The 111,617-nt window shown below is 69.0% G+C and carries 103 protein-coding genes, 1 tRNA gene and 2 pseudogenes (1 of these 106 cut by a window edge); 54 read left to right on the top strand and 52 right to left on the bottom strand.

Features of this window, described 5'->3' with window-relative positions:
• The first annotated feature begins 327 nt into the window (after positions 1–327).
• The 8 genes from ACQYVW_RS01630 (at position 328) to ACQYVW_RS01595 (ending at position 7,128) form a co-directional block, all read left to right on the top strand.
• On the top strand, positions 328–816 hold the full coding sequence (locus ACQYVW_RS01630) for a GFA family protein (protein ID WP_434945840.1): 489 nt from the start codon (positions 328–330) through the stop codon (positions 814–816).
• Entirely contained in the window at positions 755–1,216 is a 462-nt protein-coding gene (locus ACQYVW_RS01625; RefSeq protein ID WP_434945839.1) for a GFA family protein, read from the top strand. The genes ACQYVW_RS01630 and ACQYVW_RS01625 overlap by 62 nt, the downstream gene beginning before the upstream one ends.
• A gap of 510 nt (positions 1,217–1,726) precedes the next feature.
• Positions 1,727–2,152 carry a hypothetical protein gene (locus ACQYVW_RS01620; RefSeq protein ID WP_434945838.1) on the top strand — a complete coding sequence of 142 codons (426 nt, stop codon included), beginning with the start codon at positions 1,727–1,729 and terminating at the stop codon, positions 2,150–2,152.
• A 14-nt stretch (positions 2,153–2,166) separates the two neighbouring features.
• Positions 2,167–3,432 carry a hypothetical protein gene (locus tag ACQYVW_RS01615; RefSeq protein ID WP_434945837.1) on the top strand — a complete coding sequence of 422 codons (1,266 nt, stop codon included), beginning with the start codon at positions 2,167–2,169 and terminating at the stop codon, positions 3,430–3,432.
• A 425-nt stretch (positions 3,433–3,857) separates the two neighbouring features.
• Complete coding sequence (locus ACQYVW_RS01610) at positions 3,858–4,694, top strand: XAC0095 family protein (RefSeq protein WP_434945836.1); 837 nt, start codon at positions 3,858–3,860, stop codon at positions 4,692–4,694.
• 233 nt (positions 4,695–4,927) lie between these two features.
• A complete protein-coding gene (locus tag ACQYVW_RS01605) occupies positions 4,928–5,419 on the top strand; it encodes a hypothetical protein (protein ID WP_434945835.1) in 492 nt (163 codons plus the stop codon).
• 217 nt (positions 5,420–5,636) lie between these two features.
• The gene (locus ACQYVW_RS01600) at positions 5,637–6,227 is read left to right on the top strand and encodes an NADPH-dependent FMN reductase (RefSeq protein ID WP_434945834.1); all 591 of its coding nucleotides are present in this window, start codon (positions 5,637–5,639) and stop codon (positions 6,225–6,227) included.
• A gap of 256 nt (positions 6,228–6,483) precedes the next feature.
• Complete coding sequence (locus tag ACQYVW_RS01595) at positions 6,484–7,128, top strand: hypothetical protein (RefSeq protein WP_434945833.1); 645 nt, start codon at positions 6,484–6,486, stop codon at positions 7,126–7,128.
• A 123-nt stretch (positions 7,129–7,251) separates the two neighbouring features.
• Here the strand turns inward: ACQYVW_RS01595 and ACQYVW_RS01590 are convergent, their stop codons facing one another.
• Both ACQYVW_RS01590 and ACQYVW_RS01585 read right to left on the bottom strand, forming a co-directional pair.
• Positions 7,252–9,141, bottom strand: coding sequence for a M56 family metallopeptidase (locus ACQYVW_RS01590; protein WP_434945832.1), 1,890 nt, complete (start codon positions 9,139–9,141; stop codon positions 7,252–7,254).
• Positions 9,134–9,520, bottom strand: coding sequence for a BlaI/MecI/CopY family transcriptional regulator (locus ACQYVW_RS01585; protein ID WP_434932433.1), 387 nt, complete (start codon positions 9,518–9,520; stop codon positions 9,134–9,136). The genes ACQYVW_RS01590 and ACQYVW_RS01585 overlap by 8 nt, the downstream gene beginning before the upstream one ends.
• Positions 9,521–9,982: 462 nt before the next feature.
• Here ACQYVW_RS01585 and ACQYVW_RS01580 point away from each other — a divergent pair, with 462 nt between their 5' ends.
• The 5 genes from ACQYVW_RS01580 (at position 9,983) to ACQYVW_RS01560 (ending at position 14,412) form a co-directional block, all read left to right on the top strand.
• A complete protein-coding gene (locus tag ACQYVW_RS01580) occupies positions 9,983–10,819 on the top strand; it encodes a glycoside hydrolase family 11 protein (protein ID WP_434945831.1) in 837 nt (278 codons plus the stop codon).
• Between the two features lie 189 nt (positions 10,820–11,008).
• Positions 11,009–11,323 carry a hypothetical protein gene (locus ACQYVW_RS01575; protein WP_434945830.1) on the top strand — a complete coding sequence of 105 codons (315 nt, stop codon included), beginning with the start codon at positions 11,009–11,011 and terminating at the stop codon, positions 11,321–11,323.
• Positions 11,324–11,477: 154 nt separating this feature from the next.
• Positions 11,478–13,238 carry a LysM peptidoglycan-binding domain-containing protein gene (locus ACQYVW_RS01570; protein ID WP_434945829.1) on the top strand — a complete coding sequence of 587 codons (1,761 nt, stop codon included), beginning with the start codon at positions 11,478–11,480 and terminating at the stop codon, positions 13,236–13,238.
• 177 nt (positions 13,239–13,415) lie between these two features.
• Complete coding sequence (locus ACQYVW_RS01565) at positions 13,416–13,805, top strand: cupin domain-containing protein (protein WP_434945828.1); 390 nt, start codon at positions 13,416–13,418, stop codon at positions 13,803–13,805.
• 352 nt (positions 13,806–14,157) lie between these two features.
• Positions 14,158–14,412, top strand: coding sequence for a hypothetical protein (locus ACQYVW_RS01560; RefSeq protein ID WP_434945827.1), 255 nt, complete (start codon positions 14,158–14,160; stop codon positions 14,410–14,412).
• Between the two features lie 166 nt (positions 14,413–14,578).
• On the opposite strand, the gene ACQYVW_RS01555 is transcribed toward ACQYVW_RS01560, so the two are convergent.
• The 4 genes from ACQYVW_RS01555 to ACQYVW_RS01540 form a co-directional block, all read right to left on the bottom strand.
• On the bottom strand, positions 14,579–15,382 hold the full coding sequence (locus ACQYVW_RS01555; RefSeq protein WP_434945826.1) for a DUF4377 domain-containing protein: 804 nt from the start codon (positions 15,380–15,382) through the stop codon (positions 14,579–14,581).
• Between the two features lie 176 nt (positions 15,383–15,558).
• On the bottom strand, positions 15,559–16,767 hold the full coding sequence (locus ACQYVW_RS01550) for a S1 family peptidase (protein ID WP_434945825.1): 1,209 nt from the start codon (positions 16,765–16,767) through the stop codon (positions 15,559–15,561).
• 504 nt (positions 16,768–17,271) lie between these two features.
• A complete protein-coding gene (locus tag ACQYVW_RS01545) occupies positions 17,272–17,718 on the bottom strand; it encodes a VOC family protein (RefSeq protein WP_434945824.1) in 447 nt (148 codons plus the stop codon).
• A gap of 476 nt (positions 17,719–18,194) precedes the next feature.
• A complete protein-coding gene (locus ACQYVW_RS01540; protein WP_434946247.1) occupies positions 18,195–18,623 on the bottom strand; it encodes an FKBP-type peptidyl-prolyl cis-trans isomerase in 429 nt (142 codons plus the stop codon).
• Positions 18,624–18,843: 220 nt separating this feature from the next.
• On the opposite strand from ACQYVW_RS01540, the gene ACQYVW_RS01535 reads away from it, so the two are divergent.
• The 4 genes and pseudogenes from ACQYVW_RS01535 (at position 18,844) to ACQYVW_RS01520 (ending at position 24,341) form a co-directional block, all read left to right on the top strand.
• Positions 18,844–19,884, top strand: a complete 1,041-nt coding sequence (locus ACQYVW_RS01535; protein ID WP_434945823.1) for an HDOD domain-containing protein — start codon at positions 18,844–18,846, stop codon at positions 19,882–19,884.
• Between the two features lie 205 nt (positions 19,885–20,089).
• Positions 20,090–21,007 (top strand): annotated as a pseudogene (locus tag ACQYVW_RS01530) (TIR domain-containing protein).
• 40 nt (positions 21,008–21,047) lie between these two features.
• Entirely contained in the window at positions 21,048–21,509 is a 462-nt protein-coding gene (locus tag ACQYVW_RS01525) for a carboxymuconolactone decarboxylase family protein (protein ID WP_434945822.1), read from the top strand.
• A gap of 225 nt (positions 21,510–21,734) precedes the next feature.
• The gene (locus ACQYVW_RS01520) at positions 21,735–24,341 is read left to right on the top strand and encodes a TonB-dependent receptor plug domain-containing protein (RefSeq protein WP_434945821.1); all 2,607 of its coding nucleotides are present in this window, start codon (positions 21,735–21,737) and stop codon (positions 24,339–24,341) included.
• Between the two features lie 154 nt (positions 24,342–24,495).
• Here the strand turns inward: ACQYVW_RS01520 and ACQYVW_RS01515 are convergent, their stop codons facing one another.
• On the bottom strand, positions 24,496–25,173 hold the full coding sequence (locus ACQYVW_RS01515; protein WP_434945820.1) for an NAD-dependent epimerase/dehydratase family protein: 678 nt from the start codon (positions 25,171–25,173) through the stop codon (positions 24,496–24,498).
• Between the two features lie 148 nt (positions 25,174–25,321).
• On the opposite strand from ACQYVW_RS01515, the gene ACQYVW_RS01510 reads away from it, so the two are divergent.
• Together ACQYVW_RS01510 and ACQYVW_RS01505 are read left to right on the top strand one after the other, a co-directional pair.
• On the top strand, positions 25,322–26,278 hold the full coding sequence (locus ACQYVW_RS01510) for a DUF4344 domain-containing metallopeptidase (RefSeq protein WP_434945819.1): 957 nt from the start codon (positions 25,322–25,324) through the stop codon (positions 26,276–26,278).
• A gap of 158 nt (positions 26,279–26,436) precedes the next feature.
• Positions 26,437–27,387: a glutaminase gene (locus ACQYVW_RS01505; protein WP_434945818.1), complete on the top strand. Its 951-nt coding sequence runs from the start codon at positions 26,437–26,439 to the stop codon at positions 27,385–27,387.
• Between the two features lie 143 nt (positions 27,388–27,530).
• On the opposite strand, the gene ACQYVW_RS01500 is transcribed toward ACQYVW_RS01505, so the two are convergent.
• Both ACQYVW_RS01500 and ACQYVW_RS01495 read right to left on the bottom strand, forming a co-directional pair.
• On the bottom strand, positions 27,531–28,613 hold the full coding sequence (locus ACQYVW_RS01500; protein WP_434945817.1) for a flavodoxin family protein: 1,083 nt from the start codon (positions 28,611–28,613) through the stop codon (positions 27,531–27,533).
• Between the two features lie 15 nt (positions 28,614–28,628).
• Positions 28,629–29,690: an ROK family protein gene (locus ACQYVW_RS01495; RefSeq protein WP_434945816.1), complete on the bottom strand. Its 1,062-nt coding sequence runs from the start codon at positions 29,688–29,690 to the stop codon at positions 28,629–28,631.
• A gap of 759 nt (positions 29,691–30,449) precedes the next feature.
• Here ACQYVW_RS01495 and ACQYVW_RS01490 point away from each other — a divergent pair.
• The 3 genes from ACQYVW_RS01490 to ACQYVW_RS01480 all read left to right on the top strand — a co-directional run bounded on the left by ACQYVW_RS01490 (position 30,450) and on the right by ACQYVW_RS01480 (position 33,509).
• Complete coding sequence (locus ACQYVW_RS01490; RefSeq protein ID WP_434945815.1) at positions 30,450–31,958, top strand: beta-N-acetylhexosaminidase; 1,509 nt, start codon at positions 30,450–30,452, stop codon at positions 31,956–31,958.
• 184 nt (positions 31,959–32,142) lie between these two features.
• Positions 32,143–33,030 carry a 1-acylglycerol-3-phosphate O-acyltransferase, YihG family gene (gene yihG, locus ACQYVW_RS01485; protein ID WP_434945814.1) on the top strand — a complete coding sequence of 296 codons (888 nt, stop codon included), beginning with the start codon at positions 32,143–32,145 and terminating at the stop codon, positions 33,028–33,030.
• Positions 33,031–33,173: 143 nt separating this feature from the next.
• Positions 33,174–33,509, top strand: coding sequence for a YciI family protein (locus ACQYVW_RS01480; RefSeq protein WP_434945813.1), 336 nt, complete (start codon positions 33,174–33,176; stop codon positions 33,507–33,509).
• A gap of 106 nt (positions 33,510–33,615) precedes the next feature.
• Here the strand turns inward: ACQYVW_RS01480 and ACQYVW_RS01475 are convergent, their stop codons facing one another.
• Positions 33,616–34,002 carry a YciI family protein gene (locus tag ACQYVW_RS01475; protein WP_434945812.1) on the bottom strand — a complete coding sequence of 129 codons (387 nt, stop codon included), beginning with the start codon at positions 34,000–34,002 and terminating at the stop codon, positions 33,616–33,618.
• A complete protein-coding gene (locus tag ACQYVW_RS01470) occupies positions 33,993–34,925 on the bottom strand; it encodes a CPBP family intramembrane glutamic endopeptidase (protein ID WP_434945811.1) in 933 nt (310 codons plus the stop codon). Before ACQYVW_RS01470 ends, ACQYVW_RS01475 begins: the two co-directional genes overlap by 10 nt.
• A gap of 232 nt (positions 34,926–35,157) precedes the next feature.
• Between ACQYVW_RS01470 and ACQYVW_RS01465 the strand changes: the two genes are divergently transcribed.
• On the top strand, positions 35,158–35,841 hold the full coding sequence (locus ACQYVW_RS01465) for a hypothetical protein (RefSeq protein WP_434945810.1): 684 nt from the start codon (positions 35,158–35,160) through the stop codon (positions 35,839–35,841).
• 201 nt (positions 35,842–36,042) lie between these two features.
• Here the strand turns inward: ACQYVW_RS01465 and ACQYVW_RS01460 are convergent, their stop codons facing one another.
• Together ACQYVW_RS01460 and ACQYVW_RS01455 are read right to left on the bottom strand one after the other, a co-directional pair.
• Entirely contained in the window at positions 36,043–36,438 is a 396-nt protein-coding gene (locus ACQYVW_RS01460; RefSeq protein ID WP_434945809.1) for a DUF1801 domain-containing protein, read from the bottom strand.
• Positions 36,439–36,670: 232 nt separating this feature from the next.
• Positions 36,671–37,990, bottom strand: a complete 1,320-nt coding sequence (locus tag ACQYVW_RS01455; RefSeq protein ID WP_434945808.1) for a hypothetical protein — start codon at positions 37,988–37,990, stop codon at positions 36,671–36,673.
• Between the two features lie 156 nt (positions 37,991–38,146).
• Between ACQYVW_RS01455 and ACQYVW_RS01450 the strand changes: the two genes are divergently transcribed.
• A complete protein-coding gene (locus ACQYVW_RS01450; protein ID WP_434932456.1) occupies positions 38,147–38,398 on the top strand; it encodes a hypothetical protein in 252 nt (83 codons plus the stop codon).
• A gap of 29 nt (positions 38,399–38,427) precedes the next feature.
• On the opposite strand, the gene ACQYVW_RS01445 is transcribed toward ACQYVW_RS01450, so the two are convergent.
• Positions 38,428–39,204 (bottom strand): alpha/beta fold hydrolase, encoded by a 777-nt coding sequence (locus tag ACQYVW_RS01445; RefSeq protein WP_434945807.1) that lies wholly within the window; start codon positions 39,202–39,204, stop codon positions 38,428–38,430.
• 528 nt (positions 39,205–39,732) lie between these two features.
• Between ACQYVW_RS01445 and ACQYVW_RS01440 the strand changes: the two genes are divergently transcribed.
• The 3 genes from ACQYVW_RS01440 to ACQYVW_RS01430 all read left to right on the top strand — a co-directional run bounded on the left by ACQYVW_RS01440 (position 39,733) and on the right by ACQYVW_RS01430 (position 42,415).
• Positions 39,733–40,638, top strand: a complete 906-nt coding sequence (locus ACQYVW_RS01440; RefSeq protein WP_434932458.1) for a pseudouridine synthase — start codon at positions 39,733–39,735, stop codon at positions 40,636–40,638.
• A gap of 80 nt (positions 40,639–40,718) precedes the next feature.
• A complete protein-coding gene (locus ACQYVW_RS01435) occupies positions 40,719–41,657 on the top strand; it encodes an ABC transporter ATP-binding protein (protein WP_434932459.1) in 939 nt (312 codons plus the stop codon).
• Complete coding sequence (locus ACQYVW_RS01430; RefSeq protein WP_434932460.1) at positions 41,654–42,415, top strand: ABC transporter permease; 762 nt, start codon at positions 41,654–41,656, stop codon at positions 42,413–42,415. Before ACQYVW_RS01435 ends, ACQYVW_RS01430 begins: the two co-directional genes overlap by 4 nt.
• Before the next feature lie 67 nt (positions 42,416–42,482).
• Here ACQYVW_RS01430 and ACQYVW_RS01425 read toward each other — a convergent pair whose 3' ends face one another.
• Positions 42,483–43,532, bottom strand: coding sequence for a GGDEF domain-containing protein (locus tag ACQYVW_RS01425; RefSeq protein ID WP_434932461.1), 1,050 nt, complete (start codon positions 43,530–43,532; stop codon positions 42,483–42,485).
• A 184-nt stretch (positions 43,533–43,716) separates the two neighbouring features.
• Here ACQYVW_RS01425 and ACQYVW_RS01420 point away from each other — a divergent pair, with 184 nt between their 5' ends.
• Positions 43,717–44,415: a class I SAM-dependent methyltransferase gene (locus tag ACQYVW_RS01420; protein WP_434945806.1), complete on the top strand. Its 699-nt coding sequence runs from the start codon at positions 43,717–43,719 to the stop codon at positions 44,413–44,415.
• A 112-nt stretch (positions 44,416–44,527) separates the two neighbouring features.
• On the opposite strand, the gene ACQYVW_RS01415 is transcribed toward ACQYVW_RS01420, so the two are convergent.
• Together ACQYVW_RS01415 and ACQYVW_RS01410 are read right to left on the bottom strand one after the other, a co-directional pair.
• Positions 44,528–45,076 carry a YaeQ family protein gene (locus ACQYVW_RS01415; RefSeq protein WP_434932463.1) on the bottom strand — a complete coding sequence of 183 codons (549 nt, stop codon included), beginning with the start codon at positions 45,074–45,076 and terminating at the stop codon, positions 44,528–44,530.
• 65 nt (positions 45,077–45,141) lie between these two features.
• Positions 45,142–45,834, bottom strand: coding sequence for a hypothetical protein (locus ACQYVW_RS01410; protein WP_434945805.1), 693 nt, complete (start codon positions 45,832–45,834; stop codon positions 45,142–45,144).
• A 211-nt stretch (positions 45,835–46,045) separates the two neighbouring features.
• Between ACQYVW_RS01410 and ACQYVW_RS01405 the strand changes: the two genes are divergently transcribed.
• Positions 46,046–48,724, top strand: coding sequence for a glycoside hydrolase family 3 C-terminal domain-containing protein (locus tag ACQYVW_RS01405; protein WP_434945804.1), 2,679 nt, complete (start codon positions 46,046–46,048; stop codon positions 48,722–48,724).
• A gap of 101 nt (positions 48,725–48,825) precedes the next feature.
• Here the strand turns inward: ACQYVW_RS01405 and ACQYVW_RS01400 are convergent, their stop codons facing one another.
• Complete coding sequence (locus ACQYVW_RS01400; RefSeq protein ID WP_434945803.1) at positions 48,826–49,551, bottom strand: RNA pseudouridine synthase; 726 nt, start codon at positions 49,549–49,551, stop codon at positions 48,826–48,828.
• A 113-nt stretch (positions 49,552–49,664) separates the two neighbouring features.
• Between ACQYVW_RS01400 and ACQYVW_RS01395 the strand changes: the two genes are divergently transcribed.
• Positions 49,665–50,525: a PA4780 family RIO1-like protein kinase gene (locus ACQYVW_RS01395; RefSeq protein WP_434932467.1), complete on the top strand. Its 861-nt coding sequence runs from the start codon at positions 49,665–49,667 to the stop codon at positions 50,523–50,525.
• A 127-nt stretch (positions 50,526–50,652) separates the two neighbouring features.
• Here the strand turns inward: ACQYVW_RS01395 and ACQYVW_RS01390 are convergent, their stop codons facing one another.
• The 9 genes from ACQYVW_RS01390 to ACQYVW_RS01350 all read right to left on the bottom strand — a co-directional run bounded on the left by ACQYVW_RS01390 (position 50,653) and on the right by ACQYVW_RS01350 (position 61,777).
• Positions 50,653–51,615: an alpha/beta hydrolase gene (locus tag ACQYVW_RS01390; protein WP_434945802.1), complete on the bottom strand. Its 963-nt coding sequence runs from the start codon at positions 51,613–51,615 to the stop codon at positions 50,653–50,655.
• Between the two features lie 153 nt (positions 51,616–51,768).
• A complete protein-coding gene (locus ACQYVW_RS01385; protein WP_434945801.1) occupies positions 51,769–53,925 on the bottom strand; it encodes a family 1 glycosylhydrolase in 2,157 nt (718 codons plus the stop codon).
• Between the two features lie 5 nt (positions 53,926–53,930).
• Positions 53,931–55,082 carry a UDP-galactopyranose mutase gene (glf, locus tag ACQYVW_RS01380; protein WP_434945800.1) on the bottom strand — a complete coding sequence of 384 codons (1,152 nt, stop codon included), beginning with the start codon at positions 55,080–55,082 and terminating at the stop codon, positions 53,931–53,933.
• Complete coding sequence (locus ACQYVW_RS01375; RefSeq protein WP_434945799.1) at positions 55,079–56,338, bottom strand: glycosyltransferase; 1,260 nt, start codon at positions 56,336–56,338, stop codon at positions 55,079–55,081. Before ACQYVW_RS01375 ends, glf begins: the two co-directional genes overlap by 4 nt.
• Before the next feature lie 226 nt (positions 56,339–56,564).
• Positions 56,565–57,626 (bottom strand): ATP-grasp domain-containing protein, encoded by a 1,062-nt coding sequence (locus ACQYVW_RS01370; RefSeq protein ID WP_434932757.1) that lies wholly within the window; start codon positions 57,624–57,626, stop codon positions 56,565–56,567.
• The gene (locus tag ACQYVW_RS01365) at positions 57,623–58,840 is read right to left on the bottom strand and encodes a tyrosine/phenylalanine carboxypeptidase domain-containing protein (RefSeq protein WP_434932756.1); all 1,218 of its coding nucleotides are present in this window, start codon (positions 58,838–58,840) and stop codon (positions 57,623–57,625) included. The genes ACQYVW_RS01370 and ACQYVW_RS01365 overlap by 4 nt, the downstream gene beginning before the upstream one ends.
• The gene (locus tag ACQYVW_RS01360; protein WP_434932755.1) at positions 58,840–59,697 is read right to left on the bottom strand and encodes an N-formylglutamate amidohydrolase; all 858 of its coding nucleotides are present in this window, start codon (positions 59,695–59,697) and stop codon (positions 58,840–58,842) included. The genes ACQYVW_RS01365 and ACQYVW_RS01360 overlap by 1 nt, the downstream gene beginning before the upstream one ends.
• Before the next feature lie 88 nt (positions 59,698–59,785).
• Positions 59,786–61,492 (bottom strand): SulP family inorganic anion transporter, encoded by a 1,707-nt coding sequence (locus tag ACQYVW_RS01355; protein ID WP_434932754.1) that lies wholly within the window; start codon positions 61,490–61,492, stop codon positions 59,786–59,788.
• Between the two features lie 3 nt (positions 61,493–61,495).
• A complete protein-coding gene (locus ACQYVW_RS01350; RefSeq protein ID WP_434945798.1) occupies positions 61,496–61,777 on the bottom strand; it encodes a helix-turn-helix domain-containing protein in 282 nt (93 codons plus the stop codon).
• Between the two features lie 268 nt (positions 61,778–62,045).
• Between ACQYVW_RS01350 and ACQYVW_RS01345 the strand changes: the two genes are divergently transcribed.
• The gene (locus ACQYVW_RS01345; RefSeq protein WP_434945797.1) at positions 62,046–62,576 is read left to right on the top strand and encodes a hemerythrin domain-containing protein; all 531 of its coding nucleotides are present in this window, start codon (positions 62,046–62,048) and stop codon (positions 62,574–62,576) included.
• A gap of 102 nt (positions 62,577–62,678) precedes the next feature.
• Here the strand turns inward: ACQYVW_RS01345 and ACQYVW_RS01340 are convergent, their stop codons facing one another.
• Positions 62,679–64,037 carry a M14 family zinc carboxypeptidase gene (locus ACQYVW_RS01340; protein ID WP_434945796.1) on the bottom strand — a complete coding sequence of 453 codons (1,359 nt, stop codon included), beginning with the start codon at positions 64,035–64,037 and terminating at the stop codon, positions 62,679–62,681.
• A 198-nt stretch (positions 64,038–64,235) separates the two neighbouring features.
• Between ACQYVW_RS01340 and ACQYVW_RS01335 the strand changes: the two genes are divergently transcribed.
• On the top strand, positions 64,236–64,598 hold the full coding sequence (locus ACQYVW_RS01335; protein WP_434932750.1) for a hypothetical protein: 363 nt from the start codon (positions 64,236–64,238) through the stop codon (positions 64,596–64,598).
• 95 nt (positions 64,599–64,693) lie between these two features.
• Entirely contained in the window at positions 64,694–65,932 is a 1,239-nt protein-coding gene (locus ACQYVW_RS01330) for a CynX/NimT family MFS transporter (RefSeq protein WP_434932749.1), read from the top strand.
• A 28-nt stretch (positions 65,933–65,960) separates the two neighbouring features.
• Here ACQYVW_RS01330 and ACQYVW_RS01325 read toward each other — a convergent pair whose 3' ends face one another.
• Together ACQYVW_RS01325 and ACQYVW_RS01320 are read right to left on the bottom strand one after the other, a co-directional pair.
• Complete coding sequence (locus ACQYVW_RS01325; RefSeq protein WP_434932748.1) at positions 65,961–66,440, bottom strand: VOC family protein; 480 nt, start codon at positions 66,438–66,440, stop codon at positions 65,961–65,963.
• A gap of 194 nt (positions 66,441–66,634) precedes the next feature.
• The gene (locus ACQYVW_RS01320) at positions 66,635–66,772 is read right to left on the bottom strand and encodes a hypothetical protein (protein WP_434932747.1); all 138 of its coding nucleotides are present in this window, start codon (positions 66,770–66,772) and stop codon (positions 66,635–66,637) included.
• A 147-nt stretch (positions 66,773–66,919) separates the two neighbouring features.
• Here ACQYVW_RS01320 and gntA point away from each other — a divergent pair, with 147 nt between their 5' ends.
• From gntA to ACQYVW_RS01295, 5 genes are all read left to right on the top strand, one after another.
• Entirely contained in the window at positions 66,920–67,657 is a 738-nt protein-coding gene (gntA, locus tag ACQYVW_RS01315) for a guanitoxin biosynthesis heme-dependent pre-guanitoxin N-hydroxylase GntA (protein ID WP_434945795.1), read from the top strand.
• Positions 67,654–68,307: a DUF1989 domain-containing protein gene (locus ACQYVW_RS01310; RefSeq protein WP_434945794.1), complete on the top strand. Its 654-nt coding sequence runs from the start codon at positions 67,654–67,656 to the stop codon at positions 68,305–68,307. Before gntA ends, ACQYVW_RS01310 begins: the two co-directional genes overlap by 4 nt.
• A gap of 72 nt (positions 68,308–68,379) precedes the next feature.
• Positions 68,380–69,348, top strand: a complete 969-nt coding sequence (locus ACQYVW_RS01305; RefSeq protein ID WP_434945793.1) for a glutathione S-transferase family protein — start codon at positions 68,380–68,382, stop codon at positions 69,346–69,348.
• Between the two features lie 182 nt (positions 69,349–69,530).
• Complete coding sequence (locus tag ACQYVW_RS01300) at positions 69,531–70,571, top strand: S66 peptidase family protein (protein WP_434945792.1); 1,041 nt, start codon at positions 69,531–69,533, stop codon at positions 70,569–70,571.
• A 116-nt stretch (positions 70,572–70,687) separates the two neighbouring features.
• Positions 70,688–71,056: a SpoIIAA family protein gene (locus tag ACQYVW_RS01295; protein ID WP_434945791.1), complete on the top strand. Its 369-nt coding sequence runs from the start codon at positions 70,688–70,690 to the stop codon at positions 71,054–71,056.
• A gap of 114 nt (positions 71,057–71,170) precedes the next feature.
• On the opposite strand, the gene ACQYVW_RS01290 is transcribed toward ACQYVW_RS01295, so the two are convergent.
• Positions 71,171–72,604 (bottom strand): PQQ-dependent sugar dehydrogenase, encoded by a 1,434-nt coding sequence (locus ACQYVW_RS01290; RefSeq protein ID WP_434945790.1) that lies wholly within the window; start codon positions 72,602–72,604, stop codon positions 71,171–71,173.
• Positions 72,601–73,029 (bottom strand): DUF2231 domain-containing protein, encoded by a 429-nt coding sequence (locus ACQYVW_RS01285; protein WP_434945789.1) that lies wholly within the window; start codon positions 73,027–73,029, stop codon positions 72,601–72,603. Before ACQYVW_RS01285 ends, ACQYVW_RS01290 begins: the two co-directional genes overlap by 4 nt.
• Before the next feature lie 385 nt (positions 73,030–73,414).
• Between ACQYVW_RS01285 and ACQYVW_RS01280 the strand changes: the two genes are divergently transcribed.
• The 12 genes from ACQYVW_RS01280 (at position 73,415) to ACQYVW_RS01225 (ending at position 89,461) form a co-directional block, all read left to right on the top strand.
• Positions 73,415–73,633 carry a hypothetical protein gene (locus ACQYVW_RS01280; protein ID WP_434932740.1) on the top strand — a complete coding sequence of 73 codons (219 nt, stop codon included), beginning with the start codon at positions 73,415–73,417 and terminating at the stop codon, positions 73,631–73,633.
• Positions 73,634–73,653: 20 nt separating this feature from the next.
• On the top strand, positions 73,654–76,176 hold the full coding sequence (locus ACQYVW_RS01275) for a diguanylate cyclase (protein WP_434945788.1): 2,523 nt from the start codon (positions 73,654–73,656) through the stop codon (positions 76,174–76,176).
• Positions 76,177–76,275: 99 nt separating this feature from the next.
• Positions 76,276–76,785, top strand: a complete 510-nt coding sequence (locus tag ACQYVW_RS01270) for a ferritin-like domain-containing protein (RefSeq protein ID WP_434945787.1) — start codon at positions 76,276–76,278, stop codon at positions 76,783–76,785.
• 82 nt (positions 76,786–76,867) lie between these two features.
• Complete coding sequence (gene xth / locus ACQYVW_RS01265; RefSeq protein WP_434932737.1) at positions 76,868–77,695, top strand: exodeoxyribonuclease III; 828 nt, start codon at positions 76,868–76,870, stop codon at positions 77,693–77,695.
• 218 nt (positions 77,696–77,913) lie between these two features.
• On the top strand, positions 77,914–80,628 hold the full coding sequence (gene ligD, locus ACQYVW_RS01260) for a non-homologous end-joining DNA ligase (protein ID WP_434945786.1): 2,715 nt from the start codon (positions 77,914–77,916) through the stop codon (positions 80,626–80,628).
• A 20-nt stretch (positions 80,629–80,648) separates the two neighbouring features.
• Positions 80,649–81,533, top strand: coding sequence for an OBAP family protein (locus tag ACQYVW_RS01255; protein ID WP_434945785.1), 885 nt, complete (start codon positions 80,649–80,651; stop codon positions 81,531–81,533).
• Between the two features lie 241 nt (positions 81,534–81,774).
• The gene (locus tag ACQYVW_RS01250; RefSeq protein ID WP_434945784.1) at positions 81,775–83,643 is read left to right on the top strand and encodes a right-handed parallel beta-helix repeat-containing protein; all 1,869 of its coding nucleotides are present in this window, start codon (positions 81,775–81,777) and stop codon (positions 83,641–83,643) included.
• 110 nt (positions 83,644–83,753) lie between these two features.
• On the top strand, positions 83,754–84,284 hold the full coding sequence (locus tag ACQYVW_RS01245; protein ID WP_434932733.1) for a hypothetical protein: 531 nt from the start codon (positions 83,754–83,756) through the stop codon (positions 84,282–84,284).
• Between the two features lie 60 nt (positions 84,285–84,344).
• Positions 84,345–85,652 (top strand): acyltransferase family protein, encoded by a 1,308-nt coding sequence (locus ACQYVW_RS01240; RefSeq protein WP_434945783.1) that lies wholly within the window; start codon positions 84,345–84,347, stop codon positions 85,650–85,652.
• Entirely contained in the window at positions 85,642–86,529 is an 888-nt protein-coding gene (locus ACQYVW_RS01235) for an endonuclease/exonuclease/phosphatase family protein (RefSeq protein WP_434945782.1), read from the top strand. Before ACQYVW_RS01240 ends, ACQYVW_RS01235 begins: the two co-directional genes overlap by 11 nt.
• A 191-nt stretch (positions 86,530–86,720) precedes the next feature.
• Positions 86,721–87,188: an FKBP-type peptidyl-prolyl cis-trans isomerase gene (locus tag ACQYVW_RS01230; protein ID WP_434945781.1), complete on the top strand. Its 468-nt coding sequence runs from the start codon at positions 86,721–86,723 to the stop codon at positions 87,186–87,188.
• Between the two features lie 158 nt (positions 87,189–87,346).
• Complete coding sequence (locus ACQYVW_RS01225) at positions 87,347–89,461, top strand: M13 family metallopeptidase (RefSeq protein ID WP_434945780.1); 2,115 nt, start codon at positions 87,347–87,349, stop codon at positions 89,459–89,461.
• Positions 89,462–89,584: 123 nt separating this feature from the next.
• Here ACQYVW_RS01225 and ACQYVW_RS01220 read toward each other — a convergent pair whose 3' ends face one another.
• Entirely contained in the window at positions 89,585–90,478 is an 894-nt protein-coding gene (locus ACQYVW_RS01220; RefSeq protein ID WP_434945779.1) for a BON domain-containing protein, read from the bottom strand.
• A gap of 188 nt (positions 90,479–90,666) precedes the next feature.
• Between ACQYVW_RS01220 and ACQYVW_RS01215 the strand changes: the two genes are divergently transcribed.
• Both ACQYVW_RS01215 and ACQYVW_RS01210 read left to right on the top strand, forming a co-directional pair.
• Complete coding sequence (locus ACQYVW_RS01215; protein WP_434932727.1) at positions 90,667–91,014, top strand: RidA family protein; 348 nt, start codon at positions 90,667–90,669, stop codon at positions 91,012–91,014.
• Between the two features lie 140 nt (positions 91,015–91,154).
• Positions 91,155–92,297 (top strand): NAD-dependent epimerase/dehydratase family protein, encoded by a 1,143-nt coding sequence (locus tag ACQYVW_RS01210; RefSeq protein ID WP_434945778.1) that lies wholly within the window; start codon positions 91,155–91,157, stop codon positions 92,295–92,297.
• A gap of 198 nt (positions 92,298–92,495) precedes the next feature.
• On the opposite strand, the gene ACQYVW_RS01205 is transcribed toward ACQYVW_RS01210, so the two are convergent.
• Positions 92,496–92,858, bottom strand: coding sequence for a glycine zipper 2TM domain-containing protein (locus tag ACQYVW_RS01205; protein ID WP_434945777.1), 363 nt, complete (start codon positions 92,856–92,858; stop codon positions 92,496–92,498).
• A gap of 155 nt (positions 92,859–93,013) precedes the next feature.
• Between ACQYVW_RS01205 and ACQYVW_RS01200 the strand changes: the two genes are divergently transcribed.
• Positions 93,014–93,739: an extensin-like domain-containing protein gene (locus tag ACQYVW_RS01200; RefSeq protein WP_434945776.1), complete on the top strand. Its 726-nt coding sequence runs from the start codon at positions 93,014–93,016 to the stop codon at positions 93,737–93,739.
• On the opposite strand, the gene ACQYVW_RS01195 is transcribed toward ACQYVW_RS01200, so the two are convergent.
• From ACQYVW_RS01195 to ACQYVW_RS01185, 3 genes are all read right to left on the bottom strand, one after another.
• Positions 93,736–94,425 (bottom strand): glutathione S-transferase family protein, encoded by a 690-nt coding sequence (locus ACQYVW_RS01195; RefSeq protein WP_434945775.1) that lies wholly within the window; start codon positions 94,423–94,425, stop codon positions 93,736–93,738. The genes ACQYVW_RS01200 and ACQYVW_RS01195 overlap by 4 nt on opposite strands.
• 110 nt (positions 94,426–94,535) lie before the next feature.
• The gene (locus tag ACQYVW_RS01190) at positions 94,536–95,711 is read right to left on the bottom strand and encodes a PQQ-dependent sugar dehydrogenase (protein ID WP_434946245.1); all 1,176 of its coding nucleotides are present in this window, start codon (positions 95,709–95,711) and stop codon (positions 94,536–94,538) included.
• A gap of 420 nt (positions 95,712–96,131) precedes the next feature.
• Positions 96,132–97,541 carry an ATP-dependent DNA helicase gene (locus ACQYVW_RS01185; RefSeq protein ID WP_434945774.1) on the bottom strand — a complete coding sequence of 470 codons (1,410 nt, stop codon included), beginning with the start codon at positions 97,539–97,541 and terminating at the stop codon, positions 96,132–96,134.
• A 177-nt stretch (positions 97,542–97,718) separates the two neighbouring features.
• On the opposite strand from ACQYVW_RS01185, the gene ACQYVW_RS01180 reads away from it, so the two are divergent.
• Entirely contained in the window at positions 97,719–97,988 is a 270-nt protein-coding gene (locus ACQYVW_RS01180; protein WP_434945773.1) for a hypothetical protein, read from the top strand.
• Positions 97,989–99,135: 1,147 nt separating this feature from the next.
• Here the strand turns inward: ACQYVW_RS01180 and ACQYVW_RS01175 are convergent.
• From ACQYVW_RS01175 to ccmA, 15 genes and pseudogenes are all read right to left on the bottom strand, one after another.
• A complete protein-coding gene (locus tag ACQYVW_RS01175) occupies positions 99,136–100,905 on the bottom strand; it encodes a P-loop NTPase family protein (RefSeq protein ID WP_434945772.1) in 1,770 nt (589 codons plus the stop codon).
• Positions 100,902–102,095: a dsDNA nuclease domain-containing protein gene (locus tag ACQYVW_RS01170; RefSeq protein ID WP_434945771.1), complete on the bottom strand. Its 1,194-nt coding sequence runs from the start codon at positions 102,093–102,095 to the stop codon at positions 100,902–100,904. The genes ACQYVW_RS01175 and ACQYVW_RS01170 overlap by 4 nt, the downstream gene beginning before the upstream one ends.
• A 370-nt stretch (positions 102,096–102,465) precedes the next feature.
• A tRNA-Leu gene (locus ACQYVW_RS01165) sits at positions 102,466–102,552 on the bottom strand.
• A gap of 40 nt (positions 102,553–102,592) precedes the next feature.
• Positions 102,593–103,051: a DUF2214 family protein gene (locus ACQYVW_RS01160; RefSeq protein WP_434945770.1), complete on the bottom strand. Its 459-nt coding sequence runs from the start codon at positions 103,049–103,051 to the stop codon at positions 102,593–102,595.
• Between the two features lie 48 nt (positions 103,052–103,099).
• Entirely contained in the window at positions 103,100–103,693 is a 594-nt protein-coding gene (locus ACQYVW_RS01155) for a cysteine dioxygenase family protein (RefSeq protein WP_434945769.1), read from the bottom strand.
• A gap of 67 nt (positions 103,694–103,760) precedes the next feature.
• Entirely contained in the window at positions 103,761–104,873 is a 1,113-nt protein-coding gene (gene metX / locus ACQYVW_RS01150; RefSeq protein WP_434945768.1) for a homoserine O-acetyltransferase MetX, read from the bottom strand.
• 58 nt (positions 104,874–104,931) lie between these two features.
• On the bottom strand, positions 104,932–106,002 hold the full coding sequence (locus ACQYVW_RS01145) for a tetratricopeptide repeat protein (protein ID WP_434945767.1): 1,071 nt from the start codon (positions 106,000–106,002) through the stop codon (positions 104,932–104,934).
• On the bottom strand, positions 105,999–106,451 hold the full coding sequence (locus ACQYVW_RS01140) for a cytochrome c-type biogenesis protein (protein WP_434945766.1): 453 nt from the start codon (positions 106,449–106,451) through the stop codon (positions 105,999–106,001). Before ACQYVW_RS01140 ends, ACQYVW_RS01145 begins: the two co-directional genes overlap by 4 nt.
• Positions 106,448–107,005 (bottom strand): DsbE family thiol:disulfide interchange protein, encoded by a 558-nt coding sequence (locus ACQYVW_RS01135; protein WP_434936414.1) that lies wholly within the window; start codon positions 107,003–107,005, stop codon positions 106,448–106,450. The genes ACQYVW_RS01140 and ACQYVW_RS01135 overlap by 4 nt, the downstream gene beginning before the upstream one ends.
• 110 nt (positions 107,006–107,115) lie before the next feature.
• Positions 107,116–109,017: pseudogene (locus ACQYVW_RS01130) on the bottom strand (heme lyase CcmF/NrfE family subunit); the annotation flags it as partial.
• 176 nt (positions 109,018–109,193) lie between these two features.
• Positions 109,194–109,676, bottom strand: coding sequence for a cytochrome c maturation protein CcmE (ccmE, locus tag ACQYVW_RS01125; RefSeq protein ID WP_434945765.1), 483 nt, complete (start codon positions 109,674–109,676; stop codon positions 109,194–109,196).
• Positions 109,673–109,843, bottom strand: a complete 171-nt coding sequence (ccmD, locus tag ACQYVW_RS01120) for a heme exporter protein CcmD (RefSeq protein ID WP_434936410.1) — start codon at positions 109,841–109,843, stop codon at positions 109,673–109,675. Before ccmD ends, ccmE begins: the two co-directional genes overlap by 4 nt.
• The gene (gene ccmC / locus ACQYVW_RS01115; RefSeq protein WP_434936418.1) at positions 109,840–110,589 is read right to left on the bottom strand and encodes a heme ABC transporter permease CcmC; all 750 of its coding nucleotides are present in this window, start codon (positions 110,587–110,589) and stop codon (positions 109,840–109,842) included. Before ccmC ends, ccmD begins: the two co-directional genes overlap by 4 nt.
• 174 nt (positions 110,590–110,763) lie before the next feature.
• On the bottom strand, positions 110,764–111,459 hold the full coding sequence (ccmB, locus tag ACQYVW_RS01110) for a heme exporter protein CcmB (protein WP_434945764.1): 696 nt from the start codon (positions 111,457–111,459) through the stop codon (positions 110,764–110,766).
• Positions 111,456–111,617 carry the 3' end of a heme ABC exporter ATP-binding protein CcmA gene (gene ccmA / locus ACQYVW_RS01105; RefSeq protein WP_434945763.1) on the bottom strand. It continues 489 nt past the right edge of the window, so 162 of the gene's 651 nt are visible here — the last part of the coding sequence; the start codon falls outside the window, past its right edge; the stop codon is at positions 111,456–111,458. Before ccmA ends, ccmB begins: the two co-directional genes overlap by 4 nt.

Below are 111,617 nucleotides of genomic sequence, written 5' to 3'. Positions count from 1 at the left end.
GTTAAGCCGCTCTTCGTCCTGAGCGGGCGATTGATAATCCAGCGACGAGTGCGTGCGGGCTCGATTGTAGAAGGCTTCGATATAGTCGAACACCGCCAGGCGAGCTGCTTCGCGTGGGATGAAGGCCCGGCCGGGGCTGCGTTCCAGATCGGGTCGGGTGCACGCGGGCTGGTCGGTTGGCGTGCTGGCGCGATAGGGGGCTTTTCGCGCCTAGCGAGGCAGAAGCCATGTGAGCCGCCACTCCGGCCGTCGGATATCGAGTCATCGACATCCGCTTCGCGCCCGTCCCGTTAGGGTCTGGCGTCCATCGCAAGTCCGAGGCCTGCCATGCGACTCGAAGGATCCTGCCACTGCGGCAAGGTGCGATTCCGCTGCGAGGCCTATGCGCCGGTGCCATTCCTGCACTGCTACTGCTCGATCTGCCGCAAGACCGCTGGCGGTGGCGGCAGCGCGGTGAACCTGGGGGCGCGCGCCGATACGCTGGAGGTGGATGGACGCGAACACTTGGACGTCTACCAGGCCAGGATCTGCGAGGATGACGGGACCTGTCGCACCAGTTCCGGCCGGCGGCACTTCTGCACCGGCTGCGGCAGCGCACTGTGGCTGTTCGATCCCGAGTGGCCAGACTTGATCCATCCGCATGCCTCAGCGATCGATACGCCGCTGCCGGTGCCGCCGGAGCGCGTGCATATGCTGCTGGGCTCCAGGGCTGGCTGGGTGAAAGTGCCGGACGGCGACACCGACGTACACCTGGATGGCCTGCCTGGAGAGTCGCTGGAGGGCTGGCACCGGCGCCACGGCCTGCTGGACGACTGACCGCAGCCCGGCGGGGCGATATGCTGGCGGGAGCGCCAGGGGAGAGGAGTGCACCGCCGCCATGATCGCCGGCCGTTGTCTGTGCGGTGCCGTGCAGTACCGGTCTCCGGGGCCAGCGCTGTTCTCGATCGTCTGCCATTGCCGCGATTGCCAGCGCGCCACGGGGAGCGGTGGCGTGCCCGTCCTGGGGGTGCCGCGGTCTTCGTTCACGTGTTCCGGGCCGGTCAGGCAGTGGCACATGTCCGGAGGCAGCGGCCAGGCGGCCGTGCGCAACTTCTGCGAACAGTGCGGCAGCATGCTGTTCGGAACGCCAGAGTCCGCTCCGGAGATGGTCACGATCTATGCGGGCAGCCCCCGACGAGTCCGGAGGCGTTCGCGCCGACCGACGCGCTGTTCGTGACGCATCGGCCAGCGTGGGCGCGACTGCATGCACCGCTGGCCGAGCACGAGGGGCTGCCCCCGGGCTGAAGGACCTAAAGAGGAACTAGCGACCTAAACGGGACGGAGGACCTAAACGGGACGAAGGGAATTAATTTCCAGTTTCCCAGCGTTGTAGAGGGGAGGGCCAGTTCCGATTAACTGCCTCCGTCCCCTTTTCCTGGAACTGGTCCAAAAGTCATTCTAGTGAGGCCAGGACTGACTGATGGCCTCAGGCGTCCGCGGATCTCGTTCACGGAGTTGAACATGGCTCCAGAGCGACAGGGACATGATGACTACCGTCTACGGTTACCCGACCAATGGAGCCAAATGGCGGCGGGTCGGGGATGAGCGACTTCGATTACCTCCCTACAGCCGTATATGCCTGATACGAGCCAACGTGTCAGGTGAGCCACCAAGCGTTGGAACGGGTTGGCTCTCGACGGCGGGCCTCATCCAAACCGCCGCCCATGTCGTACACCGGGCCCAAAGCGTGAAAGTCCGCTTTGCCGGCAGTTCCAACTGGATCGAAGGATCAGACATCAAGGTGGCGGCTGGGTATATCGACGGCGACGGAAACCGTCGTGACTGCTCCGCGGACGATTTGGCCATGTTTCGCATCCCGACGGATCCCGACCTCGTGCTTGATGACGACTTCTCTGCCTTGGGGAGCGAGGACGCCTATCACGCTATCGGCTTCCACAAGAGTCAATTGGTGGAACACGCAGGCGACGGAAGGCATGTCCCCCCTTTCGTGGCCCACAACGCCCATACCACACATGGGCACAGCGGTTGTCCTGTTTTCTTCAACCGCAGGCTTGTCGGAATCCACGTCGGACTGTTCTCAAAGTCAATGAGGTACCTGCCGACGCGAGAGGAAGGCGAACTCGCGTTCCTCAACAGTGCTGTGCTTGTCTAGCCAAGGAGCCTTTAATGAGACTCTCGATGCTGATCACCGTTGCATTGATCTCACTGTGTACTGGTTGCGCAACGACTGCCGGCAGCAAAGCTCCACCCGACCTCCTGGCCGGAAATGTTTACTACGATACCCAGGCCTCACTGGGGCCTTGCCCATCGAACGACGAGGCAGAGACCGGGCTTGGCGCTGTCTTTGCCGCCTCAGTCATCGCGCAAGGCGTATCCAAGATTGGTGAAGCACTGAAGTCGGCGGGAAATGCTGAGACACAAGCCGCGCTGGCGCAGAGAAACATCGAGATCAGGACCTCAGATGGCATCGGACCATGCATCGTGATTGCGCGCGGCTGGTTCTACAAGAATATTCCCCCACTCGAAGGCGCAGCCACGCAGGATCTGCACTTCGAAGCGAACAGTTCGTCGGCGTTTCCTGCCTCGAATGACCTGACCTATCGTCAAGCTTTCTGGAGGATGGGTCTCAGCATCGCGTCCACGCCCGATTTCTACTTCAAGGGCGTGGTGAAGCCTTCAACAGGTGGAACGGCGTATGTCATCTATCCGTTGGAGGCCACTCTGGATCGGCCCATCAGCTCGAACATCCTTCGACCTTCGGGCAAGCGCCACGTGATGCTCGCCTTTGCACTGAGCGAAGCAGGCACGAGCGTAGATCTCGCGAAGGGAGGGACCGTCATCACGCTCGGAGCCATGAAACCTGGTGAGTTGCTCAAGTATCCAGACGGCCAGACATGCTTCGTGTCGGATCATGCTGAGACGCTTACGCCAGGCGCATGCCCTCCAAGGGACGAGTTCTCGTTGCTCGTACGCAACCCGATAGAGAGTAACTGGTTCAAGATTGAGACATCGGACAAGATCAAGCCGATGACGCTCCAGGCACTGGTGACCGAGACGCGCAGTGCATCCAAGTTCTTGCAGTTCGTAGGCGCGGTGTTTGGTGATACTAGCGAACCGATCACGGAGGAACTACAGAGGAAATTCATTCCTTCGATTGGCGAGGAAGCTGGATTGGCCGAAATGACAGCGGACGAGGCAACGATTAAGACCTATGACAATGCCCTGTCCAAGGCGTACTCCGAGCTGACCGCATGCATTGGCGCCCCCAACGACGTCGGCAAGCGAATAGCTGCCCGTGTGGCTGTCCGGGATCTCCTGGCCGCGGCCAGGAATGCTGACATGCCACATCTTGAGTTGAGCGCTGACGACATCTCCACCAGTGGCGAGGATGACGGTGCTCAGTGCAAGGCGCAGAGGGACAAGATCAAGTAATTCGGTGATTCCTCCTGTTTTGAGCCGTGCCTGGGGAACTTAAGAAAAGACTAAGTGAGGTAACAATTCTCGTCCTCAGTGTCCGCGAGAAGCTCGGCTTGATGCCGGGCTCTCTTGCGTATCGACCCAGCAGAAGGGGCCCTTGATCCACACCCATTCCGCTTGACAAACCCAGATTCCAGTCGCAATCTCGCTTCAAGGAGCGTCGAAACTCCTCGTACAGCGGTACCCACCTCCGACAAACCGGTGGGTTTTTTGTGCCTGCTTGCTTTGCAGGTGCAACCGACGCGATGCCTGCGTCGGGAGGGCGGCTAATACAACACCCGCGAGGGGAATACGCCCGCCGTCTGTACGCGGTTTCGAACCTCCCGACTTCCCGTCCGCCGTCCCGGTGGGCGGGCACTTCATGGAACGAGGAGGCGACGATGTCGAAGTACACGTTGGACGAAACGGATACCACCGGCTACTTCCTGCCGGAGGACAGTCACTTCCGGCTGGCGAAGCTGCAGGATTATTTGGATTTCCTGAGACAGCTGGCGCAGCCACGCACGCACGATGAAGAGGAGCGGAATCGGGGCCCTCAGATCAGCGGAATGGAGCTGGCCGTCTGCATGGAGATTCTGGCCGAGCAGGTGGAGCAGGTGCTGGACGAGGTCACGTGGCCGGCCGAGCGGCAGGTGAAGGGCAGCCAGCCCGACGCACGGGATGAGGGCGAGGCGGTGGAGCCGGCCCAGACGTGCAAGGCGGTGGCAGGCGGCGGCGTAGAGGACGTGGGGCTGGCAGTCGCGGCCCAGGACGGGGTCGACGACGAGGATGAGGACGACACCCTGGGCGACGCAGCCATGGCGGGCCAGGCCCGCGAGGCGGCCGAAGCGGAGGGCGCGGATCCCGCCGAGCCCGCCGGGGCGCACTTCGTCGTAGCCATGACTATGGATCAGCTGGACGCGCTCAACCGCCTGCACGACCGCCTCCATGCCCACGGCGACCTGGTCTTCGGTTCCGAGCGTGCCGACCTTGCCGACGGCACGCTGGCGGTGCTGGGCGGCGTGATCTCCGAAGACGCCCGCGCCGCGAGCGAGCTGATGGACAAGGTGGCGGAGCAGCAACTGCCCGCGGGCCGCCAGAAGGCGCGGCACGTGCGCGAGGCGCACGCCTCCTATGGCTCACCCGTTGGGCGGCGCTCCGCGCTCGACGCGGCTGTGTCGGTCCTGCCGAAGCCGGCGGATGTGGGCGGGCACCCGCAGGCAGGTACGCTGCACTGACGGGAGGGTGCGGTGCCGGGCAGGGCGGCGAGCCCGGCACCGCGACGTGGGAGCAAAAAGGGGACGGAGGTGATTAATCCCTCTTGATTCCCTCCGTTCCCGTCCTTGCCGGCAGTCGCTACCGTCTCTCCGCCAGCAACTCAGAGCAATCGGCACCCTGGAGGCGAAGACGGCGGAGGCGAGCGCTGCTGCCCGGCGCCGGGTTAGTCTGGCGCGATACCAAGGGGGACTGCATGAAGCTCTATCTGCCGTTGCTGGAGATCCTGTTCGCGTTCGTGTTGATCTATCTGGCGCCTGAGGGAATTCTCCAGTTGCTCAAGCGGCGGATGCAGGCTGAACCCTCGCGCCTTCGCAAGTTCATGCTGGACAACCTGCGCGGCTTCCTCTTCGGGTCGGCGGTCGCGCTGTCGTTCCTGTTCGCGTTCGGCGTGTCGTACGAAGATTTCGCTGCCCGCACCGTGCGCGGCGCCGCCGACGGCGCACGCCGGCTGGTGGGGATGGATGCGATGACCATCTGCAAACGGCGGGCCAGGGAAGAGTTCCGCTATACGCCGGAGTCCTTCATGGAGGCGGCATCCGGTGTCCGCCCGGGTTCTGCCACGCTGGACAGGCGCGACGTTCTGCTGGCGCGTGGCTACATTCTGCTGAGCTCTCCAATGCCCATTTCATCCCCGGACGAGCTGTATGACATGGCCCTTGGTGAGTTCTGCCGCCAACGACCATAACAACTAAAGGGGACGGAGGAAATTAAGTTCCCTCCGAGCGGAGAAGGCAGGAGGTGCATTTTGCAGTCGGGAGGGAAGGGGCAGGGTGCGCTTTCCGATGTTTGGAGCTGATGTGAAGCGCCGAGGGCCCGAGGCGTCACTGGTAGAGTCCGGCGAGGCATCGTCCTACATTGATGCCCCAGCAGCCCGAACGCTCTCACCTCTACCAGGGTCCCACATGTCCGAACGCATCCTCGTCTTCTACGGCTCCTACCGCTCCAGCCGCATGGGCATCCGCCTGGCTGACTACTGCGTGCGGATGCTGCAGGGTCGCGGCTTCGTTGCCGAGCTGATCGACGCCAAGGCGGTGGGCCTGCCGATGCTGGACCGCATGTACAAGGAGTACCCGCCGGGCGAGGCCCCGGAGGCGATGGAGGCCCTCGCCGGCAAGATCCGCGGCGCCGATGGCTTCGTGTTCGTCACCGGCGAGTACAACTGGGGCATGCAGCCGGGCCTGAAGAACCTCACCGACCATTTCCTGGAGGAGTGGTTCTGGCGGCCCGCCGGTATCGTCAGCTATTCGGCCGGGCGCCTGGCAGGTGCGCGCGGCAGCGTCCCCTGGCACGGCACGCTGTCGGAGATGGGCATGGTGGTGATCTCCAGCACCGTCAACGTTGGGCCCATCGGCAAGACGCTGGATGCGCAGGGGCAGCCCATCGACGAGGCCGGCAAGTCGCTCGAGAGGAGCTTCGTGCGCTTTGCCGAAGACCTGGCCTGGTGGGTGGAGGCCGCACGGCTGCAGAAGGCCCGGAAGGCGCCGCCGTTCTGAAGAAAACGGCCCGGGTACATGTACCGAACCCGGTGCGGGCCTGCCGCGCCCGAACATCCACGCTGCGACCGATGAGAGCCTCGATCCAGCTGCGGAGGGTAGGGGAAATGAATCCGATCCCAGGGGTGAGGGTTCTTTCCGCGTACTCAACCTCAATCAGGGTGGCAACCGAGTAAGACTGGCCTGAACCCGCCCTGCGTCTCGTAGGAAAGTGTCTACCTCCCCTGGTTTGCTCGCTTCCCAGCGAGGGGCGACGATGGCGAAACGATCCAGAAGTCCCGGCATCCGTCCAGCCCGCAACGCCGCGGTATCGGGCGTGCTCGGCCTGGCCGGCATCGCGATGGTCGCCGCGGGCGTGATCGACCTGCGCGTCCACGGTGGGAATGGCGCACCCTGGCTGGCGCTGGGCATCTTTCCGGCCTTGCTCGGGCCGATCGCGTTCCTGTTCTACCTGCACTACGCGGGGCGCGTGCGGGCGATGCGCCGGGGCGAAGGCCTGGTGGGGCGCTGGACCGTGTCGGCCGATGCGTTCCGCCGGTTCCGCGAGGCGGAGGCGCGCATTCCGGCGCGCAGCGTGATCGTCAATTACTACCGGCCACCCGGGTCGATCCCGGAGGCCGGCGTCGAAGTGCTGGTTTCGGACAGCGGCGTGCTGATCGGCGAGGGCTACTTCCCGTTGCCGACCAGCGGCACCCGGCGGGTGGAAAACGTGCGCCATGCCGAGGCGGTGCCGGATGCGCTGGAGTTTTCCCTTGGCCTGGCCGGGATGGCACGAACGTCCAGCGCCACCGTCCAGTCCACGCGCACGTTATACGTGTTGCGGGTGCCGGTGGCGGAAGGCGCCGATGCCGCCGCGAACGCCGTGTTGCGGCACTATCGATCCCGGTTGCACGCCGGCTGAGGAACCGACGCGGGTCGGAAAGGTGGCAGGGACGGCTTCCTGAGCGAGAGTGCGTGGCGTAGCGAAGAGAGCCGCCCTCGGGCGGCGCCCTTACGGCGGCGATGTGGGCCTGGCGACGGGCGCTTATTGCCACTCAGGCGCCGGCCGTGCCTGTCCGCCGGCATAGGCTTCGTCGATCAGCTTGCGCACCTGCCTGCCGGCGATCTCGGCCTCGCGCTCGATCTTTGCGCCCAGCGTCTCCATGTCCTTGCCGATGGCTTCCATCGGCTTGCCGGCTGCCTCCATCTCCTTGCCCAGCGCTTCCATCGGCGCGTACTGCGCCTCCATGCGCTTGCCGGCCGCTTCCATCACGGCGGCATGGCGCTCCATCTCCACCGAAAGCGACTCCTGCTGCTGCGACAACGTTTCCTGCTCGCGGTGCAGGCGGTCGCGTTCCGCGTCCGATGCATTCATCGACTGCAGCGCCAGCCGGGCCTGCTGTTCGCCCAGTTCGCGCATCCTGGCGCCCAGGGCTTCCATCTCTTCGCTGGCCGCGCGCACTTCCGGGGTTTCGAAGGCGTTGTCGGCCGACACGGCTTCCATGCGCTTGCTCAGTGCCTGCATGCGTTCGCTGTGCGGTTCCATGCGCCGGCTCAGGCCCTCCATTTCTTCGCCCAGCGCATCGGTTGCCGCCCAGGCCTGGTGCGCGCGCGACACGGTGTTGGGGTCGCTGACAATCCAGGCCTTGCCGTCGCGGCGGAACCAGATGAAGTCGCCGTCGATGTGCTTGCGCGCGATCTCGATCCCGTCGATGTCGTGGTTGCTGCCGGACAGGCTGAAGCCGTCCTGGCCCTTGCGCACCAGCGCGTAGGCCGCGTCGTCCGAGGCCGTCATCCTGTGTGCGGACTGGGCAGGCGCCGGCGAGGCGGGGATTGCCGCGCGAGACGCAGCATCTGCAACCGGCTGCAGGGTTGGCGAGGGCGCCGGTGCCGCGACGTGCGTGGGCGTCGCGGTCACTGGCGGAGCCGCGAGACGGGCCTGGGCGTAGAACGCGGCGCCGGCCACGGCCAGGCCGATCAGGGGCAGGGCCGCCGCCTTGCCGACGGCGCGGCGTTCGGGGCGGACGAGCTGGCGAATGCGTGACATCAGGTGACCTCCGTGCGCGGCCGGCGCAAAGCGCGTTTGCGGGGTGGGCGACCGCACGCCGGCGTGGCGGTCGAGTTCGGACAGGGCGATGGCCAGGCGGCGCGGTTCGCCCAGCGCCGCCGCGGCGATGCCGTCGGCCACGAGTTCGCGCTCGATGCGGATGCGGCGCGACAGCCACCACACCACCGGGTGGTAGAACAGCAGGGTTTCCACGGCGCCCTGCAGCAGGTTGACCAGGTAGTCGTGGCGCCGGATGTGGGCCAGCTCATGCGCGATCAGTGCCTCGACCAGTTCCGCCGGCATGCGCGCGAGCAGCGCGACCGGCAACAGCACGACGGGCCGGCGCCAGCCGGCGGTCACCGGGCTGTCGCCTTCCGCGCTGATGCGCAGCGCGACCGTGAGGCGGATGCCCATGCGTGCGGCCAGGCGCTGCGTGCAGGCCTGCCATTCCGCGCCGGTCGCGAGCTGCGCGCGATCGCACAGGTGCCGCACCCACAGCAGGCCGCCGGCCATGCGCAGTGAACACACGAGCACGCCCGCGGCCCACAGCGCGACGATCCAGGGCAGCGGCGGGAGCCGCGGGGTGTGCAGCGCCTCGCCCAGGACGGAGACATCCGCGATACCGGAAGCATCGGCGGCCACGTAGGCCAGCGCGGCGACAGGCGCGGCGGCGTCCGCCTGTACGACCGCCTGCAACAGGGTGAGGCCCGGCCACAGCACGCAGGCCAGCAGTGCGCCGCAGGCGACCGCGTAGCGGGCTTGCGGCCGCGCATTGCCCAGCAGCGCCAGGGCCGCCGCCGCGACCAGGCCGATCAGCAGGCCCTGCCAGAGGAAGTGGAGCAGGGCGGCGGCCAGCGCCGGCACCAGCTGTGCGAGCAGTTCATTCATCGCGGGTCTCCTCCAGGAAGCGGCGGATCTCTTCGCGTTCTGCATCGCTCACACCGCGGGTCCGCAACGCGGCCAGCACCAGGTCCTTGCCCGAACCGCCGAAAGCCTTGTGGATCAGTTCGTCCAGCAGCCGTGTCTGCAGCGAGTCCTGCTTCTGCGCGGGCGCGTACACGTGCGAGCGCTGGCTTTCGTCGCGCTTCAACAGCCCCTTGCCGTGCATCACCTGCATCAGTCGCAGCACGTTGGCGTAGGCCAGGTCGGGGCGCTCGCGGCGCTGCGCCTCGTGCACCTGGCGCACGGACGAGGGGCCGAGCTGCCACAGCGTCCGCAGCAGTTCGAGTTCGGCGGGGGTGGGCTTGGGGAGGCGCGGCTTGGCCATGCGCAGTGCGTCTCTGGGTTGTCGATGTCGGCACGCTAGCGCGTCTAGACAAGTTTGTCTAGACAAGAATATCTAGTCCTGAAGTCGGGCTGACGAATGGCAGGGGTCGTGTTGGCCCTGCGGCCGGAGTCCGTACAGCCGATGCCCCCGGCTCGGTCGACTCGTGGGTTCGGCAAGCTGGGCAGCTTGCTGTCTGCCGATGGCAGAAGCCGGCGAAAGAGACAGGTCCGTTGCTTCCCGACTGCCAGTCCGAATGCTGGCGTTGATCTGGGAACGGCAGCGCGAGGGCGCCTGCCGTCGCGGGTGATGCAAGCCATTGTCCCCGACACCTGTGTTGTTCTCTGGCCGGTACGTTCGTGCCCCGTAGTGCCTCGTGATTCCACTTCAGAACCAGCGCCCTTGGCTTGATGCCGCGGTCGGGCCATGCTGCACACCCCTCTCCAACGAACATCACAGCAGCCCGTGACCTATCGCCCCGCCAAAACCGTCCTCTCCGCCGCCCTGATCCTCGCGACCGCCGCTTGCGGGTCGCCTCCCGCCGCGGACGCCGCGGCTGGTGTCGCACAGCCCGAACCCGACGCCCCGGCGCAGGGCAAGCCGCCGATCAGCAAGTTCAAGGCCTATACCGGGCGCGTGAGTGGCGAGACGTTGCTTACCCAGAGCCACGCCACCGGGCACGTAGACGATGTGTTCTTCACCCACTGGAAGGATGGCGGCGAGGCATTGTTCAAGCTGGACGGGCAGGGCAACTTCAGCATCGACTGGGTGGGTGGCGACTACAACTACGTCGGCGGCCCGGGCTGGGAGCGCGGCGACCGGGATCGCGTGATCGGCTATCGCCTCGACGAGGATTCGGGTGCCAGCTACGTGACCCTCTACGGTTGGGGCTACGACATGGACATGGATCCCGCCGATCCCGCCCATCTGGTGGAGTACTACGTCATCCAGCGCGGCGTGCGCACGCCCGGGCAGGGCGGCGAGCAGGGCGTCTCGTTCGTCAGCAACGGCGTGGAGTACACCACCTGGCGCACGGTCCGCACGCAGAAGCCCTCGATCAACAACACCGCCACGTTCCATCAGTACTGGAGCGTGCCCAAGGAGCAGCTGCCGCTCGGCGTCGACCACAAGATCGTCTTCGCCGACCACGCCGATGCCTGGGAGCGAAACGGCTGGAAGTTGCCCGACATGGACAACTTCGACGCCAGCGACGATCCCACCTACCAGGTGTTCGCGGTCGAGGTGTTCATGGTGGAAAAGGGAGGGACGGTGTCGGGCCGCGTCTGGGAGGCGGGGGAGTAACTGCTCCGCCTGATCCGCAAGGTGTGTTTGAGACCGCACTGCAGTGGAGCCATCAACTTCGGTGCAAGGGGTGTTGAGCATGGATGAGGACAAGATCGACTTCAGCAACGTACGGTTCCGCGATGAAGAGGTCCGACACTTCTCCCGTCGTGAGGAAGCCGGCACTCCGTCTGGCGGATCGTCGGCGCGGTGCTGACGGCGCTCGTGCTCTATGGCGTCTTGCAGTCGCTGGTCACGGTCATGCTTGTCCGACATGCCGTAGGGGAACTTGAACAAAAAATTGTTTCCCTGATGGCCATCCCCTCGATCCAGGCGAATGAGCCGCGCCCGCAGCAGCCTCGCGCCGGCCTGCCGGCCCCGGTGCGCCCGCATCCCGCCTACCTCGGGCCTGTCGAGGCGCGGAAGGCCGGGCAGGGACAGGCCTGTATCGGTGGCTACGTGTCCCACCGCGTCGAAGGTGGCTGGAGCCAGTCACGCCAGCGCTGCAGGCCAGTGAGCGAATAGCCGGAGCGCGGCAAGGGCTGCAGGGCGCCAACGCCACGCTCGGCTGCGCGAGCGTGTCAAGGCGCCTCGCGCTCCCTGGGGTTATCCCGAGGTGTCCGCACCGACGTCCCTCCGCAATCATATGTGCAGTGCCCCGGATCCGAGGAGTTGGGCGATGGCAGTGATGGCGATGGATGGCGGCGGCGGTCACTTCCCGCAGCCAAGCGCGCAGGCGCAGACACACGTGGTCTCGGCGACCGATACGGTGCAGAACCTGGCCGAGCGCTATGGGATCACCCAGCAGGCCTTGCGCGAGGCGAATCCGGAGGTGTTCCAGGATCCGTCGGCGCGTCGCCGCGATGCGGCGCAGAGCGGCGGCGAGCTGCTGCTGACCGGGGAGACGATCAATATCCCGGCCGCATCGCAGAGCGTCGTCGAGGATCCGGCTGGCAGCGACTTCGTTCCCAATCCCACCTATCCCTCGCCCAAGAGCGAGTACACCGTCACCGGCGAGGGCCAGCACGCCGCCGGCAGCGTGACCTGGAACCCTGGCGACGGCAGCATCAAACTCACCGGCACACAGATCGTCACCCCGCCAGGGCAGACGGACCAGTCGCCGCTGCAGTACTCGGCCCGTACCGAAAGCGCGGTGACCGCAGGCCAGGTCAACAAGAACATCGACGGCAAGGACTACACCGAGTTCACCGTCGAGGTGCAGTTCACCCACTCGACGAACGTCGAGGGCCAGAACCGCACCAGCCGTGGCCTGGTCGAGGGCGAGGCCAGCGTCGGTGCGGGCACCCGCGCGCGCTACAAGGTGCTGCTGCCGGGCAAGGACCAGAGCGCGGAGGCCGCCGCGCGCGTGAATCCCTTCGATCCGACCACGATCCCGGACGGCGCGACGGTGATGATGGACGGGCAGAACTTCACCCAGGGCAGCCTGGCAGGATCGTTCCGTCATATCGGCGTGCAGACCAATGTCACCGACGCCGCTGGCGTGACCTATGCGGTGACCCGCGACGGCAACGACGTGCGCGTGACCATGGGCCCGAACCAGGCGGTGGAGGCGTTCAACGGCATCGGTCTGCGTTCGGAGATCGCCTCCGCGATGCTCGGCCGGCAGGACAACCTCGGCGGTTCGACGCTGGCCACGGCCACCTTCGACCTGTCCAATCCCGATGGGCAGGCGGCGTACGCGCACTTCGTGGCCACCGGCCAGGTGGCGCACGAGACGGCGGGCGTGGACGACGTGGCCACCATCGAGCGCATCGACTATTCCTCGCAGACGCGCGCCCTGCTGGAGCTTGGGCCGGTGCAGGCCAACCTGGCGGGCGCGCAGAATACCGGCACCTTCGTCAGGACCACCTATCCGGACGGGTCCTACACCTTCACCACCGAGCTGCAGTATTCGGGCAACGTGCCGCTGCAGGTGACGCAGCGTTTCGACGCGGCCGGCCATGAGGTGACGTCGGAGCGCAGCTACGAGTTCAAGGTCAGCACCGACCACACGGTCGATCTGAGCTGGTGGGACAACATGTGGGGGCGCAGCGATGCGGAGGCCGAAGCATCGCGCGAGAACTCGCATACGCAGTTGCTCAACTGGGCGCTCACCGGCGGCAGCGAAAGCGGCCCTGCACAGGCGGGCAAGACCATGACCATCAGTTTCACCGAAGCGCAGATGCAGGCGCTGCACGGGCAGACCACCGCGGCCGCCGCCGCGAACGAGAGCGGGCTGGACACGCTGCGGCTGCTGACCGGCGGCGAGGACGACATGCCGGTCAACAGCACCTTCGATTTCGCGGTGGCGATGGCCCGCAACCTCGGCGGCGACAGCTACGGGTTCGCCGAACGTCTGTTCGAGATTTCCAGCGGCGCAGACGGCGATATCACCAATGGCGCGTATGCGCGGATCGATGCCAGCGTGACGGTGAAGTAAGCGCGCGCGAGCGGCAGGCGGGGCGCAGGCGCGTCGCTGGTACGGCCTGTGACCACGGTGCGCGGGTGAGCGCTGCGGCGGCCGACAGGTCCGCTTGCAGGTCGGTGCCGCGCCAACCGTTTCAAACGCGGCGCCGCCACAGTAACGTTGCGGGTCCGTTCCGTCCGAGGATTCCGCATGGCCCGCAAGGATTTCGACCCTTCGACAGTCGCCCCGCACGGGCGTGCCCCGACGAAGGCACGGCTGTTCGATCCGGGCGTCGGGGGCCCGTGGCGCGGATCCATCGAAGGCATTGCCATGGGCGGCGCGGTGACCGTGCTTGCCTACGGAACGGACACGCCGGGCGCCGGGCCGGGCCTTCATGTGCATCCATACGACGAGACCTTCATCGTCGTCCAGGGGCGTGCCCGGTTTTTCGTCGGGGGGACGGTCATCGAGGCCGCCGCTGGCGAGATCGTGCTGGGCCCTGCCGGTATTCCGCACAGATTCGAGAATCTCGGGCCGGGCCGCCTGCAGACGGTTGACATCCATCATTCGCCCCGCTGGATCCAGACCGATCTGGCCTGACGGCTGCGCATCGACGCAGTGCGGGGGCGAGCGCAGACAACGCCCGCAGCGTGGTGGCCTACCACAACGCGGACTACCAGGAAGTGCTGGGCCAAGCGGCGCGCTAATTCTCTGACGCCGATCCGATCAGGATCGCTCCCGGGAGTCGGAGCGGTCCTGTCGAAACGCCGGGGCTGGATCGACATCGATCCAGCGCCGTCTCCGTTATGGACGATCGCCACGAGGCAGCGACGGGCACGCGGGGCACTGGCGAGGGTGCGCGCTCCCCGTTGGGCCGGTGTGCGGGGCCGGCTCCCGCGTTACGATCCGCACCGGGCAGCGGAGCACATGCGGCATCGATGTGCCGGCTGGCGTGGAGTACGCCACCGAGGTCGAAGCCACCGCATGGGCTTATGCCGCGCTCGTCCATCTGCAGCTGGATCCCGCCGTGCTGTTCCACGGCGGTGGCTACCAGGGCGCATCGGACCGGCTCATCCTCATGTTCTCCCTGGGCGTGTACCCGGGTGCGTTCGGCTTGGCACAGGCAGGGATGACGACCATCGGCGACACGGCCCCTGCAGACGGTGCAACGCGCTATCCGAGGATGTCGCGATGGCTGCGTGCGTAGCCAGAGCCAGGACGGCAAGCGATGGAGCCCGATCGCCGGGGATTTACGATCCGCTCGGCACAGGCTTTCGGCTCCAGCCCCGCGGACTCGAATGGTGTCCGCCGCGGCCTGGCCGGCGGGCGGACACCACATCTTCAAGCGGCACGGCTCTGCGCCAGGTCATGGATCAACGGTCCACCACCTCCGACTCGACCACCATGTCCAGCACGTAGGCAATCGACGAGGCATCCGCAGGCGGATTGGCGATGTCGAAGCGGTCCAGCCGCAGCACGTTGCGCACCCCGGGTTCGTGGGTGTAGCCCTCGATGTCCTGGTACAGGAACTGCCAGTCGCCGGCGGACTGGCGCAGGCCGTTCTCGTCGTAGGAAATCTCGCGCACCTGCAGGCATTCGTAGTCGGGGATCATCGCGTGCGGGCAGGGCACGCGTTGCGGGGCAACCTCGAGAAACACGCGTTGGCCCGCGCCGCCGTAACGCGTGGCGGCGGTGGGTACAGCGTCGAAACGCAGGGTGTCGCCGTCGGCCGTGGCCAGCACCAGCGCGCCGCCATCGTCGAAGCGCAGGCGGCCGCCGGCGCGGAGGCGGTCGCCAATGGCAGCGTCCGACTGCATCAGCGCGTCGTCGGTGCAGCCCATCAGGGTCTGCACCAGGTCGCCGGTGGTGAACAGATCGCCCTCGATTACATAGCTGCCGCCGATGCGGTTACAGGCATTGGAGACGCCGACCCGCCCATCGGCGAAGTCGAGCTGCAGTGGGCGGTCGGCGCGCGGGAACAATGCGTCGATGCGCGTGCCGTCCGCGCGGGTCGCCTCGACCAGGCGCCAGTGGTATCCCGACAGTCGCGCGGCATCGAACTGCGTCGCGGATGCGGGCGATCGGGGCGTGGCGGGGCCGTCCGGCGCGCGGGGCGCGGGAGCGCAGGCCGTGGCCAGCAGCAGGGCGGGAACGAGGATCAGGGCGGAAGTGCGCATGGCGGCTCCAGTGGCAGGGTCCCTGGAATAACGGACGAGCACGTCGATCGGGGTTGTCCGCGAAGGGTACCCCCGAGGGTTCCGTCTTCCGCACGTTTCCGGCGTCGCGAGGGACGCCGTATGGCAGCCATGCCGCTGATGCGGAGGCGCGCGTTCCGGCGCGCCTCCGCCTTGCCTCAGCCGCGAACCAGGCTCAGGCCGTACTGGCTCAGGATCGGGTTGATCCGGTCGAAGTAGGTGCGCCGCTGCGAGGCGGGCAGGCTGCAGTTGCTGTTGCTGCCCGCGGCACGGTTGCCACCGGAGGTCACGCCCTGCGCCTGTCCCGCGCCGGTGATCCAGGAGCCGCCGGAATCGCCGCCGCCGGCACAGGCGTTGGACTGGGTGAGCCCGAACACGCTGCCTTCGGCGTAGTTCACGGTGACGTTCTTGGCGGTGATGGTGCCGCACCGGTAACCGGTGGTGCGACCGGAGCGGCACAGCGAGGCGCCAGTCGCCGCCTCGGTGCTGCCGCGCACCACGACATTGCCGCCGCTCCAGTTGCTGACCCAGGGCTGCAGCGTGTGGGCGCTGCCCACCTGCACCCAGGCGCGGTCGTTGCCGGGGAAGTTGGACTGCGCGAACGAGCCCACGTTCTGGTTGGCCACGCTGACGCTGTTGCCGGCGTTGCCGCAGTGCCCAGCGGTGGCGAAGCCCTTGGTGCTGCCGCGCGTCACCGGGAACCCCACCGAGCACAGATACTGGTTGTTGATCACGTACTCGATGCCGCCCCGGATGGTGGCGAACAGTTCCGGCTGGCCGACCATGGTCTCGAAGCGGATGGTGCCTGCGTCGGCCCTGCTGCGCGCGACCAGGTCGATGCCCTTGGCCATCGCGTCGGAAGCGACCGAAACCACCACGCTGTTGCTCTGCGGATCCACGTGCCAGGCGTGCACGCCCTGCAGCGCCGCAAGTCCCTTGGGCGATTGCAGCACCATGTCGTCCAGCGCGGCCTTCGTCGCTTCCAGCGTCTTCAGGCTGTGGCGCACGTTGCGCACCTCGATGTCGGCGGGCAGCAAGGTTTTCGCCGCCGACAGTCCGCTCGCGCCCACCACGTAGACGAAGCGGCCGTCGTCGCGGCGCTCGATCCAGCTGCCGGCGTAGGCATCGCCCAGCTGCCGCTTTGCAAGCGCCTCGTTCTGCTCGGCCTGGCGCTCGGTCCGCAGGTACTGCGCGGCCTGCGTCGGCGCGATGCCCAGATCGCGCTCGATCGCGGCCTTGAGCGCGGGGTCGAACGCATCGCTTGCGGACACGGCAGCGGCGGGCAGTATCGCTGCGGCAGCCGTCGTCAGCGACAACAGCACGGCGTGTCCGAGCCTGCGGCGGCGGGGGAACAGGAAGTCCTTCATGAACAGTCTCCTTGACTTGCAAGATGGGGACGACCGCGGGGGCGGTCGATGCACGGCGCGTCGGGGGGAAGGTGTCGCCGCAATCGTCCATCTCGCGGCGACGAACGTAGTCAAGCGCATACGCCGATGTGAATTCGTGTCAGGGCTCACAGCCGCATGCGGTGTGCAGCGTTGTCATCGGTGCGACATCGGGCTGGCCTTTGGAATCCGGCCTATGCGGTAGTCATCCCATTGCGTGGAAGCGCTGAGTCATGAAGGTGAATGCTGCCGCCGCAGCTGCGGGCGTACGCCCGCGCGACTGGTGCACGCGACCGCGATCTCTGAAGAAGTTCTTTCCGCCAGCGCAAGCGCAGACCTTGCAGACGGGCCGCGCCAGTTGGGAGGCCGGATGATGCGCGCAAAGACGGGCCGTCGGGCGATCGCCGCGACGGCCGTGTGGTGCAGCGCCCAGCTACGCTGCGTCTAAACCGGTGCCGCGCCCGCGGCGGCACCCATGCGCCACGCTCAGTCCTGTTTCGGCGCCCAGCCCGCGACCGGCACCGTGTTAACCATCCACGGCACGCCGAAGCGGTCGACCAGCGAACCGAAGCCCGGGGACCAGAAGGTTTCGGCGAACGGCATCACCTCCCGGCCACCTTCGGACAGTTGCGTGAACCAGCGCCTGGCCTGCTCGATGTCGCTCGTGTGCAGGGTGACGTCGAAGCCGTTCTTCGGCTTGTCGATGCCGGGCGCCCAATCGACGTCCATGTCCGCGCCCATCAGGGACTGGTCGCCGACGTCGAGCCAGCAGTGCATGAGCCAGGTCTTGTACTTCAGATCGGTGATCGGCATGTCCGGCGGCCCATCGCCGTAGGGAATCGCCGCGGTGATGCTGCCGCCCAGCACGGCGGCATAGAACTCGAAGGCCTCCCGGCATTGTCCCTGGAAGCTCAGGCTGGTGACGATCTTCATCTCGGTTCCTCTTGCTGGTGGAAAATCCGGCCCGGCGGCGGGTGCCGGGGGCCCGTGGGCAGCTGCCGCACAACCTGGGGGCAGGGCGGGAGGCGACAGCGCAGCGCTGGATGCCGTCGTGCCGCGTGTGCCCTGCGGGAAACGACTCACATCCTGGTTGCAGACGGATCAGGGGGCCCGGTTTCGACAGCCGGAGATACTCGGCCGGGAGCCGCCGTTCCTCCATCAGGAACGCAGCGGTTTCCGACGGTCGGCAGGAGCGGGCGGGGGCGTCGCGGGAGCTTCGACCAGGCTCAAGGTCGGCCCGGCTACCCGGTTCCGAACGGCGTCTCACGCCACTGGCCGCGGCCGCTGCGCTTGGCTTCTTACAGCGCCTCTTCGGCCATGTACACCATCCGCTCCCAGTCGGTGGCCAAGGCAGCGGGGTTGGGGGGCGGCCCTCCGGGGGCGCGTGCCTTGTCCCTAGGACGGCGGTATTACCGCCGGATGTCGAGCAGCTCTACCTCGAACACCAGCGAGGCGCCCGGCGGGATCACGTTGCCGGCGCCGTCCTGTCCGTAGCCGAGGAATGCGGGAATGTGCAGCTCGCGCCTGCCGCCCGGTCGCATGCCGGCGATGCCTTCGTCCCAGCCGCGGATGACGCGTCCCGTGCCAAGCTTGAATACGAAGGGCTGCCCACGATCGCGCGAGCTGTCGAATTGCGCACCGCGCTTGCCGGGCGCGTTCTGGTCGTGGAGCCAGCCGGTGTAGTGCACGCTGACTTCGTCGCCGGCGGTGGCTGCGTCGCCTTCGCCCACCGTCACGTCGATGCGCTGCAGTTCCGCCACGTCGCCTCCGGTGTAGGGCGGCGGTCCACCGCAGGCGGCGACCAGCAGAAGGCAGGACAGGAGGGCGGCGTGGCGGATCGGGCGGGTGCTCATATGGGCGGCGCTGCGAACGGAACCACAGGATAGCCGGCATTGCGCACTCCCTCGTTCCACGCGGCCGGATTGTGCGCAGCGCTGCGGCAGGGTGCGCGGCCGCCCGTCTTGGCCGAGGCCGTACGGACACGCGCGGCGCCCTGCCGCATGCTTGAATATGCGCCACAGCCGGGTGGGGACCCGGTCATTCCGGATGAACAAGGCCATGCCGACGTCGTGGATTGCCGTCTTTGCCGCGGTGCTGGTGCTGGGTGTCGCCGGTTGGCTGCTCGCGCGCGCCCGACGCGTCGGCGTGAAGCCTGCGGTATCGGCGATGGACGCGACACCCCGGGGCGCCGCCGCGCGGCAGGCGGCCGACGACCATAGATTGCACGCCGCGCGCGCCGCGCGCGCCGCGCCGCCAGGGGATGCCACGCCCGCGACGGAACGGCAGATCCTGGAGTGGCTGTGCGCACGCGCCTTTGCGGAGGCGGGGACCGCACCCGGCGCAGCCGACGCCGCGCAGGCGGAGGTAGAGGCCGCCGCCGTCGACGTGCTCGCGCGCATCGACGCGCATCCACGCTACACCCCGCGCCGTCCGCAGTTGCTGCCGCAGCTCACCCGCGCGATCAACGATCCCGCCGCCAGCGCCCAGTCCATCGCTGCGATCCTGGGCCAGGATCCGGCGCTGGCCGGAAACCTGCTGCGCATCGCCAACAGCGCGCTCTATCGCCGGCGCGGCGTGCCGGTCGAGCAGCTGGAGCGGGCGGTGACGCTGCTCGGTACCGAGGGCCTGCGCCGGACGGCGATGGCGGCCCTGCTGCAGCCGGTGATCGCCGACGACGGCAGCGCGTTCGCCCGCTGCGCCGCACTGCTGTGGGACCACACCCTGCTGTCGGCGGACATCGCAAGCCGCCCGGCCGGGCCGGCCACGCGCGATGAACTTCATGCAAGGCAGCTGCTGGCGCTGCTGTACGGGCTGGGATCGGTGGTGGTGGTGCAGGTGCTGCGCGATACCTGGGGCAAGCGCGGCCACGGCGCGCCTGCCCTGGATGCGCTGGTGGCGCTGCTCGATACCTGGTCGGCGCGCTGCGCGCGTTCCATCTCGGCGGACTGGGGGCTGTCGTCACGGATGCAGCGTGCGCTGGAGGAACTGGCCGAGGGCACCGGGGACGATGGCCTGGGCGAGCTTGGCCAAGCGCTGCGCCTGAGCCGTGCGCAGGCCGCGGACAGGCTGTCGATCGCCGGCAGCGACGGCCCGGGCTGAGCCCGGACTTCAGCTGCTTCCACGGGCGCGTCGGGCAGGCCCTGGTCTCCCGAAGCTACGGATTTTTCCGCCGCAGCGCGACGCTGCATGAAGGGACGATGGCGGCGCTCCGACCCCTCGCTTTTGCGGCTGTATCGGCACGCCAATCGGCGTAGGATGCCTGCGACGGGGGTCTGGCGGCCTGGCGGCTGCGAGGAGGATTCCGATGGAGAAGCCCCTGATCTTCCTGGGCTCGTCGGGAAAGCAGGCCGACCTGCTGCAGGCGCTGGCGCGAGGCCTCGAGGACGTCGCGCGGGTGGAACCCTGGACCACTTCGTTCAACCCCGGGACGACCACACTGGAGCGGCTGTTCGAGCTGACGCGGCAGGTGGACTTCGCCGCCTTCGTGTTCGCGCAGGACGACTGGACCACGCACGATCCGGGCGCCGCTTGATCGGCGCCGGGCCAGGCCTCGCCGCGCGACAACGTGGTGTTCGAGGCCGGCCTGTTCGGCGGGATCCTCGGCATGCGCCGCACCTTCATCCTGCACGCCAGCGGCGCCAAGCTGCCGACCGACCTGCTTGGGCTGACCTGCGTGCGCTACGACGGCTCGACCGCCGCAGCCGAGATCGAGGGCATCTGCGCGAAGCTGCGCAACGCGATCGACGTCGCAGGCCGCGCCAGCCGCATCGAGGGCCTGTGGTGGCAGTACTCGCTGACCCGGCGCACAGAGCAGGAGCCGTCGGTGCTGGGACTGCTGCGGATCGCACGTGGCCGCGACGGCGCGCTGGAGATGACCGGCCGTGCCTGGCAGGAAGATGGCGCGCTGTCGGCCCGCTACTGGAGCGAGGCGACGCGCGAGAAAGGACAGGCCGCGGGCATCTTCTACTACTGGAAGGGCGAGCGGCCGCTGCATCCCGACGCGCCGCAGCTGGAGGGCACCGGCGAAGTCCGCCTGGAATCCGCCGAGCGTGCCACGGGCTACTTCACCACGCATGGCGACGAGGTGCATGCGCGCACGTCCGGCGTCTACCTGCGGGCGGATGCGAACGACGTCAGCGTCATGGACGGCGGCGACCACCAGGCACGCGCACGCCTGATCGCCGAGCGGGTCGCGGCATGGCAGTCGGTCAGGAGCAGTTGATCGGCCGGATGGCGGGAGGAACAACGACGGAGACAGCCCCATGAAACCGCGAATGGAATACTGGAAGGCCGCGCCCGGCGGCTACAAGGCGATGATGGCGCTGGAGGCCTATCTGCACGATGCCGGCATCGAGCGCGGCCTGCTGCACATGGTCAAGCTGCGCGCGTCGCAGATCAACGGCTGCGCCTACTGCATCGACATGCACTGGAAGGATGCCCGCGCGGCCGGCGAGAGCGAACAGCGCCTGTACGGCCTGGCCGCGTGGCGCGAAGCGCCGTACTACAGCGATCGCGAGCGTGCCGCGCTGGCATGGACCGAGTCCCTGACCAACATCACCGAAGGGCATGTTCCAGATCCGGTCTACGAGGCCGCGCGCGACCAGTTCACCGACAGGGAGCTCGCCGACCTCGCCTGGGCCGTGGCTGCGATCAACGCCTGGAACCGCGTCGCCATCGCCTTCCGCTCGGAAGCTGGGTCCTGCCGGCCACGCATGCACGCCTGAAGAGCCGGTCCATGCCGTCCGGGTTGGCAACGGGCGCGGCAGCCGCCTGTTGGTCCCTACCGGTGGACCGACATGGCCCGTCATAGCACCGACATGAACCCAGGCGCAGCCAGGGCACGCGCGATATTGCCAAGTTCATTAATTTCCTGTTAAACGCGAGTCAGGCCGGTACAGGGGCGGCCACGGAGCGGGTCCCCATTCAACGAAGCGAGAAGGAATTCCACGATGCACATCATTCCCTGGCGCCGCCTGGCGCCCAATTCTCTGTCTGCAGGCGTCGCGCTGGCGCTGGTCACGCCCCTGTTTTCGGCTGCAGGCACCGCTACGGCGCAAACGCAGTCGCAGACGCAGACGCCTCCCGCAGCGCAGGCGGCCACCACTCTCGACACCGTCTCCGTGCTCGGTTCGCGCACCAATCCACGTTCGGAAACCAGTTCGGCGGTGCCGATCGACATCATCGAAGGCGAGCAGTTCCACAACCAGCCCTCGGTGGATGTGCTCGACAAGCTTCGCACGCTGATCCCCTCGTTCAACGTCAGCACGATTCCCATCGACGACGCCGCCACCCTGGTGCGTCCGGCCAACCTGCGCGGGCTGCCGCCGGACAACACCCTGGTGCTTGTCAACGGCAAGCGCCGCCATCGCGCGGCGGTCATCACCTTCCTCGGCCATGGCCTGTCCGACGGAGCCCAGGGTCCGGACATCTCGGTCTTCCCTTCGCTGGCGCTGGAACAGGTGGAGGTGCTGCGCGACGGCGCCGCCGCGCAATACGGCTCCGACGCGATCGCCGGCGTGGTCAACTTCCAGCTCAAGCGGCTGGACGCGGGCGGTACGGTGGAAGCCTTCGCCGGCGAGTTCTACGATGGCGACGGCTTCACCCAGCAGTACTCCGCGCAGGTCGGGTTTCCGCTCACGGCCAATGGTTTCGCTACGCTCACCGCGGAGTGGCGTGCCGCCGACGCCACCTCGCGCAGCGTACAGCGCGACGATGCCGCGGCCGCGGCAGCCGCAGGCTACCCCGGCGTCGCCAACCCGGTGCAGGTCTGGGGATCGCCCGAAACCGACCACGACCTGAAGTTCGTCGCCAATGCCGGCATCACCACCGAGGCGGCGGACCTGTACGTGTTCGGCAACTACGCCAAGCGCGAGGTGATCGGTGGCTTCTACTACCGCGATCCCACCTCGCGCGCCGGCGTGTATTCCAACGACGGCGGGCAGACGCTGCTCATCGGGTCGCTCGACGGTGGCGCCTGCCCGACGATCGCACTGCGCGACGCGGACGGCAATCTGATTCCCTACGCCACGGTCGGCCCCCAGGTCGACGCGCTGCCGGAGGGCTGCTTCACTTTCCTCGACGGCCTGCCGGGCGGCTTCACGCCCAGCTTCGGCGGCGAAATGGAGGACCAGGCCATCACCGCGGGCGCCAAGGGCATGTGGGCCGACAGCTGGAGCTGGGACGTCAGCGCATCCTGGGGCCGCAACGTCGTTGATTTCTTCCTGCTGAACACGGTCAATGCCTCGCGCGGCCCGGAGCAGCCGCCGGACCTGCGCTTCAACCCCGGCGGCAACGTGCAGACCGAGCGCAACTTCAATTTCGATGTGGGCCACGACATCGAGACCGGATTCACCGAGGGCCCGATCCGCCTGGCGATGGGCGCGGAATGGCGGGAGGAGGAGTTCGAGATCAAGGCCGGCGACCTGCCTTCGCATGCGATCGGGCCGCTGACCGAACAGGGCTTCAGCATCGGCTCGAACGGGTTTCCCGGGTTCAACCCGCGCATCGCCGGAGACTTCAGCCGCGACAACTGGGCGCTGTACGTGGACCTCGAGGCGCGGTTCACCGAACGGTTCCTGCTGGCGGCTGCCGTGCGTCACGAGGACTACAGCGACTTCGGCGGCACCACCAACTGGAAGCTCACCGGCCGCTACGACTTCAGCGAAGCCTTCGCCCTGCGCGGCGCGCTCAGCACGGGCTTCCGCGCGCCGACGCCAGGGCAGGCGAACGTGAGCCAGGTGACCAGCGCCTTCATCGACGGCGAACTGCGCGACACCGCCACCCTGCCACCGACCAACCCCGTCGCCGCGTTCTACGGCGCCGAGCCGCTGACGCCGGAGGAATCGAAGAACGCGTCGCTGGGCCTGGTCTGGGTGGGGGAGGGCTGGCAGACCACGCTCGACGCCTACCGCATCGAGGTCACCGACCGCATCGCGCGCAGCACGGATTTCACCCTGACCGACGCCGATCGCGCGGCGCTGGTGGCCGCGGGCATCAGCGAGGCGGCGACGCTCAGCCGCGTGGGCTTCTTCGTCAACGACTTCGACACCACCACCACCGGCGTCGACCTGGTCACCAGCTTCACCGCGCAGCATTTCGGCGGCGACACCACGTACTCGCTCGCGGCCAACTGGAACCGGACCGAAGTGGACAGTTTCACCCCGGGCATCATTTCCGAGGCGCGGGTGAAGAAGCTGGAGGAATCGCTGCCCAGCACCAAGGGCTACCTCGGCGTGAGCCACCAGCGCGGGATCTTCAACGCCAACCTGCGGCTCAACTACTACGGCGGCTTCTACGAGGATCACCTCGACAGCGACGTGATCCTGGCCGAAGACGGCGGCCTGCCCATTCATGGCGACAGTGCGGTCACGGTGGATGCGGAGGTTGGCTGGAAGTTCGACTCGGGCCTGTACTTCAACCTCGGGGCGCAGAACCTGTTCGACGAGGTGCCTGAAGAGAACCCGTGGGGTGGCGTCGCCGGCGCGCGCTATCCGGTGCACGCGCCGTACGGCTTCAATGGCGGCTTCTACTACGCGCGGGTCGGATACAGGTTCTGAGCACGCGCGGTCCCAGGGCGGGTCGCCGGATGCCGGCGGCCCGCATGCCCGCCCGCATCTGGTCGCCGGGCCGCGCTCGGCGGCCGGTTTCAGTCCGGATGAGGAAGGCGGCGGGCCATGGCGCTGGATCGCAGCTGTGCAGCACCATCCGGCGTCAGTCGCCGGGTTGCGCATGACCCATGCCCAGACGGTTGATCGCGGCGTTCTCCACCACCGCAGGCGGTGATGGCATGGTCGCGAGCGCCAGCATCGTCCGGCCGAGATGCGAGGTGCTGGTCATCATGCCCGGCGCCAGTCGCACGCCCAGCCCCATCAGGGGGCCAGCGACCACGTAGAACGGCCGCATCCAGCCATGGGGACTGCGTTGGCCATGGCTGGGCTGGATGCCGCCAGGGCGCAGCATCACGGTGGTGATGTCCAGCGCGCCGAGCGCGGACTCGGCGGCGCCCTTGACGCGCATCGGCATCCACCGGCTTCCGGGATCCGCGTGGGCACCGGAGATGTAGAGCAGGCGGGCCGCCGGATTGCGCGCGGCGAACGCGCGCGCCACGTGCAGGGTGAGGGCGATGGTGACATGCCGGTATGCGGCTTCCGGCGTCCCCAATGGCGGCGCGCCGGCGCAGTAGAAGCAGGCGTCGAACGGTGCGAGGCGGTCGAGCACGGGCCCCAGTGCGTCGAAGCGCTCCACCGGCAGATCGCGCACGCGCGGGTCGGGGTGGCCGAGCGCACGGCGTCCAAGCACCGCGACCCGGGTCACGTCCGGATCGGCGAGCGCTTCGGCCAGGACGCCCTGGCCGACGAGTCCGGTCGCGCCTGTCATCAGGATGCGCATGCCAATCTCCTGGCGTGGGGCCGTGCGCAGTCTAGCGCCGGGCGCGCGAAGGTCGGCGGCGAGGGCGCTGAGGCCGGTCGGCTTGGACCGGGCCGCCGGTTCTCTTACTCTCTCGTTCCCGCAGTGCGCAACGACCCGACCTGATCCGATGTTCCCGACATGGCGCACGAGCGTGCTGCTGCTGGTGCTGGCGGCGGGTTGGACGGCCGCGGCGGCGCGCGAGGCGGTCGCGGTCGTAGCGGTGGCGCCTGGGTCCGGTGCCGCCCCGGCCGCGACGATCCGCACCGGCGACGCTGTTCCCGTGCCTGCGTTCGAGTATGTCTACGCGGCGCCGCGATCGCCCGGCTTGCAGGAGATCCACCTGCGCGTGCGCGAGGCCGACCTGCTCCGGCAGCTGCCGGCGGTGCGCGCGATCGACGGCATGTTCGTACTGCCGCGACGGCTGCGTTACGTGACCGCGGAATGCGGGGAGTTCGGCGCCTTCTACCGCCCCGACGACGCCGAGGTGGTGCTGTGCTACGAAACCCTGCGCACGCTCTACGAACGTGGACAGGCGCACCAGCGGGCGCTCGGCCTGGACGATGGCCATCCGCTGCGCTACGTACGCGCCAACGTGCGCTTCATCGTGCTGCACGAAACCGGCCACGCGCTGGTGCACCTGCTGGACCTGCCGATCACCGGGCGACAGGAAGACGCGGTGGACCAGCTGGCGGCGATCCTGATGCTGCGTTTCAGCGGCCGCGAGGAGACGCCGGAGGAGGTGATCGGGGAGCTGCGCATGGCGGCCAACTGGATGCTTTCGCGCAGCACCGGCGCCTACAACCTCGACGCCTACGCCGACGAGCACGCGCTGGGCGAGCAGCGGTACTTCAACCTGCAGTGCCTGATCTACGGAACCGACCCGGCCGGATTCGCGGGCATGGTCGAGACCGGCGACCTGACCGCCGCGCGGGCCAGGGGCTGCGCGCGCGAGACGCGCCTGGTCAGCCGCGCCTGGTTGCGCCTGCTGCTGCCGCACCTCGCACCGGGCCATGAACTCTACGCGGAGGAGGCGGCCCGCTATCTGCGCGAATCCGCGCTCGCCGCGCCGCCGCACTCGCGGTGAGCTGGAGTGCCGCGGCGGCAGGGGTTGCGTCAGGCAGGACATCGATGCCCTGCATGCGAACCGGCGGCTCGGCAACGGTGCGGCCGTGGCGGAGCGCGACGCAGCGCTGACATTCCAATGCCTAGAGTCCGCGGCAACCCCGCATCCAAGGCGCGCGCATGCGCAGATCCCCGCAGGCGGCCGACCTGGGCCGGTTCGACCTGGACGACATCCTCGGCAGCATCGATGAGGAGGTCCGCCAGCGATTCGGCGAAGGCAAGGTGGCCGACTACATCCCATCCCTGGCGGACGTGCCCAGCGACCGTTTCGGCATGGCGCTGGCGCTGCTGGACGGCGCCATCCACGAAGTGGGGCAGTCGCGCGAGCGGTTCTCGATCCAGAGCATCTCCAAGGTGCACACCCTGACCCTGGCGCTGGAAGCGGTCGGCGACGGGCTGTGGACGCGTGTGGACCGGGAGCCCTCGGGCGATCCGTTCAATTCCCTCATCCAGCTCGAGCACGAGAAGGGGATCCCGCGCAATCCCTTCATGAACGCGGGTGCCCTGGTGACGGCCGATGTCATCCTGTCGCACTTCGACGAGGCCGAACGCGTGCTGCTGGAGTTCATGCGGGCGCGCTCCGGCAACCCGGAGGTGGGGACGGACGAGGTGGTGGCGAAATCCGAGCGCGAGAGCGGCTACCGGAACGTGGCCTTGGCCAACTTCATCCGCAGCTACGGCAACCTGCACAACCACGTGCAGGACGTGCTGGACTTCTATTACCTGCAGTGCTCGCTGTGCATGGATTGCGTGGACCTGGCCCGCAGCGTGCAGTATCTCGCCGACGCCGGGCGCTGCCCGTCCTCGGGCCTGCAGGTCACCAGCGCGGAGGGCGCCACGCGCATCAACTCGGTGATGATGACGGCAGGCACCTACGATGCCGCAGGCGATTTCGCCTTTTACGTGGGGTTGCCGGCCAAGAGCGGGGTGGGCGGCGGCATCGTTGCCGTCGTGCCGCGGGTCATGGGCCTGTGCGTCTGGTCGCCGGGCCTCGACAGCAAGGGCAACTCGCTGCTCGGCCGCTATGCGCTGCACCGCTTCACCCGGATGACCGGTCTGTCGGTCTTCTGATCGATCGCGGCGCAGGACCGTCCGCGGACGGATGCCGGCGATCCTGGCTGCCGGCTGCCGGCCGCGCGCTGTCGGCCTGGCCGTTGTGCCTGGCCTGATGCGTCGGTAATGGCGCGATGGCAGTTGCCCGGTCCAGGCCGTGCCTACTTCTGGCGCGGTGCCTGCAGCTCCGCACCCGGTTCGCGCTGGCCTGCGCGCAGTTGGCGGATGCGCTCGACCAGGGCGCGCGCGACGTTGCGGCTCTCCTCGAGCAAGGCCTGGTCGCGGTCGAGCGCCTGGTGGCTGGTGGCATAGGGGTCGTAGTAGCCGATATAGCGGTCGAGCTGCGACATCGCGCCCGCATCGACCAGGCCCATGCCGCGCAACCAGTCGGCCAGCGCATGCCGTACCGCCTGGGTGCCCTCGCTGTCGCCGTGCACCAGCACGGCGAACGCCCGGCCCGCGAGGTGCTGCGGGTAGTCCCAGCCGTCGAGTTCGATGCGCTTGGCGCGGTCCGCGTTCTTCCCCCAGGTGGTGGTCGGGTCGGGGTTGCCGCCGTCCGCACAGACCAGGCGGTCCATCATCAGCTTCAGCGGCGAGGTGGCCTGGTTCCAGTGCGCCGGCGTCACGATCAGCACCCCGTGCGCTTCGGCCCAGCGCACGTAGATCTCGTTCATCCAGTCGTGGTGCTGGCCCAGGCCGTGGTTGGGATAGCACGAGCAGGGCCAGTGGCACAGCGGCATCGCCGTCGACACGCAACCCTTGCAGGGATGGATCACGCGGCCGTACTCGGAAGCGAGGCGATTGAGCTCGAGTACGTCGCAGTCGGCGCCCGCTTCCTGCGCCGCCAGGCGCGCGGCCTCCAGCAGTCGCCAGCTCTTGGACATTTCGCCGGGGCAGGTGTGTTCGCTGCGCGGCGAGGCGCAGATGAGCAGGATGCGGTCGCGCGACAGGGGGCTGCGCTGTCGCGCCTGTGCGTCCTGGATGGCTTCATGCGCCGCACGCCACTCGTCCGACAGCGCATAGTCCGGATCGTGGAAGCCCGGCCCCGCCGCACGGGTGTGCGGGGCCTTGCGTCCTTCGCGATAGGCGTCCCAGGCGACGGCCGCGAGCTGGTCGATCGCAGCGCGCAGCGGATCGAAGGCCGGATCCCGGAAGGCGGCACGGTAGCGTCGTTCGAACTCCTCGCGGCTAAGCTGCGGGTCGGGCTGCCCCTTGCGGGGCGCCGGCGTGGGCGTATCGGACATCGGGCGGCTCCGGGATCAGCGGACGGTGTAGGTGGCGTTGCCGAGGCCGGTGCCGATGGTCAGCACCGCCCAGCGATTCGCCTTGCGCATGTGGCGCAGTTCGCTCAGTCCCTGGACGACGGCATCGTTGTGCATCACCACGCGGGGCGTGCTGCCATCCACCGCGTCCAGGCGCGGCGCCAGTGCGTCGGGCAGGTGGAACGGTCGCTCCCAATCGCCCGGCAGGTTCTGCGCGCCGGAGGACAGGCTGCCGTCCGCTTCCACCTGGCCGGGGCAGGCGATGCCGACGAAGGGCGCGAGCCGCAGCCCGAGGGTGCGTGCGAACGCGGCCAGCCCGTTGAGCATGGCGGCCATGCGCGCGACCGCTTCCTCACGGCCCGGATCGTCGCTGGCGTGGCGCCACTTCAGGCTCTCGATCACGCGGGCCTTGCCGCCGTGCGCATCCTTGTGCAGGCGGTGCTGGACGATGCCGCAGCGGATGTTGGTACCGCCGACATCGACCGCCAGGAAGGCGTCGTGGCGACGCGCATCGTCCGGCAACAGCGGCACCCAGCCGAGCAGACCGGCTTCGTCCGGATCATGAGCCAGCGGATGCAGGGTGACGCCGGTATCGGCCAGATCGAGCAGGCACATCGCGCGCCGCAGTGCGAGCGCGCCGGTTTCGTGCTCGGGAAAGCCGCCGCCCATGACGATGCCTTCCACGCCCTTCCACTGCGGCTGCGCCATGAATACGCGCACGACATAGCACAGCTGGCGCGCGTACTCCTCCACGGCCAGGTGCACCGCATGCGCGGCATCGGGGCTGCCGCCCACCAGGACCAGGTCGATCTCGTCCTTGCCCACCTCCGGCGTCGGCGTCTTGCCGAACGGGTCGCGGCCGTGCAGGTGGCGCGCGCGGGCGGTATCGAGCATGGCCCGGAAGGCGGTCTGGCTGGCGCGGTCGCCGAGGAAGCCTTCGCCGTCCGGGTCGCGCAGGCGCAGGCTGTAGTCGTCGATGCTCAAACCGGGCAGATGCATCGCGCCGTGCCGGCCCCGGTCGTCGCGAGAGGAGGGGCTGGGCTTGGGAGGCGGTGCCATGGACGGGATCCGGACGGGTTCGGCGCACGTTAGCGGCGCGCGGGTGAGGCCCGGGTTGACGCGCCGCTGGCATGCGGGACTGCCTCGGTCCCGGTCGGGCGGAAACACGGGGCCACGCGCGCCCGAAGGGCCGGGAGGCACGCTCCGCGTACCGGCCTTGCGCAGCAGGCGAGCTGTCGAAATCCGGCCCACGCGGGCACGGCCGTGCCCGCGATGGTGATGCGGCCATGGGTCGCCACGCCGTCGCCGCCGGCCGGCCCGCGGCGAGCGCGCATTGCGGGGGAACACAGAGCGCCCGCGCGCCCAACCGCGCACGATCCGTCGCCCGTTAGTGTTCGCGCATTCGCCGGTCGTGGGCCATGATGGCATCGTCGCTGCCGGAGGCCGGGAGGCCTTCGTGCTCGAACGCGGCGACGCGGCTTCGGGTCAGCCGGTGGCGGCCACTGGAAGACCGGGCCAGACCGAAGCCATCGCCCGTCCTGTCGGTGCCCAGCGCGTGCCAGGCGTCGCCCGCGCGCCACGCCTGGCATCGGCGGCGTCGTGGCCTGCCATGGCATGCGATCGGTGACGCACCACCCGGCTCCGACGACGGGTGCGCGGCGACGTCGCGGTCGCCGGACAGGACAGTGGATGTCCTGCGCAGGTCCGGTTGCGCAGCACAGATCGCGCCACGAACGGGGTGGACTTTCGACCGATCAGCAAGGACAGTGCAGGCTGCCTTCCACCGCCGCACGGTCGACTGACGAGATGAGAATGGCCATGAAACCCAGCGCATTGCTGTTCCAACTGGTTGCTGCGATGGCCATCGCCTGCAGCGCATGCACGCCGGTGGATGCCGCCGATGCGCCGCTGCACCTCGTGCCGGTGCCGCAGTCCGTGGAGCTGCGTTCCGGCAGTCTGGAGATCGCAGGCGCGATCGGGCTGGAGGCCGATCGCGCCGCGCCAAACGCGACGCGCACGCTGCAGGCGGCACTGGACGGGTTGGGTATCGCATTCACCGCGGCATCGAGTCCCCGCATCCGCCTGCAGCTGAGCGACGATCCCGCCCTCGGAGAAGAGGGGTATCGGCTGGTCGTGGCCGACGACATCCAGCTGAGCGCGCGCAACGACACCGGCCTGCTGCATGCGGTACAGACCTTGCGCCAGCTGCTTCCCGCGAGCGGGCAGCCACGCGTGCTGCTGCCGCGGCTGGAGATCGCCGATGCGCCCGCCTACCGTTGGCGCGGGCTGTCGCTGGACGTGGCGCGCAGTTTCCTGCCGGTCGGTTACGTCGAAAAAACGCTCGACCGCATGGCCTTGTTTAAGTTGAACCGCCTGCACCTGCATCTGACCGACGACCAGGGCTGGCGCATCGAGATCAAGCGCTACCCGAAGCTGGTGGAGATCGGCGGCGCGAGCGCGGTGCAGGGCGGGCAGAGCGGCTGGTACACGCAGGACGAACTGCGCCACCTCGTGTCCTACGCGCAGGCGCGTGGCATCACCATCGTGCCGGAGATCGACGTGCCCGGCCATGTCCAGGCGGCGCTGGCGTCCTACAACGAACTGGCCTGCGACGACGAGGACAACCTGGCGCCGTACTCGGGCCTGGAGGTCGGCTTCAGCGTGTTGTGCCTGGACAAGCCCGAGGTGGTGTATCCCTTCGTGCGCAACGTGCTGGAGGAGGTCGTGGCGATCTTCCCGTCCAGGGAGATCCACATCGGCGGCGACGAGATCAAGCATCCGCTGTACGCCGACTTCGTGGCGCGCACCGCCGCGATGGTGGAGGAGATGGGGCGCACCGCGATCGCCTGGGAGGAAGGCTCGGTGGCGGACACCAGGCCCGACGTCCTGCTGCAGCTGTGGAACGACAGCTACGACATCAGTGCCGCGGTGGCGAAGGGACATCCGCTGATCCTGTCGCCGTGCTCGTACTTCTACATCGACCATGGCAACTATGCCGGGCAACCGCAGACCTACGACTGGTGCCGCAAGGAGGGGGTGCCGCTGGCGCGGATGTACAGCTTCGACCCGGCACCATTCAGGACCGCGGTCGGCATCGAGGCGGCGCTGTGGACGGAACTGGTGCACACCGAAGCGGCCGCGGACAACCGCCTGTGGCCGCGCCTGGCTGCCGCCGCGGAGCTGGCCTGGAGTCCTGCCTCGCAGCGCGGCTATGAAGGTTTCGTGCGGCGCATGGGCGCGTTGCGGCCGCATCTGGACGCGATGGGCATCGCCTATCACCCCGAACCGGACCTGGGCTGGGACGCCCCCACCGCCGACGTGGACTGAAGCGGCGCGGTTTCGCCGGAACTGCCAGCCGGTCGATGCCGCGAGTGCGCGGCATCGACGGCGATATCGACGCTGTAGGCGGCCCGGCGTGGGGCCAGGGGATGCGCCGGGCGCCCGCGACGAGGCGCGCCGGGCCGCGTTTGCGATACGCTGCGCACCTTTCCGCAAGACCGTCGCGCACCTGATGTCGTTGCTCCGTGTGGTGTTGATCCTGCTGGTCGTGGCGACCAGCACCGTTGTGCACGTGGTGCCCCTGCTGGCAGCCGCCCTGCTCAAGGCACTGCTGCCGTGGCAGCGCCTGCGGCTGGCCTGCAATACGCTGCTGACCGGCCTCGCCGAGAGCTGGATCGCGGTGAACACCTTCCTGCTCGACCGTTTCACCGGCACGCGCGTGGAGACCGGCGGCACCGCCGACATGCGGATCGATGGCCACTACCTGGTGCTGGCCAACCACCAGAGCTGGGTGGACATCCTGGTGCTGCAGAAGGTGTTCAACCGGCGCATCCCGCTGCTGCGCTTCTTCCTCAAGCGCCAGCTGTTCTGGGTGCCGCTGCTGGGGCTGGCGTGGTGGGCGCTGGATTTCCCCTTCATGGGGCGCCATACGCGGGCCGAGATCGCACGCAATCCCGAACTGGGACGGCGCGACATGGAGGCCACCCGCCGCGCCTGCGAGAAGTTCCGCGCGATTCCGGTGTCGGTGATGAACTTCGTCGAGGGCACCCGCTTCACCCCCGGGAAGCACGCGCGCCAGTCCTCCCCCTACCGGCACCTGCTCACGCCCAAGGCCGGGGGCGTGGCCTATGTGCTCGAAGCCATGGGCGACGCGCTGCACGGCATCCTGGACGTCACCATCGCCTATCCCGGCGGGCGGCCGACCATGATCGAGCTGGTGGCCGGCCGCGTGCCGGAAGTGCGCGTGACGGTGCGCCAGCGGCCGCTGCCGGTCACGCTCGCGGAAGGCGGCGAGGGCGACGAGCGTGCGGCGCGTGCCCGGTTCCAGCAATGGCTGAACGGCCTGTGGCGCGAGAAGGACGAAGAGCTCGCGCGGCTGCTGGCGGACGCTCCCGGCTAGCGGAACGCGTCGGCGGCGGCACCGCGTTCGCGAGTGGCCTGCGGATGCGCACGCGGCGGATGTCTGGGGGTGTCGAAACGCGGGCCACCCGTTCGTCTGCAAGACGGCCGCATCCTGGCGGCCATGCCAACCGGGAGACGCGCGTGACCGACTACCTCATCTATTTCAACCAGCAATGGGTGGGCGAACCCACTGCCGCGGAACTCCTCGAGCGCGGAAAACTGGCGGAAGCCGTGGTCGACGACATGCGCGCCGCCGGGATCTATCTGCTGGCCGGCGGGCTGCTGGAGGAGGGCGTGTTCAGCGTCGAGCATGCGCACGGCGCCTTGCGTTTCCGCGAGGGACGCCATGTCCAGACCCCGCAATGGCTGGGTGGATTCGCAGCGATCCGGGTGGCCGACGAGCAGGCTGCACGGGCCTGGGCCGGGCGGCTGGCGGAAGCCTGCGGCTGGCCGCAGGAGGTGCGCCGCTTCGTGTAGGCGTCAGGCGCAGGGCTCGCCCATCGATCGCATGCGGCGTGCGCTGCGCGCGGACAGGCGCAGTCGGCTCTTGCGGGCGGACCGCGCCGCCCGAGACCCTGGCGGTCTATCCGGCTTCGTCCGGGGGCAGCAGCCCGGCGAAATCCTCCATCTCGTAGAGCGGCCGGATCTCGATCTCGCTCGGTCCGGGCATGGGGTTGGGGCAACGCTTGACCCAGGCCACGGCCTCGTCCATGTCCTTGACCTCCCACAGCCAGAACCCGGCGACCAGCTCGCGCGTTTCGGTGAACGGACCGTCCATCACGGTTCGGCGGGGTCCGTCGAACGCGACCCGTTTGCCCTGTGCGCTGGGCTTCAACCCATCGCCGGCCTGCATGATGCCGGCCGCGACCAGGTCCTCGTTGAACCGGCCCATCTCCGCCAGCATCTCCGCCGTCGGCATCACGCCGGCCTCGCTGTCTTCGGTGGCTTTCACCAGCACCATCACCCGCATCGCTCGTCTCCTGGCTGCACGGCCGCTGGCAGCGGGCCTGTCGTGGACGACGATTCGAGGGGCTGGAACTCGACACGGTGCGCCGGCCGGGCGGTTTCCCGCGAAGCCTCCTGCCGCCAGTGGCGATATGCCCATGCGCCGGCGACCACCAGCGCCGCGACCAGCATCACCAGGGTCGGGGATGGCCCCTGTGGCTCGGCGAGCAGGGTGGGCGCATTGCCCAGCGCATGCACGCCGACCACGAAGAACAGATTGCGGGTGGCGGCGTAGAGCAACGCCAGCACCGCGCCCACCACGAACAGCCCGGCGATCGCCATGCCCAGCTCGGTCGGGCCGGCACCGCCAGCGATGCGCGCGGGGATATGCGCCAGTGCGAACAGCGCCTGCGAGGCGACCAGCGCCAGCACCCAGGCCACCCGGCAGGGCAGGCGGGTGGCGAGGCGCGATGCAAACTGCGGCCACAGCCACGCGCGGAAGACGGTCTCTTCCAGCAGGGCGGTCCCCAGCAGCTGCGCGGCCAGGGCGCCGGGCAACAGGCCACCCTCGGCCCAGCCCGGGTGCCAGGCCAGTGGCGTTCCGCCGATGCGAGAGGCGACCAGGGTCGATGCGTTCATGGCCAGCCACAGCGCGAGCGTCGCCAGCAGGCCGGTGCGGATCGCGGGCAGGTGCCAGCCGAGGGTCGCGGGCCGCTGCCGGCCCGGCCCGAACAGCAGGCCCAGCTGACCGAGGCCGAGCAGCGCGGCCAGGATCAGGGTGGCGTTGATCCAGCCGTCCGACGCCAGCTGCAGTTCGCGCAGCCAATGCATCGGAAAGGCCGGCGAGAACACCCAGACCGACAGCGCGGCCGCATATAGGACCACCGCCGCGAGTACCCACACGGGCGACACGATGGCAGGGAGCAGGGAGCGGGGCGGCGGACGCATGGGTTTCCTGGCAGGCCACGGGCGGCGTGCGCCATCCTCCCTGCGGGGGCTGCCCGTCACGCGGGCCGGAGGTCATGGGGGGCCTGAGGTCACGGGCGCGCCGGAACCACAGGCACCCGCAATCCCTTCACCGCTTGCCGCCTAAGCTGCGCGCATGCAGGCGCTGGCGGCTACCTTCTGGAATCTTCGCGGCCCGCACCGGCTGGGTGGCGTGCTCGATGTCGGCACGCACATGTCCGTGGTCCGTCGCGACAACGGCCGTTTCGTGATCGTGGATGCCTGCCCGCTCGACGCGGCGCAACGCGAGGCCCTGCGCGCGCTCACCGACGATGGTGCGAAGGTGGACGCGGTCATCCATGTACACCCGTTCCACACCCTGCACGTGGAGGCGATGCACCGGCTGTTCCCCTCGGCTGCGCTGCATGGCACCGCGCGCCATCGCCAGCAGGCCCCGGCGCTGCCCTGGTCGCAGGCGCCGGTCGAGGAATGGGGAGAAGCCCATCCACTCGACGACCTGTTCGACCTGTCCGTCCCCGAGGGCGTCGACTTCGTCTGTCCGGACGAGCGCGTGCACGTGGCCTCGGTGCTGGTACGGCACCGGCGCAGCGGCATCGTGCACGTTGACGACACGCTCAACGTGCTGGCCGCGCCCGGTGCCCCGGGGCGATGGCTGCCGCAGTCCGCGTTGCGCATGCACCCGATGCTGGGACGCGCGCTCAGGCCAGCGCCCGGCGCTGCGGATGCCTACGCTGCGTGGGCGCGGTCGCTGGCGGTGCGCTGGGGCGGGACCCGCATCGTCTGCGCCGCTCACTCGGCGGTGCGCTATCTGCCTGCGGGCGGTTTCGCACTGGAGATGCAGTGCGCGCTGGCCCGGGTTTCGCGCACACTGCGGCGGCATCGCGCGCGCTACGGCTAACGCAGGTGCTGTCTTATCCGCTGGCTAGCGATGCATGGTTTCGGGCCATGACGTCCGTCTGCCGCGCTCGCGCCCTGTTTGGCGCCGATCGCCAGCCAGCCGGGCTGACGCATTCGCGCCCTGCGCTTCGTGCATCGCCACGGCTTCGGGCGGCGGTCTGGCGCCCGTGGCCGCATCGCGATCGGCAGCCGCGGGCCGCCGTCAGGTCCAGCCGGGCCGTTCGGCCGCCTGCTCGATCCAGGAGCGCACCGCTGCGGCGCGGGCCTCGTCCATGTTCCGGATCTTGACGTAGCGCGAGCCTTCGCCGAGCGGTGGCGGCGGTTCGAAGTCCGCCCCGGCGAAGAACACCAGGTTCACCGAGACGTCGTAGGCCACCATCTCGATGATCCAGCCGCGCTCCGGCAGGCCGTACCAGGCCTTTTTCCATTTCACCGCGTACTGCAGGTCTGGAATGGTCCTGCGGATAAGGCCGTCGAGATGGGCGACGATCGGCTGCAGGGCCGGCATCACCTGTTCGCGCCACTCGGCGATGCAGGCGTGGTCGGTGGAGGGCTCGGGCGGTTTGCCGGAAGGTGCCGGTTTGCGCGACTTGGTCATGCTGCTTCCTCCTGCGCTGCACTGGGGAGTAGGCGGGTGCCGACGCTCGGCTGCGCTTTGACGGGCCGCGGACGGTGCCCGGGCGGCCGCGCAAAGACGGCGCTGCGGTGTGCAGCCTAGGGCGAGGCTGCGCCCCTGCGCAAATCGGGCGCGGGCGGATGCCGGGCCGCGCCCGTGCACTCGCTTCGGCAGCCGGCGCACCCGTGCAGGTAGCGACAGGTGTGCGACGCGGCTAATCCGCGCCGGCGTCGCCGGTGCGTACCAGCGTCCTGTCGCCCTGCCGCTGGCCGGGCGCGAGCTTCCATCCTGGCTTGAGCGTCAGGGTCCAGCCTTCGCCGGACAGGCTGTCTCCGTTCCCGGCCAGGGCCACGCTTGCGCGCTTGCGATCGGCGTAGACCAGCGCCGCGCCGCCCTCGACCACCAGCTCGCCCCAGGCATCGCTCAACCGCAACGTCGGATACACCGTGCCCACGCCGTCGAGCGCGGCCAGCGTCTGCGGGTTGAACTGGAATCCGGGGCGCGACAGCGGCAGCACCAGCACCGGCCCGTCGACCAGGGTGGTGCGCCAGCTGGCGAGGCGGGCACTGCGAGCGCGTTCACGCGATTCTTCGGCACTGCGCAGGCTGCCATCGGCGTCGTATCGCTGGCTGCGTGCAGCCAGGTTCGCGGACGCCCCCGCATCGATGCCATGGGCAGCCGCCAGCAATGCGCCCAGGTCCGCGTCCGCCGCCAGCCGGCCGCGCCAGCGCGGATCGGCCTCGTCCAGCAGCAGGCCGTAGGCCGGCCCGCTGGCGTAGGCGAAGGAGCGCACGAAGCTGGGCGCATCGAGGAAGCGCGACAACGCATACACGCCATAGGCGCGGCGCGCTTCTTCGTGCGCCAGCCCGGCCCGCACGCCGGTGTACTCGGCCAGGCCTTCGTTGATCTCCAGCGCGGACTCTTCGGCGGCCGCCTCGCCGAACAGACGCCGGCGTTCGTGCCGGAAGGCCAGCGCGTCGGCGATCCGCGCGCGGCGGGCTTCCGCATCGTCGGCCATCAACGCGCGCGCCAGCGCACGCCACTCCAGCTGCAGCAGGTAGCGGCCCTCCAGCCCGTCCAGATGCCGGTTGCCGGCCTCGTCCCGGGCCAGGCCCAGGTCCGCCTGGATGCGGTGGAACATCTCGTGGACGAGGAACACACGCAGCAGCGCCGGTTCGAAGGGAACCGGCCACAGCAGCTGTGTCCAGGCCTGTCCGGACCACTCCACCCGGGTATTGGCCATCATCGTGCCAGCAGGCAGCTCACCGGTCCAGACGCCATCGCGGGCGACGAGGATGCCGCCATCATCCGCCTGGTTGGCGATGACGCCGCGGTCGGCGGGATCGACGATCATGATCGGCCCGCACAGCGATCGCCCCCACAGCGCACCGCCATCGCCTTCGCACAGGCTGCGGGCTTCATCGAATACGAAGCGGGCGGCGGCCGGGTCCGGGGCGGCCTGCAGCGGCAGCATGCACAGCATCGCGAGGCAGGCGCAGATCCAGGACAGCGGACGGGCGAAGGAACGGGCCATGGCGTTGCATCCTGCAGGCTGGGAGCGCAAGCCTAGCGGGCGCGCCAGGCAGCGGACACTGCCATGGGTCAGGGGGCGGGCGGTAGCGCGCGCGCGTTGCGTGCGCTTCACGCCCGCGCGGCGACCATCGCCAGCCGTACCGCAGGAGGGCGAAAGATGGAGCATCCGCTGTCACGCGTCGAGCGGACCGATCCGCCGCAAGGTCCGCCGATCCACGCCGCCTCGCTGCGGCTGCGCCTGGGGCGTGCCCGGCTGCACGCCGAGGCCAGCATCTCCACGCGCGGACTGCTGGCGTTGGCTGGGTTGCTGGCCGCCACGCTGCTGTCGACGGCCACCATCGTCGCGGTCGCCACACGCAAGCTGCCGCCCGGCGCCATGCCGGCGGGAATGAAACGCAGCCGCTGGTAGCGGGTCGAGGCGCGGGCGCCAGCGCCGGCTTAGTGCGCGGCGGCGCCCGCCAGTTCCGCGATCAGCGTGGCGACGCCGCGCGGGTCTTCCTGATGAGCGACATGCCCGCCTGGAAAGGTGCGGATCGTCCAGCCGCGTGTCTGGGCGTTCTGCCAGCTCCTGTCGGTCCGGGCGCGCTCCTCGGCCGACTGGTCCTTCGGCACGAAGGCGACATAGCTCACCGGCAGCGCGAGCGCGGCGGGATTGCGGTAGGAGACCGGCTGGCTGAAACACTTGATCGAGTGCTTGACGCTGTAGGGCGGCTTGTCGCCGGGCTTGACCCAGGGCACCTGCATGAAGCCGTCGCTGAAGCGCTCCGGCGGCATGCCCTGGCTGCCGAACAGGTCCCAGATCGACTGGCCGTCCTGCGGTACCGCGGCATCCAGGAACACCACGTGGCGCAGGCGTTCGGGGATGCGGTCCATCACGCCGGTCACCACCATGCCGCCATAGCTGTGCCCGGTCAGCACCACGTCGTGCAGGTCCTCGAACAGGATCAGGTTCACCACATCGTCGATATGGGTCTGCAGGTCGATCTCGGTACTGTTGAGGTGCTCGCGTTCGCCCAGGCCGGTGAGGGTAGGGCGGTAGACGGTGTGGCCATCGTCGGTGAGGAACTGGCCCGTGCGCTTCCACTCCCAACCCCCGGCGGTGGCGCCGTGCACGAGCACGAAGGTCTGCTTGCCTGCAGCCGCTGCAGGCAACGCGGGCAGCACAAGCAGGCCGGTCAACAGCACCGAGGCCAGACGTCGGAGCAGGGGCTTCATGGTCATCGTAGAAGGGCCGGAAGACGCGACGCGCGACAGAGTGCCATGCCCGCGCGACGCGGCGGCCGCGAAAACGCCTGCGATCCGATATCGTGATTGCAGTATTCCTCGAATGCATCGATGTGCGGGGAGCGGTGCCCGCCTGCACCGCGCGGCGTGCGGATGCGTCGCCGGCCGACAGCGATGGGCCGACCTGCGATAGAGTCCCGGGATTCGGGGCGCCGGCCAGACGTGAACGCGCGGGCGGCCCAGCGGTCCTGGCGAGGCGACCATGCAAACCACACGGCTGGCCTTGCGCCAGCATCGGCGCGGAGCTGCGGCCGGCAGGCGGCCAGCGGAGTGCGGGCCGAGTGCACCGTCTCGTGCCGCGCATCGTCTCGGGCCACGCGATCCGCTGGCGATGGCCACGCGGTCGGGCGCGATGCCGCACGCGCGGCCGCGGGCCGTGACGCTTCACCGCCAGGCACGGCACTGGCCCCATCGCTGCGCGATGGCGTACCGGCGGCGCGCGCCGGTGCGGGGCTAGGCGTGGACCGCGGATCCCTGCCGCCAAGCCGGCTGCAGCTGCGGCCCGGGCCTTGGGCCAGCGTGCTCGAGGCCTTGTGCGCGCATTTTCCGCGGGTCGACGAAAAGACCTGGCGAGACCGCTTCGCGCGCGGACGGGTGCTCGACGCCGAAGGGACCGCGCTCGATGTCTCGGCCGCATACCGGCCGGGGCTCGAGATCCGCTACTTCCGCGAGGTGCCCGACGAGCCGGCCATTCCGTTCGCCGAGGCCGTGATCCATGCCGATGCCCACCTGGTGGTGGCCTGGAAGCCGCACTTCCTGCCGGTGGCGCCCACCGGCGGCTATGTGCGCGAAACCCTGCTCACGCGGCTGGCCGGGCGCCTCGGCAACCCGGCGCTGGTGCCGCTGCACCGGATCGACCGGGAGACGGCCGGGCTGGTGCTGTTCTCCGCCGATCCCGCCAGTCGCGGGCTGTACCACGCGCTCTTCCGCGAGCGGCGCATCCGCAAGCATTACCTGGCGCTCGCGCCACCCCTGCCTGCGCTGGCGTTCCCGTACGTGCATCGCAGCCGGCTGGAGCCGGGCGAGCCCTTTTTCCGCATGCGCGAGGCGCCGGGCGTCGCCAACAGCGAGACCGTGGTGGAAGTGGTCGCCCGCGGTGCCGCGGCCTGGACCTACCGCCTGGAACCGGTGACCGGACGCAAACACCAGCTGCGGGTGCACATGGCCGCCCTCGGCGCGCCCATCCTGCACGACCGCCTGTATCCGGTACTGCGCGCCCGGGCGCCGGAGGATCCGGCATCGGCGCTGAAGCTGTGCGCGTATGCCCTTGCCTTCGAGGACCCGGTGACCGGCGAAGCGCGGCGCTTCAGCGTCGACCCGGATTTTGCGACGGCCGCAGCGCAGGCGGCAGGCGCTCGGGACTGAGACTCCCGGCAGCGGAACAATATCGTCCGGAAGGCTCGGTTACGATCCTCGCCCCGTCGACGCCACCTCCAGGAAGGCCCGTGACCTCGATCATCTCCATCCGCAACCTGGGCAAGACGTATCACTCCGGGTTCCAGGCGCTCAAGTCGGTCGACCTGGATATCCGCAAGGGCGAGATCCTGGCCCTGCTCGGACCCAACGGTGCCGGCAAGACCACCCTGATCAGCATTGTCTGCGGCATCGTCAATCCCAGCCACGGCACGGTCACCGTTGCCGGCCACGACATCGTCGGCGACTACCGTGCGGCGCGCAGCCGGGTCGGGCTGGTGCCGCAGGAACTGTCGACCGATGCGTTCGAAACGGTCTGGGCCACGGTGAAGTTCAGTCGCGGACTGTTCGGCAGGGCGCCGGACCCGCAGTACCTGGAGAAGGTGCTGCGCGACCTGTCGCTGTGGGACAAGAAGGACAGCAAGATCATGACGCTGTCCGGCGGCATGAAGCGCCGCGTGCTGATCGCCAAGGCGCTGGCGCACGAGCCGGACATCCTGTTCCTCGACGAGCCCACCGCCGGCGTCGACGTGGAGCTGCGCCGCGACATGTGGGCCCTGGTGCGCCGGCTGCGCGAAGACGGGGTCACGATCATCCTCACCACGCACTACATCGAGGAGGCCGAGGAGATGGCCGACCGCATCGGGGTGATCGACAAGGGGCAGCTGGTTGTGGTGGAGGACAAGCACGTGCTGATGCGCAAGCTCGGCAAGAAGCAGCTGACCCTGTCGCTGCAGGCGCCGCTGCAGTCGGTTCCGGCGGCGCTGGCCGGGCTGCCGCTGGAGCTGACCGACGAAGGCCACGCGCTGGTCTACACCTTCGACTCGCAGACCGAGGAGACCGGCATCGCCGCGCTGTTGCGGCGCCTGGGCGAGCTGGGCATCGAGTTCAAGGACCTGCATTCGAGCGAAAGCTCGCTCGAGGAGATCTTCGTCGGCCTGGTGCACGGCGCCAAGGAGGTGCGGGCATGAACTGGCACGCAATCCGCGCGATCTACCGCTTCGAGATGGCGCGGACCTTCCGCACCATCACCCAGTCGATCGCCTCGCCGGTGCTGTCGACTTCGCTGTACTTCGTGGTGTTCGGCGCCGCCATCGGCTCGCGCATGGGCGAGATCGACGGGGTCAGCTACGGCGCCTTCATCATCCCGGGCCTGATCATGCTGTCGCTGCTCAACGAGAGCATCTCCAATGCCTCGTTCGGCATCTACATGCCCAAGTGGGCCGGCACCATCTACGAGTTGCTGTCCGCGCCGGTGTCCTGGGTGGAGGTGGTGATCGGCTACGTCGGCGCGGCGGCCACCAAGTCGCTGATACTCGGCGTGCTGATCCTGGTCACCGCACGGGTGTTCGTGCCCTACGAGATCGCGCATCCGGCCTGGATGCTGGCCTTCCTGCTGCTGACCGCAGTGACCTTCAGCCTGTTCGGTTTCATCATCGGCCTGTGGGCGGACGATTTCCAGAAACTGCAGGTGATCCCGCTGATGATCGTCACTCCGCTCACCTTCCTGGGCGGCGCTTTCTACTCGATCTCCATGCTGCCGCCGGTGTGGCAGAAGATCACCCTGTTCAATCCGGTGGTGTATCTGATCAGCGGGTTCCGCTGGAGTTTCTACGGCGTCGCCGACGTGGACGTGGGCATCAGCATGGCGGCGATCCTGGGATTCCTGGCGCTGTGCCTGGCGGTGGTGTGGTGGATCTTCCGCACCGGCTGGAAGCTGCGCAACTGAGCGGCAGTTCGACCGGTGCGGTCCGGACCGCAGCGTGCGAACCGCCACCATCGGCAGCAGGACGGGGCTAGGTCCCGTCCCTCACCACGGTCCGGTTGCGTCCCAGCCGCTTGGCCTCGTACATCGCCGCGTCCGCCCGGGCCAGCCACTCCGCCGACGACTCGCCGGCACGGAAGGGCGCGGCGCCCACGGAGATGGTGATCGGGCGTCCCTCGCAACGGACCTCGTGCTCCACGACGGTCCGCAACTGCTCCGCGACCTCGCCCAGCGCAGCGGCCGATACACCCGGCAACAGCAGCCCGAACTCCTCGCCGCCGATGCGGAAGAAGCGGTCTCCGATCCGCGTATTGGCGCGCACGAGGCCGGCGATCTGGACGAGGACCTCGTCGCCGGCACGATGACCATAGCTGTCGTTGACCTGCTTGAAATGGTCGACGTCGAACACCAGAAGGCCGACCGGCCGCCTGCTGGCGATGCCTTCGACCATCGCCAGCTCCAGCGCCGCATCCAGTCCGCGCCGGTTGCTCGCGTCGGTCAGGGGGTCGCGCATCGCCATCGCTTCGAGCCGGTCGCGCTGCGCGGCCGCGCGTGCGGCGAACACGAACGAAAACACGCTGACCACGCTGGCGCTGACCACGAACCCGAACTTGAGGCTGAGTTCCGGCAGCGCGGCATCGCTCAGGGCGATCGCGAGGATGGCCGAAGCGGATATCAGCAGCGCCGGCACGCGTCCGGTCAACAGGAAGTTGGCCACCAGGACGGGATATACCCACAGGGCGCCGGACAGATCGGCCATATGCGCGATCGCGACGCAGCCCACCGAATAGGACGTGGCCAGGAAAATCGACACGCCGCCTGTGCGCCCGCTGCGCCAGGCGAACACCACGGCCGCGGCGATGCAGGCCACGATGGTCAGATCGATGACTCCGACCAGGGTCTGCCCGGTCGTCAGCCGGCGTATCGCGAACGGGGTGACGCCGAGGACCGTGATCGCACCGAACAGGACGATGAGCGCGAGCTGGAAATCGGCCTTGAGCCTGTCCTTCCACATCCTGGTTGCATTGCCTCCGTGGTCGGGGTGGGCGCGTCGATGCAGGCGCGCGGCACGCTCGGCCATGCGCGCGGCGCCGTGCCGACCGCCGCCGGCGCAGGCTAGCGGAGCGGCACGCGGCAGTGCGTGAACACGTCAGGGCTGGCGTTGCCCGGGAACCGACCCGGGGCGCGGAACCGGCCCGGGCAGCCTGCGCACCACGGTCCCGGCCCCGAGGCGGCGAGGTGCATGGCTACGCTAATATCCGGGCATGCAACCCGACCAGATCATCTCGCTGTTCGACCAGCAGGCCGCCGGCTACGACCGGCAATGGGCGAAGACCGCCGCGATCCGCGACTGCCTCTACCTCCTGCTGGAACCCCTGCTGTCCACCTTGCCGGACGAGGCGCGCCTGCTGTGCGTCGGCGTCGGGACCGGCCAGGAGATGGCGCACCTCGCCGCGCGCTTCCCCGGCTGGACATTCACTGCCGTGGAGCCCTCCGGCGCGATGCTCGAGCGGTGCCGCGAGCGCGCGCAGGCGCAGGGGTTCGCCGACCGCTGCCGTTTCCACGAAGGGTTCCTCGAGACGTTGCCGGCCGACGCGCCCTTCGATGCCGCGACCTGCTTCCTGGTGTCGCAGTTCATCACCGACCAGGAACAGCGCATCGGCTTTTTCGCGCAGATCGCGCGGAGGCTGCGCGCCGGCGGACTGCTCGCCAGCACGGATCTCGCCGCCGATGTGACCTCGGCGGCCTACGAGGTGCTGCTGCCGGCCTGGATACGGATGATGCAGGCCGCCGAAGTCTCGCAGGAGTCGATCGACCGGATCCGGGCGGCTTACGCCAGCGATGTTGCGGTACTGCCACCGGCCGAGGTGGAAGCGATCATCGCGGCGGGTGGATTCGGCGCGCCGGCGCGCTTCTTTCAGGCCGGGCTGATCCACGGCTGGCTTTCGGCCCGGCGCGACTGAGCGATCGCGACGCTGGCCGGCGATGCCCGGAACGGCCGGAGCAGGCGTTGGAATTTCCGCCGGCGTGGTGGCCAAGGCCGCCCAGCGGAAGACCCGCTTCCCGCGCCGGCCTTCAGGCTGCGGCGGCCACGCGCACGCGCGGCGTGAGGGCGATGTTCTGGCGCTCGCTCATCAGCTGCAGTTCGCCGTCCTGGATCATCGCGGTCAGGCGCATGCCGCGCTCCAGCAGACCGACCGCGGCTTCCACGTCTTCCGGCGCGAGGTCGAGCACGGTGAGGTTCTTCAGCCGCGACAGCGACGACGCGATCTTGCCCCACCAGATCTCGGCGCTGTTGCCGCTGTAGTTGACCACCACCACGTGTCGCGCGCGGGCGCTGGCCTTGCGGATGCGGCTCTCGTCGGGCTGGCCGAGATCGATCCAGCGGTCGATGTCGCCGGTGTAGTCGCGCTGCCACAGGTCGGCGTCTTCATCGTTGCTGAGTCCGCGGCCGAACTCGAGCCGCTCGTGGGCGTGCAGGGCGAACGCGATCAGCCGCACCATCAGCCGCTGCGGCGTTTCCGACGGGTGCTGCGCCAGGGTCAGGTTGTGGCTGGCGTAGTAATGCCGGTCCATGTCGCTGACCTGCAGTTCCACCTTGTAGATGGTCGAGTTGGGGGCCATGCGCTGCGGTCCGGGGGAAAAGGGGGCCGATTGTACGGGCCGCGGCGCGAGGCTGCCGATCGCACTCAGCCGCGGTACTCGTCGGAGCCCTGTACCCACAGGAACGACTGCAGGTCGATCATGTCGCGCGGTCGCAGGTCGCGCAGGTCGCGGGCGACCGTATCGGCGAGCCCGAGCAGTCCTGCGTAGACCTCCCAGGACGGGCGCGACCGGTAGGGCAGGGCGTATCCATAGGCGCGCGCCGCCTCGCGCATGGTGTTGGGCTTCATGAACATGTGGCGGTCGGGCTGTGCGATGAAGCCGAACACCGTCACCAGCGGCCAGGTGAGCACGCGCGTCTGCCGGCGCGGCAGTGCGTCGATGGCCGTCACCCACTGTTCGAAGCGGCGCTCCATCGTGCCGCGGCCGTGCAGGAAGTCGTAAAGCCCCTGCGCGAACAGCTGCGCGCCTGCCTCGCTGCGGACTGCGTCGCGCAAGGCCATCTTCTCGAACGAGAACAGCATGCTGTGCCGGGACCGCTGTTCCACCCGCATCGCGCGCGCCGCGGCTTCCATGGCCTTGCCTTCACGCAGCAGGCGGCGGAACGTGGGCTGCGGCAGCGCTTCCTGCCAGCGCAGGTGCGATTCCCACTTGTAGTCGCGCTCCCAGTCCAGGTACAGCGGGTCGCGGAAGCCGCCGGGAAACTGCCGCAGGAAGCGCCGCCGGCAGCGGGCTGCCGCCGCGGTCGTGCCTTGAGTGCCAGTTGTCGCTCGCGCCATGCCGTGTCTTTAGCACTGCGCGGCTCACGGTCGCGTGCAGGGCACCGCCATGGCCGGTGGATCGATCATCAAAACGACAAGTCAGGGAGCAGGATCGCGATCGGTCGGCGGGCGGGGGCATGCCATCATCGGGACCCTGCATGCAGACCCGGTCCGCCATCGCAGCCGCGCCTGCGGTGCGCTGCGGCCGCGCCATATCGAGGAGAACCGGATGACACTTCCGCTGCACCGGATGCCCCGCGCGGTGATCCTGGCTTTGCTGCTCGCCGTCGCGCCGCTGGCGCCAGCCCGGGATGCGGGGGAAGCCGCGCCCTCGGCCGAACGGCTGGCCGAGGCTCTGGTGCGGCAGCTGACCCCCGATGAGAAGCTCGCACAGCTGCTCAATACCGCGCCCGCGATCCCGCGACTCGGCGTGCCGTCCTACAACTGGTGGACCGAGTCGCTGCACGGCGCGATGGGGTCGCTGCCGACCACCAACTTCCCCCAGCCCATCGGGCTGGCGGCCACCTTCGACGATGCGCTGGTCCGGCGGGTCGCCGGCGTCATCAGCACCGAGGTCCGCGGACTGCACGCGCTGGCGCGGCAGACCGGGCGCACCGGACGGATCGGCACCGGCCTCAACACCTGGTCGCCGAACATCAACATCTTCCGCGACCCGCGCTGGGGCCGCGGCCAGGAAACCTACGGCGAGGATCCGTTCCTCGCCGCGCGCATGGGCATGGCCTACGTGCGCGGGATGCAGGGCGACCATCCCGAGTGGATCGACGTGGTCGCCACGCCGAAACACTACGCTGTGCACAGCGGGCCGGAGTCGACCCGTCACGAGGCCAATGTATTCGTCTCGCGGCGCGACCTCGAGGACACCTACCTGCCTGCCTTCCGCGCGGCGATCGTGGAAGGCGGCGCGGCCTCGGTCATGTGCGCCTACAACCGCGTCGACGGCGAGCCGGCCTGCGCCAGCGGGCTGCTGTTGAAGGACATCCTGCGCGATGCATGGTCGTTCAAGGGTTATGTGGTGTCCGACTGCGACGCCGTCACCGACATCCGCAAGCACCATCGTTTCGCTCCCGACGCTGCCACCGCGGTGGCGGCCGCCATGCGCGCCGGCGTCGACAACGAGTGCAGCGGCGCGACCCTGACCGACACGGATGGGCTGGCCGAGCCCTATCGCGAGGCCCTCGCACGCGGCCTGCTGACGATGGCCGACATCGATCGCGCCCTGGTGCGGCTGTTCGCGGCACGGTATCGCACCGGCGACCTCGAGGGACTGCGTCCGCTATCGACCGCGACCGCGTCGCCCGGCGATGTCGGCGCGGCTGCGCATGGTGAGACCGCGCTGGAGGCGGCCGAGAAGAGCCTGGTGCTGCTGAAGAACGACGGTGTGCTGCCGCTGCGCGAGGACCTGCGCATCGCGGTGATCGGGCCGCTCGGCGATGCGACCCGCGTGCTGCGCGGCAACTATTCCTCGCCGCAGTCGGCGCCGCCGGTTTCGGTCTACGAGGCCCTGCGCCGCGCCATGCCGCAGGCGCAGGTGCGCTACGTGCCGTTCGGCGAGACCTACACCGACGGCGACCCGGTTCCGTCCAGCGCGCTGCGTACTCCGGACGGCCAGCCCGGCCTGCTGGCGCGCTACTTCAACGCCGCGGCCGCGCTGCCCGCGCGTTTCGCACCGGGCGAACTCGATGCCTGGATCCAGCGGACCGGTTTCGAGAGCGCACCGGCCGCCACCCGGATCGAGCCCGACGTGAACTCGCGCAGCCTCGACCTGGCCCAGGTCCGCGACGTGCACCGGGTGGAGTGGAGCGGCTATCTGGTGCCGCCGGAGTCGGGCCTCTACCGCCTCGGGATCGGCGGTTTCAACGGCGAGATGGAGTTCGACGGCCAGCCGTTCGTGGACCTGCGCGGCGCCTCCTGGAACAGCCTGCCGACCTTGCGCACCGTGCGCCTGGAAGCCGGGCACCGCTATCCGGTGAAGGTGACCACCGAAGCGCGCATCCTCACCGGCATCGGCATGTTGTGGAAGCGCGTATCGGATGCGCCGCTCGACGACATGCGCGCCGCTGCGGCCGACAGCGACGTGCTGGTGGCCGTGGTCGGGCTCACCTCCGACCTCGAGGCCGAGGAAGCGCCGATCGAGGTGCCCGGGTTCAAGGGCGGCGACAAGACCTCGCTCGACCTGCTGGCCGACCAGCAGGCCCTGCTGGAAGCCGCGCGCGCAACCGGAAAGCCGCTGGTGGTGGTGCTGATGAACGGCAGCCAGGTCAACCTGGCCTGGGCTAAGGAACACGCCGACGCGATCATCGAGGCCTGGTACCCGGGCCAGTCGGGCGGCCTGGCGGTGGCGAAGGTGCTTTCGGGCGAGGTCAATCCGGGCGGGCGGTTGCCGCTGACCTTCTACCGTTCGGTGGACGACCTGCCGCCGTTCGGCGACTACGACATGCGCGGCCGCACCTACCGCTACTTCGAGGGCAGCCCGGTCTATCCCTTCGGCCACGGTCTCAGCTACACCCGCTTCTCATACGCGCCGCTCCGGCTGGAACCGGCGCAGGGCGGCGCATCGGAAGGCATGCGCGTGCGCACCGAGGTGCACAACACCGGCTCACGCGCCGGCGACGAGGTCGCACAGCTGTACCTGGATTTCCCGGACATCGAGGGCCTGCCGCGGGTCGCGCTGCGCGGATTCCAGCGCATTGCGCTGGCGCCGGGGGAGCGCCGCACGCTGGAGTTCGACCTCGATCCGCGCGACCTCAGCGCCGTCGACGCCCAAGGCGAACGCCAGGTACTGCCGGGCCGCTACCGGATCTGGGTGGGTGGCGGGCAGCCCGGCACCGGCGCCGCCGGCCAGGACGCCGGGTTCACGATCGACCATGCCCGCGCCGTGGCCCGCTGATCCCGTCCAGGGCGGGGCCGCCTGCGCTCCATCACCGTCCGTAGCAGGCGCACCTCGCGCATTACAAGCTTGCCGATGGTCCGCGCGTGCTGCGCGCCGGCTCAGAACCGTTCGCCCACCGGCAGGTAGCGCCAGCAACCGGGGGGCATCTTCGCCAAGGGGATCCTGCCGATGCGGATGCGGCGGATCGTCACCACCTCCAGCCCCACCTGGGCGCACATGTCGCGCAGTTGTCCCTCGCGCACCGCCTTGATCGCGAAGCGCAGCCGGGTCTCGTTCTGCCAGCTGACCTTGCAGGGCGGCACGGCCCGGCCCTCGAACCGCAGGCCATGGTTGAGCTGGCCCAGGGTCCAGGGCCCTGCGGTACCGGCCACTTCCACCACGAACTCCTGCTCGATCGCGTCCCAGTCCTCGACCAGTCGCCGGCGCACGCGGCCATCCTGGCTCAGCACCACCAGGCCGCTGGCTTCGCGCTCCAGCGGCGCCAGCGGCACCAGGCGCTGGAAGTGCTGCCCCAGCAGGCGCACGCCGCTGGCATCCTCGCTCCAGCGGCTCTGCTCGCCCACCAGGGCGGCGGCAGGGCGGGGAGCGGCGATCGCGTCGAAGCCCGCCGGCTTGTGCAGCAGGATCGTCGCCGGCTCGTTGGCCTGCAGCCGCGCGGCGTGATCGATTTCGATCGCCTCGGCGGCGCCGACCATCCGCTGCGGCTCCTCCACCACACGGCCGTCCACCTTCACCCAACCGCCCTGCACGTACTGCTCGGCCTCGGCGCGTGAACACCGTGCCAGCTCCGCCACGCGCCTGGACAGTCGAACAGGGTCGGACATGTGGGACACCACGATCGAGGGGACGCGCAGTGTATCGTTCGCGCACTCCGGCGCAGCGGACCGTCCAAACCGTGACGGCCGGCACCGCGGATCGAACCTTCACACGAGGTGCCATGAAAACTCCCGCAGGCCTGCAGGCGCTGATCGACGACGGCGTGATCGACGCCGTGATGCGTCCGCTCAAGAGTGGCAAGGAAGCCGCCGTGTACGTGGTACGCGCGGGCGAGGAAATCCGCTGCGCCAAGGTGTACAAGGACATGGCGCAGCGCAGCTTCCAGCAGCGCGTGCAGTACCAGGAAGGGCGCAAGGTACGCGGCAGCCGCGAGCAGCGCGCGATCGGCAAGGCCAGCAAGTACGGGCGCAGGCAGCAGGAAGCGGCCTGGAAAAATACCGAAGTCGATGCGCTGTACCAGCTGCGCGAGGCGGGCGTGCGGGTACCGGAGCCGCATGGTTACTTCCACGGCGTGCTGGTGATGGAACTGGTGGTCGACGCGGACGGCCATTCGGCACCGCGGCTGGCCGAGGTGGAGCTGGGGCCGGACCAGGCGCGCGGCTTCCACCGCTTCCTGGTGCGGCAGGTGGTGAAGATGCTGTGCGCGGGCCTGGTCCACGGCGACCTGTCGCCCTACAACGTGCTGGTCGCCGCCGACGGGCCGGTGGTCATCGATTTCCCGCAGGTGGTCAGTGCCGCGGGCAACAACGCCGCGCGCACGATGCTGCTGCGCGACGTCAACAACATCACCGCCTGCCTGGGCGGCTGGGCGCCGGAGTTGCTCGACACATGGTACGGGGAGGAGATGTGGGCGCTGTACGAAGCCGGCGAACTCCGGCCGGACAGCGAGCTGACCGGCGTCTTCGAACACGACGAGTCGGCGCCGGACATCGAGGGCGTGCGCCACGCGATCAACGATGCCCGCGAGGAAGCGCTGATCCGGCAGCAGGGGCGGGAAGCGGCCGCACAGGACCCGGATTGAGGACCGCGATGCGGTCGCGGATGCCGGCTACGCACAATCGCGCTCGCGTTTCGCGACACCCGCCGCCGCCCTGGTGCAACCGGCTGAGCAGCGGGCGGATGGACGCCGCCCGCCGCGCCCGCCCTCCTCAGGAGCTCTTGCGGTCCAGGTGGCCGTGCATCTTCAGCCAGCTCACCCAGGCTTCGAACCAGCCGGTGCTGGTGGTGTCCTTCGGATACATGCCGAAGCCGTGACCGCCGCGTTCGTAGTAGTGGAATTCCACCGGACGCCCGGCCTTCTGCCAGCTCTCGATCAGCCCGAAGCCGAGGTTGGAGAACAGGCCGTCGTCGGCGGCCAGTGCCACGAACATCGGGGGTGCATCCGCCGGCACGGTGGTGGCCGAGATCGGCCCGTAGACGTTGCCGATGAAGGCCGGCTTGGCCTCCTGGCCGTGCAGGGCGGTCGTCAGCGTCAGCATCGCGCCGGCGGAGAAGCCGATCATGCCGATGCGGTCCGGATCCACGTTCCACTCGCTTGCACGACTGCGCACCAGGGCGAATGCCGCTCGCGCGTCGGCCAGCTGCGGGGCGAGCATGGTGGCCGCGTCGCTCGCGCCCGGATCGCGCGGCGGGCGCGGACCGGACAGCATCTGCCGGATCGACTGCGCGAAGCCGTCGAGGTCGGCCGGAGTCTGGTTGAGCCGGTACTTGAGCACGAACGCCGATACACCGCGCTCGGCGAGCGCGCGCGCCACGTCCCAGCCCTCGTTCTCCATCGACAGCGAACGGAAGCCTCCGCCAGGCGCGACGATGACCGCCGCGCCCTTCGCCTTGGCCGGATCGGCCAGGAACGGCGTCAGCGTGGCGTCGGTGACGTTGCGCGCGAACACGCTGCCGTACTGGCGGTGCCAGGCTTCGCGCTGGGTCGCGTCCGGCAGGGGGCCGGTATCGAGCGCGATCGCATCGGGCTGGTCCGGCGCTTCGATCGGCGTCATGGTGTCGTCCAGCGCGTAGGCCGCGGGCGCCAGCGCCCAGCACAGGGCGAACGTGGCGGCAAGCCAGATGCGGCAGCGTGTTCGCGCGCCCCGGGGCGCGCGGCGGGTCATCGTCATGATAGGGCTCCCTAGTGATGACGCTCTGCGGCGTCCGCGGCGAGCATAGGTCAGCTAAGCGGCCCGCGACCCTGCGATCGTGAACTGGCGCGGAGCGATCACCAAAGCGGAATGTGGCGGCGTGGCGCTTTCCTGCGTCGCCTGCCTGGGAATCTATGGCTGTCCGGCGCCTTCGGCCACGCAGCGCGCCAGCGCATCGTCCAGACCCGGCAGGAAGCCGGCGCGGTGGCTGCCGAGCGCACTGTAGGCCGGACGCGGTGCGACCCAGCCCAGTTCCCCCGACATGCGCGCGCGCACCCGCGCGGGGTCGGCGGTCGCCGCACGCGCCGCGCGGTGGGCCAGGCCGGTCCAGGTCACGGCCTCACCATTGGTCAGATGCCGGATCCCGCCCTCGCCATCGACCAGCAGGTCCAGGCAGGCGTGCACCAGGTCGGGCACGTAGGTCGGCGACACGGTGACGTCGCTGGCAGCGTCGAAGGACTGGCCCGCATGCAGCGCCCGCAGCAGCATGCGCACGAAGTTGTGTTCGTCCCAGGGGCTGAAGAAGGCACTGGTGCGTACCACCAGCGCACCCGGGTGGCGGTCGAGCACCATGGCCTCGCCGCGGGCCTTGCTGCGGCCGTACACGTTGAGCGGCGCGACCGGATCGTCCTCGACATAAGGCGCGTCGCGGCGCCCGTCGAACACCAAGTCGCTGGAGAAGGTGACCATCGGTACGCCGTGGCGCGCACAGCCGCGGGCAAGCAGCGCTGGTCCAGCGACGTTCTCGCGGAAGCAGCGGTCCGGCTCGCGTTCGGCATCGTCCACGCGCACATAGCCGGCGGCATTGATCACCGCCCAGGGCTGGAGCCGGTCGAACGCGCGTTCCACCGAGGATTCGTCGGCGATGTCCAGTTCGTCGCGCGAAAGCAGCCGGTGCACCAGGCCGCGCGCCGCGCACAGGCGGGCGAACGCCTGCCCCAGGGTGCCGGTCGCGCCGGTGATCAGGATCGGCGGGGCGTTCCAGGTCGGCTCGTCACGGCCGGCCCCGTGCAGCAGCCTCGAGGGGCGCCGCCACCAGCCGGGCGTGGACAGGACCGGATGCGAAGGGGCCTGGCCGTCCGCCAGCGAACGCGCCATCGTGGCCAATGCCGTCGGCCGCGGCGTGCCGCCACGCACGTCGAACACGCCGCTTTCGTAGCGGTCCCGGCAGGCGGTGAGCAGGCAGTCCCAGTCGTGGCTGCCCAGCAGTGCCCACAGGGTGAGCGCGCGCAGGTCCACGCCCGCCTCTCGCGCGCGGACGGCGGCGTGCCAGGTTTCGGCCAGCCAGCGCAGCTGCTCCTCGCGGTGGCCGCCGAGGTGGACTTCGGTCACCGCCAGCGGGATGGCGTAGCGATCCCACGCCTCCTGCAGCAGCGAGGCCAGCCCCGGCGGGGGAGGATCGAGCACGCGCGCGGCTTCGACATCGACGTAGCGGTCGCGCCCATTGCCGCCATGCAGCGCGGGCGGGTACCGGTCCAGCGCCTCGTCCAGGTAGCGCTCGCTGGTCACGTAGTAGTTCACGCCGATCAGGTCCGGCGGGCAGGGGTTGTCCGCGAACCAGGCGATCTCGGCCAGGGAGGCCTGCGCGACGTCCACCAGCCAGCCATGCAGCGGGTGGGCGCCATCCACCCGGCCGCAGAGCAGGTCCCAGGACAGCCAGCGAAGCTGGTTGTTGAACTCCGCCTGGTAGGCCAGCCGTGGCGTCGACCAGGTGCGTCCGAGGTCGTCGGTCTGCACCAGGCGCGCGCCGGGGTGCACCTGGCGCACCGCGCGCATCGCCAGCACCGTGCCCATGCATTCGTTGCGCAGCACCTGCCAGAACGTCGGCGGCTCGTTGCCGTGCGGCGCCCACAGCCCGTACAGGCCGCTGAAGCGCGCCGTGGTCAGCGGTTCGTTGACCGGGGTCCAGTCGCGCACGCCAGGATAGCGTCGGGCCACCGAGCCTGCGTAACGGGCGAATTTCTCGGGAAAACCGGGATCGTCCAGCCCGGTGCCGGCGGGTCCGGCACCGTGATGCAGCAGGCCCAGAATCGGATCCAGGCCGCGCGCCTGCAGGCCGGCGATGCAGGCGTCGGTCCACGTCCAGTTCCGGCGCCCGATGCCGGCGGCTTCGATCTGTTCCCACAATACCGGCTGCCGCACCGCACGCAGGCCGAGCGCTGCGAATGCGTCCAGGTCCGCTGCACGCGCCAGATGGCCGCTGCGGTCGAGCTGGCTGAACCAGCGATCGCCGACGCGGTTGATCGTGCACTCCACGCCGCCCCACAACGCGATGCCCGAGCCGTCCATCCCGATCAGGCCGCAGCAGCCGCCGACGTCTGCCCGGCTGCCGCGGCCGCCGGCGTCCGCCCCATCTTCTCCAGCACGTACTGCGCCGCCTTGATCGCCGCGCCCACGCACTGGTCCATGTTGTAGTAGCGGTACTGCGCCAGCCTGCCGACGAAGGTCACGTCGCGCTCCTGCAGCGCCAGCGCCTCGTAGCGTTTGAACAGCGCCTCGTTCTCCGGCCGCGGCACCGGATAGTAGGGGTCACCCTCCGCCTGCGGGTATTCGCGCACGATCGAGGTGCCGGTGTGGGCCTGCCCGGTGAGATGGCGGAACTCGGTGATCCGCGTATACGCATGCTCGTTGGGATAGTTGACGGTGCCCACGGCCTGATGGCGCGGCGTATCCGGCAGGTGTTCGTGCTCGAAGCGCAGCGACCGGTAGGGCAGGGCACCGAACCGGTGGTCGTAGAACGCGTCGATCGGCCCGGTATAGACGAGGTGGTGTCCGCGCAGGCGCTCGCGCGCGGCGAAGAAGTCCACGCCGGTTTCCACATGCACGCGGGGGTGCTCGAGGATGCGTTCGAACATCCGCGTATAGCCCTGTGCCGGCATGGCCTGGAAGGTGTCGGTGAAGTAGCGGTCGTCGCGGTTGGTGCGCGTGGGAATGCGCGCGGCCACCGATGCGGAGAGTTCGGACGGGTCCAGTCCCCACTGCTTGCGCGTATAGCCGCGGAAGAACTTCTCGTACAGGTCCCGGCCGACCGCGTTGACCACCACGTCTTCGCTGGTGCGAATTTGCGCACGCGGCTCGCGCACGCGGTCGAAGTAGTCCTGGATGCTGTCCTCGTCCAGGTCCAGGCCGTACAGGCGGTTGACGGTATCGATGTTGATCGGCAACGGCACCAGCCGGTTGTCGACGCTCGCCAGCACCCTGTGCTCGTAGGGGCGCCAGTCGGTGAACCGGGAGAGGTAGTCGAAGATCCGCTGGCTGTTGGTGTGGAAGATGTGCGGGCCGTAGGGATGGACCAGCACGCCGTGCGCGTCGGTGCGGTCGTGGGCGTTGCCGCCGACGTGGTCGCGCCTGTCCACCACCACCACGTCGCAGCCGCTTTCGGCCAGTTCACGTGCCACCACGGCGCCCGAGAAGCCGGCCCCGACCACCACCACGTCGGTCCTCACCGTCCTGCTCCGCGCGCGGCGCGCACCGGGCGTACGGCCGTCAGTAGCTCGTCGCGCATCGTGGCGACGGTCGAATCCCACGAGGCCGCCATCGCGCGGGCGATGCCTTCGCGCAGGTGGGCCGGATCCGGCGCCTCCACGGCCCGCGCCACCGCGTCGAGGAACCCCTCGGTCGAGTGCGCCACGTCGACCACCGGGGTGAAGTTGCGTACCACGTCCGCTACGGCCGTGGAGACCACGGGCTTGCCGGTGGCCATGTACTCCAGGGTCTTGGTGGGATTGATATAGCGGGTGGCATCGTTGAGTGCGAACGGCATCAGGCACACGTCGAATCCCTTCACCAGCGCGGGCAGCTGTTCGTACGCCTGCTGCCCCAGCCAGTGGATGTTGGGTAGCCGCGGCAGGTCGGCCGGATCGACCTTCACCACCGGCCCGGCCATCGCCACCGAAGCGTCGGGAAAGCGGAGCGCCAGCGCCTCGATGAGTTCGTAATCCAGGCGCTCGTCGATCACGCCCACGTAGCCGAGCACGGGGCCAGGCAGGCTGGCGACCTGTTCTGGCACCACGGTCGAGGCGACGCGGGCGCGGCCGAAGTGGCCGGCGTCGACGCCGCAACCGTGGAAGTGCACGGTTGCGTGGTGGCGCGATTTCTCCTGGTACAGCTGGTAGCCGCCGGTGTACACCACGTCGGCACGGGCCAGCAGGAAACGCTCGCGTTCGGCGATGTCGGGCGGCGCGAAGCGGAAGTTGGCCAGCTCGTCCATGCAGTCGTAGACCGTGCCGCGGGCGCCAAACGCGCCCAGCAGGACCGGGGCGCTCATTGGCGAGTAGAACCACTGCACGGCATCGTCGAAGCGCCCCGCGAGCAGCGGATGCCGCGCCAGCGCCTGTTCCATCAGCGGCAGCAGCGCGTGCCACTGCGCATCGACGTCCTGCGGCGCGTCGTGTGGCAGGCGTGGCACCATTCTCACGACGTTGGGATGGGGCTCGCTGATGTCGAGATGCGCGGCGCTGGCATCGGTCGGCAGCGGATCCTCGACGAACAGCACCGCATGGTGTTCCGCCAGGCGCGAGAACAGCTGCTGCGGCCGTTGCCACACGAAGTCCCAGCGCAGATGGCAGTGAACGACGAGGGGGAAGCGTTCGGAACGGTCGGCACGCGGGGAGCTTCGCGGCGCCGTATCCGGATGGGCGTTGTCGAGCGCGTCGGTCCTGGCCGTAGCGATGGTGCCTGGTGTGTGGAGTACGCTGTCCATGGTTCCGTCACGGGTGGGGGACAGCCAGTGTTCACCTTGGCGCTACATGCGGCGGGTGAAACAGGGCGCGTGAATAATGAATTCACCTGACCGGAACCCGCGGCGCCATCACGGCGGCTTCACCGCGCTGGTCGCACGCGCGGCCGCATGTGCGGGTGCGGCCTGCTTCTGCGGGCACGGCAAGCCGGCCTCTGCCGGCCGCTCCGTGTGTCGTCTCGTTCCAGCTTCAGAGCATCGCGAGTTCCACGTTGCTCAGGTTGCCCCGGTACTGGTTGCGCAGGCGGACCTTGCGCGCCAAGTCGGCGATGATGTGGCCGCTGAAGTCCACGCCGGTCAGTTCCTCGGCCATGTTGATGCCTCCTGGCGTATCGACGTTCACCTCCATCAGCTTGTCGCCGACGATGTCGAGCCCGGCCAGGTACATGCCGTCGCGGATCAGCTTGGGCGCCACCAGCTCGGCGAGGCGCAGCGCATCCGCGTCCGGCTCGGCCAGCTCGATCTTGCCGCCGGCGCTGATGTTGCTGCGCGCGTCGCCGCTGTCGTTGTAGCGGCGGAAGCAGGCATAGCGCCCGTCCACCTGCAGCGGGCGGCCATTGAGCGTGAGCAGCCTGAGGTCGCCCTCCGCGGCCTTGGGCAGGTACTCCTGGGCGATCGCATAACCGTCGCGGATCACCGCGTCGATCATCTGGTTCACGTTGGCGCCGCCGTCCTGGTTCACCACGAACACCCCCTGGCCACCCGACCCCTGCAGGGGCTTGATCACGCCGCGTCCGCCTTGGGCGGCGATGAAGGCCTTGATCTCGTCGGCATCGCGGCTGATGCAGGTCACCGGGCGCACGTCCTCGGGGAAATGCTGGAAGTAGGTCTTGTTGGATGCGTCGGTGAGATGGGTCGGATCGTTGACCACGATCACGCCGCGGCGAACGACCAGCTGCGCGAACAGCAGTGCGCTGTTGGGCGCCCAGGGACGATCGACGATCTCCTCGGCGGGATCGCTGCGCAGCATCAGCACGTCGAGTTCCTCGACATTGATGCGCTCGATGCCGGCGTCCTCGTCCTTGAGCTCGGCAAGCAGGGCGGCGTCGTCCGCGTAGTCGTCCGTGCGCGGTACATGCGCCTTGGCGCGCACGATGCCGTCGTGGTCGTAGATGAAGCCCTCCAGGCCGATCAGGGCCACCGTATGGCCCAGCGCCAGCGCCCTGCGCGCAAGGCGGATGGTGGTGTAGTTGTCCTGTTCGGTGGCCACATCGTTGACGACGAATCCGAGGCGCAGGGAAGGGCTGTTCATGCGGACTGTTCCTGGAGGGCGAGGGGTTCGGGGCATGGATGATGAAGCTGGTCGACGCCGAGGCCGCGACAGCGTTCGAGCACCGCGGCGAAGCCGGCCGCGCCGACGTAGCGGGGCAGCAGCCGTGGTGGCGCCGCCCAGCCCGCTTCCACGAGCGCGGCGATGGCTGGGCGATGCGCCAGCGCGAACTTGCCGACGAACAGCGACGGGAAGTCGCCGCCAGCGCGCAGGTCCGCCAGCAGGTCGCGCAATCCGCGCAGGTACACCGCGTCCTTGGTCAGCCCGCCGCCGCGCAGGGCGCGTACGGCGACATCGAACGCATCGTCGGTGGCGAACCCATGGTCCTCGTGCAGGCAGGCGAAGATCTCGGGAATGCCCTGGCGCCCGACCGCCATCTCCGCGGCCAGCACGCGTGCGGCGAGCATGCGCAGGCGCTCGCCGGGAAGGTAGCCCGAGAGGTATTCGGCCAGCACGCCCAGGCCTTCCTGCAGCGGGTCGTACCGGGCCAGGCCCACGGCAAGCTGCCGCAGCGGCTGGCGTGCTCCGTTGTAGTGGGTGATCACGTGGGTACCGATCTCGTGCTGGACCAGCGGCTGGAGGCGCGCCGCTGGCAGCCTGAGGTCCGCATCCAGGTACAGTCGCCCGTGCGAGACCATCATCAGCGAACCCACGTCGGCATTGACGATCACATCCAGGCTGAAGTCGGGGGCGCGCTCGCGATACCAGTCCACCTCGGCCTCGACCGCCGTGACCACCGCATCGACCCCGGTGTCGGCTTCGAGCGGCTCGCCCGGTCGCACCCCGTCCAGGATGCGCCGGGCCAGGGCCAGCAATTCGGGTTCAACCCCGCCGAACAGCTCGATGCTTGCCTCGATGAAGCCTTCGCTGCCGCGCAGCCGTACCAGTTCGATGGTTCGTGCCAGGTCGACCTGCTTTTCGCCCAGCAGCTGGGCCAGCAGGGGCGACTCGATGCGGTCGACGGGCAGGGCCAGCAGTCGTCGGCGCATCCCGTCCAGGTCGGCAGGAGGCTCGGCATAGCGCAGGGCCGACACCCGTTTGCGGCCGCTGGCGTCGAACTCGTCCCACAGTGCGTCGGTGCCCAGCGGATTCAGCGCCAGCAGCCAGTCGAGTTCGGCATCCATCGCCAGCAGCGACGCGTCCACATCGGCGGCGACCGGCGGCAATGGCTGCAAGGGCGGCTGCAGGCCCTCCATCAGCCGCGCCTGCGGAAGTCCGGGCGCACGGCGTCCACCGCCGCCTGCAGGCCCCTGCCGATGGCCTGCAGCTGGACGATGTCGGCCTGGCCGGTCCATTCGTCCATGAAGATCTTCTTGTACTCGGGCGAGATGGTGCATACGCGCGATCCCCAGCGCGTATACACCCATTCCGGGAAATGGCCGCCGGTCGGGAAGCGGACGTTGGCGCGCACATCGGGCGTGCGGCCGGCCACCGGAACGCTGCGCAACGCTTGCCCGAACCGTTCGACCACCGCGCCCCAGCGGCCGGGATCGGCCGTGGTCAGGCCGAGTTCGATGTCCGGGTTGCCCGACTGGGGCGCGCAGGCCGCATCGGCGCCATCTCGACGATGGTTGTAGCTGTGCAGGTCGATGAGCAACAATGCGTCCCAGCGTTCCAGCATCCGTTCGACCAGCTCGGCGAACATCGCGTAGAACCGGTCCCAGCGCTGCAGCGAGAGTGCGATCTCAGCCTCGGGCAAGGGCTGCTTCCAGACCTGCAGGCCCCAGCAGTGTTCCGGCCGTGCATACACCGCCAGTTCGCGCGAGCGGTTGAGGTCGACCTCGAAGCGCGATACCGGAACGCGGATCCGCACGTCGCCCACCGTGGTGAGCAGGCCGGTCAATGGATCCTCCTCGCGAAGACGCTCCTCGCGCGGCAGGGCGAGCAGGGGTTCCAGCGACGGGCGGATCGCGTGGCCATCGTGGATCGCGGTCGCGACGACAGGCCCGTCGGCGACGCTGATGTCCCAGTCGCCGGACGCTGCCGTCGGAACCAGTTGTGGGCGCGTTTCGAACCAGCCCCGCGCCGGGGCCTGTCCCTCGGGTGCCATCATGGCGACGATGCTTGCAGGCGCTCAATGATCAGCCCGTGAGGGGCTTGAACGAACGCTGAAAAATGCTGCGTAGCGCCGGCGCCGCGGATCAGCGACTGGACCGGTCGACGATGCTTTGCGCCATCTCCAGCGCCTGTTCGAACTCGGACGCCAGATGCGGCGCGCCGGACCCATGCTCCAGCCCCATCTTCGCGATCACGCGAGCGGGCTGCTCCTGCAGGCCCGAAACGATCAACGCGATACCCTGCCGATGGCAGCGATCGGCGAGATTGCGCAGGGCATGCACGCCGCTGGCGTCGATCACGGGCACGAGCCGCATGCGCAGGATCAGCACCCGCGGGGGCTCGAAAAACTGGTCCAGCAGATTGTCCAGGCGATTGGCCGCACCGAAGAACAGTGGCCCGCCGATCTGGTAGGCCTCGACGCCGCGCGGCAGCGCTGCACGCTGGTCGAGATCGCGTTCGTCCGCAGCCGCCGGCCCCAGGTCGTCATCGATCATGCGGATGCCCGAACTCACTTCCACCGCTTCGGCCATGCGGTACATGAAGACGAAGGCCGCCAGCACGATGCCGGCCTGAATCGCGAGGGTCAGGTCGAACACCACCGTCAGCACGAAGGTGAGCAGCAGCACCAGCCGGTCGCCCCAGGGCGCCGACATGGTGTTGCGGAAGCTTTCGGCCTCGCTCATGTTCCAGGCCACCACCAGCAGCACCGCGGCCAGCGCGGCCAGGGGCACGTAGCGCATCAGCGGCGCCAGCAGCAGCATGAACACCAGCAGGAAGCCGGCGTGCAGCATGCCTGCCACCGGCGTGCGTCCACCGGAGCGGATGTTGGTGGCGGTCCGCGCGATCGCGCCGGTGGCGGGCAGCCCGCCGAACAGCGCCGAGCCCACGTTGGCCACCCCCTGCGCGACCAGCTCGCCATTGGAACGATGGCGCCCGCCGGTCATGCCGTCGGCCACCACGGCGGAGAGCAGCGATTCCACGCCCGCGAGGAAGGCGATGGTGAAGGCGCTGGGCAGCAGATCGAAGGTGCGTTCGAAGGGAATGCGCGGGAATTCGAACACCGGCAGCGACGAGGGCAGGTCGCCGAAGCGGCTGCCGATGGTGTCGACCGGCAGCGATACTCCCAGCGCGAGCAGCGTGCAGACGCACAGTGCGATCAGGAAGCCCGGCCAAGTCGGCCGATGCCGGCGCAGCCCGAAGATCACGACCAGGCCAAGCACGGTCAGGCCCAGCGCCGCCGGCTGGGTGCTGGCCAGGTGGCTGCCATAGGCGGACCAGCGCTCGACGAAATCCGCGGGCACCTCGCCCATGCGCAGGCCGAGCGCATCCTTGACCTGGCTGGAGAAGATGCTCACCGCGATGCCCGCGGTGAAGCCGGTGATGACCGGCTGCGGCATGTACTTCATCAGCGTACCGAGCCGCAGCAGTCCGGCCGCGATCAACATCAGGCCGGCCATCAGCGTGCACAGGATGAGCCCGCCGTAGCCGAAGTTCTGGATCACCACGAACACCACCGGGATGAACGCGGCGGTCGGCCCGCCGATCTGCACCCGCGAGCCGCCGAGCAGCGAGATCAGGAAGCCGGCGACGATGGCGGTGTGCAGCCCCTTCTCGGGCGTGGTGCCGCTGGCGATGGCCAGGGCCATGGCCAGGGGCAGGGCCACGACGGCGACGGTCAGACCGGCCACGGCGTCGGCCTTCAGCGTCTGCAGGTCGTAGCCTTCGCGCAGTACGGTGAGCAGCTTGGGCTCGAACATCCGCAGGTAACGGCGGCGGTCGACGCGTGCCATCGCTCAGCCCTCCGGTGACGCCTTCAGTCGAACGCCGCGACCCTGGCCCGTGCTGGGCTGTCCGTTGCCGATCAGCTCGACACCGCAGGCCTCGAGCGCATCCACCACCTTGGTCAGCGTACCCACGACGCCCCGCACCGTGCCGCCGCTGGCTTCCATCCGCTGGATGGTCGGCAACGACACGCCGGACAGTTCGGCCAGACGGCGCTGGTCGATACCGAGCAGGGCGCGCGCCGCCCGCAGCTGCGAAGCGGTGATCATGGGCTGGACCAAAGCATGCCTCATGATGGCATCCGTGCGATGAAGAAGCAATCACCAAACCACATTGGTGATGTTTCATGCATCATGCGCATGTGGGCGCAGGGCCAGCGCCGCAGCCGCGCCAGGCGAGCGAGCGGCGCTCGCGATTTGCCGGCGTACCCGGCCAGCGGTTCGCATGTCGCCCGCGCCTGATCGCACCAGCGGTCCTGCGTGCGCCCGCACGCACGTACATCACATCGCGGCCACGGCGGCTGCCCCAAGGTGCCGGCTCCCACGGAGCGAAGGAACCGGCATGGCAACGCGCGACATCCTCAAGACGCTGCAGGCGGAACACTACCAGTTGCGCGGCCTGTTCGAGGCGATGGAAGCCACCAGCGATCGTGCGACGAAGAAGCGGGCCGAACTGCTGGCCCAGATCGAGGAGAACCTGCTGCCGCATGCGAAGTGGGAGGAGCAGGTCTTCTATCCGATGTTCGCCGAGCGCGCCGACCGCGACGGGCTCAAGACCCACGCCGAAGCGGTGGAAGAGCATCGTGCGGTCGAGCAGACGGTGCTGCCGGACGTGCATGCGGCCGATCTGTCCACGCCGCAGTTCGCCGGGCGGGTCAAGGTCTTCGGCGAGATGATCGACCACCACGCGACGGAGGAAGAGACCACCATGTTCCAGATGGCGCGCAAGCTGTTCAGCGCCAAGGAGCGCTCTGAGCTCGACGTCGCCTACGAAGAGTGGAAGGCCTCGGCGGCGGCGAGCGCTGCCGTGGTCGTGGCCGGGGCCAAGACCGGCGCCAAGGCCGTAGTGCGCAAGGTGACCCGACGACGCTGACGCTCGATGCCGCACGCTCGCGCGTCAACGGATCGAAGCCTGCGAAGCGGCCTACAGCTGGGCACGCCAGCAAGCGCGGCGGCACCGCGCGCCTTCGCACCTTCAACGCTGCAGCGGATGTGGCCGCGCCGGATCCACGTCGCCCGACAGCGTCCACACGATCTCGGCCCCCTCCGGATCGCGGCTGAGGTGGAAATACGCGGGTCGGCCCGGCAGGAACGGCGCCACCGGGCGCGGCTCCGGGGCCGCGTCCGGGGCGGGGAACGGCAGCAGGTAAAGTCCGTCGGCATGGATCACGCGCCGGGCCCGCGCATGCGAGAGGTCGCCGATGTCTTCGACCCTGCCTCCGCGCTCCAGCAGCGGGTCTTCGAAGTCGACGAGCACATCGACCTTCGCCTGCGCCTGTCCCGGCAGCGCCAGGGTCGCGCCGCTGATCAGCAGGTCCGGCCACACCTCGCCGTTCTCCGGCAGCTCCTCGTACGGCCGTCGCGACAGGCCCACGTGCGATCCGGTGGCGATTGCATCGAGCGCGCCCACCAGCGCGAGGAAATTGAGCTTGCGCAGACGCTGCTTGTGCAGGTCGCCTTCGATGCCGCCCGATTCGATCAGCAGCGTGGATACGCCGGCCCCGGCGGTGAGATCGCCGAATGCGCGCGGATTGTAGGTGTCGTCCCACTTGGCGATATGCCCCCCGACATAGGGTTCCAGGACTGCGCGCACGGCGACCGCCAGCTCGATCGCGCGCGCGCGGGCCGGGTCGACGTCGCGGGCCTCGTTGAACGCCGGGGCCAGCAGCGCGATCGCGGTCCCGCGTTCGGAGCCGCCGGCCCGGTAGCCCACCTGCTGGTCGTGCAGGTTGAAGCCGAATGCCGGGCGGACGCGTTCGCGCAGCGCATGCAGCGCCCGCGCCTCGGGCGACACGAGCGCGCGCGCATCGCGGTTGATGTCGATGCCCTGCGCGTTGCGGCGCTGGAAGCGCGCAGCCCCATCGGGATTGACGATCGGCAGGAAGTGCAGGGTCGTGGCCGCGCGCACGCGCTGCACGACGGGATGGGCCGGATGCTCGGCAAGGAAGCGGAAGAGGTCGGCCAGGGCCATGGTCGCGGTACTCTCGTCCCCGTGCATCTGCGACCACAGCAGCACACTGGTGCCGCCGTCGCCCCAGGCCACGTGCCGCAGGGGACGCCCCTGGGCGCTCTGGCCGAGCGGTTCGATGCGGAAGCGCTGGCCTGCAAGCACCGGGTCGACGATGTTCCACCAGTGCTCGGGCTGGAACCGGCGCTCTTCCAGCCCCGGCACGCGGATGCGGGCGTCGTACAGCGCATCGAGTTCCTCCAGCCAGGGCGGCGGTAGCGGCAGGCGGCCTGCAGCTTCAAGTGCGGGCGCCCCCGGCACGGTGTCCGCCGAAAAGGCCGGCAATGCGCCGACGGCGCAGAGCAGCAGTGCGATGAGCTGGCGCATGCGGTGTGTTCCTGCGGAAACGGAGCATGCTCGGAGGCGATGCCGACACTGTCAACGCAAGGATGGGCCGAGGCGCCCGCATCGCATGGATACAGCCCCTCGATCGCGCCGGATCGCGCAAGGCGGGGCGGGGCGCCTTGACGCAGAATCGACGACACCATGTCAACGTAGGCGCAGCCTGCGAGTCCCGGAGTTCCGATGTCGCGATCCCTTCGTTCCAGCACCAGTCTCGCGCTGTGCTCCGCCCTGTTGTTCGCCGGCTGCGCCAGCGGACCGGACGCGGCCCAGGCCCCCGGCGCCAGCACGATCGAGGGCACCATCGCCTCGATCGACACCGCGCCCTGGGCCTACGATGGCCACGCCGTGATCCAGGTCGATGCCGGCCAGCGCGGACGCGTTGCGGTACAGCTGCCGGCGCGATGGAACCTGTGCAGGGCCGCCGCGGTCGACGTGGAGGCGCTTGCGGTCGGGATGCGGGTGATCGCCGTGGGCGCGGAGGCCGCCGACGGCGGGCTGGTGGTCTGCGAGGATGCCGCGCACCGGCTGCAGCCGGCGAACTAGCGCAGCCTCACGAATCGGCGCAGTGGCGGAGTCCGCAACGCTGCATCGTGCCCGGCGCACTGCCTTTCCGGCACGCGATCGCGGAAAATGCCGCGATGACTCCCCCGCGTCTTCCTTGGGCCGGCCGCCTGCTGGCCCTGCTGTGCATCCTGTTGTCCGCGTTCAACCTGCGCACGGCCGTGACCTCGCTCACGCCGCTGCTCGACAGCCTGGGCCAGACCTTCGGTTTCGGTTCGACCATGACCGGCGTGTTCGGCATGGTGCCGACCGCGGCATTCGCCGCCTGCGGCGTGCTGACGCCGCGCCTGGCGCACCGGCTCGGCCTGGAGCGCACCGCGCTGCTGTCGATGCTGCTGGCAACGGCCGGCCTGCTGATCCGCTCGGGCGCCGGCGGCACCGCCGGCCTGCTCGGCGGGTCGATCGTGGCGCTTGCCGGCATGGGGATCGGCAACGTGGTGCTGCCGCCGCTGGTCAAGCGCTATTTTCCGGACCGCGTGGGCACGGTGAGCACGCTCTACATCACCATCCTGCAGCTGGGCACGATGCTGCCCGCGCTGGCGGCGGTGCCCCTGGCGCAGGCCGCGGGCTGGCGCGTGTCGCTGGGCATCTGGTCGCTGCTGGCGGTCGCGGCGGTGCTGTCGTGGCTGGCGGTGCTGTGGCAGGAGCGCCGCCACCGGGGGCTGCTGGCGAGCATCCACGACCGCGCCGTGGCGCCTGGCGACGAGGCGCCGGAACTGTCGCAGCCACGCGCGCGGGGCAGCGTGTGGCGCTCGCCGCTCGCCTGGGGCATGGCCTTCATGTTCGGCATGACCTCGCTGATCACCTACACGATGTTCACCTGGCTGCCGAAGCTGCTGGCCGAATCGGGCGCGAGCGAGGCCTTCGGCGGCGCCATGACCGCGCTGTTCGCCGCGCTGGGCCTGCTGGGCGCCCTGCTGGTGCCGGGCTGGGCGGTGCGGGTGCGCAATCCGTTCCCGCTGGTGCTCGGCTGCGTGCTGGCCTACGCGTGCGCGTTCGCCGGCCTGTGGCTGGCGCCGATGCGATGGCCGGTGCTGTGGGTCGTGCTGCTGGGCCTGGGGCCGACCACGTTCCCGCTCTCGCTCACCCTGATCAACCTGCGCACGCGTACGCCCGGCGGTTCGGCGGCGCTGTCGGGCTTCACCCAGGGCGTCGGCTACACGCTGAGCTGCACCGGGCCGCTGCTGTTCGGCGTGCTGCACGAAGCCACGGGCGCCTGGACCTGGTCGTTCGCCTTCCTGCTGCTGTGCGTGGCGCTGATGCTGGCCGGCGCCTGGCAGGCGTGCCGGCCGCGGATGCTGGAAGACCACTGGTAGCGGGCGGCAGGGCCGCCCACGGCGTGGGTCAGCCGCGCCTGGCGGCCTCGATCGTGGCGATGTCGATCTTGCGCATGTCCATCATCGCCGTGAACGCGCGCCGGGCCGCGGCGCGGTCGGGGTCGACGATGGCCTCGCTCAGCACGCGCGGCGTGATCTGCCAGGACAGGCCCCATCGGTCCTTGCACCAGCCGCAGGCGCTTTCCTGACCGCCGTTGCCGACGATGGCGTCCCACAGGCGGTCGGTTTCGGCCTGGTCCTCGGTGGCGACCTGAAAAGAGAACGCCTCGCTGTGCCGGAACGCCGGGCCGCCATTCAGGCCGAGGCAGGGGATGCCGAGCACCGTGAACTCCACGGTCAGCACGTCGCCTTCTTTCCCGGAGGGGAAGTCGGCTGGCGCGCGATGGACCGCGGTCACCGCGCTGTCGGGGAAGGTTTCGGCGTAGAAGGTGGCCGCGTCCAGGGCCGTGCCGTCGAACCAGAGGCAGATCGTGTTCCTGTTGCTCATTGCTGGGGCTCCGCGTCGGGATTGGGGCGGGAGACGCCTCCCGTCCATGATTTCACGACGAATGGCCGATCCCGGATTCGACACGGTTGCGCGGCGGGATATCCGTCCCGGGGCAGGCGGGCGTCTGGCGCGGGCGAGGCCCGCGGTGCCTGGCCTGCCGCCGCGCGCCTGAGCGCACGGCCTGACGGCGCCGGTCAATCCTGCGGCGTGCCCTGCGCTGCGGCGGCCTTGGCCTCGCGCTCGGCGCGCTTCTTGGCGTCCTTTTCGTCCTGCTTCTTCTTCTTGGCCAGTTCGCGCTGGCGCTTTTCGAATGAATAGTTGGGCTTGGCCACGGGTTCTCCACGGGAAAATGGACGTGCAGTGTCGCATTTTGCGTCCGCGCGGTCGCGGCGGGCGCACACGCGGCCTTGGCGGCCGCGACGCTAGCGTGGGCGGCATGGGCTGGAAATGCCCTCCAAATCCCCCAGGAATCCGTCACGATGAGATCGAGCGCCACCGTCCGCCGCACTCCCGGACCCACGCCCGCGAGCCCGTCCCATGCCTGCACGGAAGGGCCCCATGCCGCGAGATTCCGCGAATTCATCGGCGGCGCGTCCTTCCCCTGCGTGGGCGCCAAGGCTGCGCTGTCGCACGACTCGATCGTGGTCCGCGGGTTTGCCGCGCTGGGCGAGCGCGCGAACGATGCGCCGCTCCTGGACGCGATCGAGGACTTCGCCACCCGGCTGCAGGCCTGGGACGCGCACGACCCGACCCTGCATTCGTTCGCAGCGCTGTTCGATGGCCCTGCCGCAACCGACGAACGCCGCTTCGAGGCTCTGCTGTGGTCGCAGCTGCAGCGCCTGCACGATCTGGATGCGCGCCGGGGCCATGCCTGGGCGCCGGACGTCAGTCCCGATCCGGACGATCCCGCCTTCAGTCTCAGCCTGGTTGGCCATCCGTTCTTCGTGATCGGGCTGCACCCCGGCGCGTCGCGGACCGCACGTCGCTTCGACGTGCCAGCCCTCGTGTTCAACTCGCATCGCCAGTTCGAGCGGCTGCGGGCCGATGGGCGCTACGCGAGAATGCAGAAGGCCACGCGCCGGCGTGACCGCGCCCTGCAGGGCGCCATCAATCCCAACCTGGCCGACTTCGGCGTCGCCAGCGAGGCCCGCCAGTACAGTGGCCGCGCGGTCGAGCCGGAATGGCGCTGCCCGCTTCGCATCAGGCGCGGACGATGAGCGCGGATGTGCAGGCGCCGCCTCCGGCGGACGGGTTCGAGCGGATCCCGCCTTGTTCGGGACGCGCCATCGAGCTGGACACCGGCGACGAGCTGGTCGTGCTCGACCCGATGGGCCAGCAGGTCAGCGACCTCACCGCCTTCGCCCGGGGCGACCACGCCGAATACCTCTCCTCGGGCCGCTCGATCGACTACGCCTCCAAGCTGTGGCTGAGTACGGGCGATGTGCTGTACTCCAACCGTAGCCGACCGATGTTCACCATCGTCGAGGACAGCTGCGGACGCCACGACTTCACCCTGACCCCGTGTTCGAAGCGGATGTTCGAACTGCTGTACGGCGAAGCCGAGGGCCGGCCCGGCTGCGAGGGCAACCTGGCGGCGGCCTTGGCGCCCTACGGAATCGGCATCGACCGCATCCCGATCGCCTTCAATATCTTCATGCACGTGACCGTCGACGCCGACACGGGCGCCATTGCCGTCCGTCCGCCCCTGAGCCGCCCCGGCGACTCCATCCGGCTGCGCGCGCAGATGCCGCTGGTGGTGGCGATGACCGCCTGCTCGGCGGGGCAGTCGAACAATTTCAGCTACAAGCCGATCGACTTCCGGGTCGAGCGCGCCGGCAGCGCGGCGTCTCACCATGGACCGGACTGAGGCGACACGCTGTCCTGGAGATGACTTGCCGGCCTCGTCGGCCCGGCACCGGATCCTTGCCTGGGAGGCTGTATGGGACTGTTGATCGACGGCCAGTGGCACGACCGGTGGTACGACACCCGCGACGGAGAGTTCAAGCGCGAGGAGGCGAGTTTCCGCGACTGGCTCAGCGCGGACGGTGGCCCGGGGCCGGACGGGCAGCGCGGACACCGCGCCGAGCCTGGACGTTTCCGCCTGTACGTGAGCTACGCCTGCCCCTGGGCGCACCGCACCCTGATCGTGCGTGCACTCAAGGGGCTGCAGGACCTGGTGCCGGTGTCGGTTGTCCACTGGCGCATGCGCGAGCATGGCTGGACCTTCGAACCGGGGCCGGGCGTCACTGCCGATCCGGTTCTGGGGGCGGACTACCTGTACCAGCTCTACGCGCGTGCCAGGCCGGGAATGAGCGGTCGGGTGACGGTGCCGATGCTCTGGGACCAGGAGACCGGGGCGATCGTCAGCAACGAGTCGTCCGAGATCATCCGCATGTTCAACGATGCCTACGACGGCTTCGGCGCGCGTGCCGGCGACTACTATCCGAAGCCGCTGCGGGCCGGCATCGACGAGATCAACGCGCGGGTGTATCCGGAAGTGAACAACGGGGTCTATCGCGCGGGCTTCGCCACCACCCAGCGGGCCTACGAAGCGGCGGTGCGACCGCTGTTCGAGGCGCTGGACTGGCTGGAATCACGACTGTCGGACAAGGACTGGCTGGTGGGCGAGCGCCTGACGGAGGCCGACATCCGCCTCTTCACCACGCTGGTGCGTTTCGACGCCGTCTACCACGGGCACTTCAAGTGCAACCTGCGCCGCATCGCGGACTATCCCGCCCTGAGCGCCTTCCTGGTGCGGATGATGGCCATGCCCGAAGTGGCGGACAGCGTCCACATGGACCATATCAAGCGCCACTATTACGAGAGCCATCGCAACATCAATCCCACTGGCGTGGTGCCAATGGGTCCGCTGCAGCCGATCCCTGCAGGCGCGCCTCGCGATCGCTGAGGAGCGGGCTGCGCTTCTGCCAGGCCACGCCCAGCCCCCAACGACCGAGGCACGCGATGCCTTCATCGCGCGAGGCACTGGTGCCCGCACGGCATCGCAACGCGCAGCAGGGCGCCCTGGCCGATTGTTCCTTCCGCACCTGACCGATACCCTGTCGGACAGTTCCGGAACCAGGTGATGGCATGCACAGACGACAGTTCCTTGGCAGCGCGGCGCTGGCAGCGCTCGCGGTGTCGCTGCCGGGCGGTTCCACGATGGCGGCCTCGTCTCCTGCGCGTCTGCTGCCAAGGCCGCTGGCCCGCGGCGACACCGTGGCCCTGGTCAGTCCATCCGCCGCGACGGACGAGCGGCTCAGCCTGCAGCTGTCGCGCGAGGTGATGGAAGCGCTGGGCTTCCGGGTCAAGACCGGCCGCCATTACGACGCGCGGCGCGGTCATCTGGCTGGTGCCGACGAGGCGCGCGCGGCCGACCTCAATGCGGCGTTCGCCGACGACGAAGTCAAGGCCGTGATCTGCGTGCGTGGCGGCTCGGGCGCGGCGCGGGTGCTGCCGCTGCTCGACTACGACGCGATCCGCGCCAACCCCAAGGTGCTGCTCGGCTACTCGGACATCACCGCCCTGCACAACGCGATCCTCGCACGGACCGGGCTGGTGACCTTCCACGGCCCCAACGGCACGGGCAGCTGGAACCGCTTCAACTCCGAGCAGTTCGAGCGCGTGTTCTTCGGGCGCGAACTGATGGACTACCGCAACCCGGTTGAGGCGGGCGACGAGCTGGTGCCGCGTCGCAACCGCACCCTCACCATCGCCGGCGGCAAGGCGCGCGGCGAACTGGTCGGCGGCAACCTCACGGTGCTGACCGCATTGGCCGGATCGCCTTACCTGCCGGATTTCAGCGGCAAGATCCTGTTCCTCGAAGACGTTGCGGAGGCGCCGTACCGGATCGACCGCATGTTGAGCACGCTCAAGCTGATGGGCGCGCTCGACCGCATCGCTGGCTTCGTCTTCGGCGAATGCACCGACTGCGACCCGGGCGATGGCTATGGTTCGCTGACCCTCGACGAGATCTTCGACGACCACATCAAGCCGCTGGGCATCCCTGCCTATCGCGGCGCGATGATCGGACACATCCCGAGGCAGTTCATCGTGCCGGTGGGGGGCAGGGTGGAGATGGACGCCGATGCGGGCAGCTTCCGGCTGCTCGATCCGGTTTTCCAGGCCTGAGTCGCCGTATCGCAGGCCGATGCGTGCCGGGCTTGACCCGGCGCACACGGGGCAGCACGAATCATGGCGCGTACCGGTTTTCCCGCGCCGGCATCGCCATCTGTCCTGGAGCCTGCATGCACGAGTTCATCCCGACCGCGGACGACGTCATCGCCCTCAGCATCAGCCACGAGGTCGCCAGTGCCGATCTGGAGGCGATGCTCGATCGCCTGGAAGCCAGGCTGGAGCGCCACGGACAGGTGCATGTGTTCGTGGAAACACGTTCCATCGACGGCATCGCGCTGTCAGGCCTGGGCGCGCACACCGCACGCGCCATGCCCCTGCTGGGTAAGCTGGCGAAGTTCGGCCGGATCGCGGTCGTGGCCGACCAGAGCTGGATCCGTGCCGCAACGCGCCTCGAGAGCGCGATGTTGCCGCTGGTGAGCTACCGCGTGTTCAAGCCGGAACAGCGCGAGCATGCGCTGGAGTGGGTCAAGAACGGTTGAGACATCGCCACGACGGCAGGTGCACGGCAGTCGCGACGACTGCCAGGCCTTCGCCACGTCATCCGCGCGGGAAATGCTCCAATGGCGTCCTGGGCCGATTAGGGAACCCGCGGGCTAGGGTGCCTGCGGGTCGGAAGCCGCCTCCACGCCTTCTCCGGCCACCGCGCCCGCCGCGGCATCCTGCACGGCGCCCTGCGCTGGCATTGGCGCATCCCCGGGCATCGGCCCCGACGCCGCCGCGCCATCGCGCGTGACCCGCCAGATCGTATTGGACAGATCGTCGGCTACGATCAGCGCGCCGCGCGGGTCGACGGTGACGCCCACCGGGCGGCCACGCGCGGTCTTCGATTCCTCGTCCAGGAAGCCGGTGAGGAAGTCCACCGGGTCGCCCGCGGGTCGGCCATCGCGGAACGGTACGAACACCACCTTGTAGCCGACCGGGTCTGCCCGGTTCCAGCTGCCGTGCATGCCCACGAAAGCGCCATCGGCGAACTCCGGGCCCATCGCCGGCGATGAGAAATCCACGCCGAGCGCGGCCACGTGCGAACCCAGCGCATAGTCGGGGACGATCGCCGAGGCGACCTTGTCCGGATCCTGTGGCCGCACGCGGTCGTCCACGTTGCCGCCCCAGTAGCTGTAGGGCCAGCCGTAGAAGCCGCCTTCGCGTACCGAGGTGAGGTAGTCGGGCACCAGGTCCGGGCCGATCTCGTCGCGCTCGTTCACCACGGCCCACAGCTGGCCGCTGCCCGGCTGGATCGCCAGGGCGGTGGGATTGCGTAGGCCGGTGGCGTAGGTGCGATGCATGCCACTGGCCGCATCGATTTCCCACACCACGGCCCGATCGACCTCGGCGCTCATGCCGCGCTCGGTGATGTTGCTGTTGGAGCCGATCCCCACGTAGAGCTGGCGCCCGTCGGCACTGGCGGTCATCGCCTTGGTCCAGTGGTGGTTGATCTCCGAAGGCAGCTGCGTAAGCGTTTCCGGTTCGCCCTGCGCGCGCGTCTGTCCCGGCTGGTAGTCGAACCGCACCACTGCATCCTGGTTGGCGACGAACAGGTCGCTGCCCACCAGCGCCAGCCCATAGGGCGCATCCAGGTTCTCGGCGAAGACCGTCTGCAGTTCGTACTCGCCGTCGCCGTCCGCGTCGCGAAGCAGGGTGAGGCGGTTGCCGCTGGGTACCGAGGTGGTGCCACGCGCCTTGATCACCCCGGCGATCACGTCCTTGGGCTTGAGCTTGGGCGCATTGCCGCCGCGTCCCTCGGCCACGAGGATGTCGCCATTGGGCAGCAGCAGGGTCTGACGCGGGATCCCGAGGCCGGTGGCGATGGCGCGGACGCTGAACCCGGCCGGCGCGACCGGCAGACGGTCGCCCCATTCGACCGGCTTGGCGATCGTCATGTTCGGCAGCAATCCGCGATGCGGCTGCGGCAGTTCCGGCGCCGTGCCGTACTGGCGTTCGATCGGCCCCGGTTCGGCGTTGCAGGCCGCCAGTGCGACGGCCAGCAGGGCGAGGGCAGCGGGACGGAAGGGGTGATGCAGCCTCGTCATGTGCGGACTCCCGTGCGAGAGGCGTGAAAACCGATGCACACCGCGGCCGCGAACAGCAGGGTGCCGATGACCGACAGCACCAGCCCACCCGGCATGCCGGCCCAGGCATCGCGGGCGTGCATGAGGGCGTTGAAGAACTGCACGATCCACGCGGCCGCCAGCACCAGCAGGTAGGCCATCGGGCCAGGGCCCCGGGCCCGGTTGCGCACGACGCCCGCCAGCGCGAAGACCAGGGTCACTGCGCCCAGCACCAGTCCGCCTGCGATCAGCCAGGACGCGAAGTTGTTCCACTGGATTTCGTAGCTGCGCGCATAGGCGATGTCGCTCGACAGGGCGCCGGCGAACAGCCAGAACGCGCCGGCAAGAAACACCGCGTGCAGCGGATGCAGCACTGCAGGAGGGCGGGGGTCGGCGATGACGGCCATGCAGGACTCCGAGGCGAGGGGAGGGCACACGCCGGTGCAGCCCTGGGCCACGTCGCGGGGGCTTCCCCCGGCCGGCTGGGATGCGGTGGCGGCGTTTTTCAGATCGCGGGATGGAGGCACTCTAATGGCCACGTTGTGCATGGCAGGTGGACACCATGCGCGTGCGCGCGCAGGCCGGCCGCGGCTGGCCGTCTCCGATCGTCATCTCGCCGCGCGCAGATCCGGGGGCCGCCCCGGCGCCGGCCATCCGCATGCCGCCGCCCTGTGCTAATGTCGCCGGCTTGAGGGGTTCGCAGTGCAGGCGCCCATGCCGGGCAAGGCAGCCGGGCCGGCGCCGGCGCCTGGAAGCCGGAGCGTCCAGGACTGTCTTTACCGGGGAGGGAAGATGTCGAAGCTGATCGGATTGATGAGAAGGCTGGGGAGCGATGCCGCGCTGGCCGAGGAATACGCCCGCGACCCCGATACGGTGCTGCAGCGTGCCGGACTGACCGAGGCGGAGCGCAAGGCGATGTCCGAACGCGATTACGGCGCGATCAAGCGGCTCACGGGCCTGCAGGACGGCAGGTTCGCGACGAACCACATCATCAAGCTCTACGAGGAATAGCGCCGCTGCGCGGTGCCGCCATGGGCCGGTGGATCGCCAGCGTGTGGCTGGGACTGGCGCTGGCGTGCGGACCTGCGCTGGCCCAGGAAGAAGACCTCGAGAGCCGCATCGCCGAGATCGAGCGGCTCGCGGTCACCGCCCACTGGGGCAGGTCCGAGGCCGAGATCGCCCAGCTCGAGGAACAAGGCACCGAGCTCAGCCACGCGCAGCGTCAGCGTCTCGAGTTCGTGCGCCTGCGCAACCGCGCGATCAGCGGCGACCAGGCGGGTGCGCTCGAGGGCTTCGAGGCGCTGCTGAAGCAGGACCTTCCGGTCAAGCTGCGGCTGCGCGCCTACAACACCGCCATCAGCGTGGCGGCGAACCGGGAGAACTGGTCCCGGGCCTTCACCTGGCTCAGCGAAGCGCTCACCTATCTGTCCGAAGTGCCCGACGAAGCGGCGGGCATGCTCAGCAGCGCCAGCTACCTGCACACGCTGGTGGGAGAAACCGACAAGGCGCGCGACCTCGCCATGCGCTCGCTGGAAATGGTGCAGCCGCTCAACGATCCAAGGGCGTTGTGCATGGCGCTGAGCGACATCGCCCTGGCCGAGGATCACGCCGGGCGGTTCGCCGAGGCCGAAGCCTGGCGCCGCCGCCAGATCGAGGCGTGCTCGCGCGCGGGCGATCCGATCTTCGTCGCCAACGGCAAGTACGGCGTCGGCAAGATGGCCGCGCGGCAGGGGCGGCATTCCGAGGCGCTGGACTGGTCGCGGCAGGCGCTGGCGGAGTTCGAGCAGGCCGGGTTCACCGCCGGCGCCTGGAGCGCGCGCCTGGTGTTGGCGGAGAGCCTGATCGCGCTGGACCGGGACCTGGACCGCGCCGACGCCATGCTCGACGGCACCCTGGCCTACTACCGCGGCCAGCAGGCCCACCTCGCGATCGCCGAGACCGAACAGCTGCGCGCGCGCCTGGCAGAACGCCGCGGCCACCTCGAGGCCGCGCTGGCCCATTTCCGCGCCGGCGCCGAGGCCACCGCGATCGCCGAACGCGATGCGCGCGAACGCCGCCTGACCTATCTGCAGGTGGAGTTCGACACCCGCCTGAAGGAGCAGCAGATCGCGCTCCTGGAAGCCGAGAAGGAACTCGCCGCCCTGCAGGTCACCGCAACCCAGCGGCGGCAGTGGCTGCTGGCCGCCGGCATGGGCGGACTGGTGATCATCGCCGTCCTGCTCGGCCTGCTGCTGCGGCATACCCTGCGCGAGCGCCGCCGCTATCGCTGGCGCTCCGAGCACGACAGCCTCACCGGCCTGTACAACTACCAGCACGCGCGCAGGCTCGGCGGCGAAGCGTTCCTGCGTGCGCGCAGCGAGGGAAGGCCGTTCACGGCGGTGGTGCTCGACATCGACCGGTTCAAGAGCGTGAACGACCGCCACGGCCATGCCGCCGGCGACGAGGCGCTGCGGGCGCTCGGAGGCTGGATCCACGAGGAAGTGGGCGAGGCGGGCATCGCCGGGCGCAGCGGCGGCGACGAGTTCATGATCCTGCTCGATGCGGATGCCACCGCGACCGCCGAGCTGCTGGAGCGGCTGCGCGCGCGCGTCCAGCCGATTGCCGTGTTCGGGCAGACGGTGCGCTTCAGCATCAGCTCGGGCGTGTGCCAGGCCGGCGACCAGGCCGATGACCTGGAGCAGTTGATCCATGAGGCCGACCAGGCCCTCTACCGGGCCAAGCACGAGGGACGCGATCGCGTGGTGCACGCGGACGGCGGGCCGCAGAGCGCGGCGCGGGCGCCCGGCGGACTGGTGGTGGTCGGCAGCGGCATCGACTTCGGCCGCCACATCAGCGAACGTTGCCTGTCGGAGATCCGCGAGGCCGACGTGGTGCTGTGCCTGGTGGATCCGTTCTCGCTCGGCATGATCCGCGATTTCCGGCCCGACGCGATCCACCTGGGCGTGCACTACGCCGACGGCAAGGACCGCCGCGACACCTACCGGGAAATGGACGCCACGATCATGGACCAGGTGCGCACCGGAAAGCGCGTCTGTGCGGTGTTCTACGGGCATCCTGGCGTATTCGCCGACGTGCCCCACGCGGTCGTGCGCAAGGCCCGTGCCGAGGGCTTCCATGCGCGCATGGAACCCGGCATCTCCGCCGAGGCATGCCTCTACGCCGATCTTGGACTCGACCCCGGGCGCTACGGCGTGCAGTCGATCGAGGCCACCCAGCTGATGGTCTACGAGCGCGTGCCCGACACGGCCGGCCTGGTCCTGTTGTGGCAGGTGGCCCTGGCGGGCGACCTCAGCTGCACGCGCTTCCACGCCGAACCCGCGGGCCTGCAGGCGCTGGTCGACCGGCTGCAGCGCTGGTATCCCGCCGACCACGGCGTGATCCTGTACGAGGCCGCACGGCTGCCGATAGAGACGCCGCGCATCGAGCACCTGTGCCTGCACGAACTGCCGCGTGCGCGCTACGAGGAATACACCACCCTGGTGATTCCGCCGTTGCCGCAGGAGCGCCGGGCGGCTGCGGAAGCGAACGAGCGGCAGTCCTCGCCCGGGAATTGAGCGGTCGCCGCGCAAGCGCGGGTCTTCTTGACGCCACTGTCTCGCCGTATTCACGGCCGCACCGCGAGGATCGGAGTCCCCACGTGAAGGAGACCCCGGATGACCGACGCCCGTGAACACCTGCTGGATTGGCTTCGCGACGCGCACGCCATGGAGCAGCAGGCCGAACAGATGCTCAAGGCGCAGGCCGCGCGGATCGAGAACTATCCGATGCTCAAGGCGAGGATCGAGCAGCACATCCAGGAAACGCTGGGCCAGCAGCAGCTGCTGGAAGGCTGCATCCGGCGTCTCGGCAGCTCGCCCTCCGCGCTCAAGGACGCGATGGGCAAGGTGATGGCCATGGGCCAGGCCGTGGGCGGGATGATGGCCTCGGACGAGATCGTCAAGGGATCGATGGCCAGCTATGTGTTCGAGCACATGGAAATCGCGTCCTACCGCGCCCTGATCGCCGCCGCCCAGGCCATCGGCGACACCGAGACCCAGCGGGTGTGCGAGCAGATCCTGGGCCAGGAAGAGGCGATGGCGCAGTGGCTGCAGGAGCATCTGGGAGAGGTGACCCAGCAGTTCCTGGTCCGCGACGAGACCCCTGGCGTGACCGCGCGCAAGTAAGCCGGGCCGCGGACGCGCCCGCACTTCCGCGCGTCCTCAAGGGCACGCGGGCGCGTCCGCCATCGCACAGAGGACACCGTGCATGGCGCGCGCAAAGACGCTCAGGCTGGCCACGTTCAACGTCAACGGCATCGGCGTGCGCCTGCCGCACCTGTTGACCTGGCTGGAGCGCGAGCAGCCCGACATCGTGGCGCTGCAGGAACTCAAGGCCGTCGACACGGCCTTTCCTGCGGCGGCGCTCGAGCAGGCAGGCTACGGCGCCATCTGGATGGGCGAGCGATCCTGGAACGGGGTCGCGCTGCTAGGCCGCGGCACGACGCCCATCGAGAGCCGGCGTGGCCTGCCGGGTGGCAGGGACGACCGGCAGAGCCGCTACCTGGAAGCGGCGATCCACGGCGTGCTGGTGGGCGCCCTCTACCTGCCCAACGGCAATCCGCAGCCGGGTCCCAAGTTCGACTACAAGCTGCAGTGGATGGACCGGCTGCACAGGCATGCCGCGAGCCTGGTCGAGCAACCGCACCCGGTGGCGCTGATCGGCGACTTCAACGTCATCCCCACCGACGAGGACATCTACGACCCCAAATCCTGGCGCAAGGATGCATTGCTCCAGCCGGAGGTGCGCGAGCGCTACGGCCGCCTGCTTGAGCAGGGCTGGACCGATGCGCTGCGCCAGACCCACGGCGACGAGCGCATCTACACGTTCTGGGATTATTTCCGCCAGCACGCCGAGCGCGATCGGGGCCTGCGCATCGACCACCTGCTGCTCAATCCCGTATTGGCTGCGCGCCTGGTGGATGCCGGCGTCGACCGCTGGGTGCGGCTGCAGGAGAAGGCCAGCGACCACGCGCCGACCTGGGTCGAGGTGAAGGCCACGGCGCCGCGCAAACGCGCAGCCGCTCGCAAGGCCTGAGCGCGCTCACGCATGCGCGACAGGACTCGCGTTAGGAATACGGGCCACCTGCAGCGCGCACGTGGCGGGCGATCGCCCTCGCTCGCAGCGTAGCGGCGCTGGTGCGTACGGATCGGCGGCCCACAACGACAGGACACCATGCAACCCACGTCGTCCAACCCGGGAATCCCGCAGCCTTGCGCGGCATCGCACGCCCGTGCGCAGGGCAGTGTGCCCCTGTGAGCCTGGAAGACTACCGCCGCAAGCGCCGGTTCGACCGCACGCGCGAACCCGAACCGGGCAAGCCGGTGCCGGCCGGGAAGCGCCCGATCTTCGTCGTGCAGTTGCACCACGCCAGCCGCCGGCATTACGACTTCCGCCTGCAGGTGGGCGATGCGCTGCGCAGCTGGGCGGTGCCGAAGGGGCCCAGCTACGATCCGACAGTCAAGCGCATGGCGGTGGAGGTGGAAGACCATCCGCTGGATTACGCCTCGTTCGAGGGCGAGATTCCGCGCGAAGAATATGGCGGCGGCCATGTCGCACGCTTCGACCATGGCGTGTGGACCACCGACGGGGATCCGGAGGCGCAGCTGGTCAAGGGACATCTGCGCTTCGAGCTGTTCGGACGCAAGCTCAAGGGCGGCTGGCATCTGGTGCGTTCCGGCAAGCCGGCCCGGCAGCCGCAATGGCTGCTGTTCAAGGACCGCGACAGCTATGCCGGCACGCTCGAGGCGGACGACCTGCTGGCCGACGTGGCCCAGGCACCGGCTGCGGACGTCAAGCGCGCTGGCGCCGGCAAGGCCGCGCGCAAGAAGCTGGCCGAAGTGCCGGTGCGCAAGGCGCGGCGCAAGGACTGGTCGGGCAGGGCACTGAAGCTGCAGGGTGCGAAGAAGGCACCACCGCCCAGCGGACCCTTCGAACCGCAGCTGGCCAGGCTCGGCGATGCACCGCCCAAGGGCGAGCAGTGGATCCACGAACTCAAATGGGACGGCTACCGCATCGTCGCCACCATCGACGAGGGCGAGGTCCGGCTCTGGTCGCGCAATGCCCTGGAATGGACCGACAAGCTGCCGGACATCCGCGATGCGCTGCAGGGGCTGGGGCTGCGCTCCGGCGCCCTGGACGGGGAACTGCTCGCCGGCAGCGGGACCCGCGACGACTTCAACCTGCTGCAGTCCACCCTCTCGGGCGAGCGGCAGGGGCGGCTGGCGCTGGCGCTGTTCGATCTGCTGCATGTGGACGGCATCGACATCAGCGCGGCGCCCCTAATCGAACGCAAGTCGCTGCTTTCCGCCCTGCTGCAGGACGCGCCCGCGCATCTGGCGTACAGCTCGCATATCGAGGGCGATGGCGAGGCGGCCTGGCGGCTGGCGAGCGAACGCGACTTCGAGGGCATCATCTCCAAACGCGCCGACCGCCCGTACCACGGCGGGCGCAGCGACGACTGGCGCAAGACCAAGCTGCTGGCCAGCGACGAGTTCGCGGTGGTCGGCTACACGGCGCCAAAGGGCAGCCGCAAGGGCTTCGGCTCGCTCCTGCTGGCCAAGCCCGACGACGAACACGGCTGGCGCTACATGGGCCGGGTGGGCAGCGGCTTCAACGACGCACTGATGCGCGAAGTCACCGGCAAGCTGCGCGGTGGCGGCGCCAAGCCCACCGCCTTCGTCGGCACCACCGACACCGACCTGCGCAGCGCGACGTGGTTCGCCCCGCGGTTCTTGGTCGAAGTGAACTTCCGCGGCATCGGCCGACAGGAACTGCTGCGCCAGCCCTCGCTCAAGGCGGTGCGTTGGGACAAGGACGTGGCCGACCTTGCAGACAGCGACCGCGACCCCAGCAAACCGGTGACGGACATGGCACGCGAACCCTCCGCACGCAGCAGCAGCGCCGACAGACGTGGCACCAACGGGGCAGCGGCCCCGGCGAAGAAGGCCGTCTCGAAGGGGGCGGTCTCGAAGAAGGCCGTCTTGAAGAAGGCCACCGCCAGGAAGGCGGCCGCGAAGAAGCCGGCTGCGCAAGCGGCCCCGAAGAAGGCCGCGAAGACCGCCGCCCGCAAGGGCGCTCGCGGAGCGACTCGGCCCGCGGACCTGCCCACGCTCTCGAGCCCCGACAAGGTGCTGTTCCCGGACACGCGGACCACCAAACAAGAGGTCTGGGACTACTACATGGCGGTCATGGACCAGCTGCTGCCGGAGATCGTCGGGCGGCCGCTGTCGATCATCCGCTGCCCCGGCGGCATCGCCCAGGCCTGCTTCTTCCAGAAGCACCTGACCGCCGGGCTGGAGCGCGTGGCCACGGTCCGCCTCAAGGAGGAGAGCGGTCGCAACGCCGACTACCTCGTGGTCGAGGATGCGGCTGGGCTGATGGAACTGGTGCAGTTCAATACGCTGGAATTCCATCCCTGGGGCGCGCATGCCATGGATCCCGACGTGGCCGACCGGGTGGTCTTCGATCTCGATCCGGGCGAGGGCGTGCCGTTCGCCGAAATGAAGAAGGCGGCGACCGACATCCGCAAACTGCTGGCGCAGCTCGAGCTCGAATCCTTCCTGCGTGCGTCGGGCGGCAAGGGCCTGCACGTGGTGGTGCCGCTCAACCCCGGCTGCGACTGGGACCTGACCAAGCGCTTCGCGCGGGGCTTCGCCGAGACGCTGGCGCAATCGCAGCCAGACCGCTTCCTGGCCACGGCGACCAAGAGCAAGCGCAGCAAGCGGATCTTCATCGACTACCTGCGCAACGGACGCGGCGCGACCGCGGTGGCCTCGTATTCGCTGCGCGGCAGGCCGGGCGCGCCGGTGGCGATGCCGCTGGCCTGGAGCGAACTGCCCAGGCTGGCGGGGGCGGGCGTGTTCACCATCAAGGACGTGCCGGCCCGGCTGCGACGCAGGCGAAAGGATCCCTGGCAGGGCATCGACGAGATCCAACAGAACCTGGCGCGCTGGGCGCACGACGATTGAACGTATCCAAGGAGGATGAAATGCACCACAAGTTCCCCGCAGCCGCCGCGATGGCGCTCCTGCTCGCCGCCTGCGGCGGCAACGACACCGAGTCGGGTGTGGACGCGCCTGGACAGGACGAGAGCCCGATGACCCGGGCGCTGGACGCTGGCGCCGCCGCGATCCAGGACAAGCCGCCGATCGAGGCGCTCAATGCCTATCTCGACGGCTTCCATTTCTACAACGGCCGCATGGACGCGCAGATGGAAGCGCATCACTACTGCGCGGTGCTCAACGACGACCTGATCCAGTGCGTGATCTACGACGGCAGCGTGCGCGAGGCCAAGATCATGGGCGTGGAATACATCGTCAGCGGCGAACTGTTCGCAGGGCTGCCCGCAGAGGAAAAGGCGCTGTGGCACAGCCATGTGCACGAGGTGAAATCCGGCGCCCTGGTCGCGCCAGGCCTTCCTGAGGTGGCCGAACACGCACTGATGCAGAAGTTGGTGGGCACCTATGGCAAGACCTGGCACACCTGGCATACCGACCAGGACCTGGAACTGCCTTACGGCGTGCCGCAGCTGATGATGGGCTTCACTGCCGACGGACAGGCCGACCCGGCGATGATCGCCGCGCGTGACGAGCGCCTGGGCATCGACAGCCAGGCCAAGCGCGCCGATCGTGCCGACATCCCGGCGCCTCCGGTCGATCCGGGCGCGGATGCCTGGCAGCGGGGGCAGGTGTACCAGGTGCCGGATCCAACCGGACATGCGCACCAGCCGGCTGCGTCCCAGGCGACGGGGGAGACGCCCGAACGCAACGCCGACTCCGATGGCAGCGCACACCCCGACGCCCCGCAGGCCGGCCGCAGCGGCGGTGCAGGGGCCGACGAACCGGAAAACGAGGGCTCGCCCACGCGGCCCTGAGACAGTCACCTGGTCCGCTGGCCCACGGGTCGCCGGCGGAGACGCGCTGCAGCCGTCGCATTCCTGCCCTGCGGGACGCCTTGGGCGTCGTCACCGGGCATGCGTACATCCAGGTGGAGAGACAGGTCGGTCGAACCGGCCTTGTCGCCAGCCGGCGTTCCGGGTGCTACCTTCTGATAGCGCTAACATGCGGCCGCTGTCCGCGTGTCCAATGTCGTCGGCTGTCTCTGGGAGGAACCACATGCCGCTGTCCCTCAACGCGCTGTCCGCGCGTTCGCGTCGCACGCCCGTCATCCCGGGTCTGCTCCTGCTCCTGATCGCGCTGGCCGTAGCGCCCGCGGCGCTCGCGCAGCCCTCCGGTGGCCCCTATGGTCCGATTCCCCAGTCTTACGAGGTTCCGAGCCAGGGCACCGTGTACTTCGTGGCACCGGACGGCGACGCCGCCGCGCCGGGCAGCTCGGCCGAGCGTCCGACCACCATCGAAGCGGCCATCGCGCGCGTGGTCACGGGCGACAGCATCGTCCTGCGCGGCGGTACCTATCGCACCGGCGGCCTGCAGCTCAACCAGGGCATCACCCTGCAGCCCTACCTCGACGAGCGCCCGGTGCTGAAGGGCACGCAGGTCGCGACCGGGTGGGAGGAACTGCGCGACGGCGTCTGGCGCGTCAAATGGGACCGGCTGTTCCCGGCCCAGCCGCTGGCCTGGTGGCGGGTGGAACGCGAAGGCATGCGCACGCCGCTGCACCGCTTCAACAACGACATGGTGTTCGTCGACGGCAAGCCGCTGCTCTCGCAGGGCTGGGCAGGCGAGCTGGGCGATGGCGGCTACTACATCGACTACGAGCGCGGCTACGTGTACGTCGGCGTCGACCCGGCCAAGCACGAGATCGAGATCACCGCCCACGATATCGCCCTGCATCGCCCCTCGCGCGCGGTGCACGGCAAGGAGTCCGACGGGAAGGGGCCGACCATCCGCGGCCTGACCTTCACCCAGTACGCCTTCCGCGCCATCGATATCGAGGGCAAGAAGCCGTCCACGGGCCCGAACGACGAGCCGACCGACGATCCAGTGGGGATTTCCGATCCCTCGCAGCACGGCAAGGAGGTGGTCGGCACCACGCTGGAGAACGTGACCATCAGCTTCACCTCGCGCGTGGCCGGCTACTTCCGCGGCGATGGGCTGACGATCCGCAACTCGCTGATCAGCGACACCGGCACCGAGGGCATCTACGTCATCGGCTCGTCGGACGTGCTGCTGGAACGCAACATCGTGCGCCGCAACAACATCGAACAGCTCACCGGCTACTTCCCGGCCGCGGTGAAGATCTTCAACCAGTCCTGGCGCGTGACGGTGCGCGACAACCTGATCATCGAGCATCCGCATTCCAACGGAGTCTGGTACGACGTGGGCAACCGCGACGGCGTGTTCGCCAACAACCACGTCGAAGGCACCGGGATCGGCTTCTTCTTCGAGATCTCCCGGGGCGTGGTGGTGGCCGGAAACGTGTTCGTGGACAACGAGCAGGGGATCCGCATCCTCAACAGCGCCGACGCACGCGTCTACCAGAACACGTTCTACAACTCGCCGGCGATGTTCGACCGCAACGAGCGCAGCGCCACCGCCGACCACTTCGCCTGGCACCCGGCCACGGGCCCCGACGTCGACGAACGCGAGGGCCATGTGTTCGAGCGCAACCTGCTGGTCGGCGGAGAAGGCTTCACGCAGCCGCTGCTGCACTTCGACCAGCCCGCGGCGATGTGCGGCACGCTGACCCGCCCGATGTCGACGCGGATCGAGGGCAACGTCTACGTGCGCGGTCCCAGCGACGAGCCGCTGGTGACCTGGAGCCCCGTGCGCGGCAAGGACTGCCTGGCCAAGTACGACAGCCTAGCCGCCTTCCAGAAGGCGGCGGGCGCGGAGTCCCGCGGCGTGTCGCTGGCGTTGCCGCACGGCGCGCTGTTCCGCAGCGTGGACCTGCGAGGCTTCGAACTCGCGCGGCCGCATGCGGCGCTGCAGCCGGCGGCCGTGCCCGACGAAGCACGCGAGGTGCTGGGCTGGCGCGGTGATGCGTTGCCGGGTGCGTATCCGGCTGTGTCGGCAGGCAACTAGCCCCGCAGCCGCTGGCATGTCGGTCTGGCGGGGGCGCGCCGCGTGCACGCCTCACGTCGGGCCGACATGGCCTCTGGAACCATGCGCGCACGCAGCAAGGGTTCCAGGCGATGTCCGACATCCCCGTCACCGGCGAGGTTTCCAACAGCAAGCTGGCGGCGGTGTTCGACAGTCGCCGCGCGGCGCACGAGGCAGCGGCGGCGATGTGCCGCGAGATGGACATCGCGCTGCCGCAGGTCAAGCTGGTCGGTCCCGATTCGACCCATGTGGACATCCAGCTCGAACCCGAAGGCGGCGGCATCTGGCGCACGATCGTCGTCGCCCACATGTGGCTGGGACTCTGGGGCGCTGTGCTGGGCTTGCTGGCGTTCGGGCTGCTGTACTGGGGGCAGGTGCCCTTCATCGTGCAGTCGCCCATCGCCGCGGTCCTGGTGCTGCTGTTCTTCGGCGCGACCGCGGGCCTGCTGCTGGGCGGGCTGGTGTCGCTGCGCCCCGACCACGACCGCTACATCCACGCCACCCATGATGCGATGGCGCAGGGACGCACCACGGTCGTGGTCCACGCACTGAGCCGGGAACAGTGCAGCCGCGCGGCGGCGTTCCTGTCCGCCCGTGGCGCCGACGTGACGCAGACGCTCTAGATCCGCATGTGGCAGCCTCGGCCCGGCGCTAACATGCGCCGTCACCGAACCGGATCGCCCATGTCCAGGCCACAGCGCGACCCGTATCCGGATGCCCTGCGCGCCGGCGCACTGCTGGTGGTGGTGTTCGGCCACTGGGTGGCGACGCTGCCGCGGCTGTCCGGCGGCCGCCTCGTGGGTACCGACCACCTGCTGGCCAGCTGGCAGGCCGCAGGGATGCTGACCTGGCTGGTGCAGGTGGTGCCGCTGTTCGTGTTCGTCTCGGCGGCGGTAAGCGCCGACGGCGTCGCCAGGCGCATGGACGGAGACGGGCAGCGGGGTTGGTGGGCATCGCGTGCGCTGTCGCTGGCGCGGCCGACGGTGACCTATCTGGCTGTCCTGGTGGCGCTGGCCCTGTTCGGACTGCTGTCGGGCGGGCGCGTGCTCACCGTGTTCGACCAGTCGCTGACCATCCATCTGTGGTTCCTGCTGATGCTGCTCACGGTGCAGGCGCTGCTGCCCTGGTGCCTGCGCCTGGATACGCGCTTCGGGGGCGCCGCGGTCCTGGCGCTGGTGCTGGTCGCCGCGGTGCTGGACCTGGTCCGCGCCGACATCGCCTCGCTGCAGCATCTGCGCGACCTGGGCCTGCGCGTGTCCGAGCGGCCCGCCGGCATCGCCTGGCTCAACATGCTGGTGGTCTGGCTGATTCCACAGCAGTTGGGCATCGCCTGGAGGCGCGGGCGGTTCCGCGGTGTCGGCGCCGGCCTGGCGTTCCTGTCGCTGGGCGCGGCCTGGCTGCTGCTGGCGATGGCGGGCGGCTACCCGCTGGCCATGGTGGGCGTGGCCCTGGCAGGCAACAACATGCTGCCGCCCACGCTCGCGCTGATCGGGGTGATGTGGCTCCAGGTAGGCGCGGTGCTCGCGTTCGAACCGCTCGCGCGGCGTGTACTTGCAGGACACGCGCCTGCGCGGGCGATCGCGGTGCTCGGCGCGCTCGGCATGCCGCTGTACCTGTGGCACAAGCTGGCAGAACTGCCGGCGGCCTGGCTCGGCGAACGCCTGGGCCTGCCGATCGATGCCGGACTACCCGGGGAGCCGGGCTTCTGGCTGGGACGCGCCTGCTGGATCGGGCTGTGCCTGCTGATGGTCGCGCCCGTGATCGCGGCGGTGCTGCGCTTCGAACTGGGCCGCGTTCGCGAGGTCCCCGCAGTGGACGGGCTGGCCCGCATCCTGGTTGGCGGCATCGCGCTGTACGCGGGCCTGGCCGCGGCACTGCTGGGTGGCGTCTGGCCGGGCGCGGTGCTCGCGCTGCCGCTGGTGCTGCTGGCGTCGTGGCAGTTGCGCCAGCGCGGCGTGCAAGCCGCACGCGGAGGTACCGATGTCGCATGATCCACGCCGCATCCGCCGGCGGGCCGCGGCCGGGCTCGGACTCCTCGTCGCCTGCCTGCTGCTGGGGCTGTCCGCCTGCCGCTCGCTGCCATCGGCCTCGGCCCCGCTGCGGGTGATGACGCTCAACGTGCGCCTGCCGCTCGACGCGGACGGCGCCGACCACTGGACCCTGCGCCGCGACGCGATGGCGCGGCTGATCGGCGACACCGCGCCAGATCTGATCGGCACCCAGGAACTCATGCGCAGCCAGGCCGACGACCTGGCCGCCCGCCTGCCGGAGTACGCCTGGTTCGGAGTGGGCCGGCGTGGCGGCGACAGCGACGAGCACATGGGGATCTTCTATCGCCGCGACGCCATGCGCCTGCTGGCATCGGGACATTTCTGGCTGTCCGACAGCCCGGAGCTGCCCGGCAGCATCAGCTGGGGGCATCCGTATCCGCGCATGGTCAGCTGGGGCCTGTTCGAGCGTCGTGCCGACGGCCTGCGGCTGCACCTGTTCAACACCCATCTGCCGTACCGGGCCGAAGACGGGGATGCGCGCCTGCGCGGCGCCGGGCTGATCCTGCAGAGGTTGGGGGCGATCGCGGACGGGCCGGCGATCGTGCTGGGCGACTTCAACGACGTTCCCGGCGGCGCCGTGCACCGCCGCCTCACAGCGGTCCTGCACGATGCCTGGGAGCAGGCACCGCGGCGGGAGGGGCCGGAAGGCAGCTTCCACGGTTTCACCGGCACACCCGGAGCTCGCATCGACTGGGTGCTGTCGCGCGGGTTGCAGCCGCTGACGGCGCGCACCCTGGCGCAGCCGGTCGACGGACGGCACGTGTCGGATCACTTCCCAGTGCTGGTCGAGTTCGCTGCCCAGCCGCCTGCACGCTGAGCCTGCTCGCGAGCAGGACGCGTCACGCGCGCCTGGCAGCAACAGTGCCAAACCCGTCGCTCCCCTGAATGGTCGCGTTTGCGCCGACCGCGTGCCGGGGCTAAGGTGGGCCCATCCGCCCTGCGCCGTGACTGCACCGGTGTTCTTCGCGGATCCCTCCCTTCACTTCATACCGTCCAAGGAGATCCTCCATGGAGATTGCCGCCGCGCGCGTTGCGAGCATCCACTACACCCTGACCGGCGATGACGGTCGGATCATCGACCAGTCCTCGGACGGTCGTCCGCTGCGCTACTTCCACGGCGCGGGCAACATCATCCGGGGCCTGGAACAGGCGCTGGCCGGCAAGCGGGCAGGGGACGCGCTGCAGGTCGACGTGCGGCCGGAAGACGGCTACGGCCCTCGCAACGAAGCCATGGTGCAGCTGCTGCCCCGCGCGGCCTTCCAGGGCGTAGACAAGGTCGAGCCGGGCATGCAGTTCGAGGCGACCAGCGAGCGCGGCGCACTGCTGGTGACCGTGGTCGAGGTCGCCGGCGATACCGTGCGCATCGACGGCAACCATCCCCTGGCCGGCGAGACCCTGCATTTCGACGTGCGCGTGCTCGACGTGCGCGAGGCCACCGAGGCCGAGAAGCAGTCCGGCCGGGTCGAGCAGGGCTGAACGCGGCCTGATGGGCCGTCCGTGCGGCCCGTCCCGGCAACTGCGCCCGCCCATGCCATTTGGCCCGGGTGGCAGGGCGCCACCATCGCTATGCTCGCCGCAGGGCGGCATGCGTGCAAGACCGCCTTCTTTGAATATCAATAGATTGGAGAGCGATCTTGAAGAGAAACATCTTGTCGGCAGCCACGCTGCTGGCCTTGGCCCTGTCTGCGCCGGCGCTGGCCCATGACGGTCACGGCTGCCTGGACGAGGCCTGCACGCTGCAGGCGCTGGTACCGGTCGAGGCTGGCGGCGGCGCGGCGGGCGGCACCATCCAGGCGCAGCGCTATGGCAGCTGGGGCTTCGACACCGCGGGCATGGATCGCAATGTCGCGCCGGGCACCGACTTCTTCGCCTACGCGAGCGGGCAGTGGGCCAAGACCACGCAGATCCCGGCCGACCAGTCGAGCTACGGCAACTTCCGCGTGCTGCGCGACCTGTCCGAGGCGCGCGTGCGCGGGCTGCTGGACGGCTATCCCAAGGCCGATCCGGCCACTGGCGGCGACCCGGCCAAGATCGCCACGTTGTACCAGGACTTCCTCGACGAGGCCGCGATCGAGGCGCGCGGCGATGCGCCGCTGCAGCCGCTGATCGCACAGCTGCGCGACGCGCCCGACAAGGATGCGCTGGTGCGCGCCAGCGTCTCGCGCGGCTTCGGCGGCGGCCTGTACCGGCTGATGGTGTCGGACGACCAGCGCAATCCGGACCAGTACACCCTCTACCTGTCGCAGTCGGGCCTGGGCCTGGGCGATCGCGAGATGTACCTGCGCGAAAACTTCGCGCCGCAGCGCGAGCGTTACCTGGCCTACCTGGCCGAACTGCTGACCCTGGCCGGCTGGGACGATCCCGAGGGCAATGCCAGGAAGGTGCTGGACTTCGAGACCCGCATCGCCGAAGCGCACTGGACCCGCGCGCAGAGCCGGGACCGCGACAAGACCTACAACCCGCTGGCGCTGTCGGAGTTCGCGGCCAAGGCGCCGGGCTTCCCCTGGGCGAGCTTCTTCGAGGCCTCCGGCGTTGCGCAGGCCGAGGTGGCCGTGGTGCGCCAGGACAGCGCCATCCCGCAGATGGCCAAGGCGTTCGCCGATACCGACCTCGACACGCTCAAGGCCTGGCAGGCCGCCGACCTGGTCGACTCGATGGCGCCGCTGTTGCCGGCGCGCTTCGTCAAGGCGCATTACGAGTTCCGCGAGAAGTTCATGTCCGGCCAGCCCGAGCCGCGCGAGCGCTGGAAGCGGGCCGTTTCGTTCGTGGAAGGCACGATGGGCGAGGCCATCGGCCGCGACTACGTGGCGCGCTACTTCCCGGCCGACGCCAAGGCCAAGATGGACGACCTGGTGGCCAACGTGAAGCTGGCCATGGGCGCGCGCCTGGACGCGCTGGAATGGATGTCGCCCGAGACCAAGGCCGAAGCCCGCGCCAAGCTGGCCGGCTTCGGGCTGAAGATCGGGCATCCCGACCAGTGGCGCGACTACAGCGCGCTGGAGGTGCGCGACGGCGACGTGTTCGGCAACGCGCTGCGCGCGCGCACCTTCGAGTGGGATTACCGCCGCGCCCGCATCGGCAAGCCGGTGGACAAGGCCGAGTGGGGCATGACCCCGCAGACGGTGAATGCCTACTACAACTCGGTGAAGAACGAGATCGTGTTCCCGGCCGGCATCCTGCAGCCGCCGTTCTTCGATCCCGACGCCGATCCGGCGGTGAATTACGGCGCCATCGGCGGCGTGATCGGCCACGAGATCATCCACGGCTTCGACGACCAGGGCCGCAAGTCCGACGGCGCCGGCGTGCTGCGCGACTGGTGGACGGCGGAGGATGCGTCGAAGTTCGAGGCGCAGGCCGCGAAGCTGGGCGCACAGTACGAGGCCTACGAGTTCCCGCAGCTGCCGGGCATGCACATCAATGGCCGCGTGGCGATGGGCGAGAACATCGGCGACCTGGGCGGCCTGACCATCGCCCTGGAGGCATACCGTCGCTCGCTGGACGGCAAGCCGACACCGGTGATCGACGGGTTCACCGGCGAGCAGCGCCTGTTCCTGGGCTGGGCGCAGGTGTGGCGGACGCTGTGGCGCGACGATGCGCTGCGCCAGCAGCTGGTCAACGGCACCCACTCGCCGGGGCATATCCGCGCGTTCGCGCCGCTGCGCAACATCGATGCCTGGTACGAGGCGTTCGGGGTGAAGCAGGGCGACCCGCTGTGGATCGCGCCCGAGGACCGCGTCCGCATCTGGTAAGCGGTCAGGCTGCAAGAGGGGGCAGGCGGTGCCTGCCCCCTTTCGATTTTCCGGGACGTCCGCCGCTCCGCACGGCCGCCCCAGCACTCGCGTGATTCCGGCCGACGGAGTCGCCGGCCGCGCTCAGCGCGTCGCGCCCCCGGTGTTGCCGCGGGAGTCCCAGTCGCCGCCATCGCGCAGCACGCGGATTCTGTTCTCCACGTCGCGCACGCCGCCGCAGCGTTCGGCCAGGTCTTCGGCGCGGTGCTTCATCCAGCGTTCGCCCACCGTGCCCGACAGGGTGACCACGCCCTGCTTTACCTCGACCTCGATGTTGCTGGCATCGACGTCGTCGTCGTGGGTCAGCCGCTCGCACAGATCCTCGGTGATGCGCTGGTCGGAACGCAGGTAGTTCTTCGGCCCGCGGCCGCGGAATCCGCCGCCCTGCCGGCTGGAGTCTCCGCCCCGACGCTGGTCGTCCTGATCGTGGCGGCTCGCGCTGTCTGGTCCGTACCAGCCCCGTGGATTGTCTCCGAAGGCACCGCCGCTGCGCGCCTCGTGGCGGGGACCGGCTCCGCCGCCACGCCCCAGGTAGCCGCCGCCGGCGAAGTCGCCGCCGTAGGCCGGCTGCGCGCCACGCCCGCTCTCGCCCTGGTATTGACCGCCGGAACGGAAATCCTGGTCGGCACCGCCGCCGAAAACGCCGGTCGTGAAGCGATCATCGCCCGACCACTCCGGCGTGTATTCGCTCCCGCGATAGGATCGGCGCGGGCGGAAATCGCCGTCGCTGCTGTCGGCCTCGCGCTTGCCGCGCACGCCGCGCGGCCCGTCGCGGTCCAGGCCGCCGTGGTCGCGCGTGGATTCGCCGTAGCCGCCCTGGGGGTAGGCGCCGCGGTCGTAGCCGCCCTGGCCGTGGCCATAGCGGTCGGCGAGCTGGCGCGTGTAATCGTCGTCGCTGTCGCGGCGCCGCGTGTCGCTGTCGTCGAGCCAGGAGCGGCGGCGCTGGCGCTCGCTCCCGCGTGGATCCCGGTCTGCCATGTCCTACTCCGTGAATTGGGGGGAACGTCGATCCTGCCTGTCGGCCCGTGGGGACAACGCATCCGCCGCGTGGAAATTCCGTTGCGCCGGTTCCGTGCCTCGAACGACGTGCGGCCGGGCTGGCGCGTCCGCTTCACAGCGGGTCGGCCGTGGCCTATCGTGCGGCTCCCTTTCCCCGTGGAACGCCCATGATCCAGCGCATCGACGCCGGCCCGCGCATGTCCGAAGCCAGCATCCACAACGGCGTGGTCTACCTTGCCGGGCAGGTGCCCGAGACCGATGGCGCGGACATCGAAACCCAGACGCGCGAGGTGCTGCAGGCGATCGACGATCTGCTGGCCCAGGCGGGCAGCGACAAGAGCCGGATCCTGCGCGCGCAGATCTACCTGGCCGACATCGGCGATTTCGCCGGCATGAACCGCGCCTGGGACGCCTGGGTGCTGCCGGGGCAGGCGCCATCGCGCGCCACCGTAGAGGCACGCCTGGCGCGACCGGAGTGGAAGGTGGAGATCGTGGTGACGGCTGCCGCCGGCTGAGTCCCCCGGTGGGCCGAAGGGACGGGCGGGCGCGTTACCGGTTTGCCTGGCCTGTCCGCTCGGCCGACCCCGACTTCCGTCATGGGCAGCAGGCTGCACGAGGGTGGTAGAACATCGCCACCATCCGGGGAATCCTGACCATGCGCACCACCCGCCGCGACCTGTTCAAGCTCGGCGCGCTTGCCGCCGCCTCCGCCACGCTCCCCTCGATCGCGGCGGCGGCCGCGCCAGCGCCCGTTCCGCGCGCAGCCAAGCCACTGCGCATCCTGATCCTCGGCGGTACGGGCTTCACCGGCCCGTTCCAGGTGAACTACGCCCTGGCGCGAGGCCACCGGGTCACCCTGTTCAACCGCGGCAAGAGCCCCTCGCCGGAGTGGGGGAGCGAGGTCGAACAGCTGCATGGCGACCGCAATACCGGCGATCTGTCCGCGCTGGCGGGCCGCGAGTGGGACGTGTGCATCGACAATCCCACCTCGCTGCCGTTCTGGGTGCGCGACGCGGGGCAGGCGCTGCGGGGACGGGTGCAGCAGTACCTGTTCATTTCCACCATCTCGGTCTATGCGGACGGATCGCGGCCGGGGATCACCGAGGACGCTCCGCTCGCCGCCTACCGCGGCAAGGACGCGATGGCCGAGACGCGCGAGAGCATGATCGCCGACATGGCCGCGCTGTACGGTCCGCTCAAGGCGCTGAGCGAGGCGGAGGCGCATCGCCAGTTCGGGGACGCGGTGACCATCGTGCGTCCCGGTTACATCGTGGGTCCGCGCGATGCCACCGACCGCTTCACCTACTGGCCGCACCGCATCGCGCAGGGCGGGGAAGTGCTGGTGCCCGGGGATGGCGAGGATCCGGTGCAGATCATCGACGGTCGCGACCTGGGCGAGTGGGTGATCCGCCTGGCCGAGAATCGCACGACCGGCACCTTCAACGCCTGCGGCCCCGACTACACGCTCAGCACCGATGCGATGGTCCACGGCTGCCACGCCGTGACGGGCGGGCAAGCGACGTTCACGCACGTGCCGGCGGACTTCCTGGAATCGCGCGAGACGGGATTCCCCATTTGGGTCTCGCGCGAACATCCGCAGTACGGCGGCTACGGATCGGTGAGCAACGCGCGTGCGATCGCGGCAGGGCTGACCTTCCGCCCGCTGGCGACCACCGTGGCCGACCTGATGGACTGGTTCCGCGCACTGCCGGCGGAACGGCAGGCCAAGCTGCAGGCAGGGCCCACGCGTGAGCAGGAAGCGGCGATTCTCCAGGCATGGAAGAGCAGGGCCACGTAACCCTGTCGTACGACATCGCGCGCAATAGATGGATTGATCGGGCCAGTGCCGCCTCCGAGGGGCGGCACGTTGCGGCCTGTGCTGCCGACAGCTAGCCCTCAAAAACAATCGGCCAGCCGCACCGAACGCGGCTGGCCGATCGAACCCTGCCTTGCGGACGGGCCCGTATTCACCGGGCCTGTACCCAGAACGCTGGCGTCAGCGCCAGACGCGTTCGCAGCGCTGCTCGACCACGCGGTCTCCACGCCGCTCCTGCGAATTGCCCTGGACCTTGCGCCCCACGGCGCCGCCGGCGATGGCGCCACCCACGGTCGCGAGATCGCGCCCGCTGCCGCTGCCGACCTGGCTGCCGATCACGCCACCGATGACGGCGCCGGCCGCCGTGCCAGCAATGCGGTTGGGGTCGCCACTGCCGCGGCGCACCTCCACCTCGTCGCAGACCACGCGGCTGCCGTCGCTGAAACGGCGGCCCTCGTCCTCGGGGCCATAACTCTGCGCCTGGGCAAGCGGCGTCGCCACCAGGGTCAGGGCCGCAATCGCAATGCCATGGATCGATTTCATGGGAACGTCTCCCGTTTCGAGGTGTGGCGGGCATGCTGCAGGCACCGGCGAAAATCCCCGGTGAAATACGCCGCACCGGCCGGCACCGATTCAGTTGCCGGCCATCCGCAACGCCATCACGCCTCGTTGGGCGCGCGCCAGCCAGCATGCCGTCGATGGATGCGAAGCCTCGACGTCCGCTGGGCGGACTGCTGTTCCTGCTGCTGGTCGCGTTCGCCGCCTGGGCGCTGTGGTCGGGCGCGCTGCGCCTGCCCGATGCCTGGAACCCGTGGGCGCCGCTGCAGATCGACGATCCGCCGAACCTGCTGACGCCAATCAAGTTCAGCCGCGCCAGCGGCGACCCCAGGGCCTGTCGCGCCACGCTCGCGCAGGCGGGGCTGGTGGCGGAGGCCATGGAAGATCGCCCCACCGGCGAAGGCTGCGGCTTCGCCAATGCCGTGCGCATCTCGCGCAGCAGCGTCGAGGTGGGCGAGCCGTTCGCATTGAGCTGCCCCGCAGCGCTGTCGCTGGTGATGTGGGAACGCCATGCGCTGCAGCAGGCGGCGCAGCGACAGCTCGGCAGCCGGGTGGTGCGCATCGAACATGCGGGCTCCTACGCCTGCCGCAATCTCTACGGTCGCGAGCACGGCCGGCGCAGCCAGCACGCCACCGCCGACGCGCTCGATATCTCAGGCTTCGTGCTCGAGGACGGACGACGCATCCGCATCCTGTCCGACTGGGAACGCGAGCCCGCCACGACGCCGACGGCGGAAGCCGCCTTCCTGCGCGAGCTGCGCGACGGCGCCTGCCAGTGGTTCGATGCGGTGCTGGGCCCGGACTACAACGCCGCGCACGCCGACCATTTCCACTTCGATCGCGGCCGCGCGCGGATCTGCCGCTAGGTGGGGACTGCCGGCTGCCCCACCGCCGGCGCATCCTCGTCCTCGATCGCGCCCAGCGGGAAGAACGCACGGTACGGCCGCGCCTCGTCCACCGCGCGCGCGAACGAGGGGCGGGCCAGCAGGCGCTTGCGATACGCGTGCAGATGCCCGAGCGCGGCCGGGATCGGACGCGTGTAATGGGCGTAGAACAGGAAGGGCGCGGCCGCGCAGTCGGCCAGGCTGAAACGCTCCGCCACTGCCCAGGTACGACCCGCCATCCTCGCGTCCAGCCAGGCATAGGCGGTGTCGAGCAGGGCAGCGGCCTCGGCCACGCCGTGCGGATCGCGGGCGCCCTCCGGGCGAAGCGCATCGAACACGAACTTCTGTTGCGGCGTCGACACGTAGTTGTCGAAGAAGCGGTCGAGCATCCGCACTTCCAGCGCTTCCTCCGCATCGGCCGGGATCATCGGCCGCGGCCCCGGATGATGCAGTTGCAGGTACTCGATGATGGTGCTGGCCTCGATCACGGTGCGATCGCCGTCCACCAGCAGCGGGAAGCGCCTGACGGGCCAGCGCTCGGTGAGTTCCTGCATATGCCCGGCCTGGTCGAGCTGGCGGTATTCGAAGGCCGTGCCGTTCTCGTAGAGCGAGACCAGCACCTTCTGGCAATAGGAAGAGAAGGGGTGTGCGTAGAGGATCGGCTTCATCGGGTGGGCCTGCGCGAGATGTCGTCTGCGACGATCCGCAGGCGGGCCGATCGACACCGGCCCGCGGCGGCCATTCGATCCAGGTCAGCGCCCAGCGTTGCGGCGGCCGATCAGGCCGGCGGCGTCAGCTTCAGCAGGCGCCCGCCGCCGCCATCCTCCAGCAGCCAGATCGCGCCGTCCGGCCCCTGTTCGACCTCGCGGATGCGACGGCCCATCGGATAGCGCCGGTACTCGGCGGCCGCCGTGCCGTTGAAGCGCACGCGCACCAGCGCCTGCGATGCCAGGCCGCCGATGAAGGCGTCGCCACGGAAGGTACGGAACAGCTCGCCCGAGTAGATGATCATGCCCGCGGGGGCGATCACCGGCGTCCACCAGGCCTTGGGCGCTTCGAGGTCGGGACGGGTGCTGTGGTCGGGGATCGGCGCGCCGCCGTAGTGGTTGCCGTTGGAGACGAGCGGCCAGCCGTAGTTGCGGCCACGCAACACCAGGTTGAGTTCGTCGCCGCCCTCCGGGCCCATCTCGTGCGACCAGAGCCGGCCCTCGGCATCGAAGGCGATGCCCAGCGGATTGCGATGGCCGAACGACCACACCTGGGCCGCCACGCCGCCCTGGCCGGCGAACGGGTTGTCGCCGGGAATGCTGCCATCGTCGTTCAGGCGCACGATCTTGCCGATATTGGTCGACAGATCCTGGGCCGGTTCGAACTTCTGCCGGTCGCCCGAGGTGATCCAGAGCTTCCCCGCCTGGTCGAACGCGAGCCGATGACTGAAATGGTTCTGCCCGCTGACCTTGGGCACCTGCTCCCAGATGCGCTCGATGCTGTCGAGGTGGCCGCCGCCGGACGTGTCCAGGTTCAGCCGCGCACGGATCACGACCGCGCCGTAGATCGCGCCGCTGCGCTCGATATAGCTCAGGTAGATGCGCCGGTTGCCCGCGAACTGCGGATGCAGGATCACGTCGCCCAGGCCGCCCTGGCCGCCATAGGCCACGGTGGGTACGCCGCTGATCGTGCCGACCTGGCCATTGGCGGGGTTCACCAGCCGCAGCGCGCCGCGCTTCTCGGTCGCCAGCAGGCGGCCATCGGGCAGGAAGCTCATTGCCCAGGGCTCGTCGAGGGTGGCGACCGGCGTGCTGCGGAAGGGCGGGTCAGGTTCGATGAGGCGCCGCCGCGGCCCGTTGCCGCCGGTGGTGCGGGTGACGGATGCCGGTGCCACCGCGGCTGGCGCCGATGTCGTCTCCGACAGTGCCGGCTGCGCTGCGCGTGCGGCAGGACGGGCGACGATCATCGCTGGCGGGGAAGCGCTCTGACGCGACTTCGCGGCGGCGCTCTCGCGGGCGTCGGCGGAGGATTCTTCCACGACCACCTCGTCACAGCCGGTCACGGCCAGGGCGAGGCACAGCACAGCCAACCAGGTCAGTCGCATGCGCGTGCTCCATGCAGGGCGGGGACGCACGATCTCCGGTGCGCGACGCGCTTCCAGTAGCGCGCGTGCCGTTAGCTTAACGTGATCGCTTGCGGCGGTGCAGGCGTGCGTGGGAGCCAGGTCACAGTCCGACCGGTGACTTCCGCGTCGCCGGTGTCCCGACTCGCCGACAAGGTCAGCTGGAGCGCATTGCACGGACCACCGCCCGGACGCCTGCCTCTTCCCGCGCGAACAATGGCAGCCAATCCTGCAAAGCCACCTGCGTCCGCGGATCTGCGGACGCTATCGGTCGATCCCCAGCTCCCGATAGAACGCCACCACCACAGGATCGGTGCGCACGTCGCGCATCGAGATCGGGCGGGCGAGGGTGATGCCCTCCAGCGTCCGCGCCCGCGACAGCGTCACGTAGGTCTGGCCTTCCGCGAACGCACCCCCGTCGCCGAGGTTCAGTGTCATCGCATCCAGGCTCAACCCCTGCGACTTGTGGATGGTCATCGCCCAGCCCAGCGCCAGCGGGAACTGTTCGAAGCTGCCCACCACCTCGGCCTCTACCCGCCGCGTCTGGTAGTCGTAGGAATACTTGTACTTGTGCCAGGTTTCGCGCCCCACAAGCAGCACGTTCTCGGTTTCGTCCTTGCGCACGCGGATGTGGTCGTCCTCCAGCCCGACCACGGTCGCCAGGTCGCCATTGATCCAGTCGGGCTTGCGGTTCTTCAGGAAGATCACCTTGGCGCCGGGCTTGAGCTCGAGCCGGTCGGGTACCGGCAGCTTCCATTTGTTGGCCGCCACCGTGCCGCCCACCCGGGCCTCGTACAGGCGTACCTCGCCCGGCAGCTGGTCCAGCTCGCGCATGTTGATGCTGCGCGCGCTCTGGTTGGTCGGCACCAAGTACGTGCCCACCGGCGCATCGGCCGCGCGGTCGCGGTAGCAGGTCCGGTTGAACAGGGCGACCGCGTCGCGGCAATCCTCGCCCAGGCGGATGCGGTTGAGCGCCTCGATGAATTCCTCGTCCACCTGCCGCCGCACCTTGGCCAGTACCACCGGCACGATCGGCTGCTCGCGGAAGATGTCGGCAGAGAAGAAGTAGCGCGTCTGGTAGCGGTGCGAGAAGTACACGACCTCCTCGGGCGTGCCCACCACCGGCGGCAGCTGCAGCAGGTCGCCGACGAAGATCACCGGTACTCCGCCGAAGGGCCGCTCATCGCCCCGCGCGCTGCGCAGGATATTGCTCATGGTGTCCACCATGTTCGGCAGCACCATCGACACCTCATCGACGATCAGGCACTTCACGTTCTCCAGCACCAGCCGCACCTTCGCGCTCAGCGGATGCTTCTCTTCCGGATCGATCAACCGCGGCGGCAGCCCGAAGAACGAGTGGATGGTGTCGCCCTGGACCGCCGCGGCCGCGACCGCCGTCGGCGCCACCACCGCGCAGGAGTCCAGCTGGCTCCGCAGCCAGTGGATCAGCGTCGATTTTCCCGTGCCCGCCTTGCCGGTCACGAACAGGCCAGGGCAGCCGGCCCGCACCGCTTCCAGGATGAACTCGTACTCCGGCAGCACCTCCACGCCCACCATCTGGTCGGGCGTGGACGTGTAGCGCTTGGCCTTGCGCTCGCCATGCTCGGGCACGATCACGTCCTGCACCTTGGACAGGTCGCGCGCGAGCCACTTGAGGGTGTCGAGGATGCTCATGGGCGAATGATGCGCCCACACGTCGGGAGTCACCAGCGCGATGCCGGGAACGCGCGTGGATGCGGACGGGCGCCTTCACACATGCAAGCCGTGAAGCGGGTAGAGTCGGGCTGCACTCGACGCAGGATGGACGTCGTGGACCCGAGGCCCCGTGCAGCTTCCGAGTCGGGAGCTCTCATGCCCTTTTCCTTGTTCGAGTGCCAGGACGGCACCTTTCTGGTGGTACCGCGCGGGTTCGCGCCACCGCTGCCTGCGTACCAGGCACACGGCGAGTCGATCCACCTCAGCGACCGCTGCCGCCACCTCTACGACACCAGCGTGTGGGATGACGTCTCGCGCGAGGTAGACCGCCAGCTGTACGCGGCGGTTTGTCCCGAGGTGGCGTTCTATCTGTTCGAGCTGCCCGAGGGCGGCGAAGCTGCTGCGCCGGAGCTTCTTCGCGGATAAGACGTGACTCGTGAGGCCTATCCACTCCACGGCCCTGGTGCGTGGCAGGCTGGAAGGCGTCGGCTTTCTGTTGCACCTGGCGCAAGCCGCTGGGCACTGCTTACGAGCAGAACCGGGTTGCGCGCAAGGGGGTTCCGGTCGCGCTCAAGCGAATCCAGGTTGCCCGCAAGCCGTTCCAGGGCGCGTGCAAGCGAGCTCTGCTTGCGCGCAAGCCTGCGACGGCCACCCGCGAGCCGCGTCGGCTCGCGCGCGGGCGGAATTCAACTCGTGGACGGTACGCCCTTCGCCCGATCGCAAGCAGAGCCAGCTTGCGCGCAAGCAAGAAGCGTGTGCGCGCGAGCAGCGATCAGTTGCGCGCGATACGCAATCGTCCGCCATCGGACCAGACAGGCCTGCAGACAAGGAAAGGGGACGGAGAGGATCAAGACGGATTAATCACCTCCGCCCCTTCGGTTCCGCATTGCTAGGCGCTTCCCGGGATTCTTTGGAGAAGTGCGCCACATGTGGGGCAGAAGCGATTGTAGTAGCGGATGGGGTGACCATCCGGGCAAGTCAGTTTCTCGAGGAGCCACGGCTGCCTTTGTAGCGACCGAACTGCCCCAAACTCCCAAGCGAACAGTGCAGCTAGCAGCGCATAACTCAGCCCACCAGTCACTTGAGAAGAGATCGTAAGCGCGTGCCAGACGAACATGGCTACAGCAACAACCCCAGCCCACGGCGGGAAGCGGCGGTAGAGCGTGCGAACGGACTCCTGCGTGAAAAACGGCCATTCGCGCTCGATTATCTCGACGCGGATCTGGAGCAATCCGATGCAACTTGAAACGACGAACACTGCGAGGAAGAGGACAACGAAAAGCGTAGAAGGTAGTGCGAAGCCGATGACTGTAGAAAGCTGTGCAATAAGGCATACAAGAAGCAGCCATTTGCAGATGCTTGATACAACTGCTGCTAGCCGAGGAATCGTCATGCGCCCACCACCAGAATTAAGCCGCGCCGCAAAGCGGGGTCGGCTCGAATGAACTGCTAGGTTGCGGGTTCCGAAGGCCGGTCTTCTTCCGGAACCCGCCCGGAGCTTAGAGCATTGAGTACAGACTCGCGATGGGAGGAACCGGGACGGGAGGAACCGGGGCGGAGGAGATTAAACGAATTAATCACCTCCGTCCCCTTTCGGTTCCCTTCTGGTTCGTTGCGGCTTTTTGCTTCCCGTAAGGGCGATTCGATCATTCAGCGCCGTGTAGGGAGCGCGGAGCCGCTCAACCGCACGTGGATAGTCGTCTTTGTTTAGGGCCCCATGACTCTGGTCGAACTCCTTGATCTCATAAATCGATACATCTGTACCGTCGGGAATGAACTCGGCGGCAAGTATTACCTGGTGATCGATGCTGGCGACCTTTCCAATAACCTCGATCATTTTTCTCAGGTTCTTCTCGTCTTGTCCTGACTGTTGCGGGGTATCCACAACGAACGGGAAAACAGGGCAATCGCCATATTCAACGTTGGTTTTGAGCAGTGCCAAATGGGTCGCGAGCATCGATCGAGGGGCAGAGCTGCCGCCCGTCTGAGCTCTCGCGCCTAGCGAGAATTTGAGCATCTGTTCATCGAGCGGAACGTTCAGCGTCGTGGACAACGACTTCAATTGCCCCAGATAGAACTCCCTCACCTGTTTCTCGCGCGCCTTGTTTTCAAAGAGCTTCATCTTGGCCTTGAGTTCGCGCTCACTTGATTCAAGATCGGTGACGACGGCTTGGATATCGAGAGACACGCGCTTAAAAGCTTGGTCCAGCGTCTTCCGGCTTTGCGCGGCGAGGAGTTCGCTCAGGGCCAGATCAGCCTTTCGGTGGGTGGCAGTCTCTTCATAGAGCGCAATCGTCTGCTCAATCTCATTCAAGCTTAGGCGGATGTCTGTTTCCTCAATCCGAAGGGTCTCGGCGCGGCTTTGTAGCTCTGCGACGAGGGCAGACATTGTGTCCGCGTCCTGAGAAAGGTTGAGGCGCGCATGGAACGAGTTTTCATGCTCCGTGCCACAAGTTGGGCATTCGATTGGACCCGCGGGTAGCTCAGAGAGATAGACGATGTCGGCAGTGAGCTCTCGCCGTGCCTCGCCGGCCAGTTGAAGTTCAGTCCGAACCTGTTCACGAGTGGAAACAATCGCAAGTAGCTTTCCTCGTACTTTCGCCTGTTGCTCGTAAGCAATCGCCGCCTGTTGGCCCAGCTGGGCGAGTTCATCCCGAAATATTTTCGGATCGAGAGATGGAACGTCAGTCGGTAGTACGTCTTCAACGCGCCGGAACGCATCGCGCTGAGCATCCAGGTCTCTCTGCCTCTCCCTGAGCTGCGCAGCCACTTCGTCGCGTTTCTGTTTTGCGTCGAAATATGCGTTCGGCCTCAAGCCAATGAATGCTTCGAACGTAGGTATCTTCCAGTTGGAGAACTGCCCTAAGCTTTCGTAAGTGTTCCAAGAGGCGCTCCAGCTGCCATCCTGATCCATATAAAAGGGCAGAGTCAGATACTCGGGTCCCGCTTGATCAAACCGCTTCGTAGTGCCCGGGCGTGAAAGCTTCAAGAGATAACCAAAGAACCCGCCTAGGAACTTGTCCCATTCAGATCGGCGTTGTGAAGCAAAGACGAGTTCATCACCACTAAAGAGACCGAGCTTCGGTCCGCTTCGCAGGACCAAGTAGTCTTTACCGTTGAACTCAAACTCAAGTCCGCCGATAGTTTTCGGATCCCAGCTACCCATATTGCGCTTGGGCGCATCGCACCCGAAGACCCAATAGAGGTTTTTAGCGATTCGTGATTTTCCCGTCCCGTTCGGACCGAGCAGTAGTGTCTTGCTGTGGAAGTCCAGGCGCCGCGCGCTCGTGTCGCGCTGCGATACCAACCAAAGCGTCTTGAAAATCACGCTTCGGTTGCTCATGGCTTAGCCTCAGGTTTCGCACCAGTCGCAATATGGAGTACGTTGACGTCGATTGCATCGTTGATCACCAATAGGGCTACGGCGTTTGCGTATCCAGGCAAAAGCCCACGGAACGCATCCAGATCGATCTTCCTTGCTTCGGCCACCAAGTCGTCCATGATCTTTCCTAGCTTGGCAGTTGGAGAGGCCGCAGAAACTTGCGGCAGAACGGTCGCAAGGGCTGAGACGCAGCCCTTCATTTGGTCATTGGTGCGAGTCACCGCATGAGCCAATACGGTCACGCGCGCGTTCCGAATGTCCTTAACCTGAAGGAACGGGTGGCTTTCCGATTGGAGGACGCTGATGGCCTCGTCCAATACATCGCCAATGCTGGGTTTGGCACCCGCCACTCTAGCTAGTACGTCCAGCGCGTCCTCACGCGTGAGGATGCGCTTCTGCAAGTCCTTGAAGCTTGACGCATAAGAGGTGTTGCCAGCCTTTGCCTGCAGTTCCGAGGCAAGCATACGGGCGGCCGTGGTGGGCATCGGAACAGAAAAAGGAAGGTGACCGTCTTCATAGAGTTCTCCCAGCTTTCCGGCAATAAACAAATGCTGGTCCTTGATGGGTAGCGAAGTTCGATGGAGCGAGAAGTTGGATAAGTCCAAGCTGTCGGCATCGTCTAGACCCAACTGTGCGGCAATTTTTTGCCTGAGAGTTTTCTGTCCTGCCTCGGTTAGCTTTGCGACGTCGCAGTCATCCACTGCCTGCTCCGGCCCATCCTCATCCAACGGCACCTTTACGCTCGCGTTCGTAACGAAGCGAAGCTTGGTCGACTGGCCAAGGAATTCCTGCCGACGGCGATAGAGCTTTGCTAGGGTCGAAGGTTCTTTAGATCCGTCCCGTTTTGCCTTGCCGGAGGCCTGCAACTGCTTGAGTGTCCAGCCGCCTGACTGTTCGTTTTTCTTGACTTGGCAGAACTCGACAGTTGTAGGGGCAGTCGAGGAGTCAAGGATGGCTACATCCTCCTTCACCTCCATGCCGACGGCGAAGTCATCGTTGCTCGCGAGCAGTTCGGCAACCATCAGCGCGCCCCACCACTGCTGAAAGGTGAAACCTAGCGTGGCATTTGCGCCAGTTTTCTCGTCGCCAGGTTTGTCGCGCAGCAGCCGTTCTAGCGCGTCTGGCGTCGGCGTCGCGGGCTGATCCGTCATGCGGCTAAGTCCTATGTCCCCTGCCTCAGGGTAACTTATCAGCTCTAGCTGGCGCAGTGGGGCTGCGGTAACTTGGTAAGTGGATTATTTTCAATTGGTTAGCCATGCGAGGTGGGGCGGCTCGAAAAGCTGAGGTACAGGACTCATACGGACTAAGGGGGAAGCACGATGTCCGGTTGGAGTGACCAGTTCAAGATCACGCATTCGGGACTGAAAGGGGACGAAGAGAATTAGGTCGGATCGGCCATGCATCAGGCCACAGGGATGGAGCCCTCGCATCCGTCCATCCGTAGTCCATATAGGCCGCTTGCGTCGCGGCGGACCAAAAGACAAAGGGCCTGACCTCACGGCCAAGCCCTTCGTTCGCATCTGGTGCCGGAAGTGGGACTCGAACCCACACGCTTTTTAGGGCGGCGGATTTTGAGTCCGCTGCGTCTACCGATTCCGCCATTCCGGCGCGGGGGCGCAGTATAGCGAATCGGCCGCCCGGACCCGCATCAGAACGATAGGCCGCCGTGGCGGGCCATGCCGGCAGCGAGGACCAGGATCAGGCCGATCAGGGCGAACTCGATGTGGACGATGCTGCGCAGGCGCGCGACCTGGGCACGGTCGGGAGTCCAGGCGGCGTTCGCGTGCAGCTGGCGGCGCCAGCGCAGGAAGGCGAGGGTGGGCCACAGCGACAGCGCTGCGGCCAGCACGAAGGCGCCCATCTTGGCGTGAAACCAGGGATTGTGCAGGTAGTAGGCGCTGCCCTTAACGCCGAAGAACAGGCGCGCGCCGCCCGCGAACAGCAGCAGGACGGCGGTGAGGCCGTAGCCGCGATCGATACCGCTCAGCCGCCTCATCACGGCCGCGTCGATGGGTCGCGAGAGCAGCGCCGACTGCACGGCCAGCATGACGATCAGGCCGAATAACAGCAGGTGGTGCAGGCTGGCAAGCAGGAAGTCGGGCAGCATGGGGCGGCGTCCTTCGGCGGGGCAGTGCCGCAGGCTAGCGCACGCGGGCTATGCGGCGCGATCGATCGTCAGCGTTGCCGGGACGCGGCGGTACCACTCGCCATCCTCGGGCTCGAACCGGCAGCACTGGTCCATCCGGCCTTCGTAGATGTGCACCGACACCGCGATGGCATCGTCGCTGCCGTTGTGGATGGTGTGGTACTCGTGCGGCGGGATCAGGCTGCCGGCGCTGCCCGGGCCGGCGCGCATGCCGCCGGCGGCGCGGAAGCGGCTGCGCTCGCCCTCGGTCTCGAGCAGTTCGTACTGGGTGATCTCCAGTTCGCCGTGCCACACGCCTTCCACGCACCACAGGCCGCAGTGGTCGTGCACCGGCGTGCCCTGACCGGGGCCCCAGGTCATGGCGATCACGCTGTAGCCGAGGTCGGGGCTGCGGTAGATCTCGCGGCGGGCGTAGTGGTCGTCGAGTCGTTCGTGCACGCAGTCGGGCAGGCGCACGGCCGGGTCGCGGATCAACTCGCACAGCACGCTGCGCAGGCGCGCGGTCACCGCATGCCCGTCGCCGCTGCGCACGGCCGCGTCGACGGCCGCGATGAAGCGGTCCTGGCCCAGGAAGGGGATGCCGGTCGGGGCGTCGGATGCCATGCCCCATTCTAGACCGTACCGCTTGTAACAATTCAAGGGCCGGCCCCCGGGGCTGGCCCGCGCGCGATCAGAGCGACTGCAGGAAGCCCCTGATCGCCGGCCCGAAGCGGTCCATGTCGACGAGGAAGGCGTCATGCCCCTGCGGCGATTCCAGCCCCACGAAGTGCGCATCGGCGCCGCCCCGGGCCAGGCCCTCGGCGATCTCCTCCTGCTGCTCCACCGGGAACAGGATGTCGGTGCGGGCGCCGATCGCCAGGGCGCGCTCGACCTCGATCCCGGCCAGCGCGGCCATCGCGTCGCCGTCGGCGTATTCGGCCAGGTCGAACCAGTCCATGCAGCGGCTCAGGTAGAGGTAGCTGTTGGGGTCGTAGCGGCGCACGAAGCGGCGGGCGTGGCCTTCCAGATAGCTTTCCACCTGGAACTCGAGGCCGAAGGGGTCGTCGTCGGCCTGGTCCGAATCCAGCCGCACGCGGCCGAAGCGCCCGTCCCACTCCAGCGCGGAGCGATAGGTGATCACACCGAGCTTGCGTGCGATGCGCATGCCCGACTCGGGATAGGTGGCATCGTCGTACCCGCCGTTGTTCCAGTTCGGATCCAGGCGGATGGCCTCGCGCTGCAGCGAGCGCACCGCGATCGAGAACGGCAGCGCGCGCGCACTGCCCGAAACGTTGATGTGGGTGCGCGCCAGGCCGGGATGCCGGTGCAGGAACGCGAGCGCGGTCATCCCGCCCATGGAGTTGCCGATCACGCAGGCCAGCTGCGACAGGCCCAGGCCACGCACGACGTGGGCGGCGCCATCGGCGATGTCCTCGATCGAGACGTCCGGGAAATCCAGGCGGTACAGGGCGCCGGTCGCGGGATCGATCGATGCCGGTCCGGTCGAGCCCTTGCAGCTGCCCAGCGAATTGACGCAGACCACGAACCAGCGCTGCGTGTCGATCGGCTTGCCCGGGCCCAGCATCGCTTCCCACCAGCCCGGCGACGGGTCGGCCTCGCTGGAGGCGGCGTGCGCGTCGGGCGAGAGACCGGTGACGATCAGGATCGCGTTGTCGCGCGCCGCGTTGAGGCTGCCCCAGGTTTCATAGGCGACGCGCGCGCCCTGGAGCGTGCCGCCGCGCTTCATCCGGAACGGGGAGGGCAGGTCGATCCAGCGGGTGGCAGGGGGGATGAACTCGGTCATCCCGGAATTCTAGCGGCATCGCGCCTGGCTCGAAGGCGGGCGCCGCCGAGATGGCGCCTCAGCGCGCCTGCGTCCCGATCACCAGTTCCACCGGCGCATCGGCCGGCAGCTTGACTCGCACCGCAGCCGATTCGATATCGCCTTCGGCGCGGTTCGCGCTGCCGGTGGCCGAGATGCGGGCGACCAGCTCGATGTCGGTCAGCGCGGACAGCTTTGCGGTGGGCATCGGGCTGTCGCCATCGTCGAGCACGATGTCCAGCGGCAGGTCCTGCAGCGCATGGCGCTCCACCGCAACCGGCATCGGCAGGCCGCCGGCGGCGCGGGCGATGACGAAGACGGCGGCATCGCCGCGCAGGCGCACGCGCGCGGCGAAGTCCGGATCGAGCGAGACGCGGACGCGCAGCGCGCCCGCCGGCACCGGCGTGGTGGCGGTTGCAGCCGTTCCCTCGGCCGGTGTGGCCGTCGCGGCCGGGGCTTGCGGCAGCGGCGCCAGCCCGGCGGCGTCCCGCGCCTCGTCGATCTGGATCCGCAGGGCGGCAGCGGTTTCCGCATCGAGCGCGGGCAGCAAGGCCTCCCAGGTGGCCGCGGCCGCGGCATCCTCGCCGCGCTGGCGCTGGACCACGCCGATGAACCATTGCGCACGCTGGTTGCCGGGATCGAGCGCGAGGGCACGCCGCAGCTGCGCCAACGCCTCGTCGTCAAACTGGTTACCGGGCGCGGCCTGGGCGCGGGCCTGGGCGGTTTCGATCAGGAGGTCCGGATCGTCCTGGATGTGTTCCAGCGCCTTCATGAAAGCATCGCGCGCCTTGGCGCGCTCACCCTGCGCTGCGTAGGCGCGGGCCAGCAGGCGCCAGCCCTCGGGCTGCGCGGGATCGCGCTGCAGGGCGGCCTCCAGTTCGGCAATGGCCTGCTCCATGGTCGGCGCGGCCTGCTGCGTCGCCACGGCGGCCGCCGGGTCGAGCGCGGCAGGCGTGCCGACGATGCGGTACAAGGCGAAGGCCAGCACCGGCACCACCAGCACCAAGGCGCCGAACAGGCGCGGGGCCGCGCGCCGCAGCGGGGCGGCGACCAGGGCGGCGGTGGCCAGCGCGACCAGCACCAGCACCACGTACAGCATCGGTCCGCTCACCACTCCTGCTCCTCTTCGGCCGGCAGCGGCCGGCTGCCGCGCGCACGCACGATGCGCACCACCACCACCGCGCCGGCCAGCAGCAGCACGCCGGGCGCCAGCCACAGCAGGGCGGTATGGCCGGCGAAGCGCGGGCGGTACAGCACGAACTCGCCGTAGCGCTCGACCAGGAAGACGCGGATCTCCTCGTCGCTGCGCCCGCTGCGCATGAGGTCGAAGACCTCGCGCCGCAGGTCGTGCGCGATCTGGGCGTTGGAGTCGGCCAGCGACTGGTTCTGGCACATCACGCAGCGCAGTTCGGCGACCAGCGCATGGAAGCGGCGCGCCTCATCGGCGTCGCGGAACTCCAGCGGCTTGGCGTCGCGCACCGCCTGCGCGGCGACGAGGCCCGGCACTGCCAGCAGGGCCGCCAGCAGCAGGACGCAGCCGCGGCGCAGCAGCGCGCTCATGGCGCCACCCCGAGCCGGTCGAGCACGGGCGCCAGGCTCTCGGCGATCACCTTGTCGTCCACCGGACCCACGTGCTTCCAGCGCACGATGCCCTCGGCATCGACCAGGAAGGTCTCCGGCGCGCCGTAGATGCCCCAGTCGATCGCCTTGCGGCCTTCATAGTCCACCAGCACCAGCCAGTAGGGATTGCCGAACTGCTCGAGCCAGCGCATCGCATCGGCGTGCTCGTCCTTCCAGTTGTAGCCGACCACGCGCACGCGCTTGCTCTCCGCGAAACGCGTGATCACCGGATGCTCCACACGGCAGCCCGGGCACCAGCTGCCCCAGACATTGAGCAGGTAGGGTTGGCCCCGCAGATCCTGCGAGGACACGAGCCGCCCGGGCTCGTGCAGCACCGGCAGCGAGAACTCCGGTGCCGGCTTGCCGATCAGCGGCGAGGGCAGGGCTTCGCGGTCGGCGCGGTCGGACACCAGCACGCCGTACAGCAGCAGGCCCACCAGGCCGAAGAACACCAGGCCGATCACGACGGCCGACATCGAACGGGAACGCGCCATCAGCCTTCACCTCCGCGCGCGGATACGCCAGCGGCGCTACCTTCCACGCCATCGCCATCCACGCCACCGCCGGCCGCGCGTTCCGCCGCGTCGCCGCGACGGCCGCCGACCCTGCGGAAGCGCTTGTCGAGCGCGGTCACGAAACCGCCGAGCGCCATCAGGAACGCGCCGGCCCAGATCCAGCGCACCAGCGGCTTGATCTGCAGGCGCACGGCCCAGGCGTCGCCGCCCAGCGGTTCGCCCAGGGCGACGAACACGTCGGCCATCACCCCGGCGTGGATCGCGGCGTCGGTCATCACCTGTCCGCCGGAGGCGTAGGCGCGCTTTTCCGGATGCATCAGCGCCAGCGGACGATCGTTGCGGAACGCCTGCACCAGGCCGCGGTCGGCCATGTAATTCGGCCCGGGCACGCGCTCGACGCCGTCGAAGCGGAACGCATAACGTCCGATCTCCACCGTCTGGCCCGGCGTCATCGCCACCTCGCGCTCCACCAGCTGCGCTTCCACCAGCAGCGCGCCGGCCAGGAATACCGCCAGGCCGGCATGCCCGAGCACCATGCCAAGCATTTCCGGGGTGAAGGTGCGACCGGCGGCGCGTACGCGGCTCCAGACGAAGCGCGCCGTGCCCAGCGCCACCCAGGCCGCGGCGAACACGCCGGCGGCGGTCTTGAGCGGACCCTGCGGCGCCACGAACCAGCCGACCACGCCCAGCAACAGCGCAAGACCCAGCCAGGGCAGCAGCATCGCCAGGGGCTTGGACGCCTGCTCCTGCTGCCAGCGCGTCAGCGGGCCCAGCGGCACCAGCAGCACCAGCGGCGCCATCAGCACGATGAACAGGGTACCGAAGTAGGGCGGCCCCACCGACACCTTGCCCAGCTCGAGCGCGTCGGCCAGCAGCGGATAGAGCGTGCCCAGCAGCACCATCGCGCAGGCGGCGGTGAGCAGCAGGTTGTTGACCAGCAGCAGGGTCTCGCGCGAGGACGCGGCGAACGGACGTCCGTCGGGCAGGCGCGGTGCGCGCAGCACGTACAGCAGCAGCGCGCCGCCGATCACCGCCGCCAGGAAGGCGAGGATGAACAGGCCACGCGAAGGATCGGCCGCGAACGAATGCACGCTGGTCAGCACGCCCGAGCGCACCAGGAAGGCGCCCAGCAGCGACAGCGAGAATGTGGCGATGGCCAGCAGCAAGGTCCAGCCGCCGAAGCTGCCGCGCTTCTCGGTGACCGCCTGCGAGTGGATCAGCGCCGCGCCGGCCAGCCAGGGCATGAAGCTGGCGTTCTCCACAGGGTCCCAGAACCACCAGCCGCCCCAGCCCAGCTCGTAGTAGGCCCACCACGAGCCGAGCGCGATGCCGATGGTCAGGAAGCCCCAGGCGACGTTGGTCCAGGGCCGCGTCCAGCGCTGCCAGCGCGCATCGACCTTGCCTTCCAGCAGGGCGGCGATGGCGAAGGCGAACGGCACCACGAAGCCGATGTAGCCGATGTACAGCATCGGGGGATGGATGATCATCCCCGGGTCCTGCAGCAGCGGATTGAGGTCGTGGCCTTCCAGCGGCGCGGGCAGCAGGCGCTCGAAGGGATTGGAGGTGAAGATCATGAAGGACAGGAAGCCGATGGCGACCAGCCCGATCACGCCCAGCACCCGCGCCGACACCACCTCGGGCAGGGCGCGCGACCACAGCGCCACCGCCGCGTTCCACACGCCGAGCATCAGCACCCACAGCAGCAGCGAGCCCTCGTGCGAACCCCAGACCGCGGTGTAGCGGTACACCATCGGCAGCAGGGTGTTGGAGTTGTTGGCCACGTACAGGACCGAGAAGTCCTGCTGGACGAAGGCCAGCGTCAGCGCCGCATAGGCGAAGCCGAGCAGCAGCAGCTGGGCATAGGCGGCCGGCCGCGCGACCCTCATCCAGGCCGGGCGGTTGCCCGCGGCGCCGGCCAGCGGCAGCGCCGCCTGCAGCAGCGCCGCGATCAGGGCGAGGACGAGCGCGATCTGGCCAAGTTCGGGAAGCACCTAGGGATTCGCCTCTGCAGTCATGTCGTGCGCCTGGATGCCGCGCCGGAAAGGCGGGGCGTCATGTCGAAACCGGTGCGCCATCTGGCCGGCGCCGGAGCGCACCGGGCCCTGCACCGGCAACGCGCCACGGAACGACGGGTACGCCGTGTGCAGTGCGGATACGCAGCGACCGGTCAATTCGCGGTCTCCGCCTGCGCGCCTGTTTCGACGTTGTGCTTGCTGTGCGCGAGGCCCATCTTGTCGGCGACCTCCTTGGGCACGTAGGTCTCGTCGTGCTTGGCCAGCACGTCCTCGGCCACGAAGCGGTCGCCCTCCATGCGCCCGGTGGCGACCACCGCCTGGCCCTCGCGGAACAGGTCGGGCAGGATCTTGTCGTAGACCACATCCAGCTGGGCGTCGCCGTCGGTGACGCGGAAGTGGCTGCGCAGCGAGCCTTCCTCGCGCCGGAACGAGCCGGCCTCGACCATGCCGCCAAGGCGGAAGCGCGCTTCGCCCGAGGACACCGCCGCGCCCGCGCTGCCACCGAGGATTTCGTTGGGCGTGTACAGGTAGGCGACATTGCGCTGGAGCGCGAACGCGACCAGGGTCGCGGCGAGCGAGGCCGCGGCCAACAGCGCGACCACGAACCAGAGACGGCGACGGCGGACGGGATTCATCGTTTCAGCTCCTGCGCATCGGTCTGCGCGCGGGCGGCGTCGCGGCGCGCCAGCAGGCGGACGGCACGCAACACCTGGGCGATGCGGATGCGCGGGGCGACGAAGTCCCACAGCAGCACCGCGACGAACACGGCATAGGCCGCGATGACATAGCCGGCGTAGCTCATCGGGCGGCTCCGGCGTTGCGGCGCACCCAGTCCTTGCCGGCCTCGCGCTGCAGGTTGTCTGCGCGCGCGCGGGCCAGCAGCGAACCGATCGCCCAGAACTTGGTGCCGATGACCATCCAGATCAGCGGCGGCAGCATGCTGGCGTCCATCGAGGATTCGCCGAACACGCGGATGGTCTGGCCCTGGTGCAGCGAATTCCACCACACCACCGAGTAGCGGATGATCGGCAGCATCACCACGCCCACGATCGCCAGCAGCGAGGCGGCGCGCGCCGCGGCGCGGCGGTCCTCGATCGCCGCGTACAGGCCGATCACGCCGAAATACAGGAACAGCAGCACCAGTTGCGAGGTCAGGCGCGGGTCCCAGTCCCACCAGGTGCCCCACATCGGCTTGCCCCAGATGCTGCCGGTGGCCAGGGTAATGAAGGTGAACGCGGCGCCGATCGGCGCGCAGGCCATGGCCAGGATCTCGCACAGCTTGATCCGCCAGACCAGCCCGATGGCGCCGTACAGCGCCATCAGCGCGAACATCGCCATGCTCATCCACGCGGCCGGCACATGGATGTACAGGATGCGGAAGCTGTCGCCCTGCTGGTAATCGGCCGGGACCACGAACAGCCCCAGGTACATGCCCACCGCCATGGTCGCCAGGCCGAGGCCGAAGCCCCAGCGCGCCCAGCGCGCGGCGAAGCGGTCGAAATAGGGAGGCGACCCGAGCTGGTGGAACCAGCGCACCACCGGGTTCATGTTGGACATCGGGCTCTTGCTCGCTGGAGGAGGGGCCGCGGGGCGGCAGGAGGCCGGGCTGGCCGCCGGCATCCTTGGCTAAGTGTCTATTTTTTCAGACTCGGCCGACGCGGCCAAGCCTTGCGGGTGGACAGGATGCCCCATGCAGGGGCGCCGGGGGCGCCCGGCGCGGGACTATTGCGATGCGATCCGGATCGCCGTCGCCGCTGTCACAGGCGCCAGCACCAGCGCCAGCGCCAGTCCGGCGCCGAGCAGCAGCAGGCCACCGGCCGGGTCCTGGCCCTGGGCGGCCTGCGCCACGCTGCCGGCACCGAACACCAGGACCGGCACGTACAGCGGCAGCGCCAGCAGCGCCAGCAGCACGCCGGCCCGGCGCATGCCCACGGTCAGCGCCGAGACCACCGCTCCCAGCAGGCTCAGCAGCGGCGTGCCGAGGCCCAGCGCCAGCAGCAGCACCGGCCACAGGCTGCGCGGCAGGTACATCAGCTCGGCCAGCAGCGGCACCGCCACCAGCAGCGGCGCGGCCGTGGTGAGCCAGTGCATCAGGGTGCGCACCAGCACCAGCCAGGCCAGGGGGACCGGCGCCAGCCGCCACTGTTCCAGCGAACCGTCCTCGGCATCGCCCCGGAACAGCGTGTCCAGCGCCAACAGGCCCGACAGCAGGACTGCCACCCACAGCACGCCCGGTGCGGCGCGCGACAGCAGCTCGCGCTCGCTGCCCATCGCCAGCGCGAACAGCACCACCACCAGGATCGCGAACAGCGCCGGCTGCAGCGCATCGCCACGGCGGCGCCACAGCAGGCGCAGGTCGCGGCGCACCAGGGCGCGCGCGGCGGTGGCCAGGCCGGGCGTGGCCGTCGGGCCGCTCATGCCGGCACCGCCGCGCCGAGTTCGAGCAGGCGGGTGCGCACGGGTGGGGCCGCATAGGCGCCATGGGTGGTGACCAGGGCACCGCCACCCTCGTCCAGGTGCGCCCGCACCATGCGGTTGACCAGTTCGATGCCGGGCAGGTCGAGGTTGGCGTAGGG

The organism is Luteimonas campi (assembly GCF_051162505.1).
Lineage (GTDB): Bacteria > Pseudomonadota > Gammaproteobacteria > Xanthomonadales > Xanthomonadaceae > Luteimonas.
This window is presented reverse-complemented; position numbering and strand designations above follow the sequence as displayed.

Bases quoted from the DNA above. Each gene is read 5' to 3' on its own strand.
- ACQYVW_RS01630 (WP_434945840.1), top strand. From the start codon at position 328: ATGCGACTCGAAGGATCCTGCCACTGCGGCAAGGTGCGATTCCGCTGC.
- ACQYVW_RS01625 (WP_434945839.1), top strand. From the start codon at position 755: ATGGCCTGCCTGGAGAGTCGCTGGAGGGCTGGCACCGGCGCCACGGCC.
- ACQYVW_RS01615 (WP_434945837.1), top strand. From the start codon at position 2,167: ATGAGACTCTCGATGCTGATCACCGTTGCATTGATCTCACTGTGTACT.
- ACQYVW_RS01610 (WP_434945836.1), top strand. From the start codon at position 3,858: ATGTCGAAGTACACGTTGGACGAAACGGATACCACCGGCTACTTCCTG.
- ACQYVW_RS01605 (WP_434945835.1), top strand. From the start codon at position 4,928: ATGAAGCTCTATCTGCCGTTGCTGGAGATCCTGTTCGCGTTCGTGTTG.
- ACQYVW_RS01600 (WP_434945834.1), top strand. From the start codon at position 5,637: ATGTCCGAACGCATCCTCGTCTTCTACGGCTCCTACCGCTCCAGCCGC.
- ACQYVW_RS01595 (WP_434945833.1), top strand. From the start codon at position 6,484: ATGGCGAAACGATCCAGAAGTCCCGGCATCCGTCCAGCCCGCAACGCC.
- ACQYVW_RS01590 (WP_434945832.1), bottom strand. From the start codon at position 9,141: ATGAATGAACTGCTCGCACAGCTGGTGCCGGCGCTGGCCGCCGCCCTG.
- ACQYVW_RS01585 (WP_434932433.1), bottom strand. From the start codon at position 9,520: ATGGCCAAGCCGCGCCTCCCCAAGCCCACCCCCGCCGAACTCGAACTG.
- ACQYVW_RS01570 (WP_434945829.1), top strand. From the start codon at position 11,478: ATGGCAGTGATGGCGATGGATGGCGGCGGCGGTCACTTCCCGCAGCCA.
- ACQYVW_RS01565 (WP_434945828.1), top strand. From the start codon at position 13,416: ATGGCCCGCAAGGATTTCGACCCTTCGACAGTCGCCCCGCACGGGCGT.
- ACQYVW_RS01555 (WP_434945826.1), bottom strand. From the start codon at position 15,382: ATGCGCACTTCCGCCCTGATCCTCGTTCCCGCCCTGCTGCTGGCCACG.
- ACQYVW_RS01550 (WP_434945825.1), bottom strand. From the start codon at position 16,767: ATGAAGGACTTCCTGTTCCCCCGCCGCCGCAGGCTCGGACACGCCGTG.
- ACQYVW_RS01545 (WP_434945824.1), bottom strand. From the start codon at position 17,718: ATGAAGATCGTCACCAGCCTGAGCTTCCAGGGACAATGCCGGGAGGCC.
- ACQYVW_RS01535 (WP_434945823.1), top strand. From the start codon at position 18,844: ATGCCGACGTCGTGGATTGCCGTCTTTGCCGCGGTGCTGGTGCTGGGT.
- ACQYVW_RS01525 (WP_434945822.1), top strand. From the start codon at position 21,048: ATGAAACCGCGAATGGAATACTGGAAGGCCGCGCCCGGCGGCTACAAG.
- ACQYVW_RS01520 (WP_434945821.1), top strand. From the start codon at position 21,735: ATGCACATCATTCCCTGGCGCCGCCTGGCGCCCAATTCTCTGTCTGCA.
- ACQYVW_RS01515 (WP_434945820.1), bottom strand. From the start codon at position 25,173: ATGCGCATCCTGATGACAGGCGCGACCGGACTCGTCGGCCAGGGCGTC.
- ACQYVW_RS01510 (WP_434945819.1), top strand. From the start codon at position 25,322: ATGTTCCCGACATGGCGCACGAGCGTGCTGCTGCTGGTGCTGGCGGCG.
- ACQYVW_RS01505 (WP_434945818.1), top strand. From the start codon at position 26,437: ATGCGCAGATCCCCGCAGGCGGCCGACCTGGGCCGGTTCGACCTGGAC.
- ACQYVW_RS01500 (WP_434945817.1), bottom strand. From the start codon at position 28,613: ATGTCCGATACGCCCACGCCGGCGCCCCGCAAGGGGCAGCCCGACCCG.
- ACQYVW_RS01495 (WP_434945816.1), bottom strand. From the start codon at position 29,690: ATGGCACCGCCTCCCAAGCCCAGCCCCTCCTCTCGCGACGACCGGGGC.
- ACQYVW_RS01490 (WP_434945815.1), top strand. From the start codon at position 30,450: ATGAAACCCAGCGCATTGCTGTTCCAACTGGTTGCTGCGATGGCCATC.
- yihG (WP_434945814.1), top strand. From the start codon at position 32,143: ATGTCGTTGCTCCGTGTGGTGTTGATCCTGCTGGTCGTGGCGACCAGC.
- ACQYVW_RS01475 (WP_434945812.1), bottom strand. From the start codon at position 34,002: ATGCGGGTGATGGTGCTGGTGAAAGCCACCGAAGACAGCGAGGCCGGC.
- ACQYVW_RS01470 (WP_434945811.1), bottom strand. From the start codon at position 34,925: ATGCGTCCGCCGCCCCGCTCCCTGCTCCCTGCCATCGTGTCGCCCGTG.
- ACQYVW_RS01465 (WP_434945810.1), top strand. From the start codon at position 35,158: ATGTCCGTGGTCCGTCGCGACAACGGCCGTTTCGTGATCGTGGATGCC.
- ACQYVW_RS01460 (WP_434945809.1), bottom strand. From the start codon at position 36,438: ATGACCAAGTCGCGCAAACCGGCACCTTCCGGCAAACCGCCCGAGCCC.
- ACQYVW_RS01455 (WP_434945808.1), bottom strand. From the start codon at position 37,990: ATGGCCCGTTCCTTCGCCCGTCCGCTGTCCTGGATCTGCGCCTGCCTC.
- ACQYVW_RS01450 (WP_434932456.1), top strand. From the start codon at position 38,147: ATGGAGCATCCGCTGTCACGCGTCGAGCGGACCGATCCGCCGCAAGGT.
- ACQYVW_RS01445 (WP_434945807.1), bottom strand. From the start codon at position 39,204: ATGAAGCCCCTGCTCCGACGTCTGGCCTCGGTGCTGTTGACCGGCCTG.
- ACQYVW_RS01430 (WP_434932460.1), top strand. From the start codon at position 41,654: ATGAACTGGCACGCAATCCGCGCGATCTACCGCTTCGAGATGGCGCGG.
- ACQYVW_RS01425 (WP_434932461.1), bottom strand. From the start codon at position 43,532: ATGGCCGAGCGTGCCGCGCGCCTGCATCGACGCGCCCACCCCGACCAC.
- ACQYVW_RS01420 (WP_434945806.1), top strand. From the start codon at position 43,717: ATGCAACCCGACCAGATCATCTCGCTGTTCGACCAGCAGGCCGCCGGC.
- ACQYVW_RS01415 (WP_434932463.1), bottom strand. From the start codon at position 45,076: ATGGCCCCCAACTCGACCATCTACAAGGTGGAACTGCAGGTCAGCGAC.
- ACQYVW_RS01410 (WP_434945805.1), bottom strand. From the start codon at position 45,834: ATGGCGCGAGCGACAACTGGCACTCAAGGCACGACCGCGGCGGCAGCC.
- ACQYVW_RS01405 (WP_434945804.1), top strand. From the start codon at position 46,046: ATGACACTTCCGCTGCACCGGATGCCCCGCGCGGTGATCCTGGCTTTG.
- ACQYVW_RS01400 (WP_434945803.1), bottom strand. From the start codon at position 49,551: ATGTCCGACCCTGTTCGACTGTCCAGGCGCGTGGCGGAGCTGGCACGG.
- ACQYVW_RS01395 (WP_434932467.1), top strand. From the start codon at position 49,665: ATGAAAACTCCCGCAGGCCTGCAGGCGCTGATCGACGACGGCGTGATC.
- ACQYVW_RS01390 (WP_434945802.1), bottom strand. From the start codon at position 51,615: ATGACGATGACCCGCCGCGCGCCCCGGGGCGCGCGAACACGCTGCCGC.
- ACQYVW_RS01385 (WP_434945801.1), bottom strand. From the start codon at position 53,925: ATGGACGGCTCGGGCATCGCGTTGTGGGGCGGCGTGGAGTGCACGATC.
- ACQYVW_RS01375 (WP_434945799.1), bottom strand. From the start codon at position 56,338: ATGGACAGCGTACTCCACACACCAGGCACCATCGCTACGGCCAGGACC.
- ACQYVW_RS01370 (WP_434932757.1), bottom strand. From the start codon at position 57,626: ATGAACAGCCCTTCCCTGCGCCTCGGATTCGTCGTCAACGATGTGGCC.
- ACQYVW_RS01365 (WP_434932756.1), bottom strand. From the start codon at position 58,840: ATGGAGGGCCTGCAGCCGCCCTTGCAGCCATTGCCGCCGGTCGCCGCC.
- ACQYVW_RS01360 (WP_434932755.1), bottom strand. From the start codon at position 59,697: ATGATGGCACCCGAGGGACAGGCCCCGGCGCGGGGCTGGTTCGAAACG.
- ACQYVW_RS01355 (WP_434932754.1), bottom strand. From the start codon at position 61,492: ATGGCACGCGTCGACCGCCGCCGTTACCTGCGGATGTTCGAGCCCAAG.
- ACQYVW_RS01350 (WP_434945798.1), bottom strand. From the start codon at position 61,777: ATGAGGCATGCTTTGGTCCAGCCCATGATCACCGCTTCGCAGCTGCGG.
- ACQYVW_RS01345 (WP_434945797.1), top strand. From the start codon at position 62,046: ATGGCAACGCGCGACATCCTCAAGACGCTGCAGGCGGAACACTACCAG.
- ACQYVW_RS01340 (WP_434945796.1), bottom strand. From the start codon at position 64,037: ATGCGCCAGCTCATCGCACTGCTGCTCTGCGCCGTCGGCGCATTGCCG.
- ACQYVW_RS01335 (WP_434932750.1), top strand. From the start codon at position 64,236: ATGTCGCGATCCCTTCGTTCCAGCACCAGTCTCGCGCTGTGCTCCGCC.
- ACQYVW_RS01330 (WP_434932749.1), top strand. From the start codon at position 64,694: ATGACTCCCCCGCGTCTTCCTTGGGCCGGCCGCCTGCTGGCCCTGCTG.
- ACQYVW_RS01325 (WP_434932748.1), bottom strand. From the start codon at position 66,440: ATGAGCAACAGGAACACGATCTGCCTCTGGTTCGACGGCACGGCCCTG.
- gntA (WP_434945795.1), top strand. From the start codon at position 66,920: ATGAGATCGAGCGCCACCGTCCGCCGCACTCCCGGACCCACGCCCGCG.
- ACQYVW_RS01310 (WP_434945794.1), top strand. From the start codon at position 67,654: ATGAGCGCGGATGTGCAGGCGCCGCCTCCGGCGGACGGGTTCGAGCGG.
- ACQYVW_RS01305 (WP_434945793.1), top strand. From the start codon at position 68,380: ATGGGACTGTTGATCGACGGCCAGTGGCACGACCGGTGGTACGACACC.
- ACQYVW_RS01300 (WP_434945792.1), top strand. From the start codon at position 69,531: ATGCACAGACGACAGTTCCTTGGCAGCGCGGCGCTGGCAGCGCTCGCG.
- ACQYVW_RS01295 (WP_434945791.1), top strand. From the start codon at position 70,688: ATGCACGAGTTCATCCCGACCGCGGACGACGTCATCGCCCTCAGCATC.
- ACQYVW_RS01290 (WP_434945790.1), bottom strand. From the start codon at position 72,604: ATGACGAGGCTGCATCACCCCTTCCGTCCCGCTGCCCTCGCCCTGCTG.
- ACQYVW_RS01285 (WP_434945789.1), bottom strand. From the start codon at position 73,029: ATGGCCGTCATCGCCGACCCCCGCCCTCCTGCAGTGCTGCATCCGCTG.
- ACQYVW_RS01280 (WP_434932740.1), top strand. From the start codon at position 73,415: ATGTCGAAGCTGATCGGATTGATGAGAAGGCTGGGGAGCGATGCCGCG.
- ACQYVW_RS01275 (WP_434945788.1), top strand. From the start codon at position 73,654: ATGGGCCGGTGGATCGCCAGCGTGTGGCTGGGACTGGCGCTGGCGTGC.
- ACQYVW_RS01270 (WP_434945787.1), top strand. From the start codon at position 76,276: ATGACCGACGCCCGTGAACACCTGCTGGATTGGCTTCGCGACGCGCAC.
- xth (WP_434932737.1), top strand. From the start codon at position 76,868: ATGGCGCGCGCAAAGACGCTCAGGCTGGCCACGTTCAACGTCAACGGC.
- ACQYVW_RS01255 (WP_434945785.1), top strand. From the start codon at position 80,649: ATGCACCACAAGTTCCCCGCAGCCGCCGCGATGGCGCTCCTGCTCGCC.
- ACQYVW_RS01250 (WP_434945784.1), top strand. From the start codon at position 81,775: ATGCCGCTGTCCCTCAACGCGCTGTCCGCGCGTTCGCGTCGCACGCCC.
- ACQYVW_RS01245 (WP_434932733.1), top strand. From the start codon at position 83,754: ATGTCCGACATCCCCGTCACCGGCGAGGTTTCCAACAGCAAGCTGGCG.
- ACQYVW_RS01240 (WP_434945783.1), top strand. From the start codon at position 84,345: ATGTCCAGGCCACAGCGCGACCCGTATCCGGATGCCCTGCGCGCCGGC.
- ACQYVW_RS01235 (WP_434945782.1), top strand. From the start codon at position 85,642: ATGTCGCATGATCCACGCCGCATCCGCCGGCGGGCCGCGGCCGGGCTC.
- ACQYVW_RS01230 (WP_434945781.1), top strand. From the start codon at position 86,721: ATGGAGATTGCCGCCGCGCGCGTTGCGAGCATCCACTACACCCTGACC.
- ACQYVW_RS01220 (WP_434945779.1), bottom strand. From the start codon at position 90,478: ATGGCAGACCGGGATCCACGCGGGAGCGAGCGCCAGCGCCGCCGCTCC.
- ACQYVW_RS01215 (WP_434932727.1), top strand. From the start codon at position 90,667: ATGATCCAGCGCATCGACGCCGGCCCGCGCATGTCCGAAGCCAGCATC.
- ACQYVW_RS01210 (WP_434945778.1), top strand. From the start codon at position 91,155: ATGCGCACCACCCGCCGCGACCTGTTCAAGCTCGGCGCGCTTGCCGCC.
- ACQYVW_RS01205 (WP_434945777.1), bottom strand. From the start codon at position 92,858: ATGAAATCGATCCATGGCATTGCGATTGCGGCCCTGACCCTGGTGGCG.
- ACQYVW_RS01200 (WP_434945776.1), top strand. From the start codon at position 93,014: ATGGATGCGAAGCCTCGACGTCCGCTGGGCGGACTGCTGTTCCTGCTG.
- ACQYVW_RS01195 (WP_434945775.1), bottom strand. From the start codon at position 94,425: ATGAAGCCGATCCTCTACGCACACCCCTTCTCTTCCTATTGCCAGAAG.
- ACQYVW_RS01190 (WP_434946245.1), bottom strand. From the start codon at position 95,711: ATGATCGTCGCCCGTCCTGCCGCACGCGCAGCGCAGCCGGCACTGTCG.
- ACQYVW_RS01185 (WP_434945774.1), bottom strand. From the start codon at position 97,541: ATGAGCATCCTCGACACCCTCAAGTGGCTCGCGCGCGACCTGTCCAAG.
- ACQYVW_RS01180 (WP_434945773.1), top strand. From the start codon at position 97,719: ATGCCCTTTTCCTTGTTCGAGTGCCAGGACGGCACCTTTCTGGTGGTA.
- ACQYVW_RS01175 (WP_434945772.1), bottom strand. From the start codon at position 100,905: ATGAGCAACCGAAGCGTGATTTTCAAGACGCTTTGGTTGGTATCGCAG.
- ACQYVW_RS01170 (WP_434945771.1), bottom strand. From the start codon at position 102,095: ATGACGGATCAGCCCGCGACGCCGACGCCAGACGCGCTAGAACGGCTG.
- ACQYVW_RS01160 (WP_434945770.1), bottom strand. From the start codon at position 103,051: ATGCTGCCCGACTTCCTGCTTGCCAGCCTGCACCACCTGCTGTTATTC.
- ACQYVW_RS01155 (WP_434945769.1), bottom strand. From the start codon at position 103,693: ATGGCATCCGACGCCCCGACCGGCATCCCCTTCCTGGGCCAGGACCGC.
- metX (WP_434945768.1), bottom strand. From the start codon at position 104,873: ATGACCGAGTTCATCCCCCCTGCCACCCGCTGGATCGACCTGCCCTCC.
- ACQYVW_RS01140 (WP_434945766.1), bottom strand. From the start codon at position 106,451: ATGAGCGCGCTGCTGCGCCGCGGCTGCGTCCTGCTGCTGGCGGCCCTG.
- ACQYVW_RS01135 (WP_434936414.1), bottom strand. From the start codon at position 107,005: ATGGCGCGTTCCCGTTCGATGTCGGCCGTCGTGATCGGCCTGGTGTTC.
- ccmE (WP_434945765.1), bottom strand. From the start codon at position 109,676: ATGAATCCCGTCCGCCGTCGCCGTCTCTGGTTCGTGGTCGCGCTGTTG.
- ccmD (WP_434936410.1), bottom strand. From the start codon at position 109,843: ATGAGCTACGCCGGCTATGTCATCGCGGCCTATGCCGTGTTCGTCGCG.
- ccmC (WP_434936418.1), bottom strand. From the start codon at position 110,589: ATGAACCCGGTGGTGCGCTGGTTCCACCAGCTCGGGTCGCCTCCCTAT.
- ccmB (WP_434945764.1), bottom strand. From the start codon at position 111,459: ATGAGCGGCCCGACGGCCACGCCCGGCCTGGCCACCGCCGCGCGCGCC.